Below are 97,478 nucleotides of genomic sequence, written 5' to 3'. Positions count from 1 at the left end.
CTGCTAACGCGGGAGAGTAGGCCGCCGCCAGTTTTTATTTTATTTTTAAAAATCCTTTATCGAAAGATAAAGGATTTTTTTTTGCTCTATACTCAAGGATCAAAATACAACCCCAACCCAAAATCTAAGCTACAACTCCAACTCTCCAATTATTCAAATACCCCAATACAATGGTGATAAGCAATAAGTATTGAATATTATCTATTATCTATGTTTTGGCTAAAGCCCGTTTCTATTGAATGCTGAGCCTGTAGAATCCCAGCTGCTTATTTTCTCTTTACATTGTCTTTATTTTTATCCTTTTATCCTTTATTTTATCAAGTTATTTCCTGATATCATTGGACTCGTCTGTATTACCGTATTCTGTCATCCTGAAGGATCCCAACGGTTGAAAGAAGAAAAATAGCTTCTTATTTTTAATGGTAAAATTGAATGGATAATGTTGACTGGATCCCTACGGAATAGCAAATAGTGAGTAGTACTGAGAATCTAAAGCATCATACAAATATTAATGATTACTACCCATTATCAATAAATAATCTTACAATCAGCTTCATAGGCATATATTATCTATTGCTCTTCCTCTTCCTAGCCCTGATAGTAACGGTTACCCCACAGCAGGAGTGGGAGAGCAAGGCTTAAGCGTTGGGATAGAAAGGCGCGAGGAGTATGAGTGGATAGCAGGATTAAGCTCCTGGAATATATTTGAAATTAAGTCAAGATTATTTCTATTCACAAAAATTGCAATAGACTAAATCTCTTAAAGCCTTTTTATTTATGTTGTAACTTTATTATATGAAAGAGCATATTGTGAGAGGGTTCAGATTTGAAACTTACAAAGCACCGGAACTGTCTGTATTTGATAGGTTACTGGAAATTTTTACAGATTTACTAACCCATACTTCAGGAGATTTTGATGAAGCCATTGACTGGCTTCGAATGCTGGATGAAGAATATCAGCTTACTACTCCGGAATACACTATTGACAATTTTATTGAGGATCTTAAAAAGAAAGGATATATCCGTGATGAAGTTGATCCTAATGGTGGGAATGGAATTCGCCTGAGCGCGAAAATGGAACAGAATATCCGTAAACAAGCACTTAATCAAATATTCGGAAACATTGGTAAAAGTAGTAACGGCAATCATAAAACCAATAAGAGCGGAACGGGAGAAGATACAACGGGGGAATTTCGTAATTATAATTTTGGTGATCCGGTAGAGAAAATTTCTATTACGGAAAGTCTTAAGAATGCTCAAATCAATAACGGAATCGGAGATTTTCATCTTACTGAAAATGATTTAATTGTAGATGATAGTATTCATCAATCACAGATGAGCACCGTTTTGATGATTGACATCAGCCACAGTATGATATTGTATGGAGAAGACCGTATCACTCCTGCTAAAAAAGTGGCAATGGCACTTGCCGAACTTATTACCACACGCTATCCGAAAGATACTCTCGATATCATTGTTTTTGGAGACGATGCATGGCCTGTTAAAATTCAGGATCTGCCTTATCTGCAGGTTGGCCCTTATCATACAAATACAGTGGCAGGACTTCAATTGGCAATGGATATTTTGCGTAGAAAAAGAAATACCAACAAACAGATTTTCATGATTACCGACGGAAAACCAAGTTGTATTCGTCAGGCGGATGGTACTTATTACATGAATTCTTATGGTTTGGATGAATATGTTGTTCAGAAATGTTATAATATGGCATCCCAGGCAAGAAGGCTCCATATTCCTATCACTACTTTTATGATTGCGCAGGATCCTTATTTACAGCGTTTCGTGAGTGAATTTACAGAAGCCAATCAAGGGAAGGCTTTTTATACAGGACTCAATGGATTAGGACATATGATTTTTGAGGATTATGAGACGAATCGTAAGAAAAGAATCCGCTAGAAAATAATTATTCATTAAAAATATATTTCAAAGTTTATAAATCAGATTTTAAATAAAATGACTGAAAAGCCAAACATAAAAACACTGGGTTCATTAAGAGCATCAGGATATATATCAAAAAATATAAAAGACGAATTAAGAGATAATTTAAAAACTAAAATTCGTAATAAAGAATCTGTATTTGAGGGAATTTTCGGATATGAAAATACAGTTATTCCTCAATTGGAACACGCTATTCTAAGCCGGCATAATATTAATTTATTAGGATTGAGGGGGCAGGCGAAAACCAGGCTGGCAAGAATGATGACCTCTTTACTGGATGAATGGATTCCTTTTATTGAAGGAAGTGAGATTAATGATGATCCAATGAATCCGATTTCCCGTTATGCTAAAGAATTAATTGAAAAGGAAGGGGACAATACTCCAATAGAATGGCTTCACCGTGATGAAAGATTTTTCGAAAAACTGGCTACTCCGGATGTGACTGTTGCCGATCTGATCGGAGATGTGGATCCTATTAAAGCTGCCAATCTTAAACTTTCTTATGCAGATGACCGTGTGATTCACTTTGGGATGATCCCACGCGCAAACCGTTGTATTTTTGTAATTAATGAATTGCCGGATCTTCAGGCGAGAATTCAGGTTTCTCTGTTTAATATTTTGCAGGAAGGCGATGTGCAGATTCGTGGATTTAAGGTGAGAATGCCTTTGGATATACAATTTGTTTTCACCGCGAATCCTGAAGATTATACCAACAGAGGAAGTATTGTTACTCCACTGAAAGATCGTATAGGATCGCAGATTTTGACGCATTATCCTGAAAATATCAATATTGCAAGAGAAATTACCAATTATGAATCCAGTTTAGACAGTCGTCAGAAAAATGGAGTATATGTTCCTTCTTTAGCGAAGGATCTTTTGGAGCAGATTGGTTTTGAAGCTCGCGAGAGCGAATATGTAGATTCAAAAAGTGGAGTAAGTGCCCGTATGAGTATTACAGCTTTCGAGAATTTATTGAGTACAGCGGAACGCAGGTCTTTACTGACAGATGACGAAACAACTTCGGTAAGATTAAGTGATTTTGTGGGAATAATTCCTGCGATTACTGGAAAAGTGGAATTGGTTTATGAAGGTGAGCAGGAAGGATCGGAAGCGGTGGCTCAGTTATTAATTGATAATGCAATCAGAACTTTATTCACCTCTTATTTCCCGAAAGTGGAGAAACTAGAGAAAAAGAATATTGATGGGCCATTTAGCCAAATTACAGAGTGGTTTTTGGAGGACGATGGATTTTTGGAAATTACAGATGAATCTTCGGATGAAGCCTATGCAAAATCTCTTAACAGAATTTATCCTCTTGATCAGATTATTGAAAAATATCAGCCAGATACTCAGCCGGAAGATGTTTTATTCTTAAAAGAGTTTATTCTTTGGGGATTGGCAGTAAACAAAAGGCTGAATAGAGAAAGATTCAGAACGGGAGTTTTCTTTTCTTAAAATTTCTAAAACTTAAAGAGCATACAAACAAAAAGATGTGGAAATTACTTCCACATCTTTTTATATTTTTAATCAAATTAATTATCAAACCTGAATAACTCCCAGATTAAATTTTTCTGTAATAGGAGAGTGATTAGCTGCTTCTATTCCCATAGAAATCCATTTTCTGGTGTCTGTTGGGTTGATAATAGCATCAGTCCATAATCTCGCTGCTGCATAGGTAGATTCAGTTTGTTTCTGATATTTTTTTGAAATGGTATCCAATATATTATTATGTTCTTCTTCAGAAATTTCTTTCCCTTGTTTTTTTAAGGTAGATTCCTGAATCTGGGCCAGTACTTTAGCAGCCTGTGTTCCACCCATTACTGCCAGATCAGCCCAGGGCCATGCTACAATCAGTCTGGGATCATACGCTTTTCCACACATTGCATAGTTTCCTGCTCCGTAAGAATTTCCAGTAATGATCGTGAACTTAGGAACTACAGAATTGGCAACAGCATTCACCATTTTTGCTCCATCTTTGATAATTCCGCCATGTTCCGACTTGGACCCCACCATGAAACCGGTAACATCCTGTAAGAAGATTAAAGGAATCTTTCTTTGATTGCAGTTAGCAATAAACCGGGTTGCTTTATCTGCAGAATCAGAATAGATTACTCCTCCAAACTGCATTTCTCCTTTCCCACTCTTTACCAGTTTTCTCTGATTGGCTACAATTCCTACAGACCAGCCATCTACTCTTGCAGTAGCACAAATGATACTTTTGCCATAATCTGGTTTATATTCTTCATATTCAGAATTATCTACAATGCATTTGATGATTTCATACGTATCATACTGCTCTGCTCTGGAAACCGGCATAATTCCGAAGATATTATCAGGGTTTTCCTTTGGCGGAAAACTTTCTATTCTGTCGAAGCCTGCTTTTTCAGTACTTCCGATAGATTTCATGATATTTTTGATTCTGTCCAGAGCATCTTTATCATCTTTAGCTTTATAATCGGTGACACCCGAAATAGAGCAGTGGGTAGTAGCTCCGCCCAATGTTTCATTATCAATGCTTTCTCCAATAGCAGCTTTTACAAGATAGCTTCCTGCAAGGAAAATAGAACCTGTTTTATCCACAATCATGGCTTCATCACTCATAATAGGCAAATAAGCTCCTCCTGCTACACAACTGCCCATTACCGCCGAAATCTGGATGATTCCCATAGCGCTCATTTTAGCATTATTTCTGAAAATTCGTCCAAAATGTTCTTTATCAGGAAAAATTTCGTCCTGCATCGGAAGATAAACTCCTGCAGAGTCTACCAGATAGATGATCGGAAGTTTATTTTCCATGGCAATTTCCTGAGCTCTCAGGTTTTTCTTTCCTGTGATAGGAAACCAGGCACCTGCTTTTACAGAGGCATCATTGGCTACTACCATACATTGTCTTCCGGAAACATAACCCATAACGATTACAACACCTCCACTAGGACAGCCGCCATGCTCTTCATACATTTCATAGCCTGCAAATGCCCCAATTTCTATGGAATCAGAATCTTTATCAAGAAGATAGTCTACTCTTTCTCTTGCGGTCATTTTTCCTTCCTCACGAAGCTTCTGAAGCCTCTTTTCACCGCCTCCTTTTTTGATCTCGGCAAGCAAGCGATTTATCTCTGATAATTTTAATCTGTTCTGATCTTCTCGTTTGTTGAATTCGATGTCCATAGAATTTTCAATTTTTTACGCTTAAAGATACTATTTTTATGAGGAATACGAACAGGAAGTAAAACACATGTTTAATACTTTGGTTATTAGTAAATTGTGAAATTTTTAACAGAAAAATATTTTTAAATAGTTTATATTTTTTCTAACTTTACATAAGAGTAACAGAGGGTGATAACCTCTGAAAAATACTCAGTTCCTAGTTTATTTTTTTAATAGTTTATTATTTGAAGGCCCTGAAAGTTTAACAAATTTTCAGGGTTTTTTTATTACAGATCAATAATTGCTAATAATATTTTCTATATTCTACAATAGTAAGGTCGGTGGATGGATTTTTATATTTCCTGTATTTTTTAGCCGGAATAAATCCCAGTTTTTCCGGAATTTTTCTGCTGGCTGTATTTTCTTCATCTACAGGATACAAAATATATTTAAACGTAAAATTCTGTTCAAGAAATTCAATGAGGCTTATGATGATTTCGGTTCCCAGTCCTTTTCCCTGAGAACTCTTTTTTAACCATAATCCCAGCTCAATAGATTCCTCTGTAATATTATGGATACCACAACATCCGGTAAAATCTCCATTTGAATCCAGAGCAACCATTACCAGATCTGTATTTTGTAATAAGGTTCTTTTTGATTCATTCACAAAGTTGATTATTTCTCCCCTGTCACCTTGCGGATTGAAGGGCATATATCTGGTCACCTCTGTGGTAAAATGTTCTGAAATGTCATCAATATATGAGTCATCAACAGGCTGTAATGTTAAATGCTTTGTTTTGATTTTAATATCTGGATTTAATATCATATTGTAAGGTTAAAAGAAACTGTATTGTTTTTTCATCTGTTTTTCTGGAAAATTAATAGAATACATTATGTAGTAGGCAGAAAAACTATTAAAAACTTTATTTATCATTTTTTTATTACTTTAAATTTATATTTTTTATGAGATTTATAAAAGCCTATTTGTAAATTTGCCTGTTAAAATTTTAAAGAAGATAGGACATGCATAAATTAGCGCTTTTCAGATTGCACTTAATCGTATTTTTATGGGGCTTCACTGCAATTTTAGGAAAACTGATTCATGCCAATGCTCAGATCCTTGTATTTTACAGAATGTTGTTTGCTGCTATCTTTCTTTTCGTATTCATCAGGATATATAAAAAAGAAAGTATTAAGGTTTCCAAAAAAATATTCTTTCAACTGGCGGCGATTGGGTTTGCTATGGCGCTCCATTGGTATTGTTTCTTTTATTCTATCAAGGTTTCCAATGTTTCTATTGCTTTAAGCTGTCTTTCATTATCTACGCTTTTTGCTTCTATTTTGGAGCCTGTTATTTTTAAAAGGAAGATTGATATTTCAGAAGTGGTGATGGGAGTGGTTATTGTGTCTTGCATTCTATTGATCTTTAAAACAGAATTCCAATATAAGGAAGGGATTATCTATGGTGTTTTCTGCGCTATTTTTGGGACAATATTTTCTGTTTTTAATGGCAAAATGTTTGGGAAAACAAGTTCCGGGAATATTATATTTTATGAAATATTCTGTGGTTGGTTTATTTTAATGTTATTTTATTTGTTTTCAGGACAAATTTTTCAAATGAATGAAATAAACTATCGTGATATGGCGTTAATATGTTTGTTGGCCAGTGTTTTTACTGCATTTCCGATGCTGGAATCAGTGAATTTAATGAAATACATTTCACCTTTTACTCTAATTTTAACAGTTAATTTAGAACCGGTTTACGGAATTATACTAGCTTTTTTTATCTTTGGGGAATCAGAACATATGAGCCCGATATTTTATATTGCCTCAGGAGTTATGATACTGGCAATCATTGCAAATGGATTAATAAAGTCCAGAAAAACTAAAAACTTTAACTAGCATCAATATTAAATGATGAAAAAATATTTTTTACTTGCATTTTCACTGCTCTATGGGCTGTCTCAATCTCAGATTATCAGGAAGTATTCCAATGAATTCTTAAATATCGGAGCGGGTGCCCGAGGACTGGCAATGGGTGGAGCTGTAATATCCAACCAGGATGATGTGTATTCTCCTATGTGGAACCCGGCAGGTTTGATGTCTATAGATAAAGACTGGCAGGGAGCTGCAATGCACGCCGAATACTTTGAGTCTATAGCCAAATACGATTATTTAGCTTACGCAAGAGTCATGGAAGAAGGCGTTTTTGGAGTTTCAGTAGTGAGGCTTGGGGTAGATAATATTTTGAATACAACCCAGATGATTGATGCGGAAGGGAATATTGATTATGATAAAATCACAAAATTCTCCCAGTCTGATTATGCAGCGATACTTTCATATGCATTCCACCCTGGAGGAAATCCAAATCTTGATGTAGGGGTGAATGCTAAAATTGTCTATAGAAATGTAGGGAAATTTGCCAGTGGATATGGTTTTGGGTTTGACGTGGGAGCAATTTATAAAGGTGAAAACGGCTGGAAGTTTGGAGGAATGGTAAGAGATATCACAACTACAGTTAACTTTTGGAGTATTAACCAGAAAGAATTATCAACCGTTGTGAATGGAGAGGAATTCAACCCTGCACCTAAAGATAAGATGGAACTTACGATGCCTAAACTTAATGTAGGAGCAAGTAAATTATTTGAAATCAACAGCAGTCTTTATGTATTGCCGGAAGCTGGGCTTAATGTGGATTTTGCTAAGACAGCTTCTCTTATTTCAAGTGATTTTGCAAGTATCAGCCCTTATGCCGGAGCTGAATTAGGCTATCAGAAAATGATTTTTGTGAGATTGGGGATCAATAGGTTCCAATCTATTACAGATATAGAAGATTTAAAAAGAAAAGTTTCTTTCCAGCCAAGTGCGGGGATCGGGATCAAATATAGAGGTCTAACCCTGGATTATGCGATTACAAATTCAGGTATTGGCGGATCTAATTTCTATTCCAATTTCTTCTCGCTTAAACTGGATATGGGAGCATTCAGAAATGATTAAAATGAAGGTATGAAAAAATTATCGATATTGATGTTGGCAATTTGCTCAACGGCTGTTTTCGGACAGAATGTTTCAGATTATAAATATGTATCTATTCCTGACAAATTTACAAGTTTCAAAGGAGATAGTTATGGTTTGGAAGCTGCTTTAGCAAAAGCATTAAAAAGTAAAAAGTATACAATTTTATCTACCAGTAAAGAGCAATGGCCATGGGAAGCTAAGGACAATTCCTGTAATGTACTGAATGCAGACGTGCAGGCTATTAAAAGTTTTTTTACAAATAAATTAAAGATTGAGTTTAAAGATTGCAACAATAAGGTGCTTTTTGAGTCCAAAGGAAGTTCAGATATAAAAGAGTTTCAAGAGGGATTGGCAGATGCTCTAAAGCAGGCTTTAATAAGCGTTGGCCCATCTAATCCTGTTCAGATTGCAGCTCAAGAATCAACCCCTTCAGTTGCTTCAGCTGCGGATAATTATTCTAATGGAAAAGTAGAAGTACAGAAGATACAGATTGATGAAAATCAGTTTATTCTGGCTAAATCAGGCAGCGCTTTACCATTTGCTATTTTTAAAACTACATCAAAAAAAGATGTATTTATCGTAAAGCTTTCTGATAATACGACTACAGTAACAATTGGATATTTTGAAAATGGAAATATTGTAATTGATATACCTAAGGCTGACGGAAGATACGCTAAAGAAGTTTTCACGAGAAAATAAATATAATATAATACATTTATTTAAAAAAGGCTATCTCTTTTGAGACAGCCTCTTTTATGTTCATATATGATGATGTGTTTTCTTTAAATGAGTTAGTAAGCAAATTCTTGTGTATAGTTTTTGTTAACTTGTACTAATTTATGAAAAATATTATAAATAATGTTAATTTATATGTGATATTTTATTAATTTACGTTTACGACTTTATTATTTCCTGTGTTTATGGTGCTTTAGTGTTATGTTGTCTTATTTTGAGATAATAATATTCAACATATAGTAAACCATCTTAATCAATACTACTAATAATCTAAAAAGACCATTTCAACTAGTGAAACGGTCTTCCCTTATTAGAAATTGGATACTTTTATTTTTTTATGAATTTAAAAACCTGCGATCCTTTGGTGTTCTTTATTTTAGCTGTGTAAGTACCTGGAATTAGATTTGAAAGTTTAATGGAGACATTTTTTTTATTCAATAAAAAATCATTTTTTATAAGTTTACCGCTGAAATCATAAATTTCAACTGATTGTATAGTCTGAGTGTCTTCAATAGTCAGCACATCGGAAACCGGATTAGGGTAAATTTTGGTTTCTGATAAAGATATTTCCTTTGTAGAAAGAGTCTGTGTAATAGTTACAGTGTAATCGACCCAATTTCCAAAACCATAAGTACCACAAGGTGATTGAGCAGGGTTTCCATCTCCGGAATTGGCTAAACGATTCCATATCCTCATTCTGTAATTTCCCGGGCTTAATGACGGGATTGAAAAGGTACCACTATAAGTAGGCTGTGGTATTGCAATATAGTCTGGCATAAATAATACTTCGCCAGCGTCATCAAAATTGCCATTTTGATTGAAGTCTATTGCCATTCCACAAGAAACCCAACCCGTCGTACTAACATTTATACCGTAAGTAGTGTTTGGATTCATGTTAATAATAGTAGAAGTCTTATTTCTTAAAGTATTACAATCTCCTGTAAAAGACGAGTCATTGAAATTAGCTTGTGGGATTGTTACTTTAGTTACTTTCCAGTCTCCACATCCACTAGTATAAGTTGGATTGCAATATGTTTGTCCATTGACAAAACTGAAGCCCGATAAAAGGTATGCAAATAGAATTGCAGAGAATAAGTGTGTTTTCATAATTGTGATTTTTTAATTAATACCAAATGTAAGAAAAAAGATATTAAATCACTATTATGTGAATTTATTGAATTGCATTTATCATTTTACACGAACTATTTGTTAAAAAAATCTAATTTTGTTAACAGTTTTTTTTAATATTCTAATTTATCTTGGATTTTATTTTCTAATCTTTTTGCTTGTTTAGAACAAAAATGAGCCAATTAATGGGTTGATTTTTAGTAATAAGTGATTGATGTTTGGAAAATATTAAATTGAATTGAAAAATTCCCAGATGACCCTAGCTTTACTTTTTCCCAGAATTTCTTCCAAAGTTTCCAGATTAGATTCTTTTATTCTTTTAACAGATTTCAATTTTGATAACAGAAGTTCAATCGTTTTTTCACCAACTCCCGGAATCTCCTCCAATTCAGATTTTATAGTGGAGTTTTTTCTTCTTGTTCTGTGATGTTTTACTCCAAAACGGTGGGCTTCATCCCGCACTCTTTGCAGGATTTTTAACGTTTCAGACTTTTTATCAAGATATAATGGAATAGGATCTTCCGGGAAGAAAATCTCTTCAAGCCTTTTAGCAATTCCTACTATGGTAATTTTTCCGTATAATCCCAATAATCTAAGACTTTTAACTGCAGAGGATAATTGTCCCTTCCCACCATCAATAAGGATCAGTTGCGGAAGACTTTCACCTTCATCCAGCATTCTTTTGTACCGGCGGTAGATTACTTCCTCCATTGTAGCAAAATCGTTGGGCCCTTCTACAGTTTTAGGGTGAAAAATTCTATAATCTGCTTTGCTGGGTTTACCATCTTTAAAAACTACACAGGCAGAAACAGGATTGGTTCCCTGGATATTCGAATTATCAAACCCTTCAATATGGCGTGGCTCTACAGGCATTCTGAGAAGTTTCTGCATTTCAGCCATAATTCTGTTAGTATGCCTTTCCGGATCAATAATCTGAACCTGTTTTAATTTTTCCAGACGATATTCCTTTGCATTTTTTTCAGAAAGCTCTACAATTCTTTTTTTATCTCCAACTTTAGGAACAATCAGCTTCACATTAGGAATTTCTACAGACAAGTGGAAAGGGAGAAGAACTTCTTTTGAATCAGATCCGAATTTCTGGCGGATTTCGATTAAAGCTTCTTCCATAATATCCTCATCAGACTCTTCAAGGATCTTTTTGATCTCCGTTGTAAAACTCTGAATGATATTTCCGTTTCTGATTTTAAAGAAATTAACATAAGCAGCCGTTTCATCACTGGTCATACCAAAGACATCCACATCATCAATGTTTGGATTTACTACAGTGTTTTTAGCCTGATAATCTTCCAGAATATCCAGTCTTTCTTTAATGATCTGAGCATCTTCAAACTGAAGGTCGGAGGCCAGTTTCATCATCTGGTTCACCAGATATTCTTTTGCTTTCCGGAAATCTCCTTTTACAATTCCGCGGATGGCATCTATCTTTTCATCATATTCTTCCTTGCTTTCAAGGTCTTCACAAGGTCCTTCACAGTTTTTAATATGATACTCCAGGCAGACTTTATACTTGCCATCTGCAATTTTAGCAGGAGAAAGATTCAGGTTACAGGTTCTGAGTTTATAGATATGTTTGATTGTGTCCAGTAATATTTTTGCAGGGCGTACCTTAGCATAAGGGCCATAATATTCGGAACCATCTTTAATCTTATTTCTGGTTAGAAAAATTCTGGGAAAATCCTCATTCTTAATACAGATCCATGGATAGGTTTTATCATCCTTCAGCATTACATTATAAAACGGCTGATGTTCTTTGATCAGATTGTTTTCCAGTAAAAGAGCATCATATTCACTGTTTACAATGGTGGTTTCCAGTCGCTGGATCTTACTGACCATAATTTTGATCCTATATCCTGAAAGGTTTTTATTGAAGTAAGAAAGAACTCTCTTCTTTAAGTTTTTAGCTTTTCCTACATACAATAGCTGTTCGTTTTTATCATAATAACGATAAACGCCAGGTTCGGAGGGTAAAGTTTTGAGCTGTAGTTCTAAAGAAGGATTCATGTAACAAAATTAAGGATTCTTTCTGTTTAAAAAGAAGAAAACCTGCAGAATACACTACAGGTTTTTAAATTTTATATTGAATACTATTTATCCGTTACTCATATCAGTATAAGCATTTACCAGAAAGCTGAAATAATCCCATTCAACCGAATTTTTAGGATAAAGTTTCATGAATTCTTTATTATCCCCGAAAAGAAAATCATAATTATCTTCAAAATCATCCTTATGAAGCCACATTACTTTATCTCCTTTCTTTACATAATAAGATTTGATAACGCCACCGCCTAGTTGAGGGCTTCCCATTACAGAAAATCCGCCTGTTTCTTTGGCTCTCGGATCATGATATACAGAAATGATATTATCGAAATCAGGATTAATTACCTGCATCAGGAATTCTTTGTCATCCTTTTTATTTTTCAAAGAAACGGTTTGGTTGACAAAATATATCCTGTCATTGTTGGTTCTCTTGGTAAGTTTCTTTGTGCTATAATTTCTGATATTGCCCATATACCGTGAAACTTTCATTATTTTTTCTGCATTGCTTGGATACACATACATTTCACCAATCTGGTCTGCATTGAAATTGGCTGTTTTCTTTGTAATACTATCTTTAATAGCTACTTCGTAAATCTGTCCCTTTTTTGTTTCAATTTTATTACAGAATCCTTTGTGTGAACTACCGTCTTTGAGAATAATGGTGGATGTTTTCTTAGGAGAAGGAGCATTAAATCCTTCATTGAAAAGGTAAGTCTCCATTTTTTTGATGTCTTCCTTCGAATATTTTATTTTCTGGGCGAAGGAAGTGGTTCCTGCAACGCATAATGCAAGCAGTAAAGTTTTCAGTCTCATGTATTATAGTTTTTAATTTCGGGAGTAAAAATAACAAATTAATTCACTACTTTAAATAAAAATATAGAACAGTGAAATTTAGTTTCTTCAATTATTGCTAAATGCGTAATTTTAAGAAAATTTTTTAGAAATGATATACGGAGTAGATGCTTTTACTTTCCATGATGTTCTGGAAATATGTAAAAAACCTAATAAAGCCAAGCTGAACAAAGCAGCTAAAGAACAAATTTTAAAATCTCAGAGAAACGTACAGCAAATAGTAGAATCAGATAGATGTGTATACGGGATCAATACAGGTTTCGGGCCGTTGTGTGATACTAAAATATCAGCTGATGAAACAGCACAGTTACAGTATAACCTGATTATTTCTCATGCAGTAGGGGTAGGGAAACCCATTGAAAAAGAGCTTTCAAAAATCATGATCATCGCAAAAGTTCATGCATTATCAAAAGGATTTTCAGGAGTTTCTCTTGAAGTTATCGAGAGATTGATCCTGATGCTTGAAAAAGACATTATTCCGGTAGTTCCTGAACAGGGATCTGTAGGAGCGTCAGGAGATCTGGCTCCTCTGGCCCATTTGGTATTGCCTTTATTAGGGCTTGGACAGGTTTGGGAAGGTGATACAGTTTCTGAAACAATGGAAGTACTGGAAAAACATGATCTTGATCCATTGGTTTTAGGACCAAAAGAAGGGCTAGGATTAATCAACGGTACACAGTTTATTTTAGCGCATTCTATCAAGGGACTTGAGAAGTTTGAATATCTGTTAGACCTTGCCGATATGACGGCTGCAATGAGTATTGAAGCCTACAGAGGTTCTGAAAGTCCTTTCAAAAAAGAGCTTCACGAAATCAGACCGTTCGAAGGAAGCAAGAAAGTGGCAGCAAGAATGCTTAAGTTCCTGAAAGGTTCAGAGAACATGAAAGCTCACGAAGACTGCGAAAGAGTTCAGGATCCATATTCCATGAGATGTGTGCCACAGGTTCACGGAGCGAGCAGAAATGCTTTTGAACACCTTAGAAGCATGGCAGAAACAGAATTAAACTCTGTGACAGATAATCCAATTGTATTAAGTGCTGAGGAATCTATCTCAGGAGGTAACTTCCATGGTCAGCTAATGGCTTTACCTTTAGATTACGCAACCCTTGCCGTAGCAGAATTAGGAAATATTTCAGACAGAAGAAGTTATTTATTGCTTGAAGGTAAATATGGACTTCCAAGATTATTAACGGAAAGCTCAGGATTGAATTCAGGATTTATGATTCCTCAATATACTTCTGCAGCTTTGGTAACAGAGAATAAAACATTATGTTTCCCGGCATCTGCAGACTCTATTCCTACAAGTTTAGGACAGGAAGACCACGTTTCCATGGGGAGTATTTCAGGAAGAAAATTCAATCAGGTTCTTGGAAATCTGGTGAATATTCTGTCTGTTGAATTAATGTTTGCTGCTCAGGGACTAGAATTCAGAAGGCCATCGAAATGTTCTAAGATCATAGAAGAAAACTACACCATTCTTCGTTCAAAAGTGGCAAAACTTGAAGATGACAGACTGATTGGTCAGGATATGCTGGCCATTGCAGAGCTTATCAAAGAAAGAAAGTTTGTTGTCAACTAATTAACATACAAATGAAAGGCTCCCGAATGGGAGCTTTTTTGTTTTCAGAATCATTTAATTTTTAACCAATATAAACATGATCATACACAGAACAGATTCTACTTCTTTAGATTTTCAAACCCTTGTAAAATATCTTGACGCCAATCTTGCAGAGCATAATGGAGATAATGAGGCATTTTTTGCTCAGTTTAATACGATTGATGGGATTAAAAACTGTATTGTTGTTTACATTGATGAAGTTCCGGCAGCATGCGGTGCTTTCAAGGAACTTTCCGATGACACTGTTGAGATCAAAAGAATGTTTACAAGTCCAGAATTCAGGAAAAGAGGATTAGGTTCCACCATCGTGAAAGAACTTGAAAGCTGGGCTAAAGAAATAGGTTATAAAAAGGCTGTCCTTGAAACTTCCCGGGACTTAATGAATGCTATTTCCGTTTATGAAAAAAGCGGATTCCAGCAGATTCCAAATTATGGACAGTATATTGGTGTGGATAGCAGTGTTTGCTATGAAAAAAAGCTGAGATAAGAAAATCTGAAGTTTTGATTCAGGATGGCAAATCAAAGATTTTAAGATTTTATGGGATGGTAAGACCTGCATCGCTTTCCTTACCTGTATTAATTAAAATATACCCATTTATTATAAGGTAATTAATATTCATATAATGCTAAATTCATTTTTTAAAAACTTTTAATTCTCATGAAAGTGTTATATTGTGATTCCAATCAAAATTATAACATATGAAAAAAAGTGTATTTTTCCTGGCATTATTTTTTGCCTTAAACTCCTGTACACAGGAAGAATTGCGGAATGAAAATCCCAATATTGAAATCTCTCAGAAAACTCCATTAACGGGAAAGCAAATCAATGAAAGGATCAACCAGGCCATTAAAAATGAAGGTACTTTCAATTGGAGAAATGAATCCGATCACTTCCTTTGGAGTGCTGTTTTCCGTGGTAACAGAATGGTATCTATTGGATTTGGTTCATCCAAAGATGATTTTGACAGAAGTAAATCCTCAGATAACAAAAATATGGAGGAAGAGATTTTAAATATGATTGCAAAATCTGAGGGAATAGGATCCGCAAGATTTCTTTTGAATTCCGACAAGTATCTTAACCAAATAGATGTCACCATCGAAAAAGAAGAAACGATAACAGCTCTTCGTCAGATGAAAACCATTCGATATGTAGAGCCTGCAGACTATCATTATTTTGAAAACGAAGTTAAGTACAACACTAGTGCAAAATCTTCTGGCAGCGGATCTTCAGGATGTGGCTTTTCGACGGCAACTTTAAGTGCTGTAGATTATACTTCTACGACACCAAGTGCAAAAATTCCATGGGCATTTGCCAAACATAATATCCCTGATGCCTGGAACTACAGTACAGGAGCAGGAGTTACCATTGGTCTTATTGATACGGGAGTTTCTCCAGATCAGTCCTTACTTGGATCCAGTTTTAATAATGGTGCTTCATCCGGGAGAACAATCAGTAAGTATGGGGTATATAATAGTGATGGTTCATCAGATCAGTGTGGACACGGAACCAAAATGGCTTCTGTAATGACCGCCCCAAGAAACAATGCAGGACTTCCTGTAGGAGTAGCCTATAATGCTAATCTTATCGCTTACCGAGCGGCAGAAAATGTTGTATTGGAAACTTCCAGTGAACAAAACGGGGTGAAAACTGCGTTTACAGAATTAGGAAATAATACCAATGTAAAGATCATCTCTATGTCAATGGGACATATTTTTTCAGTAGGAAAAATTGAGGATGGGGTAAAATATGCTTATGCCAGAGGAAAACTTATTTTCTGTGCAGGAGGAACTTCTACGAGCTTTACGAATTTTGTCGGAGTTATTTTTCCGGCTTCAATGTCAGAGACACAGGCTATAACAGGAGTCAAAGAGGGAACGTCCAATCAAAAATGTGATGTTTGCCACTCCGGAAGCCAGATTGATTTTACCTTCCAGATGGAAAGGGCATCAGGAAATACCGTTCCTGTTTTAAGTTATTACAACGGACAGGCTGATTATGTGGGCGGATCTTCTGTGGCTACAGCTGCAACAGCAGGAATTGCAGCTTTGGTTTGGGCTAAAAATCCATCATGGACAAGAGATCAGGTGCTTAATAAAATGAGACAGTCTGCAACCTATTATCCAACTGTTAATTCAAGTTATGGCTATGGAAACATCAATGTTTTAAAGGCAGTACAATAAATAATAATCATGTAACAAAGAAAAGGAAGCATCTCGGCTGAGGTGCTTCCTTTTTTATTGTAATATTACGTTATCCAATCCTTAGGCTCGTCATACTCAGAGAACCTCCTATAAGTTCATCATTAAATAAAGACAGTTCTTCAGCCTGATTTTTCAATCCTAAAGTATAGACCAGCGGAAGATAATGATCAGGAGTAGGCACTGCATACTGTAAAGAAGTTCCCTGTTTCTGATAATCAATAATATTCTGGAAGTTCCCATCCAGAAGCCAGTTATTGGTTTTCTCCCGAGCTTCTATGGCCCAGTCCCAGCCAGCACCTACAGTATTGATATTCTTCCAGTCGATCATACGTAGATTATGAACAATATTTCCACTTCCTATAATCAGAATTCCCTTTTCACGAAGTTTATTCAGTCTTTTGGCAAGGTCGTAGTGATATTGCGGAGGTTTGGTGTAATCAATGCTTAATTGAATCACCGGAATATCTGCGTCAGGATATAAATGTCTGATAACAGACCATGCACCGTGATCCAATCCCCAGTTATGATCTTCTTCTACCTCTGCAGGAAGCAAAAGTTCAGCAGTTTCTCTGGCAAGCTCCGGACTTCCGGGAGCGGGATACTGTACTTCAAACAATTCTTTTGGGAATCCGTAAAAGTCATGAATCGTTTTAGGCATTTCCATTGCAGTTACAAATGTTCCGGGAGTATACCAATGGGCAGAAATACATAAAATAGCATTAGGCTTTGGAATTTCACTTGCTGTTTTTCTGAATCCCTGTACAAACTGATTTTCTTCAATAGCATTCATTGGTGAGCCGTGTCCAAGAAATAAAACCGGCATTCTTTGCGTATTGTTGAAACTGTCACTTATATTTTGAAGATCGTTGAGGTTCATAAGTATTGAATATTAATAAAAAATAAAAAGGTTCAAGGTTTTTTAGTAAAATCCCTGAACCCTTTAAAAATTATGTTATAAATTAAGCTTGTTTTACAAACTGTAATTCACCAGCGATTTTTACATCATCACTTACCATTACCCCTCCTGCTTCAAGAGCTGCATTCCAGTTCAATCCGAAATCTTTTCTGCTGATTTTTCCTTCAAAAGAGAAACCTGCTTTTGTATTTCCCCATGGATCAACATTGATTCCTCCAAAGTCTACATCTAATGTTACCGGTTTTGTAATTCCGTTGATGGTAATATTTCCAACCACTTCATTGTTCAGGTTCTGAGATTCAAAAGTGATAGTCGGGTGAGCTTCAGCATTGAAGAACTCAGCAGACTTTAAGTGATTATCTCTGTCAGTATTGTTCGTAAATACTGAGTCAGTCTGGATGGTAGCTGTAGTTTTTGCGTTTGCGAAGAATTCATCTTCAGATTCAATTTCAGCAGTGAAAGTTCTGAAGCTTCCTTTTACGTTAGAAATCATCATGTGTTTTACTTTGAAAGTAATTTCACTATGTGTTGGGTCTAAGGTCCATTTTGTTGCCATTGTAATTTTGTATTTTTTGTTATTATTAATGATGCAAATTTAGAACAGGGAACATATACAAGTCATTGATATAGGATAAGAAATGATTTTTATTACATTTATTCTTTCTTATATCTATTCAATTTTAATATTTTCAACAATTTTAGCACAGATAAATCTTGCGCTTTTGTGCTTACCCAATAAACCTCACAAAATTCTACTATTAAGGTAAGAAATAATTTTTATCAATTCATTAATTACATTTTATGAATGTTTTATTTTAACGTTTCTTAACGGATGATTTTTATTTCTTATTTTTGACGAATTCAATTTTATACAATGAAATTACATACATATTCTTTATTGATGCTTGTTTTGGGGAGCTCAGCATTTGCCCAGACACAGAAGTTTACGATGGCTGAGGCTGTCAATGGAATACGGACCAACCTGGCGGTGAAAAATATTTCACAGTTTTCATGGTCTGCAGACGGAAAATCGTATATACAGGCTGTAAAAGGTGGGTATCTTACTACAGATTTAAAAACCAATAAACAGGATACTCTGATATCTCTTACACAGTTGAACAGACAGTTTGCGGATAATAAACTGAAATCTGTTCCTCCTATTAAATTTACGGGAACAGCTAATGGATATTTCAACACAGGAGGTAAAATGTTCTGGATTGAAAAATCAGGAAACGATTGGAAAGTAAAGAATTCAGCAAAGATAGATCTTGATGCTGCGAATGTAAAAATGTTTGGGGACAGACAGACTTTTGCTTTTACTGCAAAGAATAATTTATTTGTGAATAAAAATGGGAAGACTATAGCAGTAACCAATGAAGCCAATGAAAATATCATCAGTGGACAATCTGTTCACAGAAATGAATTTGGAATTGATACAGGAATTTTTCCGGCACCGAATTCTGAAAGTGTAGCATTCTACAAAATGGATCAGTCGATGGTTGCAGACTATCCGGTTATTGACTGGTCAGTAACACCAGCGGTAAACCACAACATCAAATATCCAATGGCTGGGCAAACGTCCCACCAGGTAACATTAGGAGTTTTCAATATTAAAACTCAGGAAACAACTTTCCTGAAAGTGGATGGCGAAAAAGATCAATATCTGACAGCTGTCACCTGGAGTCCTGATTCAAAATATATTTTTGTTGCCGTCTTGAACAGGGGACAGAATCACATGAAGATGAACCAGTATGATGCTGTCACAGGAACATTGGTGAAAACCTTATTTGAAGAAACAGACAGCAAATATGTTGAACCGCAGCATCCGCTTACCTTCTTCCCGAATTCAAATACAGATTTCATCTGGCAGAGTCAGAGAACGGGTTATAATCATTTATTCCACTATAACCTTGAAAAAGGATTGGTAGCTCAGATCACAAAAGGAGACTGGCTGGTAACCGATATCTTAGGATTTAATGAAAAGAAAAAAGAAATATTCTTTACCTCTACAAAAGAGACTCCTTTAGAAAGACATTTATATAAGATCAATTGGGCAAACTTCAAAATGGAAAGATTAGATACCACTGAAGGAATGCACTCCGGAGTTTTGAGTAACGATGGGAATTACTTATATGACACTTACAGCAACGCCAATACTCCAAGAGTAGGAAACATTATCAATACATCAAACTTAAAATCTACCAATATTCTTACCTCTGAAAATACATTAAAGAATTATCAGAGACCGGAAATTAAAAATGTAGAATTGAAAGCAGATGACGGAACTCCTTTATATGGAAAGATCATCCTGCCAACGAATTTTGATCCGAATAAAAAATATCCAACCATCGTGTACCTGTATAACGGGCCACATTTACAGCTGATTACAAACAGTTTTCCGTCATCCGGAAATCTTTGGTATGAATATATGGCTCAGAACGGATACATTATTTTCACCATGGACGGAAGAGGTTCTGCCAACCGTGGAATGAAGTTTGAACAGGCTGTTTTCAGAAATCTAGGAACCACTGAGATGGATGATCAGATGAAAGGAGTAGACTACCTGAAATCTCTTCCTTATGTAGATGGAGAAAGAATGGGAATTCACGGATGGAGTTTCGGAGGATTTATGACTACAAGCTTTATGCTTCGTAAACCGGATGTATTCAAAGTAGGAGTAGCTGGTGGACCGGTAATTGAATGGAATATGTATGAAATCATGTATGGAGAAAGATATATGGATACACCACAGGAAAACCCGGAAGGATATGCAAAAGCTAACCTTTTAGATAAAGTTCAGAACCTGAAAGGAAAACTATTGATGATCCATGGTGCACAGGATGATGTAGTGGTATGGCAGCATTCTATTAAATTCGTTAAGTCAGCAGTGGATAATGGAGTTCAGTTAGATTACTTTGCTTATCCGGGACATCCACATAATGTGATTGGAAAAGACAGAGTTCACTTAATGCAGAAAATCACAAATTACTTTGATTTGTATCTGAAAAAATAATATCAAAGTCCAGCCGGAATGGCTGGACTTTTTTGTTGGAGTATTAGTTGGAAAGCGCAATGATGCAAAGAATATTTGTTATGATACTGTTATAAGGCGCAAGAATTTTCTTGCGCCTTAAAAACAGCATAATCTTTAATCACTTTGTGCCCTTGCCTTGTCCAATATCATAAAAAATTATCAGCGTTTAAAGCATATTATCGATCTTATCAAAGATCAATGCATCTCACATTTTATAGCTGTATTTTTGTATAATTAAAAACAACAATATGGAATTAGGAATTGGAATGTTCGGAGATTTAGCTTTCGATCAGTCAACTGGAAAATATAGAGATGCAGGAACCAAGCTTCATGAAATCCTGGAGCAGGTGAAATTCATGGATGAGGTAGGAATAGATGTATTTGCTATGGGAGAGCATCATCGTCCTGATTATGCTGTTTCTTCACCGGAAATAGTATTGGCGGCAGCGGCAAGCATTACAAAAAATATAAAACTGGCGAGTGGAGTTACTGTTTTAAGTTCTTCAGAACCGGTAAAAGTGTATGAAGATTTTTCAACATTGGATTTAATTTCAAACGGAAGAGCCGAAATATTCGTAGGACGTGGAAGCTTCATTGAGTCATTTCCACTGTATGGCTATTCCCTGAATGATTACGAGGAACTTTTTGATGAGAAACTCGACTTATTATTAAAGATCAACACTGAGGAAAATGTAACCTGGTCTGGAAAACTTCGTGCTCCAATGAATAACCAGACAGTGTATCCAAGAGCAAAAAATGAGGGTGAAATTTCGATCTGGAGAGCCGTAGGAGGAACACCACAATCTGTTTTAAGTGCTGCCCAATTAGGAATGCCATTAGTAGTAGCGATTATTGGCGGAATGCCGATTCAGTTTAAAAATCTGATTGAATTCTACAAACAGGAATATGAGAAAGCAGGACATGATATGTCTAAAATGCAGATTGCAATTCACTCACATACCTTTGTAAGTGATGATCAGAATGTAATAGATGGATATTTCCACAATTATAAGTCTCAGATGGATAGAATAGGATCTTCCAGAGGTTGGGCTCCTTACACGAAAATGCAGTATGATGGCGGAAGAAGTAAAGATGGTGCTTTATTCATCGGAAGCCCGGCTGAAGTAGCAGATAAAATTGCTTATATGAAAGAGATTTTCGGAATTACAAGATTTATCGGGCATATGGATATTGGTGATCCTACTCATGATATCATGATGAAGTCTATTGAACTCTTCGGAAAAGAAGTAAAACCTGCTATACAGGGATTATAATAAGAATATTTTATAGAAATGATTGAGGAGACCCGAAAAGGTCTCCTTTTTTTATTCTGTTTTATATCACAGGATATCTTTTAAATATAATAAACAGTTAATTATTTATTAACACCGTAATCTTTTAAACTTCATTTCTTTACGGCAATGAAACAAAGCGATAGCTATTAATGATTGACCTGTCTCTGATCCACCATATGATCCAAAGCCTGTATTATATTGGTAACAAGCAGTTTTCACCTGCTTCCATTTCACTAAGCAGGTTGTTTGAATGTTCCAAAGTCTATGAATGTTCAATATATCTTCGTTATTCTGCTTTTTCAATTGCTTCATGTCTCAACATTCTGGATGTTCTGTTAATCCAGACACTCCAAAATCTAAACAAAAAACCATGTTTTTAAATAATATTCTATTTTTTTCGGTGGATCCGGATCTCAGTACAGGACTTGTTATTATTTTCATCCTGTGTCTGGTAGCTGTTGTAGCTTTTGAGTTTGTAAATGGTTTTCACGACACAGCCAATGCTGTGGCAACTGTAATTTATACTAAAGCTCTTAAGCCGGTTATTGCAATTCCTTGGTCAGGATTTTGGAATTTTCTTGGCGTTTTTACAGGAGGAATAGCTGTTGCTATGGGAATCTTAAAACTGGTTCCTATGGATACACTCATAACGCTGCCGGTTTCGGTAGGAGCCTCTTTGGTACTTGCTGTTTTACTTGCTTCCATCATTTGGAATCTGGGAACCTGGTATTTAGGGATCCCATGTTCCAGTTCTCATACTCTGATTGGTGCCTTGATTGGTGCCGGTTTAGGGTTTACCTGGTATTATGGAGGAGGAGTAAACTGGCATAAAGCTGAAGAAATCGGGATGTCACTCATTTTATCCCCGATAGTAGGATTTTGCTTAGCGGTTCTGCTGATGTGGTTTTTTAAATATGTAATACGTTATAAATCACTCTTTCATATTCCGACAGCTGAAAACGATAAACCTCCTTTGGCTATCAGAGCTATTCTAATAATAACATGTACTTTAGTAAGCTTTTTTCACGGGAGTAATGACGGGCAAAAAGGAGTAGGTCTTTTTATGCTGATCCTGATTGCTTTTATGCCTGCTCAATTTGCAATTAATCATGACATTCCTAACGATAAGATTGTTTCTATCCTGAATACAACGGAACATACATTACAGGCAACAGCCAGCCACAATATTCAAAATACAGCTGAATTTAAAACGTTGAATCTTACCATTGAAAATGTAAAAGAAAATCTAATACATAAGAATGAAAGAGACAAAGCAGCCACTTACAAATTCAGAAAGCAGGTTGACAATCTTATTGATTCTCTAAAAAAGCTGAATGAAAACAAGGCTATAGTTATTGACGAATCCAACAGAGCGATACTTACCAGCCAGATTAAGGAACTTAAAAAGCTAACCGAATTTGCTCCTCTATGGGTAATTATTATTATCTCTGTATCGCTGGGGCTGGGAACTACTATAGGTTGGAAGAGAATTGCAGTAACCATTGGTGAGAAAATAGGAAACGAACATTTGAATTATGCCCAGGGTGCATCCAGTGAAATTGTTGCAGCATCTACTATCGGTATAAGTACATTTCTGGGATTGCCGGTAAGTACCACCCACGTTTTGTCAAGTGGGATTGCCGGTTCCATGGTAGCTTCAGGGGGGAAAAATAACCTTAATTCGGGAACATTAAAAAGTATTGGCCTTGCCTGGGTACTTACCTTACCGGTTTCTATTGTATTATCTTTACTGTTATTCATATGTTTCCATCTGTTTATTTAGTGACAGATTTTTAATTCGATGATCTTTATTAAAACCAAAAAAATGAAACAAATATTAGTTGCCTCAGACTTTTCCAATAACGCAGGTAATGCTCTGTTATATGCTCTGTCTCTTGCTAAAACTATCAATATGAAAGTAACGGTACTGAATGCCATTCATCCTACGGAAGGTATTAACAATAGTACATACAATGCCATTTTTATTGAAGATTATTATGCCAGAAAAAGATCAGCGTTGAAAGAATGGGCTGAAACTTTCTGTAATAATGACGAATATAAAGACATTCAGATTAAAACTGTGTGTGATGTTGGCTTTTTAAGAAATGTCATTACCAAATACATAGAATATAATGATGTATCGTTTTTAGTAATGGGAATGACGGGAGCTACGGGAATTAAAGGAATTATAGGAAGCAATGCCAGTTTAGCCATTAGTAAAATGCGGATTCCTACATTAATAGTTCCTGCGGAAAGTATACTCCATCAAACACCTGTTATCACTTTGGCTGCTGATTACAAAACCACAAAACTATCCGTAAGGGATATAAAAGCATTGAACCAGATCCTAAAAGTTTCCGATCCTAAGAAGCTGGAAGTCCTCCATATTTCAGATAAAGATACAGCTGCAAGAACCATAGAAAATGGGGAAAAGAAATTAAAAGATCAACTTTCTTCTGTGGATATTACCTTTCACTACGTTGAGGATGATAAACCATCTAGCGGAATTATTGATTTCATAGAAACCAATAAAACAGATATTTTATGTCTTGTAAAGCATAATCATAATATTATTTACCGATTGTTTTCCGGGAGTACAGTAGATGAGATCCTGAATAAATCAGTAAAGGCTGTATTGATTCTTCATGCGTAACTTTTTAAACCTGTTTTAGTTTAATTATATAATCTCAATAAGGCTTCCTCTTTCCTCGTCTTTGATAATATTCAGAGCCGTAGGAATCTTTTCTTTAAGCTCTTCCACGTGAGAAATAATTCCCACGATTCTATTCTCCTTCATCAGATTGGTCAGGGTTTCAAATACAATATTCACGGATTCTGTATCCTGAGTTCCGAAACCTTCATCAATAAAGAAGAAGTTTTTATCAGCCTGAGCATTGGATTGTACACTTTCTGCCAGTGCCAGAGCAAGACTTAAAGATACCTGAAACGCTTGTCCCCCGGAAAGTGTTTTTACACTTCTGCTCCTACCTTCGTTGAGATAATCGATGATTTCAAAATCATTGTTTTCATTAAGCTGCAGGCTCAGTTGATTTCTTGTCATCCTGTGAAAGCGGGTATTGGCATGGTCACATAGCTGTCTCAGATAAATTGAGGAAACATATTGTACAAATCCGGCACCTTTGAACAGATTCATCATCAGTTTCAGGTTTTCAGAACGTTTTTGAAGTGTTGTCAGTTCTTTCAGGAGTTCTTCTTTTTTCTGAAACTCTTTTTCTAATCTGTCTTTTTCGGCAATCATAGTCACCACAGTATCATTGATCTGTTTCAATTCTGTCTGAGCCTCACCAAACTGTTTTTCAGCCAATGAAAACTGTTCGTCATCAAAAGAAAGTCCTTTCAATTTCAATTCCAGAGCTTCGATTATTTTCTTCAGGGTTTCAAAATCAATTTTGAACTGTTGGATTTTAGCTCTTGCCTCCTGGATATTGATTTCCTGCTTCAGAATATTTTCAACCTCATTAAATGCTGTGAAATTATGCTCATTTAAAGCCTTATCAATAGTTTGTTGATTCTCCGAAATCTCTTTTTCAAGATCTGCAATCTGTTTCTCCGTTTGGCTGACAATAGCTTTCTGCTCTGCAAGTTTAGGAGCAAGGTCTTTTTCCTGTTGTGAGGCTTTTTGATACTGTTGTTCAGTTTCAGTATTAGATTGTGCTAATTTCTGATGAGCTTCCTCAACTTCAGTTACAGCTTTTTGTTCATAAGATTCCCATTCCAGAATTTTAAGATGGGAACGGCTGATATTGATTTCTTTCTGTTTGGTAGCTTCTTCCAGTTTGAAAGTTTCCAAAGCATTTTTATATTTTTCCAGAACTTTACTTTCCTTTTCCAGGGTTTCACGTTCCAGCGTAATGGTTTTTTCTGTTTCTTCAATCTTCTTTTCCAGAGCGAAAGAATCCGATCTTTTTTTCTCAAAATCATTCTCATGATCCGGGCTGAACTGTTTCCAGGTAAACAGCTGAAGATGGATTTCCATATTCTTTTGGATCTGTTGAAGAACTTTCTGTTCAGCAACGAGTTGTTCTTCAAATATTTTTTTCCGATCCAGAATTTTTTCAATGGCAGTTTCCTGCTGTTGAAGTTGGTGAACTTCCTGTTCAGTAGTCTCAGTTTTTTTCTGAATATCCTGTAATTCAGTATTTACATCATGAAATTCTACAATATGTGGATGTTCCGGTGAACCACAAAGCGGGCAGGATTCTCCATCATGAAGTTCACTGGCAAAGCGGGAAAGTTCTTTTTGAATCTTCAGATGATCCAGTTTTAGAGAAAGTTCCTTTTTTTGGATTTCCAGGGCTTCTTTCTTATGAGTAAAAGCCGTTTTGAAATTTTCTTCGAGAGCAAAAGGTTTTAATTCCTCAGAAATCAGTTCAACTTGCTTCTGATGTTTTTCAATCTTCTCAATCTGTTCCTGTTGTGTTTTTTTGAAATTTTTCTGTTGAATAAACCAGTTTCCAACACTGGAAAGTAAGGATGTATCAAGCTTTTGCCCTTTTAAAGCATCAATATTTTTAGAAAGTTCAATAATCTTTTTCTGAATAGTATCTCTTTGAATCTCTACTTCAGCTACTTTTTCTGAACCTTTGCGAGTTCTCTCATTAAGCGTTTCGATCTCTTTATAAAACTTTAGAATCTGAACAATAAGATTCAGATCATTTTCCTGGATTCTGGACTGTTCTAAAGCCTTGAACTTTGGTTCCAATGCAGCGAGTTGTTCCTTTACAGCATTAAAAGTAACTTCTGTTTCCTGTAAAGTTTTGATCTGAATTTCTTTCTCATTTCTTTTTTCAACGATACTTTTTGAAAGTCTGTTTTTTTCGGTAATCAACGGATTAAAAACTCTGAAAGTACGGTCATACAATTCCGATTGAGCTTCTAGTGCATCCATCTGAGGCTTTTGCTCAGAGAGGGTATTGAAATTTCTCTGGTTTTGTTGTAAACTTTCAAAATCTGTTTTTAGATTTTTCAGTTGCTGATAAGTCTGGGAAGCCTTTTCAAACATTTCATTAGTCTGAAGAAGCTTTTTCTGTTCCTCTCCCAAAAGGTCTTTCTGAAGCTGAATTTTTTCCTCACTGATCTCTTCAAAACCTTTCAGCTGACCTTCAAGTTGATCCAATTCCGATCTGTTTCTGGTATTTAAAGCTGAAACGTTATTCTGCAGATCATATCGCTGAAGGCTGAAAATTTCCTTCATCATATTGGTTCTGTCTGCGGCACCCAATTCAAGAAACTCTTTGAACTGTCCCTGAGGAATAATGATCGTTCTTTTAAAATTGGAATAACTTAAACCAATGATTGTTTCTGCATTGGAATGCTCCAAAGGAATCCACTTCCCATCAATATTTTCATAGAATGCTACAGAATTAGGTTTTACATCATCAAACTTTTTAGAATTTCGTCTGAAATCCCTGGTTGCACGGAAAAGTTTATTTTCATAATTAATAAAATCAAACTCAATATAAGAACTGCTTGATTTTAAATTCATCATATTATATGCTCTTTTGTCACGCATATTCAGACGTTCCGTTTCGCCATATAAAGCAAACGAAATAGCCTCAAGTATGGATGACTTTCCGGAACCCACAGCCCCGAAAATACCGAATAAACCGGCTTCCGTAAGATTTTTGAAATCAATAGTCTGGCGTTCCTGGTAAGAATACAGTCCTTCAACGGTCAATCGAATAGGAATCATAGCTTAGGAATTTAAAATTTCGTTAAACAATTTCATAAGTTCTTCATTGGCTTCCTGGCCGCCGTTTTTTGATTTAAAATAATCTTTGAATAGGATTTCTATATCCTGATTTAAATTAATTTCCTGGCTTGTTTCTTCACCAGTTTCTCTGTTTTTAACCTTAGGAATCAGATGCACAATTCCATTGTGTGATTGATAGATTAATCTGCGTTCATCTGCGGTTAAAAAGGTTTCGCTTTCTAAGGTCAGTTCGATAAACGTATTTGGATTTTCCTGTAGCCACTGAACCGTTTCATCAACAGATGTAAAGGCTTTTCTCACCAAATTTCTCCCACTTTTCAGTGCCTTTTTTTCATAAGAAACAGGTTTTCCCGGTTCTGCATCAAGAATCGAAACATATTTGGTTTGTCCTGCTTCACTAAAGCTGTAGCATAAAGGAGAAGATGAATAAATTACAGGTTTCTCTTTCGTTCCGATATTCTGAAATCCATGCAGGTGGCCTAAAGCCGTATATTGAATCTGTTCCGGAATACTATCCGAATAGATAAGATCAGCGTTCCCGATTTTGATGGGTCTCTCTCCTTCAGGTTCTTCCAAAATTTCGCTCCCTCTTTTATTCATATACAGATGAGCAGTCAACAGGTTGATCCCATTTTCATCACAAAATTGATCGGCAAGCTCCTTCCACGTTCTGGAAAGTACATTATTGATCTCTTCCTCCTTATTTTCTCCCAAATATTCCTTCAAACGGATTTCATTGGCATAAGGAGTATGCAATAGCCTTATGGGAAAATCAAGACTGTTGATCTTCATTTCTATAAAACCTTCTTTTGAGTTGAGAATGTTGAAATGTTCAGTTCCGAATGGAGCAATTTCCGCTTTGGGGTGGCCTATTAAAATAATTCCGCATCCTCTGGCCAGCGGATCCGGAGCATTGATGAGGTTAGGGGAGTCGTGATTTCCGGCAATGGCAATTACAGGGCGTTTTCCGTTTTGTGATAAACGCTTCAGTGTTTTATAAAAAAGTTCAACGGCTTCTACAGCAGGATTAAAATTATCAAAAAGATCACCGGCAACAAGGATGAGGTCTACCTGCTCTTCATCAGCGATCTCGATGATCTCTTCCATTACTGAAGCCTGCTCTTCCAATCGGGAAAAACGGTCCAGTCGTTTACCTAAATGCCAGTCGGCGGTGTGTAGAATTTTCATAAAAAGTTTATCTAGTTTAAAGGAAATACTCAAAGATAAATGAAGCTGTATTTTTAAAAATATGGTTTACCTCAATTTATCAAGAAGTATATTTAATCAGAACATTAATGGACTTGATAATGAACGGGTTTTATAGTTTATTATCGTTTTCTTTTGCTTTGAAATCTGCCTGAATCTGTTTTAAACGAGCTTTCCTTTCTGCTTCTGCATTTTGTATTTTACGCTTTTTCTGATCAATTTGCTTTTTATTTTTTTTCCTGTTGGCGTCGTTGTTTTTGCTCATATGGGTTGGTAACGAATAATTTTTATGGATAAAAATTGCTTCATCAAAAATAAGAAACAAAAACGCAAGATTAAAAATATATTGATCATTCAATTTACAACAAGAACAATCTTTTTAAGATAGAGATATTTTATTAGTATTTTTGATGAAAATTAATATTCATGAAATTTTTTTTAACATTTTTACTTGTGTTGTTTAGTGTTTGTATTAATGCTCAGGATCTTGAAAAATTATCAAAGGAAGTAACCGAAGAAGGTATTGCATTGTATCGTAGTGAAATGGCAAGCTGGTACGGAACAGATGTAGTAAAGGAAAATTATAAAAATATGGAAAATATAGGAGGATACTTTTCATATTTAGATGATGTTCCTAAGTGTATTTTCTTCTCCAAACAGAACAAAGTGGTTGCTACAATTTCTTTTCCTACTAATTATAATCCTGCAAATGCAAAAGTAGATTTGTCAGAAAGAGATTTCACTCATGTTGAGATGGATTATTTTACAATCAGGCAGAAGGCTCTTACTAGGATAAGCAACGATACTATTTTTAATCGATATGATAATACAAACTTTAATTTGGTGCCTATCATTAAGAAGAACTCTAAAAAGGTATACGTTTTAACCGGAGCATCTGTAAATAATGTAGTAATTTTTGGTAATGACTATCTATTGACTTTTAATAATAAAAATGAGGTAGAAAATGTTGAGAAATTACATAAGGGAATAATTGTACATAATATTGGTGATAGCGGTAAAGGAGCAGATGCAAGTGGAGTACATTCTCATGTTTTGGATAATTGGCAGCAAATTACACCAACTGATATTTGTACACTCATGTTATATCAAGAACTTACAGGATGGGAAACATATACTACGATTTCTAAAAAATATGCGAGTATATGGAACAATAAATCTAACAGGGCATTTATAATGAAAACGGAAAACTTTAAGAAGATAACAAATTATCAATTGGAGAAAAATAAGAAAGCAGAAAATAAGAATACACAAGATTCAAATAAATAAAGATTAATCATGGAACAACAGTCCAAAGATCCTCTACACGGAAAAAGACTCGATGCCATCCTTGAAGAATTGGTAGAATACTACGAAGGATTTGAGAAACTGGGCGAGCAGATCAATATAAAATGTTTTACAGATAACCCAAGTATCAGTTCATCATTGAAGTTTTTACGAAAAACAGATTGGGCAAGGGCGAAAGTTGAAAGTTTATATTTGTATGTTTTAAGACAGAAGAAAAGAGACGAAGCCAAAAATAGAAAATAAAGGCTGGAAGCTGGAAGAATGACGCTGGGAGCTACTGTTAGTCCTATATTACTTCAGATAGTTATTTTGAAGTTAATAATAATGTTTTTAAAAAGTAAGAAAAAGATATGGTTGTTCTTTATGTCTTTCATAACTTCCTTCTTCCGTCTCCAAGCTTCCCACTTCTTAAATCATTTCAAAAATAGTATATTTGTATTATCATTAATCGTAAAAAATTACGACAAAAAAAGAAAAATATGACAATTGAAAACAATCACGTTGTAGCTGTAAAGTATATCCTTCATACCATTGAAGCAGATGGAAGTAAAGTTCTTGCAGAAGAAACAACAGCAGAAAATCCGCTTACATTTTTGTACGGTGTAGGAATGATGATTCCAAAATTTGAAGAAAATATCCTTGGTTTAAAAGCTGGTGATAAAGCTGCTTTTGTAATTCAGCCTGAAGAAGCTTATGGTGAAAGACAGCCTGATGCTATTGCTCAATTGCCACTTGAAATGTTCAAGGAATCAGGAACTCCTCCAATTGGAGCAATTTTACCTTTATCAGACAATGAAGGAAACAATTTCCAGGCTTTTGTAGTAGAAGTTACTCCTGAAGCTGTAGTGGCAGACCTTAACCACCCAATGGCTGGGAAAGTTTTAGATTTCCAGGTGGAAATTTTAAATACTCGTCCTGCAACGGAAGAGGAATTGTCACACGGTCATGCTCACGGAATTGACGGAACTGACGCTCACTAAAAAATAATATAAATGTCCGATGATTCGGACATTTTTTATATAATTACATTCATTGTAAGACAATATAAAAATCACCAACAGAAACTTCTGTTGGTGATTTTGTTTTATATACTAAGATAAGTATAATGCTTGGCATTGGGTGTCAAATCCAAGATTTGACGGGGTGTTCATCCCTCTCTTATTCCGCATCATACTCCGTTACATCAATAAATGTTAGAAACCATTGTCCTTCAATTTTTGTCATGACAAATCTAAATCCGTTAACAGGAGCCTTTTCTTTACTGTTCTCAGCAAGTGTTACAAAAACAACATTTTTAGGATTGGAATTGATCTTAAAAATCGTCTGATCCTTTACTGCATATAGCTCTGAAAACTTGTCAGCATAATCATTAACTGCGTTAGAATTAAACTGAACAGATAATCCTTCTTTTGACCATTTCTTATTTTTTAAATCATATCCACAACTCTGATCGAACTGTATTGGAAACTGATTTCTGATATTCCATGCCTTTTTGATATACCCTAATGGCATACTGAAATCTATATCTTCATTTAAAACAAATCCAAGATCTCCACTACTTTTAAAAAGGATGCCAACACCATAGGATTTGTTCACATATTTATTCATGAGATCACCGTTTTTGGTTTGGAAACCTTTTAAGATATCGGTAACAGCCGTTGAAATCTCTTTTTTATCCTCAGCTGTTTGTGCATTGGAAATACCAAAGCTGCAAAATAAAAATAGCAGGGTGCAAATAAAATTCTTCTTCATATAATTAGTCTAAAAATTCACCTGAAACATAATACCAACGTTCATGCATTTTCTGGAAAACAGAAAATTCATGATGGATCTGTGGATGACCATCCTGGTCTGTATAATAAGCTTTAAATTCTACATGGTTTAGAGTAGGAGTCTGAATAATTTCCAGTTTTGTCCATTCATTAATCTCTCCCCATTCCTGTAGGTCCTGTTTGTTATGGTACTTTCGTTTTCCCGGAAGTGTGGTTTCCATGAGATATTCACCGTTGGGAATAGCAAAGGCAGAAAATCGGGAACGCATTAATGCTTCCGCAGTGGGAGCGTGTTTTTCGCCCGTATGATAAGGCTTGCAGCACTCTTCATAAGATTTTCCTGAACAGCAGGGACAATTCATCTTTTTTATTTAAAATTTTACGCTGCAAAAATAAGGAATATCAATAACACAGTATAATTCTGAACATAATTAAAGGATTAGCTTGCTCTAAATAATGTACAAGGCTATTATCTCTGACTGAAACTTGTAATAAAGACTTCTGAAGTCATTTGTCGAAACCTTTGTCATTCTATAAAAATCGAGTTGTAATTTTGAAATAGTAGGAATTCTTCATTACAAACATGATGTTTATTTTCTTATTTTAAATTGAATGTTTGGCTGGATATATTCAATAGTAACAGGCTTTTTAGCCCGTTATAAATAATCAAACAATCCATTGATTTTAGCCAAAACTTATGATCGATCTGCATGATCGGTTTAATCTGCGGGAATATTCCTGAGTTTCAAGCAAAAAAGAAGCACTCTTAAAAAGAATGCTTCCGTTGTATTATTTAATGAAACCTCTGTTTCTTAATAAAGGTTTGATATCCGGATCGTGTCCTGTGAAATCTCTGAATGCCTGATTAAGGTCTACAGAATTTCCTACAGAAAGAATATATTTTCTGAAACGGTCTCCGTTTTCTCGGGTTAATCCACCATTGTTGCTGATCCATTCCCATGCATCATTATCCAATGTTTCAGACCACAAATAAGCATAATATCCTGCTGAATATCCACCTCCCCAGATGTGAGCAAAATAAGGAGTATGGTATCTTGGCGGAACTGTTGCCAAAGTGAATCCGTGGTTCATTAAAGATTGCTTTTCAAAATCCAGAACAGGGATCAATTGACTTTCGTTGGTTACAGAGTGCCAATCCATATCCAAAGCTGCTGCAGAAATCAATTCTGTAGTCATGTATCCCTGATTGAAAGTAGCCGCTTTTTTAATTTTGTCTACTAAAGTTTGAGGAATAGGCTGCTTTGTTTCATAATGAACTGCGTAGTTCTTGATAACCATTGGATCCAATGCCCAGTGCTCGTTGATTTGAGAAGGGAATTCTACAAAATCTCTAGGTACATTCGTTCCTGAAAGAGATGGGTATTTCTGGCTTGCAAACATCCCGTGAATAGAGTGTCCAAACTCATGGAATATTGTTGAAACATCATCAAAGCTGATCAATGATGGTTTTCCGGGAGCAGGTTTCTGATAGTTGTAGCAGTTTACGATCACAGGTTTTGTTCCCATAAGATAAGACTGTTCTACGAAGTTGCTCATCCATGCACCTCCATTTTTAGAATCTCTTGTATAGAAATCCAGATAATAAATGGCAATAGATTTTCCGTCATGATCAAAAACTTCATATGTTACTACATCAGGGTGATACACCGGAAGGTCAGTTCTCTTTTTGAATGTCAGTCCGTAGAATTTTTCAGCTGCGAAGAATACTCCTTTTTCTAAAACGGTTGTAATTTCAAAATAGGGCTTTATTTCACTCTCATCAAGATCAAATTTTGCCTTTCTTACCTGTTCAGCATAGAAATTCCAGTCCCATGGCTCTACTTTGAAACCGCCTTTTTGTTGATCAATAAGATCCTGAATATCTTTAGCTTCACGTCTTGCAGTTTCTACAGCGGGTGTAGCTACCTGATTCATTAGCTTAGTAGCTGCTTCAGGGGTTTTCGCCATCTGATCCTGAAGTTTCCATTCTGCGAAATTCTTTTTACCAAGAATCTGAGCTTTCTTCAGTCTGATTTTAGCCAGCTTTTCAATAGTTTCTCTTGTATCGTTAGCATCACCTTTCTCAGCTCTAGTCCATGAAGCTTTGAATAGCTTTTCTCTGCTGGTTCTGTTTTTCAGATTCTGTAAAAGAGGCTGCTGGGTTGTATTTTGTAAAGCAAGAAGGTATTTACCCGGTTGTCCTGCTGTTTTAGCATCGGTTGCTGCTGCTGCAATTTCATCAGCCGAAAGTCCGTCAAGTTCTTTTGCATCAGAAAAGAATACGCCACCTTGTTTTCTTGCTTCCAATAATTTATTGGCATATTGAGTAGAAAGAGAAGCTAGTTCCTGGTTGATCTGCTTTAGTTTTTCTTTGTCAGCAGCAGAAAGGTTCGCACCAGCAATCTCAAAGTTTTGCTTATAATATTGAACTAATCTCTTGCTTTCAGGATCTAGGCCATCTTCTTTGATAGATTTGATTCTTTTGTAAAGATTTTCATTAAGGTACATTTTATCAGAATGGGCTGCGAAAATTGGAGCATATTCTTCATCCAAAGCCTGTAAAGTAGGGTTTGTATTCGCACTTGTCAGGTTAGAAAATACAATTTGTGCTCTTCTTAATACCTCGCCACTTTTTTCCAATGCAACGATGGTGTTTTCAAACGTTGGAGCTGCAGGATTGTTGGCAATCTTTTCAATTTCGGCTGAATGTTGCTTTAATCCAAACTCAAAAGCCGGTTTGAAATGTTCATTTTTAATTTTGTCAAACTCCGGAGCTTCATACTGAAGCTTACTCTTCTTCATAAAAGGGTTTGAAGATAAAGATGGATCAGGAGCTGGAAGTTCCTGTTGTGTATCGGTCTGTTTCATTGTAGTACAAGATTGATTGAACGCCAAGGCAGAAATTAATAATACCGATGAAATATTCTTCATAAATATAGTTGTTATTAAAGCATAAAGATATTAAAAACTTGCTTTACAGCAGATATATTGAGGGATGTATTTAATACAGTAAGTATTTGAATATTTTTATATCAACATGATTAAAGACTGTTATCCCCTAAGAAATCTGATTATTGAATTACAGTTACTAAAATGATCTTGAATGAAGATGTAATATTTTTCATAATTTAGTTGTTATTAAATTATATATCAAAAAAATAATCAAAAAAAGGAATAAACATGAAAAAAAGAACTCTTTTTATTTTTTCAGTCTTAGTGGTATTAGTCTCATGTAATGAAAGACATGAGAAAAAAAACAAAGAAAATAACGGCTGGGTTGAGAAAGTAATCAATAAAGAAACAGGGCCTATTCAGCAGAGAGAATTCAATGGGGATTTTGATGAGATCCAGGTTTCTCAGGCTATAGATGCCGAGATTATAAAATCCGATACAGAAAAGGTTATCATTTCAGCGCCTCAAAGTATTATTGATGAAATTCTGGTAGAAAATAGTGGTGGAAAACTGCACATTCACTATAAGTCAGGAATCAGAGTGATGAATATCAATAAAGTTACCGCAAAAATTTATACAAAGGACTTTACAAAACTCACTGCAGAATCAGCTGCAAGTATTAATGTAAAAGATAAGTTCACTCAGGAGAAAACCAGTGTTGAAATATCCAGTGCAGGAAGTATTTCCGGAAATCTGGAGGCCAATGACTTCAATATTAATGCAGACAGCAGCAGTAATTTCAGCGGGAAAATCTGGGCAGTAAATCTTGATATAGAATCTTCATCGGGATCAAGTATCGATATTTCAGGGAAAACAAAGAATGCAGATATCAGTTCTTCTTCCGGCAGCAGTATTTCGGCCAAAGGCGTTATTGCAGATAATGTAGAAGCTGATGCATCCAGTGGGGCCAGTATTCAGATCAGTGCAGTCTCTTCTGTGAAGGCAGAAGCCTCTTCAGGCGGAAGTGTGGACGTTGCGAGAAAAGGGGATCTTAAAAACGTTACTAAGAATGAAAGCAGTGGCGGAAGTGTAAACATCGAATAAAATTAATCCTGGGACTCTTCCTCATCTTCTTCCTCAGCGGATGAGGAGCCTTCCCAGTTTTTAGTGTCAAAATTAAGATTATCATAAGCTAACAATTCCTCCTCACGCTGGAGGATTTCTTTTGTGCTGAATAAGGCAATATCATCATCTCCTTTTGCCTTTGCCAACTTTCTGATCGAGGCTTTGTCAATAGCCATAAAACGCTGCCCAAGACGTCTGGCTGCATATTTTCTCATTCCGGTTTCATGGAGTACATCAACGGCCATATCCACAGCTGTTCCCAAAGTTTCCCGGTAAATGTGATTCACTCCATTATTCAGATATTCATAAGCATCAATTCTGTTTTTTGCTCTTACAAATATTTTTACTGTGGGATAATGCTCACGAACAAGTTCAGCAATGAACATATTGTCATCTGCATCATCCAGACATAATACCAGAATTTCAGCATCTTCAATACCTGCCGCCCTTAAAATGGGAATTCTTGTGGCATCACCATAATATACTTTAAAGCCATAGCTTCTCAGAAGTTTTACACGGTCTGAATCTCTATCCAGAACAGTTGCAGATATTTTATTAGCTTTTAAAAGGCGTCCCACAGTACTTCCAAAATGCCCAAACCCTACAATAATGATCTTTTTCTGAATCACATCACTATCCAGGATATTGAAGTCATGTTCTTCTTCGGGAATTTCCTTAATAAACTTGGGTGTAATAAATTTATCATTGATGATCAGGAGAATAGGAGTGATGCACATGGTAATCGCTGTGACAGCCATTAGTTGAGCATTCAGTTCCGGGCCCAGAAGATAAAGATCCGAGGCATAATTAATCAATACAAAAGCAAATTCCCCCACCTGCGAAAGTGCGAAGGCATAAAAAAGACTTTGTGGAGTATCTATTCTGTAAAACTTTCCAATCGTATACAATACCAAAAACTTCACTGCCAATACGGCAAATACAGTACTGAAAATAAATAACGGATCTTTTTGAATGATATTAAAATTGATCGTTGATCCCACACTAACAAAAAATACAGCCAACAATAGCCCTTTAAAAGGATTGATCTGTGCTTCAAGTTCATGTCGAAATTCGCTGTTGGCCAACATGACTCCGGCAAGAAAGGCTCCTAATGCAGGTGAAAGCCCGATCACAATCATCAGTTCAGATACCCCGATAACAAGGAATAGGGAAGAGGCTGTCAATAGCTCTGCCATCCCGGATTTTGAAACATAACGTAAAAAGGGTACGAATACATATCGTCCCAATAAGATCAATAATGCAACCCCGAAAATGACAGTACTGGCCTGAAGCCATTCCGGAAGTTTCTGTATCAGGATCTGGATCTCATTATCATGATGTTTTGCTTTATAATTGGCAATAATCGGAAGTATAGCCAAAATGGGAATGACCGAAATATCCTGAAATAAAAGGGTAGAGAATGAAGCTTCACCAGCCGTTGTTTTAAAATTATTCTTTTCCTGTAATGTCTGCAATACAATAGCTGTAGAAGACAACGCAAAACACATTGCAACTGCAATAGCCTTATCTATTCTCCAGCCTACACTGATGAATACAAGAAATAATAATAAAATGGTCAGAAGCATCTGAGTGAGCCCAAGGCCCATGATTTTCTTCCTCATTTCCCAGAACTTTCGCGGTTCCAACTCCAGACCAACGATAAATAAAAGCATAATAACTCCAAACTCACTGGCATGCATAATGTCATTGACATTATTTCCGGTAAGCCTGAGGACATAAGGACCAATGATGATCCCTCCCAAAATATAACCAATTACTGAACTCAATCCCAATTTTCTGGCCAGTGGAACCATGATAATGGCTACACCCAGAAAAAGTAATGTGTTCATCGCTAAGCTGGACTCCATATATTATTGATTGAGCAGTTCTGTAAACTCTTTTTTATGTAGAATAATTTCTTTTTTAGACAACTTGTTGGCTTCGTAAACAATCTTGATGTGTTTGATGTCAGCCTTGAAGACCTTTAAGGAAACAATCAGTCCGCTGATCAGTTCATCAATGGTATATTGATAGGTTCCGGATTTACTGAAAGATCTTTCCTTTCCGCCAGTGGTGATCAGGATATAAACTTCTTTATTTTCAAGAGGATTTTCTTTCCCGGGCAATAACCAGTCACGATCGAAAACTTCATCAATCCATAATCTTAACAGAGGAGGCATTCCGAACCAAATGAGAGGAAACTGAAAAACAAAGCGGTCATAGTGGGCTAACCGTTTTCTTTCCCTGAAGGCAGCAATATGGAAGTCAGGATATTCTTCATAAAGATCACGTAAGGTATAATGCTGGTGACGAACGTAGAAATTGATGAGCTCTACATTCGAATTGGAGTGCTCCAGATAGGGGTGTGCAAATACTACCAGCGTCTTCTTCATAATCCTGTTTTCAGTAAATATAGTAAAAAAATATTGAATAAAAGGCAGGTTTTATGATGATTTATTAATTTTTTAATATGTGAAAGTCAATTTAATGTTAATTAAAATCAAAGAAATACTGTTATTTTAAGTTTTTAAATAAAAAATCAGGTCCTTAAGACCTGATCTGTTTATAAATGATTATAATTCTTGTAAGATTACCATCCTCCGGATGCACCACCACCTCCAAAACTTCCGCCACCGCCGAAGCCTCCAAAGCCACCGCCGCTACCTCCGGAACTTCCGCCACCAAAGCCACCGCCACCAAAACCACCAGGGAATGGGAAGAACCCACCAGGATAATTTCTGCGTCCTCTTCGGGTGATGATAACATCATCATTATCGGAATTTCCACCTCCGCCACGGCCACCACCTCGGTTACCGAAGAGAATAGCAATGATGATAAAAATAACAAAGGCGATAATAAGGACCTTAAGTGCACTGCCATCACCGGAAGGTGCCGTTGTAAGAGCTGGTTTAAATTTACCCTGAACAGCTTCCATAATAGCTGAGGTACCACGGTTGATACCTTCATACCAAAGTCCTTTTTTGAAATTGGGAGTAACGATGTAATCCAGGATCTGTCCTGCAACAGAAGCCGTAAGATATTGTTCCACAGCTCGCCCTTGTTGGATAGACATGGTATGATCTTCAGTCGCGATCAGGAAAACAACCCCGTTATCCACTCCTTTCTTTCCGATCTTCCATTGCTGGCCAAACTTGGTGGCTAAAAAATTGACATCCTCGCCTTTGGTAGACTTGATGATTACCACTTCAATTTCTGTGGAAGTGGAGTCTGCAAATTTGATCAGTTTATTGTTAAGCTCATCTTTTTCCTGTTGGGAAAGAATTCCGGCTTCATCAAAAACCGGGTATAAAACTGCAGGTTTTTGAGGAATGATATATTGTGCTGATACAAAGGTGTAAAAGCAGATCAGTAAAAATGAAAATACTATTTTAGGAGAATGTAATTTCATTTGGAAGTTGGTTTGGGTTTTCTCCTTCTACAGGAAAATATTTTTTAAGTTCAAGGCCTGTTTCCAGAATAGCACTTTTCAATGCCTTATAATAATTTCCCTTGGCAAATTCAGTAGTGATATAGTCATGCAGATGGTCCCAATAAGATTGGTTTACTTTTTCATGAATACCTACATCTCCGATAATGGTGAGGTATTTCTGTTCAAAATTAACATGAAAAAGCACCGCATTCCTATCAGTAGTTTTATCCATACACAGTTCCTTGAAAACTTCAAATGCTGTTTTGGCATCACGGTTTTCTGTATTAGAGTCAATATGTACTCTGATCTCCCCTGTAGAATGGTCTTCTGCTGACTGAATCGCTTCCACAAGGGAAGCGATCTGTTGATTTGTTAGGAAATTGCTCATTATTATTTGAATACTTCAGGGGCTTTCTGAGCTCCTGCTTCAGCTTTGAAATAAGGTTTTTCTTTAAAGTTCGTGAAATTCGCCAGAATATTATTCGGGAATGTCTTGATAGAAGTGTTATAATCCTGAGCAGCTTCGTTATAGTAAACCGTTTCTGTTCTGATACTGTTTTCTATTGCGGTATATTCTCTTTGGAAGTTAATATACTGCTGGTCTGCTTTTAAGTTAGGATAAGATTCCACTACAGCCATCAATCGGCTTAAAGCTCCTGATAATTCTCCCTGTGCTGCCTGGAACTTTGCAATATCCGCTTCTGTCATATTGGTAGGATCTACATTGATGGAAGTTGCTTTAGAACGTGCTTCCACAACTTGTGTTAATGTTTCCTGCTCAAATTTTGAATACGATTTTACAGTTCTTTCCAGATTAGGAATAAGATTCGCTCTTTTCTGGTATACAGTCTCTATATTAGACCATTTTGTGTTTACGGTCTGTTCTTTGGCTACAAAGCTGTTATACCCGCTTTTTCCCCAGAAGAATAGGACAGCAACAATAATAAGGAGGGCGATACCAATGGTTCCGGCGCCCAGACATCCTTTATTTTTCATAGTTTATTTTTTTTAATTTTTTGTGCTAATCAAATATACAAATTATGTGCTAATTTTGTAGAAAATTATATTTGAATGACAACAATAGTGGTAGCTATGGGAGAGAAGAATGAAATTGGTTTTGAAAACCAGTTGCTTTGGCATCTTCCAAAAGATTTAAAACATTTTAAAGAGATTACTTCAGAACATCCTATAATTATGGGTAGAAAAACATATGAGAGTATCGGAAAACCACTTCCTAACCGTACCAATATTGTTGTTTCGAGAAAAAAAGACTGGTTTGAAGAGGGAATTCTTATTGTAGGAAGTATTAAAGAAGCGATTAAGTTTGCTAAAAAGATCGACGAGGAAGTTTTCATCATCGGTGGCGGAAATATCTATGAACAAACCATAGATATTGTGGATAAACTTGAAGTTACTCTCGTAAAAGCTGATCTTGAAGCTGATACATTTTTCCCGAAAATCGATGAGAAAATCTGGAAAAAAACAAATGAAATCTGCCATGAAAAAGATGAGAAAAATGGATATGATTTCTGTTTTCAGACATTCGAAAGAATTAATAAAAAAGCTTAATTGTCAATAGTTAATTTTTGCTTTGTAAAGGGAATAGACAATTGCCGGCAGATGTAAAAATTGACAAGGATAATGGATTGACCATTCACCATTGACTTTTTGAACTTTAACCTTTAAATTTATTATCTTTGCACTTCTAAAATTTAAAAATGAATAAATACATAAAAATTGCAGTAGCAGCAATTCTTATCCTACTAGGTCTTTATATGATGATTTTCACAAGAAATCTTGGCTGGGGAATTGTTGTATTTCTTTTGGCGGCAATTCCGATTGCGCTTTTCTTTAAAAACGAGTATATTCTTTTAGCATTCTGGCAGCTGAGAAAGCAAAATATGGAAAAGGCGGCTGAATGGTTAACCAAAATTACCGATTACCAGACTCAGCTTCATAAAACCCAATACGGATATTTCCATTATTTATTAGGATTGACGCAAGCTCAGGATCACCCGACAAAAGTGGAACCTTTAATGAAAAAAGCTTTGGAATACGGTTTGAATATGAAACACGACAGAGCAATGGCAACTTTGAATCTTGCAGCATCTGCGATCTCTAAAGGAAGAAAGCAGGAAGGACAAAAACTGTTAGAAGAAGCTAAAAGGCTGGATAGTGCTGGAATGATGACCGATCAGATCAAAATGATGAAAGATCAGCTGAAAATGCCAACAATGCAAAAGCATATGCATAATCCTAACATGAGACAGAGAGGTAAGTTCTAATAAGAAACCACAGATAAAACAAAAAGCACCTGAATCAGGTGCTTTTTTATGTTTATTAATAAGGAGTTACATTTCTGAAGTCTGATCATAGCCATAAAATTTAGGCATCTGCCAATGATATTTTACAGCAAAGGTTCGGATGGCAACAATCAGTAAAATTGTAAAGATCTGTATAAAAGTATAGGAAAGTGGAGTATACTTTGTCATTAATAAAAATGCAGCTCCGCCTACAATACATGCTGTGGCATAGATCTCTTTCCTGAAGATCAGGGGAATCCGGTTAAGCAATATATCGCGGATAATTCCACCAAAACAGCCAGTAATGGTTCCTAATCCAATGCAAATTAAAGGATGGATACCAACATTGAGCCCTTTCTGAATTCCGATAATGGTAAACAGTCCTAATCCAAAGCTGTCAAAGATGAATAAAGTTACCTTAAAGTTTTTTTCAAGGGACTTGAATACCATAGAAATAACACTGGTAATAATAATCAGGGCACACATCAGAAGATCATGCATCCAGAATACAGGAATATCCAGTAGAAGATCTCTTACAGTTCCTCCCCCTACAGAAGTGACAAAGGCGATAATCAGAACGCCAAAAGGGTCAAGTCGTTTCTGCATGGCTGCAAAACTTCCCGACATGGAAAACGCAATGGTTCCAAGTACTTCTATAGCAAAATTGAACTGTTCGTGCATATAATTATAAATAATCGTTGATAAGTGATTTTCTGCTTAAGCAAATTCTTGGCCATTGTATCAATTATCATCTATCGCTTATCAGTTATAATTTTGTTTATTTTTCAACTCTTACAGAGTCCGGAACCATCAGTTCATATTCGCCGCCGTGGGTAATGATTTCCCTTACGATGCTGCTGCTGATGAATGATTTTCCGGAAGAGGTTAATAAGAATACAGTTTCTAATTTTTTGTGAGCTAATGTCCTGTTCGTATGAGCGATTGCCTTTTCGAATTCAAAATCGGCAGGGTTTCTCAGGCCTCGGATGATATATTGAGCATTCTTTTCAAAACAGTAATCTACAGTTAAGCCCTCAAATGAATCTACTTCCACATTGGGGAATTCTGCTACGGAATTCTGAATAAATTCCTTTCTTTTTTCAAGAGGAAACATATATTTCTTCTGGGAATTCTGCCCGATGGCAATAATTAATTTATCAAATAGCGGTGCCGCTCTTTCTATAATATCGTAATGTCCTAAAGTGATAGGGTCAAAAGACCCTGGGAAAACAGCAATTTTCATTTTGTATGAGTTATGATTTTGAGTTGTCAATGAAGGATAGAGTTATATTTTAGTCAAACGCTAACCTTTGCTTTTTAACTTCTACTATCTATTTTCTTTTATTTAAAGCCTTTTCAACTTCATTTCCACAAAGATCCATAATAGAGATTCCATAATGTTTTGCCTGTTGAGGAAGAATACTGGCAGGAGAGAATCCTGGGTTGGTATTCATTTCAAGCATATAAGGAATGCCGTCCATTAAAATAAATTCACTTCTTGAGAATCCGCTCATACCAAGAGAATTGTATGCTCTTTTAGCAATTTCTTCCACTCTTTTTGTCGTTTCTTCATCAATTCTTGCTGGAGTAATCTCTTCAGAAGCGCCTTCATATTTGGCTTCATAGTCGAAGAACTCATTAGTAGGAACAATTTCCGTAATTCCTAAAACGATGGTTTCACCTTTAAAATCGATAACCCCTACAGAAACTTCCATTCCGTTTAAGAAACTTTCGATAAGGATCTCGTCATCTTCTTTGAATGCTGTTTCTGTGGCAGCAATCACTTCAGATTTGTCTTTTACTTTAGAAATTCCCAGTGAAGATCCGGATTGGTTAGGTTTTACAAAAAGCGGAAGACTTAATTCTTCTACAATTTTATCCACATTGATCTCTTCTCCTTTTCTTAGATAGATGCTTTTAGCTGAAGGAATTCCGTACTTTGACAATACTGCAAGAGTATCTTTTTTATTAAAAGTAAGGGCGCTCTGGTAAAAATCACAACCTGTGTATTTTTGACCTATGGCATCCCAATATGCTTGAAGAATACCGTTCTCACCCGGTGTTCCGTGGATGATATTGAAGCATACATCAAACTTCAATATTTCTCCATTATCTGAGGTAACAGAAAAATCTCCTCTGTTGATTGGATATTTTTTATCATTTTCTCCTAAAAAATACCATTCATCTTTAAGGACTACTACTTTATATACATCATATAGATTTCTGTCCAAAGAATCATAGATCAATTGTCCGCTTTTTAAGGATACAACATATTCATCAGAATAGCCTCCCATTACTACGGCAACACTTTTTTTATTCATAACCATATAGTATCAATTGAGGCAAATTTAAACATTTTATGCAATGCAATATGGGAAATCAGGAAATTTTCAAATCAAAAATGAATTGTGTTAAATAAAAAGTCCATTCTAAAATTATTAGCTATATTTGCGGTTATAATTAAAGTATTTTTAAGTATGCTTAAATCACTTTTCAATTGGAAAGTTTTAGTGAATTTGGTTGTGGCAATCTGTGTTTTCGTGGGTCTTGTATGGCTTACGTTCCGCTGGTTAGAGTACCATACTAATCACGGTCAGGAAATTCCTGTTCCCAATGTTGTTAATAAATCTGTACATGATGCTGTTAAAATATTAGATGATACAGGTTTGGAATATGAAGTAGACAGTGCCAATTATGACCCTAAATACAGACCATTTCAGGTTTTACAAATCTATCCTGCTCCGGGTTCCCGTGTAAAGGATGGAAGAACAGTGCGTCTTAAAGTGAATCCTAGAACATGGGCTCAGATTGCTGTTCCGGATGTTATCAACAAATATTCAGGACTGGCATTCCAGAGATTGGATCAGGTTGGTCTGAAAATCGGGGATACTATTTATGAACCGAGTATTCAGAAAGATGCTCTTTTAAGAATTTTATATAAAGGAAATGCCGTAAATCCGGGTGCCCGTCTTCCTAGGTTCTCTGTAATTGACGTTGTGGTAGGATCAGGTCCAATGAGAAATATTTCTATTCCTAATGTAGTGGGACTTTCCGTAAAAGAAGCAAGAGCTGTGATTACGAAGAGTATGTTTGAAGTAGGATTGGTAGAATATGAAGATGGTGGAAAGGATGAATCTGATATTATCTATTATCAGGATCCAGCTCCAGGGGATGTCCGTGACCAGGGGATGCAGATTGACCTTTGGGCAAGTAAGAAAACTCCGGCAGAGCTTAGAGCAAAAGTGGAGCAGTTGAATTCTATTTACCGAATGAAAGTAGATACTTCTCTGCCGCCGGTACGATATGAGGAAGTTCATAATGAACCAAGTTATGAAGCACCGGTAGTGCCTCCTCCGGCTCCTAGAAGAGAAACTCCAAAGACCGAAGCTCCGAAAACAGAGACTTCTAAACCTCAGTCTACCACCCCTAAGCCAACAAGTACAGGGACAGAGAAACCTAAGGCTTCTACCAGTACTCCGGCTACAGGAACGGCAGCAAAACCTGCCGCCTCCACTACTACTCAGCAACCAGCCCAAAAGCCGAAAGCTAAGAAAGTAGTTGTAGAATAACTACAAATTAATAATAAAAATATAGGCTTCAACTGCAAAATGTTGAAGCCTTTTGTGTAAAAAAATAAATACAATGTCAGAAGATAACGAAGATTTTTTAGATGAAGGATTATTGGATTCCAACAGTATTGATACTATCGATATTGATGAGGAAAATAAAGGTTTATATGAACATCTTAATATCACTGCGGATCCCGGACAGGAGCCATTAAGAATAGATAAGTTTCTTTTAATACACCGTCAAAATTCTTCAAGGAATAAAATTTCTCAGACCTGCAGAGCTGGAAACGTTATAGTGAATGGTGCTGCAGTAAAGCAGAATTACCGTGTAAAACCGGGAGATCAGATTTCTGTGCTGTTAACCCGTCCACCGAGGGAAAACGTGATTATCCCACAGGATATTCCTATTAATATAGTATATGAAGATGATGATCTGGTAGTTGTAGATAAAGAACCAGGAATGGTGGTACATCCAGGACATGGAAATTGGGATGGAACTTTGGTGAATGCTCTGGCATTTCATTTTGAGAAAAATGGGGCAAAATCTGATCTTGACAGGGTAGGGCTTGTTCATAGGATTGATAAGGATACTTCCGGACTTCTGGTAGTCGCTAAAAATGAATATGCATTAAGTTTTCTGGCCAAGCAGTTTTTCAACAGAACCACAAAGAGGCTGTACTGGGCTTTTGTATGGGGAAATCCTCAGGAAGATGAAGGAACCATCAGAGGACATATCGGAAGGCATCCTAAAAACAGAATGCAGATGTCTGTATACGAAGACGGAAGCCAGGGGAAACACGCGGTTACCCATTATAAAGTATTGGAAAGGTTTAAGTATATGACATGGGTGGAATGTAAGCTTGAAACAGGAAGAACCCATCAGATCAGGGCACACTTCAAGCATATTGGGCATACTTTATTTAATGATGAGCGTTATGAAGGGCATACCCCTTTAAGAGGTGTGAATATTCCAAAATATAAGCAATTTATTAAAAATGTCTTTGAAATTCTGCCAAGACATGCCCTGCACGCACATACCCTCGGATTTATACATCCTACAACAAAAAAGGAATTATATTTTGAAAGCCCAATGCCCAAAGATATGGCGGATGCTGTAAAAAAATGGAGAAATTATTTAGAAAACTAAAAATATATTGAGAATTTTTTTATATTTGTTGAATTGAAATCAAGATTTGTTATGAGAAAACTATATGCTATCGTATGTTTAGCTCTTTTGTCAAATGCATACAAAGCACAAGAATCACTACCATATTATCAACAGTATCTTTTGGATGGTGACTTCCTGTTCAACCCAGCTCAGTACGGTAAAACAGACTACGTACAGCTCAATGCCATTTATCAAAAACAATTTTCCAAATTCAGCGAATCCCCAAATGTACAATCTGTGGGAATCAATGCTAACATATTCGATAGAGTAGGTGCCGGTCTTACCATATTCAGAGACAGTAACGGTGCAGAATCTGCTGGAGGAATTACAGCAGGTGCTTCATACTTCATTCCTTTGAGTAGTGAGGGAGACAGAAAAGATCAGTTCTCTTTCGGTACAAGTATTAGTTTGTATAATAGAAATTTTGATTTTACTAAAGTCAACGTTGAAGAGCAGGGAGATCCATTAGTAAATGGCAGTGAACAGAGTATTTTCATGGCGTATGCTAATTTCGGTTTGGCAGCTACCTATAGAAACCTTTTCGGGGGTGTTTCCGTAAATGATATTGCATTAGGTAACGATAAGCCTATTGTAAACGGATTTGAGCCTTCTCCAATTAAATTCTTCTTAAACTTAGGATATAACTGGCATATTGCTGATAACATCATGTTGACACCTGCAGCAATGATTAACCTGAATACCAATTCAACAAGAGTAATGGATTATAACCTGATGGCTACATTCTCTAATGAAGTGAATGCATTCTCTGTTGGGGTAAGTTATAGATCTGCTCAGAACAGATTTGACAGTCAGCAATTGGAAATTGCTCCGGTTGTTAAAGTAAGGTTCAATAAATTTATGATTGGAGCTACTTATAACCTTGGATTATCTGATATTCAGCAGTACGGAGGAAACAGCTTCATGATCGGGCTGGGTTATAATTTTGATAACTTTATTAATGTTCGAGGATATAGATATTAATCAATTTAATTTAAATAAATTTGAGCTCTGAATTTTTTCAGGGCTTTTTTTATGATATATATTCACATTCCCTTCTGTAAGCAGAAATGCAGCTATTGTAATTTCCATTTTTCAACATCCCTGAACTTTAAGGATGAAATGCTTCTTGCCATGAAAACCGAAATACAGCTTAGAAAGGACGAATTGCAGAACCGGAGCCTGAAATCCCTGTATTTTGGTGGTGGAACTCCTTCCATCCTTTCAGTGGATGAGATTAATTCTTTAATTGATGAGGTTTTACATTATTTCAGCTTTGAAAAAGATATTGAGATTACTCTGGAAGCCAATCCGGATGATCTGGATAAAAATTTCTTAAAACAGCTTGCGGGAACCCCTGTTAACCGGTTGTCTATAGGAACACAAAGTTTCTTTGAAGAGGATCTTAAACTGATGAACCGTGCCCATACTGCTTCAGAAGCAGAAGGATCCATTAAACGTGCCCAGGATTTTGGATTTGAAAACCTGAGTATAGATCTTATTTACGGTTCACCTACCTCTAATCTGGAGATCTGGAAAGAGAATTTGAATAAAACCATGGCTTTGGAAGTTCCCCATATTTCCTCTTATGCCTTAACAGTTGAGCCTAAAACAGCTCTTGAAAACTGGATTTCAAAAGGTAAAGTAAAAAGTCCGAAAGAAGAAGAACAGAACAGAGAGTTCTATTATTTATCAGACTTTTTAAAAGATAATGGTTTTGAACACTATGAAGTTTCAAACTTTGCAAAACCTGGCTTCTATTCCAGACATAATTCAGCCTATTGGAAGTATCAGGAATATTTAGGAATTGGCCCTTCTGCACATTCTTATAACGGATTTGATGTAAGAAGCTGGAATGTAGCTAACAATCAACAATACATTAAAAAACTCAGTACAAAAATTTTAGCCAAAGAAGAAGAAATTCTGTCTAAGGAAGATCAGTTTAATGAAATGATAATGATCGGTTTACGTACCATTTGGGGGGTAGACCTGAAAAGCTTAAAAGAAAAGTTTGATAACCGGTTCATGGAGCATTTTCAACATGAGATCAGACAGAAAATGGAAGAAGGTATTTTAACCATAGAAAATGATCATCTGAAAATTCCGGAAAAACATTGGTTTATGGCAGATGGAATTGCTTCGGATTTATTTATGGTTTAATGACGGGCAAAATTCAGTGTAAGTAATTTGCTGTACCTTAAGAATATTGTATTAAATCCAAGATAATACAATGTAAATACAACGTAAATTCATTAATTTTGTATAAAATTTCAGTTCATTTGAAAACTAAAAAACAAGATTATTCGCATCTTTCATCCAGCCAGCCTATCGGTATTTTTGATAGTGGAGTAGGAGGTCTTACTGTTGCTAAGGAAATCAAAAGGCTTTTGCCTAATGAAGATCTTATCTATTTTGGAGATACCAAACACCTTCCTTATGGTGAAAAGTCTAAAGAAGCAATTATAGAATATTCTACAAAGATTACCAATTTTCTGCTGAAGCAAAATTGCAAAGCGATTGTAATAGCATGTAATACGGCTACAGCCAATGCTCTAAATGAAGTGATGCAGTCGGTGGCCGGAAAAGTTCCTGTTATAGACGTTATTAATCCTGTTGCTGAAAAAGTATCTTACGAAATTCATAATAATGTGGGCGTGATTGCTACCAAGGCTACTGTGAACTCAGGGCTGTATAAAAAAAGCATCAGAAAGCATAATAAATGGATCAAAGTAGATGAACTGGCCACTCCTTTACTGGTTCCTGCCATCGAAGAAGGATTTAAAAATCACCCGATCACCCATGCTATTATTTACAACTATCTAAGTAATAGTAAACTTAAAAATATTGAAACGCTGATTTTAGGATGTACCCACTATCCACTTTTAATTGATGAAATTAAGCAGTATTATGGAAACAGAGTTCGTGTTATAGATTCTCCCAATATTGTAGCCAATCACCTGAAAATCATTTTGGATAAATATAATCTACTCAATGATAATAATCCCAATCCCAATTACCATTTCTATCTTTCGGATTTGACAAAAAACTTCGAGAAGATTTCGAAGAAGTTCTTTGGGAAAACAATTGATTTAGAATTAAAAGTATTATAGTATATATAGCTATGGTTTCTCTTAAGAAGATAAAGACCAGAAAAATAGCTGAAAAATAAAGAGACTGCCGGTAAAATGTATATTACCGGCAGTCCGCTTCTAAAAATATATTAAGTGGCTGTGAAGTTCAAATCTGAAAATATATAAACTCTTATTGTTTAGGTATGATTCCTAATGGGCTTAAAAGAACGAATACCAGAATAGTAAGGATTGCAATAAAAATGCAGGCAGGTTTTAAATATTTCCAATTTTCTACATTGACAGCCCCTGTATCCTGAATGATAAAATTATTTTTTCTAGGATAATATTTACTTGCAATAACCAATGTAATGATAGTTACAAAGAATGCAACGGCTAAACGATGTAAAAAATGAATATGTATTCCCATTGCATCCAGTCCGAATTTTGAAAATAAATAGAGTATGGTGCCGAATATCAATCCTATTTTAGCTGCTTTTGCAGAAACTTTAGGCAATAGTAAGCCGGCTATTATAATGGCGAAAATAGGCATATTGAAGATTGAACTGAACTCTTGAAGTATGATATACAGTCCTTTACCTGCCATGCTGATAAATGGAGCGATAATCATAGATACTATTGCCATAACAGTTCCACTTTTTTTTCCAAATTTTACAATTTCAGTTTCACTGGCGTCCTGGTTGATATAGCCTTTGTAAATATCAATAGAAAATAAAGTACTAGCACTGTTTAATGCACCGTTAAAGGTGCTTAATATAGCCCCTACAACTATTGCAGCAAAAATGCCGATAGCACCAGCCGGGAGTACTGCCTTTACCAATTCGGGATAGGCGTAGTCTGGATCATTAAGACTATTTTTAAAGTAATAAAATGCAATAATACCTGGTACAACAACAATGAAAGGAATGAAAATTTTAAAAAAAGCAGTCAATAATACTCCTTTTTGTCCTTCAGCCAAGTTTTTTGCAGCAAATGCTCTCTGGATAATAGACTGGTTCATGGTCCAATAAAATATCTGGGGAATAAACATTCCTGTAAAAATTACGGAAAATGGGACATCTGAGGTTGATTCTCCTACAGCGTTGAAACGATCGGGAACAGCCTCAAATACTGTATGTACCCCAGTTGTAAAGCTTCCGTCTCCTATTTTGTAAAAAGCGAGTATAGGGATCAACGATCCTCCAATGATAAGGCCTATTCCGTTAATAAGGTCTGAAATGGCAACAGCTTTTAAACCTCCTAGAATAGCATATAATGATCCTAAAATACCAATTCCTACTACCATAATGATCATAGCTGTAAATTTATCAATATTTAGATTTTCTGAAACATTGAAAATACTTTCTAAAGAAATAGCTCCTGTGTAAAGTACAATAGGAAGAAGAGTTGTTACATAGAGCAGAAGGAATAATCCGGAACAGATTACCCTAGTCTGTTTATCATAACGAAGTTCTAAAAACTCTGTGATAGTAACCAATCCCATTTTAAGGTATCTCGGAAGAAAGTAAACTGCCATAAGTACTAAAGCTAAAGCAGCTAAAGTTTCCCATGCCATTACTTCCATTCCAAAGGCGTATGCACTTCCGTTAAGTCCGACTAGGTGCTCCGTAGATAAGTTTGTAAGCAACAATGAGGCTGTAATTAAAATCGCACTAAGATTTCGTCCTCCCAAAAAATATCCAATGGAAGAATGTGTCAATTCGGTTTTTCGGGTATACCACCATGAAATGAAAGCTACTCCGGCGGTAAATAACAGAAAAGGGATTAGTATGGTAAACATGATATTAAGATTTAATTGTTAATTTTTTATAGAAAAATCATTTGCTTTTTTTCTAATGATTGGCCACAGGCATGGGCTAGTATTGAAGCCTGAAGAGCATCATTTGCAGTAGAAGGGAATTCTTTTTTTTCCTTTATTGCTGTGATAAATTCTTTGGCTTCCTCTATATATGACTGTTTATATCTTTCAAGAAAAAAAGGCTCTAAGACACTACTTTGAATATTACTGTCAGAGAAAAATTGAACATTGGTGATTTTTTTGTTTTCTGCGGAAATCATTCCATCATGTCCCAGTACTTCCAGACGTTGATCGTAACCGTAGGATGCTTTCCGGCTATTGTCTATATTACAAATGATCCCATTTTTAAACTTCAGAGTAATAAGCGTTGTATCTATATCTTCTGTATAGTTTTTTGAGCCTATGGCAATAACTTCTTCTACCTCACTTCCACTTATAAAACGTGCCATATCCAGGTCATGAATGCTCATGTCGTTATAAATGCCACCAGACTGTCTGCTGTATTCAGCAGAAGGAGGGAAAGGATCTCTACTTGTTATTTTAATAATGACTGGTTTACCAATTTCTTGAAGTCTATTCTTTACAGTAGCAAAATCTGGATCAAACCGACGATTAAAACCTACCATAAGCCGTAATGAAAGATCAGAGTAAGAATTAATGAGAGTTTCTATCTTACTAAGCTCAGCATCCAGGGGTTTTTCACAGAATACAAATTTATTGTTATCCAGTGCTTCCTTCACTTGAGTAAAATGATAAGTAGTAGGAGAGCATATCCATACCGCATCAATATCTTTTTGATGCAATAGCAGGCGGTAGTCGGTATAAAAATTAGGAATTTGATATTCTTCTACTGTCTTTTTTATAAGATCTGGTGAAATGTCAGATACAGCCACAACATCCACATCCTTTAATGTTTTTAGCGCAGCAAGATGCACTTGTCCTATTCTTCCAAGCCCTATTATGCCTATTTTTAATTTATTGTTCACTTTATTTATTGTTTCATTTATATTGTTGATTACTGTATCCCATAGTTTTACGGGATATTTATTTTTGCGTTAAAATGTATATGAGAAAATTAGAATGTTCTTGACCAGGTTTTTGGCCAGCGCTCAATAACAACTTTTGTTTGAGTGTAAAATTCAATTCCGTGTCTACCTTGTGCATGAAGATCTCCAAAGAAGGAGTCTTTCCATCCTGAAAATGGAAACTGTGCTACAGGAGCGGCAACTCCTACATTTACTCCTATATTTCCAGCCATAGCTTGACTACGGAATTGACGTGCAGAAAGACCGTCTTGTGTAAAAATACAGGCCATATTTCCATAGCGTCCACTATTGATAAATTGAATGGAATCCTCCATAGATTTAAAGTTAAGTAAAGTCATTACCGGACCGAAGATTTCAGTAGAGATAATTTCCTTATTTAAAGGCACGTTTTCTAAAATGGTTGGATAAAGGAAATTTCCATTTTCAAATCCTGAAACATTTTTGTTAGTTCCATCCACTAAAATATTTGCTCCTTCGGCGACTCCTTTTTGAATAAGGGATTCAATTCTGCTTTTGCTTTCTTTAGAAATTACAGGTCCCATTTCTATATCTTTTTCTAGTCCGTAGCCTACTTTTCTTGATTTTGCGGCTTCTACTAGTGAGTCTTTTATATTTTTATTGTCACCTACTGTAATAATGATTGAAGCGGCCAGACATCGTTGTCCTGCACATCCGTATACTGAATCAGTTATGATTTTTGTAGTCATATCAATGTCAGCATCAGGCATAATAACGATTGGATTTTTTGCTCCTCCTTGTGCTTGTACTCGTTTCCCGTATTTAGCTCCTTCAGAATAAATATATCTGGCAACCTGAGTAGAACCTACAAAACTAATAGCTTTTACATCTGGGTGTTGTAGCAATGCATCTACAGAATCTTTTCCTCCGTGGACAAGACTTAGTAAACCTTTTGGCAGGTCTAAATTTTTGTCAATGAGTTCAAATATATACTGCATGGCAGTAGGAACTTTTTCTGATGGTTTTAGGATAAAGGCATTTCCGGTAGCAATAGCATAAGGGAGAAACCAAAAAGGGATCATTCCAGGAAAGTTAAAAGGAGTAATACAAGCACAAACTCCTAATGGTTGTCTGATCATAAATTCATCAATTCCCGGAGCTATATTTTCTGAAAACTCAGACTGATTAAGAACATAGGTTCCACATGCTACTTCAATATTTTCAATTGCTCTTTGTAGCTCCCCTAAAGACTCAGCATAGGTTTTTCCACATTCATTAGTAATGAGTTTAGCAATTTCCTCCTTATGATCTTCCAATAAAGTTTTCATTTTAAATAATGGCTGTACTCTTCTCATTGCAGGAACATCTTTCCACTCTAAATAAGCTTTATGGGCGTGTTCTATTGCTTTATGAACATCTTTTACTGTATCTGGACCATAAGGTACTTGTGCTGTTATTTCCTGATTTGCTGGGTTGTATATTGGGATTTGCTGAGTTGAATTACTCCTTTCCCATTGCCCGTTGATGTAATTTTCTAATGTTTTCATCATTGATTTTATTTGAATAATTAATATTGATTAGGTTTTATATATTGTTTTTGTTTCTGCTTATCTAGCTCATACTGTTTTCTGGCCTCAATGACCTCAGGAAAAACCGATATTTCAGGAACAGGTACCTCCCACCATGAGTAAGCATAGCCCTGAAGCTTTCTATCCCTGATGGTTTCTACATAAATAACAGTTGATTCCTTATTATTTTTAGCTTTTATAAGGCTTTCCTTAAACTCATCTATATTTTGTGGTCGGAAAACTGTAGCTCCTAGACTTTCTGCATTTTTGGCCAGATCCGTCATAATTGGATCTCCGTCTAACTGACCTGTTTTTTCATTTCTATAATTAAAGTAAGTTCCAAACCCTTCTTCACCAACAGCTTTTGAAAGTCCTCCTATAGAAGCGTATCCACCATTATTGATGAGTATTATGGTAATTTTATAACCTTCCTGTAATGTAGTAATCAAGTCAGAAGGCATCATAAGATAGGTAGCATCACCGCACATTACATATATTTCCCTGTCTGGATCTGCCATTTTAGCCCCAAGCCCTCCGGGTATTTCATACCCCATGCAAGAATTTCCATATTCAAGATGAAAACCTTTTGAGCTTTTGGTTCTCCAAAGTTTATGTAGATCTCCTGGCAGAGAACCTGCTGCGCATAGAACAACATCTTTATCATCTATAAAATCATTAAGAGCCCCTATATATTCTGCCTGTACCGGATGATCTGGATTTTCACACTCATATATTTTTGTTACTATTTCATCCCATTCTTTGTGATAATTATATACCTGTTCTACATAATTTTTTTCTGTACAATAATCTCCAATTACATCCTTTAAGGTCTTGAGAGTTTCTCTTGCATCTCCTTGTAAAGGAACAGCACTATGCTTGAAAACGTCAACTTCTGTAATGTTGATATTGATGAAAGTGACATCTGGATTTTTCCAGGCTGATTTTGAAGCGGACATAAAATCTCCATAACGAGTACCTATTCCAATGACCAGATCTGCCTCTTCTGCAATTTTATTAGCACCTTTGGTTCCTGTTCCTCCTATTGCTCCAAGATTAAGAGGGTGCTCATAATGTAATGAACCTTTCCCCGCATAAGTTTCAACAACTGGAATCCCGAATCGTTCTGCAAATGATTTTAATTCTTCTTCTGCTTCAGAGTAGATGACTCCACCTCCTGCAATAAGCATTGGTCTTTTTGATTTTCTGATAAGGTTTGCAGCGTATTGTAATAATTGGAAGTCAGGTAAAGGCCTCGGAATGTACCAAACTCTTTTTTCAAAAAGTGATATAGGGAAATCATAAGCTTCTGTTTGTACATCGTGAGGAAGAGCCAAGGTAACAGCTCCGGTTTCTGCTGGTGATGTGAGAACCCTCATAGCTTCAAGTAAGGATGAAGTAAGCTGTTCCGGACGTTGGATACGATCCCAATATTTTGAAATGGGTTTGAAGCAGTCATTGACAGAAATATCCTGACTCTGACAGGATTCTAATTGCTGTAATAATGGAGATGCTGAGCGGGTTGCAAAAAAATCTCCGGGAAGCAATAATACAGGGAGCCTGTTAATAGTAGCTCCGGCAGCAGCAGTGATCATATTGAGAGCTCCCGGTCCTATGGATGTTGTGCATACAAAAGTTTGCAACCTGTTTTTCATCTTTGCATAAGCTGCAGCAGTATGCACCATGGCTTGTTCATGTCGGGTCTGATAGTATGTAAAGTCTGGATTTTGTTTCAACGCTTCTCCCAATCCTGCAACATTTCCGTGACCAAAAATTCCGAAGCATCCTGCAAAAAACTGTTGCTCCCTATCATCTCTTTTTGTGTATTGATTTTTTAAAAATTCAATGGTAGCCTGGGCTACAGTTAATTTTTTCGTTTTCATAATTTTAGGGGGTTGATAGATTTAAAAGCCTCCTTTGTCCTCAATAAATTGGATAATTTCGTCATATGTGGGAGCATAATTACTGCATCCCTGCTTAGTTACAATCCATGCACCGCAAGCATTGGCAAGGCGGGCAGATTTATAAGTGTCCCAATTTTGCAGATATCCATAGATGAACCCTGAAGCAAATGAATCTCCGGCTCCCAATACATTGACAACTTCTACAGGAAATCCGGGGATGCTTTCTTCTTTGCCATCAGGATAATAAGCTATAACTCCTTTAGCTCCTGTTTTTACTAATAAAAGCTTAACTCCTGAGGATAGTATTTGTTTTATTACGACATTGATATCTCCTTCTATGGTAGGGGAAGAAATAGCACTGTCTTTAATTTTTACCTGATCAGAATCTGTAAGTCCCATGGCTAAAAGTTCTTCTTCTGTTCCGATAACAATATCACAAAGCGGAAGATATTGGCGAAGGGTTACTCCAAATGCTCTTACATCATGCCATAGGTTGGCTCTGAAATCAATATCTAAAAATATTGTTGTTCCTTTAGCTCTGGCTTTTTCAGTAGCATAAATAGCCGCACTTCGGGTAGGTTCTACAGACAATGCAGTACCAGTCATTAAAAAGGATCTGTGTTGTGCAAAATCTATTGTATTTACCATATCAATTGTGATGTAATTATCAGGAGCTTTGTCCCGATAAAATACCAATGGAAATTTATCAGGAGGTACAATACCACAAACTACGGCGGTACTTGTAGTACCTTCAATTGTATTAATAAGAGAAACATCTACTTTTTCCTGTTGCAGCGTATTAATAATAAAACCACCTACAGGGTCATTCCCAATTGCTGTAACAATGCTGGTTTTAAGCCCTAATCTCTGTGCACCCACAGAGATATTGACAGGGGAACCGCCAATAGCTGTACTTAGTAATTGGATATCATTAAACTCAGCGCCGATATTTTTGGAATATAAATCTATGCTGGCTCTTCCGAATGTTAATAGGTCAAATTTCATTTTTTACTTTTTATTAATCGTTTATTGATTATTCATGGCGGGAGTTACTAAAGGAAGACGAGGATCCTTTTCCTTCCATGAATCAAAAATCCATTGATAGTCACTGTCGGTTGTATTGGCCAGAGACTGATCTGAACCTGCGAGAAAATTTAAATAATAACAATGGTAGCCATGTGCAGCTGCCACAGGATGATATCCTTTTGGAACTAACACTGCATCATTATTTCTAGCCCGTACTATCTCATCTAAGGAATCCTTCTCATCTTTTGTATAAATCTGTTGAATGGCATAAGCTTCAGGCTTTTGAAATTTATAAAAGTAGATTTCTTCCAGCTGTGCTTCCAGCAATTGTCCCTCGTTGTTTACAATTCTTTCGTCATGTTTATGGGCTGGGAATGAGCTCCAGTTTCCGGATGGGGTATATACTTCTCGGCATACAATTCGGGAGCATCCAAATCCTGGTGGGATGAGGTCATTGAATTGTCTGGTGGCATTGCTTCCACCAAAAATTACGGTAGGCGTTTCTTCAGGAATGATTAGTTGGGGTTCAAAATCACTATCAGCCTTGCACCAGCAATAAGCGATATCTAAGACTTCAGAAGTTGATATCAGCGTAAATTGTGTTTTTCTTGGAAGATAAAGGGTGTGTGCTACCCCCTCAAAGACGTTTTTTCTTCCGTTTTTGATTTCCCAATTTCCTCTGTTGCTTTCTACTTTGTAATTGCCAGATAATAATACAATAACCATCTCGTTCCCTCCCGTATCATAGGCCCAGGTTTCGTTTGGGCCCATAAGACGGGTTTCAAAATTTAGCCATGTCCAACCTGCGTTTTCAGCAGAAATTGTTTGATAAATTTTTTGTTTTTGAGGTTTTATTAAAATGTTCATTTGTGTTCTTATTAAAGGTTTTTGATCTAAGAGACTAAGTCAGCAATAATGATCGGTTTTTTCTCCTTGAAGGATTTTGTTAATGCGGTAGCCACCAGAGTAGCGTTCGTTGCATTGTTCATCGTAAGCTCGGGTTGTTTGTTTTCTAAGACATGATCAACAAAAGATTGGATCTGTGTTAGAAATGCATCTTGAAATCTGTCAAAGAATGTTTCCATTCCTTCTCTTCGGATACCATATTTATCTGCTATTTGAAGCATGTTTTTTACCGGAGGGTCACCTATTTTCAAATTGCCTTCTGTTGCAAAAATTTCTGTACTGGTGTTGTGTCCGAAAGAGGAAATTCTGGATGCCAGTAATATAGCTATGGTTCCGTTTTGCAGCTCACACATTGCAGCTGTATTGTCTGCATCTCCTGCCAAGCCAAATTCGGGGAATCTATAAGCTCCTCCCAGGGCCCATACTTTTTCAATTCTGGAGCCCAGATACCAATGTGCAAGGTCAATATCATGTACATTATAATCATGAAAGATTCCTCCACCAGTGGTGCAAAATTCAATTTGAAACGGAGCAAAAGTATCTTTGTCTATTGTCTGGGAACGCAAAAGATAAGGAGTTCCTACCAATCCTTCATTGATTTTGAGTTTGGCTTCAGCATAGCTGGAGTCAAACCTTCGGACAAATCCCAGCATGGTAATCCGGTCAGGGTATTGGGCGACGATCTTTTCGACACGTATACAGTCTTCTATATTGAGAGCAAGAGGCTTTTCACAAAAAACATGATACCCGGCTTGTACTGCTTTTATGATTTGGTCTGCATGCTGATCTGTAGATGTTACTATTATTACAGCATCCATATCTGTTTGCTGCTCAAGCATTTGTTCGTAAGAAGTATATAGATTAGGAACTTGAAAGGTCTCTCTTACATGATCCAGTTCTTCTTTTTTGATACTACATGCTGCAATCACATGAGCATTGGGAACCAAATAGGTGAGGTTTTTGACATATTCCTTACCTAGTCTACCAAGTCCGACAATTCCGGTATTCAGTTTTTTCATACAGTGCTTTTCTTTTTTTAGAATTTTAAAATTTCGGTCATAAATTGATACCCTTTTTGAGCATATTCAAAAGGATTAGCATTGGCAGGATCTTGTTCTGCCTCTACTACGATCCATCCTTCATAGCTGCTGTTATGGATGATGTCAGCTAGAGGCTTCATGTTAAGGTTACCATCTCCCGGAACTGTGTAGATACCCATTTTTACAGCCTTTAAGAAACTAATATTCTCTTTATAAACCTGTTCTTTAATGTTCTGTCTTACATCTTTAAAGTGGATGTGTTTGGTTCTCCCAATAAATTTTTTCAGAGCTTCTATTGGATCTTCGTTGGAAAAATCGAAGTGACCACAATCATAATTAAGGCTTACATATTCCTCTTGTGTTTCGTTCAGAAGACGTTCTGTTTCTTCGATGGTTTGGACCATTGTCCCCATATGATGATGGTAAGATAGTTGTATACCGAAATCATTCAATGCTATTTTTCCAAGTTCATTTAGACCAGTGGTTAGTTTTTTCCAATCCTCATTGGTTACTTTTTTTCGCTGAGTGACAGGAGTGTTGTATTCTCCCTGAATGGTATTTCCACATTCTGCACCACCTACTACTTTTGTATCAAAATGTTTTAGAAAATTTAGTAGTTCAACAAATCCTTTTTTTACTTCTTCGTAAGGTTTGGATGTGAATTCATAACTAAACCATTGGTTACAGATTGTAAGTCCTCTGATATCGAGATGCCTTTTTAAGACAGAGGGATCTTTGGGATATTTATTTCCTACCTCACAGCCTTTATAACCTGCCAGTGCCATTTCGCTAACACACTGCTCAAAAGTAATGTCTTTTCCTAGTTCTGGCATGTCGTCATTAGTCCAGCCAATTGGAGCAATTCCTAATTGTATCATAAGTTTTTTATATATAGTTGTGTTTTATTGTTATTGCCTAATATTTCAAATTTTTTTTCGAATAGTTTTTTTAATTCTTCGACATATTGAATACCTGGTTTTAACGGATCCAATTGATCAGGGTAGTTCTGAAAATATTCTCTGAATACTCTTATCCATAATATTCTGAGATCCGTAGCGATATTGAGTTTGCATATGCCATAGGGAATAGCTCTTCTTATTTCTTCTTCAGTTATTCCTTTTGCATCTTCTTTTATTTTTCCTCCCGTAGCATTAATTCGTTTTACTTCTTCATTATCTATAGAAGATGCACCGTGTAAAACAATTGGAAATCCAGGTACTCTTTGCTGAATTTCTTTTAGCAGATCGAAACGAAGACCTTTACCTCCGGAAAATTTATAAGCTCCATGACTTGTACCTACTGCAACAGCAAGGCTGTCACATCCTGCTTCTTTTACAAAATATTCTACATCAGCAGGGTTGGTGTAAAGCGCATTCTCTTCATCTATATTCAAATGATCTTCTACACCGCTTAACACTCCAAGCTCTGCTTCCACAGAAATATTTTTAAGATGAGCCTGAGTTGTAATTAATTTTGTCCGCTCAATATTTTTTTCCAAAGGATCATGAGAAGCATCAATCATTACAGAAGTATACTCTCCTGATACTATTGCATCATGAATATGAGACTCATTGCCATGATCCAGGTGTAGAGCAAAAAGAACATTCGGATATAGTTTGGAAGCAGCTTTTACATAATTAAGAAGTATTACGGGATGCATGTATTCTCTGGCTGCAGGAGTTGTCTGAATAATAAAAGGTGCATTCATTCTCTGTGCTGTACTGAACAAAGCATATACCTGCTCGGGCATAGAAACGTTGATTGCCGGAATACAAAACTTCCCGTAAGCTTCTTTTAAGAGGGTTGCTGAATTAATTTTCATCATTGTTAATTAAGTTGTGTTTCTAATTATATTATAGTTAATTATTTAACAATTTTGTTTAATAATTTATTAATGTGTTCGAACACGAATTTATATATTTATTTGTAAATAGCCAAATATTTATTAAAAGTTCATTTTAATTTTTGCTTTTTTATTGTTTTTAAGGTGCTTTGAGAAGAGGAAAAAATGAAAAATGTTGCTATATTTGTTACTTATATTAAATCATATATTTTGACAATTAAGGAGATTGCCCGATTGGCTGATGTTTCCCCTGGGACGGTAGATCGTATACTGCATAATAGAGGAGGGGTAGCAGAAAGTACCCAAAAAAGAGTGATAGAAATAATAGAACAGGTTGGAGGATTTAAACCTAATGTTATTGCACGTAATTTGGCACTTAATAAAATATATCATGTAGCGGTTTTGATGCCATTATTTAATGCTGCCAGCCCATTTTGGGAATATCCTAAAAAAGGAGTTCTTAAAGCTATTGAAGAAGTTTCCAGTTACGGAATGAAGGTCTCTATTTCATATTTTGATGAATTTAATGTAGATTCTTATAGTAAAGAATTGGACAAGATTCTCAAGAATAAAAGCCTTGATGGAATTATTATCGCACCTCATTTTGTAAAAGAGACACAAGAAAGAAGTGATATATTGAATAAACTTGATATTCCTTATTTGTTTCTAAATGTTCCTCTGAAAGGATTTAATAATATCTCTTTTGTGGGACAAGACTCATTTGGAAGTGGAAGAGTTGCAGCACAGCTTTTTCATATTGCTCAGAATATTGAAAAACCGCGTGTCTTAATCATAGAAGTTTTAGAAGACTTTAATAATTACTATGGGTTGGATCAGCGTGTGCAAGGTTTTATGAATTTTTTTTCAGAAAATCCTTCTCACGTTAAAGTTGAAAAAGTCAGAATACCCAATAAAAGTATACCGCAGTTTCATGAATCACTGGGCAAGAGTTTAGAAGTCTATAATGATATTGGCGGAATGTTTTTTCCATCTAATATCATTGATAAAGCAGCGCAGTATCTTGAGGCAAATAATATAAAATTGGACCTGATGGTAGGATATGATGTAACCAACGAAAATAAAAAATTTCTAAATAAAGATATTATTACTTTTCTGATTGGTCAGGAACCTTTTCAACAAGGGTATAAAAGTGTTAGGCTTATGTTTGAACACCTTGTTCATGGTGAGGATTTGAATACAGTTTATATGTCACCAATACATATTATAACAAAAGAAAATTTGGAATACCATATGCATTGAAGCATATGATATTCCGGAGTCCTAATATGTGGATTTGGCTGAATTTTATGCTTCGATAATTACTTTTTCAGCTTTCAATCTTGATTTTGGATTAAATTTCGGTTGATTGGCATCCGTGTCCATTTTTTCTCCAATAGCAACAGCGAAAAGCGTTTCATATTGATCATTCTTCAGGATCTCATCATACAGTTCAGGCTCTATCCCTTCCATTGGAGTGGAATCAATTCCCATAGCTGCACAGGCTGAAAGTAGTATGCCCAATGACAGATAGACTTGATGTCCCAGCCATGATTTTACAAATGCTTCACCTTTAGGCTTTACTCTGTTTCTGTAATAATTTACAGCACCTTCAGGTAAGTTTTCCTCAATCTGTTTTTCAAAATCTTCAGGATTTTTAAGAACCTGAAAAATAATCAGGTGACTGCAGTCAATTACTTTTTCTTTGTTGATGTAAGAAACTTCTGCCAGTTTTGATTTCAACTCACTACGGTTAATAAAGATAAAATTCCATGGCTGACTGTTGATGGAAGATGGGCTTAAGTTTAGAATTTCTTTCAATTGAGAAATTTGCTCTTCACTGATATTGCCGTTTGGGTTATACTTTTTTACAGTATATCTTGTTTTCATTTTGTCTAAAAAGTTCATAATTTTATACTATCATTTTTATAGTTACAAAATTAATTTAAGTTTCTTAACTTTGCAATAACGGTTAAAAATGATAGTATAAAAATGTATATAATAGATAACAAATCCTACCCTTGCTGTACAAGTGTAACCATGCGGTTTATAGGGGGGAAATGGAAGGCTGTAATTTTACATCATCTTATTAGTGGTGCGAAAAGATATAACGAACTGCGAAAAGATATTCCGACAATTACAGAAAGAACATTGAGTCTTCAGCTTAAACAACTGGAGGAAGATAACATCATCGACAGAAAAGTATATACAGAAAAACCACCTTTGATGGTAGAGTATACTTTAACTGACTTTGGAAGAACGCTGCTGCCTGTCCTGGAAGCAATTACCCAATGGGGAATAGCAGCTCCGGGTAATTCAAAAAAAATAATCAAGAACTAAAGTTCCTGATTATCTTCTTTATTTGGGCCAAAAAAACTAAAACTTACGTTTCCGTATTTTCTGGTATCTATTAGATTAGGATGCTCCAGTTTCATACGACTTTGATGTTCTACAATCAGAACTCCGTTTTCTTTCAGGAACTTATTATTCAGAACTAAAGAAATTAATTCGTAGTATTTTTTCTCTTCCATTTCAAATGGAGCATCAGAAAAAACAATTTCAAAGGATTTCTTATTTCTGAACTTTTTCAGCCAGTCAAATACATCACCCCTCTGTACATTGATCTGAAGAGACATATCAAGCTCTGAAGCGGTAGTGTTTATAAATGCTGTATGTTTTGGATTCATCTCAACTGAGGTGATATCCTGGCATCCTCTGGAAGCAAGTTCGAAGGAAATAGAACCGATTCCTGCAAAAAGATCCAGTACGGAAATCGACTGCATATCGTATTTGTTTTCCAAAATACTGAATAAGGCTTCCTTCGCAAAATCCGTGGTTGGTCTTACTTCAAAGTTCTTGGGAGCGGCAATTTTTTTGGCTTTCCACTTGCCTGATATTATTCTGAACATGTTGTATTAGGGTTTAGGTAATAGATTATAGATGGCAGGTGATTATGCTTGGGCTTTATCCTTATTTCCTGCAAATTATAACCTAATTAAGTATAAAATTCTTATTAGGAATATTGTCATAAACGATTTTCAGGTTTCTCACAAACTTCTGAAGCTCGGATATAAATGTTTCATTTTCCGTAGTTTCACCATAAGCGTAAAAACTGGTTTCATTGATTCCGAAACCTATTTTGCTTAACGTAAACATGATGAAATAAAGGAAATCAACCTCAGAATTTACATCCAGATTGTTATACAGGATGATCTTCTTATTATCAATGGCAAAAAACTCACACTGATTATGGTAAAGATTGATATGAATCTCTTTATTATTTTTATTGTTGATAGAACTTAAAAACTTTTCCCCGGAAAAATTAAAATGTACTGGTATTGCCAGTTCCTTTATTTTCTTGTAGTAATTCTTTGGAAAAGTATAGTAAAACTGAATATTGAATTTTTTGTTGATAGAAAGCATCAGCTCTTCTTTCTCTCTGTCAGCAGGTGCATTGAATGAGATCAGATCAAACCCTGCATCATGATCCGAAAAACCTTCCGGCATCAGTGTAAAATGATTCAGTGCAGAAATCACCTGGATTTCTTCATAACGCTGTTGGATAAGAACTTCATCCAGTTTATCCTCAATAAGGTTCGCCAGCGTTTCTTCTGTAACGAAATAAGATTTTTCTTCCAGAATGCTTTTGTTTTTAACAATCTGATAGATCAATCCGTCTTTGGTAAAAAGTAAATTAAGTACGTTCATATTTCAATTCCTGCAAATTTAGTGAAATTCTACCATTACCGCACCCGATTGATGGTGAAGTATTTCCTTATTATAAAAATCAACATTAACCAGGCTTTCCAAAACATCCCGAACCATTCTCTGTAAAATGCCATCTCCGATTCCGTGGACGATCTCCAAGCGTTTCAGGTTGTTTTTTCTGCAAAACTCTATCACTTCAATTAGTTTTTCCTTTTGAATAAACAATCTTTCAAAGCTATCATAATCATCAGGATTCTTTACCAAATTATGAAAATGCAGGTCTATAACCAAATGATTTCTCTGATGTTTTTTAGAAATAGTTTTTTTAGGTTCTGCTTTCCTTACTATGCGGATGTTTTCATAAAGATCAGCATTCTTGGGAACCAGTTTTTCTTTAGGATACTGATGAGTAAAGCCGTATTGATCTTTAAAAACCACAATATTTTCCTTCACGGAAGTTACCACTCCGCTTAAATCTTCATCCACGACAGAAACTGTATCTCCTATTTTCATTTTGTTAATGATGCTTCGTTTTCAGGCTCTAAATCTAATAGGTTTCAAAAACCTGTTAGGTTTACTCCAATTTTTTATACTCTTGGCCCTAATTCAATAACCTCTAAATCCTTTATTTCCTCACCATCCACCACAAACCGCATCATAGTTCTCACTTTGTGCCAACCCTGTTTTCCGCAGGCACCGGGATTCAGATGCAAAAGATTATTCTTCTGATCATACATCGCTTTTAAAATGTGGGAATGTCCGGATATAAATAGTCTGGGAGTTTTTTCAGTCATTTCCTTTTTCGTTAATGGAGTATATTTTCCGGGATACCCACCAATGTGAATCATTAAAACTTCCAGTTTTTCACAGAAAAAACGGTTGACTTCCGGAAACTCAGACTGTATTTTGGCGTTATCAATATTTCCATAGACTCCTTTTAAAGGTTTTATTTTTTCCAGCTGTTCAATAACATCCATACTTCCAAAATCTCCGCAGTGCCATACCTCATCAGCCTGAGATGCATATTCCAGGATCCGGTCGTCTATATAAGAATGAGAATCAGAGAGGAGAAGGATTTTTGTCATTATCTAAGGGTTCTTTGAGTAATATTTTCGTCGTATTTTTCTTTAAATACTGCAACACGGTCAGGGTTCAATTCCCCATTCTGATTGATCACTCTTTCTTTGAGTAGCCATTTTATAAGTTTTTCCATTCCTTTTTTGGAGTTCATAAAATTGGCAATTTTTGCTAAATCAGTAGATTCTACCTTGGTTTTTTCTGTTAAAAAGTTCAGGATAAAGTAATCGTCACTTACGTATTTTGGTGTTTCATTATCCATGTATTTGTACATCAATACCTCTTCGTCATCTTTCATAGAAAAGAATGAGTATTGTGTAATATTGATCTTTTCTGCTTTTAGAATCTGTTTCCCATCCAAAAGTACTTTATCATCTTTGATTGAGACTTCCTGAGAAAAATATAAATTACAGCCCATCAGCAATAAGAAGAAGGCGAATAATCTGTTTATTGTCATTTTTACTATTTTAAATTGCAAATATAAAGAAGCTTTGATAAAAAGATTCTGATTGAATTTTACGATGTAACAAAGCCAATTAAGTATTAGTAAGAAATATTTTTGGTTCTTCGTATAGAATCAAGTTTCTTTTCAATGTCTGCACTGAAGAGTTTTCTTAGTTTCAATCCGGTTTCGGTAAGTCTTGAGATCACAAAAGTTCCATTCATACTGTTATTCGAAGAAAACATAATGGCAATGGTAGTATCTGAGACTTTTTTCCAGTTTCCCGTATAACGTTCCAGTTTCGAAGCTTTGCCCGGAAAGTCTTGCTTAGTATCATATCCATTGGCTGATTTACTTAGGTTTCCAATGATTTTTCCGTTTTTACTAAATTTTAAACCAGGAATTTTAGCATTAAAAATAGACTGTTTTTCGTAAGTGTAAATATAGTTGTCCAGTGTATTCAGCTTCCAGGTCTGCAAAAGAAAAGGGTCAGCTGTTTTATCCTGGCTTTTCATAAAACCAACTGCAAAAAATAACAAGAGAAGAATGGAGATTGACTTTTTCATACTTTAAAATAATTACACTTTACTATTGGCAAAATTACGCTTTTCAATAGAAGACTGAAAGTTTTCTATTGAATATAACCTTGTCACAGGCACTTAAATTTTTCATAAAGTCTCTTATTGAGACATTTTCTGTTTTTCTATTGTTTTTTTGTTTAATTCTTAAATTTATTTTTTTTAAGGATATTAAAATTGATCTTTGTTATTAAAAAAGGGATTGATAAAATGAATGTATTCACTTTTTGGTGTATTAATTAATTTGAGTTATTTATTTCATGTTATTGATAATCAATGTTTTGAATTGTTCATTTTCGGTATTTTAAATAATTCTTTTGCTGGGTGAAAAATATGTATATATTTGTCTTAATTTTTATTTAATCTAAACAAAGATAATGATGAGTGTCGGTTTATACTTATTGGAAAGCAAAAACTGGTATTATTTTGACCTTATACCAAAGTTTGATGAAGAGTTGTCAACGTTCATGAACAGTTGTTCTGAAAGTAAATTCATCCGAATTAATATTACAGGTAAAGATTCTTATCTGATAGTTCCTGTAAAGCATTTTTCTACTACCGGAATTCATCTTTTAGGGGATGAAGTAGGATATAGAGAAAAGAAAATGGGCGAAATCACAAAGATCAGCGCTGAAGAAGCTTACCGGTTTCTGATATTTACAGTTTATGAAGGAAATACTACCGTAGAAAATCCTGAGGATGCTTATATCAAATACTTTTCTGAAGAATTTAACGAGCATTTTGACCAGGGGCATACAACTGTAGAGAATAAAGATTCTGTTAAAGCAGGGACGGTCTTTACATTTTTTGGGTACAATAATAATCTAATGGAATTTATTTCGAAGAATATTCCTTTGGAGACAGCTTACGATAAAAAGGCAGCTATTATCCGTTGGTTTTCAGAATATACCCATTCATTATTAAAGATGGCGGTAGGGAAGTATATTGAAGAAGGGGTCATCTATAACAGCAATATCGAGCATACGTTTATTCAGCAGAATACAGATAAGGTAAAAGTTAGTTTTGATGAGTATATTCCAGGCGGAACTGCCATCAGAAATCAAAAAGCAGAAAACTTTATCAGAACTCATGTAGTATACTATAACCTATATCCGGTTCTCAGACATCTTGCTTATTTAGGATCCATTGAAGAGGAAGTCCTTTATCAGATTATAGATGCTGAAATTGATTCTCTGAAGGAAATATATGGTGAGGCTATGGACTTTATTTACGAAATGATTGAAGCCAGACTTTTTCTTAAACAGGCTTACAGCGTAAATAAAGACATCTGGAAAGAATACATCAGACAACATAATTTTCTTATCAATCCTAAAAGTTATTCCAAAAAGCTTATAAAGCCTGATTATGGGGAAATACTGCATAAAAGATACTTCAATAACGGGACATTAGAAATTACCCTTCGTGCTTTTAATCCCGAAACCGATATGGAGTTTCTTCATGAATGGTCTAATATGGATTATGCTAAAAAATACTGGGAGATGGATGTGGATAAGTGGGAATTTGAGGAAGCTTACATCAAACATATGGGTGTTGATTATTCTCATCCTTACATTGGCCTTCTGAATGGAACTCCTATTTTTACCCTGGAACTGTATTGGGCAGTAAAAGATGAGGTAGGAAAGTACTACCGTTTCAATCCGGGAGATTATGGATTCCATATGCTCATCGCTCCGGCAAAAGAAAAAATTCCACATTTTTCAACGTATGCATTAGCTATGTGCATGGAATATTTCTTCTCTTTCCCACAGCTGACAAGAATGATAGGTGAGGCGTCTGCGTCTCATAAAGGAACTCATAATCTGATCACCAAAGTAGGATGCGAATTCAACAGATCACTGGCCCTTCCTTACAAAACATCCAATCTGACTTTCCTGGACCGTGAAAAATTCTATGAAACAACAGAAGATATTTTTAAGAACTCCGTCCTGAAAATAAATATTACAACATAATACTTGAATACTGAAAAAGATAATTTATGAAATATGATATCATTGGTATAGGAATAGGCCCTTTCAATCTAAGCCTTGCTGCTCTGCTTGAAGAACATGATCTGAAAACCATATTTTTTGACAAAGCTCCCAGATTTGAATGGCACAGTGGTCTGATGATCGAGAGAACAACGCTTCAGGTTCCTTTCCTGGCGGATCTGGTAACAATTGTAAATCCTAAAAGTCCTTTTACATATATCAATTATTTAAGAGAGCAAGGAAAAATTTTCCGTTTCTGTTTTAAGGAGAGTTTTTATGTAACCAGAATGGAATATAACCTTTACTGTAAATGGGTGGCTTCACAAATTGAAAGTCTTAATTTCAGCCACACCGTTACAGAAATAGATTATAATGACACTCATGAATGCTATGAAGTTTCAGTAATTGATCTTATCAATTGTGAAAAGAAAGTGTATCTCACGGATAAAATAGTATTAGGAGTAGGCTCTATTCCTAATGTTCCTAAAATAACAGAAGATTTTTCTAAAGAACATATTTTCCACTCTTCCGAATACTTACACAGAAAACAATATATAAAGAAAGGAAGTACCATTACGGTATTGGGATCAGGACAAAGTGGGGGAGAAGTATTCTTTGATCTTCTTTCAGCCAGACCGGAATTAGACTTAAAGCTGAATTGGGTAACCGCAGCAGACAGATTCTTTCCAATGGAAAATTCAAAATTCACTTATGAATTTACTTCTATGGATTATATTTCCTACTTCAACAGGCTTCCTTTAAATAAAAGAAGAGAAGTAATCAATAAGCAGGATATTCTTTATAAAGGGATTAATGATGAGCTGATAAGCACAATTTATGATGAGCTTTATCATCAGCAGATGAAAGAAGAACAGCCACTTCCTGTAAAAATACTGACCAACAGTTTGCTCGAAGAGATGTCGTATGATAAAAGCTATACACTGAATATGAAGCATCTGGAGGAAGAAAAAAACTTTTCTGTAGATACCGATTACCTTATTCTGGCTACAGGTTACAGATATGAAGTTCCCCATTTTTTACAGCCTATTGAAGGTCGTCTGAACAAAAGTCAGAACGATGGCACATTATTATCCTCAGAAGACTATACAGTTGATGTAAATGATAATGAAATATTTATGCAGAACGGTTGTGTAGACTCTCAGGGAATTATTACATCAGATCTTGGCATGGGGCCTTACCGTAATGCTACCATTATCAACAAAGTATTAGGTCACGAATATTATCCATTAGAGAAGAATATTGCTTTCCAGCATTTCGGAGCATTAGAAACCATATAAACTGATAGATGAAGCGTATATTTTTTCTGATTTCCTTACTTTCTTCCTTAGCATTGGCTGCCTGCCCGATCACCATAGCTGTTAAAAACATCAAAAACTATAATCCTGATGAAGTATATGTAGTCATTAACGGTGAAAAGAAAAAGGTTTCAAAACAGGGAACTGTTGATTTTGCTGAGGTAGCGGATGGTCCTGTGAAGGTATCTGTCTTTTATCATAATAAGACTGTTTATAATGATACATTAAATATCAACTGCCGGTCACGCCAGAATTATGAAATAGAGATTTCAGATGCAAACCGGATTGATGAGGTCTATATCAGAGGTAAAAAGAAACTGGAGAAACTGAAAGAAACCCCATTGAGTGTCAAAATTGTTGACATGCAGGCTGTAAAAAGCCAGGCCAACAATATTGGAGAGATTCTGAATATGGCAACCGGAGTTAAGCTTCGTACAGAAGGCGGGGTCGGTTCCGGATTTCAAGTGAATCTTGGCGGGCTTCAGGGAAAAGCAGTCAGAATCTTCAGGGATGGAGTGCCGATTGAATTTTACGGTCACAGTTTTAATCCTAATGTTTTATCTCCAAATATGCTGGACCGGGTGGATATTTACAAGGGGGTGATGCCTATATCATTGGCATCGGATGCTTTGGGAGGTGGGATTAATTTTATCTCCAAACCTATACAAAAGGACAATCTGGAAATTTCAAATGAAATAGCATCATTCAGTACCTATAAATCTCATCTTAATGCAGTATTTATAGGAAAAAAAGACAGTTTATTCTATATAGGAACACAGGCAAGCTATGTGTTTTCAAAGAACAATTATAAAATTCTCGGCGAAGTTATAGATCCTGAAACAGCTAATCTTAAAAAAGTGGAAGCTAAAAGGTTTCATGATGATACCGAAGCTTCTTATATGGAAGTATACACCGGTGTAAGAAATAAAAGCTGGGCCAATGATTTTAGAGTCGGGTTTATCTATTCTCATTTCTATAAAGAGATTCAAAATGATCTTGAAATGAGAAAACCTTATGGGGAAGCTTTCGCCAAAGAAAATAATGTGACGGGTTACCTTCAGTATAAAAAAATGTTCTTTGACAACCGTCTTAAACTGAACCTGATGACTGCCTTTGCCAGATACAACAATTCCTTTGTGGATATCAGCAGGCGCAGATACAACTGGCTGGGAGAATATACTTTCAGTAATGAAAACAGCGTTGGTGAGATCAATAAAGGAAATGATCTGAAGATGAACTACAATATGTTTCATACAAGGCTCAATGCCGCTTTCCGGATTAATAATAATCATAGCCTGGAATTTGGAAATGTCTATTTCTACCAGAGAAGAAAAGGAAGTGATCCTTATGGAGCTGTCAATGTATACGGAGATGATGTTCTTAAAACGCCAGCGATCTACAATAAAAATATTGCTGCTTTGGGATTGGTATCTCATTGGCTCGACCGCAAAGTGGAAACAGTACTTGGGGTGAAGAATTATTTTTTCAGTTCTAAAGGATATACTACGGATAAATATAATTTCACATGGGATTCAGACAGACATAAAAATGCATCCGGTTATATGGCAGGAATCAGTTATAAACCTAAAAACTTTATCCTGAAATTATCCTATGAAAAAGCAGTTCGTCTTCCTGATGAAACAGAAATTTTCGGAGATGGAATTTTAATCAAAGAAAATCTTGATCTGGAGCCGGAAAAAAGCGATAATGTAAACGTTGTTCTGGATTATACTTCATCGAATTATAAGCTGAATACCAGTTTAAATCTCTTCTACAGAAACGTCAAAAACACCATATTCATGATACCTGATAATCCTTATGGAAGGTATCAGAATTATTATGACAACAGAATCCTTGGACTGGAGTATGAGATCAATTATCAGCCAATCAAAAATATTCAGACAGGATTCAATATTACCTATCAGGATATAAGGCTTAAAAACCTTTCTGGTACTGAAAGTATTTGGGAGGATGCCAGACAACCGAATATTCCTTACTTGTTCGGGAATCACTATCTGAGAGTAAATTTTTCAGATATCTTAAAAATGAAAGATAAAGTGGAACTGTATTATAACATTAATTACGTTCATCGTTTCATGCTATATCCGGTACCAAAAAATCTTGAACCAGGATTATTTTCTAAAGAAACGATAGCTTCCAGTAACCTTTTGGTTCCTAATGATGGCAGAACAGGAATGGTAGATGCAGGAGTAGGAGTTACCTATTTCCTGGCAGATCCTAAACTGGCTATTAATTTTAGTGTTAATAATCTTCTGAATGAAAGACTTTACGATAATTATAATGCACAGAAACCTACAAGATCTTATCATCTGAAACTAACTTATACAATTTTTTAATATTATGATCATGAGAAAATCAAAACCGTTTTCGATAATTTTATCAGCGTTAAGTTTATTGTTGTTTACTCATTGCAGTAGCAACGATGACACTATTGAAGAACAGAAACCACCAACGGCAACAGCTAAAGACAGCTGGGTCATTTATAACAGTACAGCAGGATGGGGTGGGAATATTTACTCATTCTCAGAGTTGCCTCAGGGAGAACTTTCATTAGCTGACAAAAAACCATTCTACCAGATTGCATATTCAGCCGGAGGAAAAGCATTCGGAGAGAATATTTACAGACTTGGTGGGGCAGCCTCTTCAGAAGAAGGTTTCTCTAAACTTACCTCTGATAATGCCGGAAATATTACATCAAAAGGCTTTATTGCTACTCAGAATAATGGCTTTGAACCTAATTATCTCGTGATCAGTGATACAGAAGGTTACTATTGGGACGGCTCAAGAGGAATGCTTAAGATCCAGACCTTTAATCCGGGAACCATGCAGCGTACAGGAGAAATAGATCTTTCTTCATTGGCTCAAACGACTGACCCTGCTGTACTTGAACCGGGAGAAACATCTTATCAGGCTGCAGGACAGCTAATTTTAATCAAGAGAGATGATAAGCTGTATCTTGATTTACAAATCGGTAAAAAAGGAACGAACTGGCAGATAAAACCTGTAGTAAAAGAAGTAGCAGTTGCAGTATATAACCTGACTACCAAAAAAGTGGAAAATGTTACCAAATATCCTAATGCTACAAACCTTGGGCTTTTCACTGACCATGTTTTATGGAGTATTGATGAGGTAACCAAAGATATCTATATGGTAGCTACATCAGATATGAAAGCTCAGGAAGCAGCCTATTCATCAAAGATTCTTAGAATAAAGAATGGGCAGACTACCTTTGATGCTGGTTTTGAAATTGATATGAAGAATTTTGTGCAACCAGCAGAGTTTAACAGAATCTTCGCTCATAATAATAAAATTTATACTACCATTCCTTCCACAGGTGCATCATATTATGCAGGAGGACATGGGGTAAGCTATAGAAACGATATCTGGTTCTGGAACGAAATTGATGTTCAGACCAAGAAGGCAGTAAAACTTGATATTCCTGTGGATAACTTCTACAACTATCAAAACCCATTCTTGTATAAAAACAGAATCTATTTCATGTCTAATAATAAGGCAGATAATTTCTCAGGTTTAAGTTCTTATGACCCTGTATCTAAAAATACAAAAGTTGAATTTAAACTTAAAGGAAGCGGAAGATTAATGGGAGTGAATGTCATTTCCAAAAAATAATTTCTTTTTTGTTAGTACATTAGGATCATTTGATTTAACGACGGCCGGAAGATTTCACTTCCGGCTTTTTTGTGGGAGATAGGTAAATAGGCTGGAAGTTATCGTAATCATGATTATTAAAGTTCAGCTTGAGCTACAGATTAGGTTTATAAAAACTCCCTTTTGTTTATAGTCTAAGAGTACTTTCTGCATCCATCTTCTGGCTTCTCTCCATATAAATTATAATTTTCTTATCCCGGACTCAGGTTATTTACTAAATTTGGGAAAATTAAAAAAATAATGAAGCAGAAATTTTCTTTTTTCATTTTTCTTTTAACCGTAGGATTAGCAAATGCACAGGTTGAAGAAAAAAAACTGGATGATCTGATCCAAAATACTCTGAAAACCTTTGATGTTCCGGGAATGTCAGTAGGTATCATAAAAGACGGAAAAGTTACCTATTCCAAAGGATTTGGTGTACGCTCCCTTATCTCAAAACAGCCAATGGATGATAATACCTTAGTAGGAATTGCTTCCAACTCCAAAGGTTTCACGTGTGTGGCACTGGCGATTCTTGCGGATGAAGGAAAACTGAACTGGGACGATAAAGTTTCAAAATATATTCCTGAATTTCAGATGTATGATCCATACGTTTCTCAAAATGTAACCATCAAAGATCTGATTACTCACAGGGCTGGATTAGGGTTAGGACAGGGAGACCTGATGTTTTTTCCGGAAGGAGGGAATTTAAGCGTTAATGACATCGTTCACAATGTAAGATATCTGAAACCTGAAAACCCTTTCAGAACAACGTTAGATTACAATAACATTATGTTCATTGTTGCCGGTGAAGTTATCCACAGAATCTCAGGATTAAGCTGGGCTGAGTTTATCGAACAGAGAATTATGAAACCTGTAGGAATGACTTCCAGCTTTGGAAGCTACAACAGAGCGAAGGCTGTTGCCAATAAAATTGACGCTCACGCTCCGGTAGACGGAAAAGCGATTGCGGTTCCTCACGATTGGAATGAAACAGGAAATGCTGCCGGAGGAATCCTGAGTAATATAAAAGATATGACTACCTGGGCGGAATGCTTGCTGAATAATTTCACTACCAAAGACGGGAAGAAATTAGTGTCTGATAAAAATATTCAACAACTTTGGAGCTTACAGATTCCAGATAGAGTCGCTGCTAAAAATCCATATGACACAAGTTTCTACGGATATGGTTTAGGTTGGTTCCTAAGTGATGTAAAAGGTCACAAACAAGTACAGCATACAGGAGGACTGATTGGAACCGTAACACAGTTTACTTTAATTCCTGATCTTAAATTAGGAATAGTGGTATTGACGAATCAGCAGTCCGGAGCAGCATTCAATACCATTACCAATACGGTGAAAGATTCTTACCTTGGAGTGGCAGACAGAAACTGGTTGAAAACATATGGAGACAGAGTATCAAAAATGGATGCAGAATTTAATAAACAAAAGAAAGAAGCGTTCGCAAAATCAGAAACTTTTAAGAAAGAGAAAGCACTTCAGCCAAAAGCAGAACAGTTTACTGGAACTTATAGTGATGTTTGGTTCGGTGATGTAGATATTGCCCAGCAGGGAAGTGTTTACAGAATTTCATGTAAAAACTCACCAAGATTGAAAGGAGAACTGCTTCCTTATTCCAATAATTCATTCATCATTAAATGGGATGACAGAAGCTATGATGCTGATGCCTATATTATATTCGATTATGATGAAAGTGGAAAAGCGCAGACTGCAAAATTAAAAGCAATTTCTGATGTTACAGATTTTAGTTTTGATTTTGATGATCTGGATCTGAAGAGAAATAAATAGCTACAAGTAAAATAGAGTGGCAAAAGATATTCAATAGGGACGGGCTTTAGCCCGTCTTTTTTGTATACAAGGATAAGGGCTTCAGCCGAAATTTATCTATGCCGCAAAAGTCAACCCTACACAGGAAGGGAATAGGAGGTATACTAAAAAAAAGATTATTGGAGAAGGTTTAAGTCCTGTTCAGTGCGCGCAAGCTCCGAATTGAGATGTTGTTTTTCAAAAAAACTCTTTAATTCAAGTAATCGTTTTTTGTTATCATAAGCAATGCTGGAATTGAGTTTTCTCTGGCAGAGTGAGCAGGCTCTTGCATAATGAAAATCTGTTTCAGAAAGAGTATTGGTCCCGTTCATCACACAATTGGCATTCAGGCAATGGCTGATTCCAAACATATGCCCGATTTCGTGAGAACTGATCTTTAGTAATCTTGTAAGACTTTCGTTAAAATTAGAATCTGTAAGATGGCCGTTTGCAAATCGGTAGATGGAAGTGACGCCCATGCCGTTTTCATAAGATGCCATTCCAAAAACATAGTTCCATTCAGGTCTTGGGAAAAGATCTCTTTCGGTGATTCCCATCAATACTACAGCATCTTTTGGTTTTCTTTTGATTAAAAAACTATCTAATATATAACCCGCCAATATCTGTTCCTGCCCATCTTTGAAAATTCTTTTTACAGTTTTAGGAAAAATACTGTTGGGTAATGCTGGCAATATTTTCGTTTCCAGTTGAAAATATATTTTTAAATACTCTTTAGTAAGTTCAATCTCTTTTTTCTGTAGTTCATTAAAATCACCAATAGGTTGCAGGTAAATAGTGTTTTTCCCGGGTTCCGGCTTTATTTTTTTTGATTTTTGAAAATCTTCAAATTGCTGAAACTGTTCATCATGGTTATACCTCCAGCTTCCAGGTTTGGGAGTGGCAGACAGTTTTACATCATTGAAAGCAATTGTTTCAAAATAGGATATTTTCTTTTTCTGACATGAAAAAAAGAAAATAAAAATTATTGCATAAAATACTTTAGAGGTGAAGTTATATTTTCCCTGGCTCATAAAAGAACAAAAGTTTCTTTCTGGCACCATCAAATTCTGACCAGGATTCGCAATCTACTTCAAAACCGGCAACTCCACAGGTTGGAAAATGAAAAATATCTTCCGAAATGGAATTGGCAAAATTGGAAATTCCATTATTATGGGAGAAAAGGGCAACCGAACTCAGATTGTCATCCAGATCATAGATTACAGATTCAAAGTTTCTTTCCGAAGGATTGTATAATTTTTCATTCGTAGAACAGTTCAGCTGATATGCCTGATTAAAAATTTTACACGTATTCAGAGCACGGACTGCCGGACTGGATACAAAATAATCAATAGAAATATTATTGTTTTTAAGGAATCTGGACATGTTCATAGCATCTTCCAGCCCTTTGTCTGCCAAAGGTCTGTCAAAATCATCCGTTTCTTCCGGCCAGTCGCTTTTTGCATGTCTTACGAGGATGAGTCTCTTCATATATCTGTTTTTTGGAAGATTAAAATTATAAAAAAAAATATGGAATAAAACATGATTTATATAAAAAAACTGCGTGATGAATAAAATCAGTAAATTTTACTAAATTTGCAGACTTATGGGACAAATCCTTGCAATAGACTATGGAAAAGCTCGTTGTGGTATTGCTGCAACGGATGATATGCAGATTATAGCCAGTGGCTTGGAGACTGTAGAGAACCGTAATTTAATGGAATTTTTGAAAAAATATTTCAATGAAAATAAGGTAGATGAAGTAGTGATTGGACTTCCCATAGATTTGAAAGGCAATCTTTCAGAGGTGGAAACCGATATTTTAAAATTCATTGAAGAGTTTAAAAAAGAATTTTCGGATATTGCAGTCCATCGTTTTGATGAAAGGTTTACTTCCAAAATGGCTTCATTCTTTATTTCCCAAAGCGGAAAAAGTAAGAAGAAAAGACAGGAAAAAGGATTAATAGATAAAGTAAGTGCAACTATTATATTGCAGAATTTTTTAGAACAAAGATTAAGATGATACTACCGATAAGAGCTTTTGGGGATCCTGTTTTGAGAAAAGTGGGAAAAGATATAGATAAAGATTACCCCGGATTACAGGAACTGATAGATAATATGTTCGAAACGATGTACAGTGCAAACGGAATTGGTCTTGCAGCGCCTCAGATCGGGCTGGATATCCGTATGTTTGTAATAGATGTTACTCCTCTTGCGGAAGATGAGGATTATGAAGATATTAAGGATGAGTTGGCAGAATTTAGAAAAGTGTTCATCAATGCCAGAATTCTTGAAGAATCTGGTGAAGAATGGAAGTTCAATGAGGGTTGTCTGTCTATTCCGGATGTAAGAGAAGACGTGAAAAGAAAGGGCACAATCGTTATTGAATATTATGACGAAAATTTTGTGAAACATACAGAAACTTTTTCCGATATTAGAGCCCGCGTAATTCAACATGAATACGACCACATTGAAGGGATTCTGTTTACCGATCACTTAAGCTCACTTAAGAAAAAACTGGTAAAAGGAAAACTTTCAAAGATTTCTCAGGGAGATGTAAGTATTGGTTACAAAATGAGATTTCCAAAATAAATTAAACAAGGATTAAAAGAAATAATAAAAAGCAAAAAGCTTAGCGCTGATTGCAGAATTTACAAAAAATAAAATTATGCTGTTAGAAAAAATAATTTCAATTTCTGGAAAACCAGGACTTTACAAATTAGTTTCTCAATTAAGAAACGGATTCATCATTGAAGATGTTACCAACAAGAAAAAAGTAAGCATTGGAAACTCTAGCCAAGTAAGCTTACTGGATAATATTGCAATGTTTACATTTGATAAGGAAGTTCCTTTGTTTGAAGTTTTTGAAAATGTAGCTAAAAATAACGATTATAAAGAGACAATCTCTCATAAATCTTCAGATGCAGATCTGCAGGACTTTATGTTAGCTTCTCTTCCTAATTATGATACTGAAAGAGTGTATGCTTCTGATATCAAGAAATTAGCTCAGTGGTATAACATTCTTCACAAAGCAGGATATATCACTCCGGAAAGCTTCGTAAAGGCTGAGCCTGAAACTTTAGACGGTGAGCCTGCAGAAGAAGTAAGCTTAGATATTGACGCTAAAAAAGCTGCTCCAAAGGCAGAAAAGGCGGCAGCTCCAAAAGTAAAAGCCACTTCAGCAGCAAAATCAGCTCCTAAAAGTACGCACAGAAAACAAGGATAATTCAGTTCTGAATTAAAAATACAAAGCCTTGTCAGGAATTTTCCTGACAAGGCTTTTTTATTTCCCAAAAACTAACGGGTTTTTAAAACCTATAGTTGGTATCCCGTAATTTTCATTCTCAACGTTTGTAAAGGTGTCTGAATAACCCTTACATTTGTATAATATTGAATTTCCAATTACTTATGAATACAAAACAGGAAAAACTAGAAGCTTTCGGGAGATTACTGGATATTATGGATGATTTGCGTGAGAAATGCCCATGGGATCAGAAGCAGACGTTACAGTCTCTTCGCCATCTTACTCTTGAAGAAACATATGAGCTTTCTGACGCTATTTTGCAGGAAGATTTGCAGGAGGTAAAAAAAGAATTGGGAGATGTGCTGCTTCATTTGGTTTTTTATTCTAAAATCGGTTCAGAAAAAGAGAGTTTTGATATCGCTGATGTGATCAATTCCCTTAATGAAAAACTGATTTTCCGTCATCCTCATATTTACGGTGATACCGAAGTAAAGGACGAAGAAGAAGTAAAACAGAACTGGGAAAAATTAAAATTAAAAGAAGGTAACAAATCTATTCTGGGCGGAGTTCCAAAAAGTCTTCCAAGTTTAGTAAAAGCCTATAGAATTCAGGATAAGGTAAAAGGGATTGGTTTTGAATTTCATGATGCAGAAGATGCCTGGAAGAAAGTAGATGAGGAGATTCAGGAATTTCATGCAGAAACTGATCTTGATAAAAAGGAGCAGGAATTGGGAGATGTATTCTTCTCGCTCATCAACTATGCGAGAATTTCAGGAATCAACCCGGATTCTGCGTTAGAAAGAACCAATCTGAAGTTTATTTCAAGATTTCAGAAAATGGAAGGTCTTGCTGAAGAACAGGATGTAAATCTTGCGGATATGTCTTTGGAAGAAATGGATGTTCTTTGGGAAAAAGCAAAACAATTGTTTTAAAGGTAAGATTGGAATAATTCATGCTACTTATGTTCAGTAAAAAAATAAAAAATAAATATGTTACGCTTTCTTATATTACCCGCTATGTTTTTGTTGAGTTGTAATCCAAAAGCTCAGAATTCACCTGCTCAGGGAGATGATCTGAAGCCACAATTTTCGTTGCCTAAAAAGTTAAAAGAAGTTTCAGGGATCACGGTATCAAAAGATAAGAAAATAATCTGGGTAATAGAAGACAGAGGAAATAAAAATGCCGTTTACGGTCTTAATAATGATGGCCAGATGATGGCTAAAGTTCCGGTAGAAAATGCTGAAAATACAGACTGGGAAGATATAATATCAGATACTCAGGGAAATATTTATATCGGAGATTTTGGAAATAATGATAATAACCGTCAGGATCTGGCTATTCTAAAAACAGACCTGAAAGACATTACCCAAACCACTACAAAAGTAGTTCAGACTACTAAGTTTCATTATGAAGGGCAGACAGAATTTCCACCAAAAAAATCAAATCTGCTGTACGATTGTGAAGCATTTGTAGAGATGGATGGTAACTTTTATCTTTTCACCAAGAACAGAAGCAAAGGTTTTGACGGAACCTTTCTGGTATTTAAAGTCCCTAATAAAGAAGGAGACTTTGAAGCTAAACTGGTTGGGAAATTAAAGCTTCAGGGCGGATATAATGATGCTGCTATTACTTCAGCGACCATCAACAGTAAAAAAGATAAGATTGTGCTGCTGACTCACAAAAATGTGCATGTTCTTACCGGATTTAATGCTGATGATTTCAGTGCAGCTAAGATTAATAAGATTCCTTTAAACCATAACTCACAGAAAGAGGCTATTGTTTTTACTGATGATCAAACATTAATGATTGCAGATGAAAAAGGGAAGGATGAAGGCGGAAATGTATATCAGTTTTCTCTTAAGCCATAACTATTATCAATAATAAATACTAAAAACCACAGATGATTCTGTGGTTTTTATATTTAGTAGTAAAGCTTCTATTCTTTTTTAGGCGGCTGTATTTTTTGATACAGTGCTTCCAGCTCCTTTGGAGGATTACCGGAATCAAAATCTGAAGAAGTATAGGTGGTGCCATTACTTGTGATCATCAGATTAGCGATCATAGCCTGATCAGAATATCGACCTGTGGTAGGAGCCTGAAGAGTTGATATTTTAGATAAATCAATAGTGGCAGCCTGCTGTGAAATACTTTCCCATTCAGAAGAAGATAGAGAAGATTTATTTTCCTCACCATTAAAAGAAGTGGTTTTAGATTGGGGAGTGAGGGTGATTATTGTATGGAATCCTCTGGTTCGTTCTGTTAATTCTATTTTTTCAATTTTTGCCTGTTGTGTGTTTATGGTTAAATTTTTGTCGATGTTTCCATTTTTGCTTTGATGCTGGCAATGAATACTTGATAAAACTAAAATGATATTAATTGAAGTGATTAGTGTTTTCATTGTGTGTCTTTTTGTGATTGTTGATTAGCTAAAATATAAAAACGTATTGAATACAAAACTATTATATCAGGAAAATAAAAGACTCAAGGTTTCCTGAGTCTTTTATTAACGAGTATTTTTATTTAGAATTTCATTCCTATTCCTGCTGAGATACGTCCGCCATCTGCACCATAGAAATAATTCAGTCTGGCAGACATCATTTCTACAATGCTCAGCCAAACTCCGGCTCCTACAGACTGATGCCATTTTCTGGAGTATTCTCCATCATTCCATACACGGCCGATATCATATCCAACGAGGATTCCCAGATTGGCAGGAACAATATTGTTTCTTATTCTTCCGAAATCCCAACGGATCTCAGAGTTGTTAGTAAAATAAGATCTTCCTGAGAACCTTTCATTCCTGAATGCTCTCATTCCATTGTTGCCCCCGATAGTTGCTGCCTGATAGAACTCAAAATTATCATTGTTGATCCACATCGCATTGCTCGCATTGGCAAATACAAAAACTCCTTTCTTATCGATCCTGTGGTCAATAGCGAACCTTCCTTTTACTGTCAGGAAATTTCTGTTGAAATTAGAAAAAGTAGCTTTCCAGTCGGCATTCAGCATCAATTCCATTCCCAAGGTTGGAAAAGCAGGGTTGTCTGCATTTTTATAGCTGAACGTATAATTAGCTCCTAAGAATTGCTGGCTGTCAAACACTTCCGATCTTACATCCGGGGAAGTATTGATAAAACGCCCGTCTTTTCTCTGCACTTTATTATCTTCAAAAGTAAGCTGAATCTGATGATTAAAGTTCATCCAGCCTTTCTTTGAGATGGAAGGAGCAACATTAAATTTGGAAATTCTGGCTCTGTTATATTCTCTTTCCGTATTTTCTTTATCATAAGGACTGTCATTGGAAAGTCCAAAGAAATTCTGGGAAAATCTAGGAGTAGTATAAGCTGCATCAATATTAAAATCCCATCCGGAAATTGCTTTCTTGAAAATTCCTTTATAAATAAGGCTGAATCCGGCAGTAGCAGTATAAAAATTAGCCTTTAAACTATGCTTTTGGGTAAAAGGATCGCGAATGAAATTATTCACAGTATAATTAGCCAAAACGCCTATGATAACCCCGTCATCAGGGTTGTAATCAGCATTAGGATATCCCGCGAATGCATTGTACTTCGGATGCTTGTAATTGTAGGTGTTTAAATCATAATCATCTGCAATATTTTTAGTAGCATTCCCTGCGTTGTAGGTATTCTTTTGGGATTCGAAATCGTAGATCTTTACTTTTCTTCCATCTGCCACATTATATACATCATGGTTGTAACCGCCAATAAGTCTGATATTCATTTTAGGACGTCCGGTACCTACTACTTCATATATATCATCATCCTCTAGCCCGTAAATCCAAAGCTCTTTTGTTTTTGAATCATGATAAGTCTTTTCAAAAACCAATTCATTTTTATCCTTGTTTTTGCCTAATTTATATTGCTGCACAAGCACGGAATGTCCGTTTTTGGTAATCACAAATTTATCAGGTTCTACGGTTCCGGCCAAAGGAACTTTTTCCTGCAGTACATTGTAATAATCGGATGCGTATTGCTGTAATTTGTTTTTTCTTGATTTCAGTTTTCTCTGGATGTCAGCGATGGTCTCATCCTGAACTTCTTTGGGAAGATTATGGAATGCATCATCAATATCAGCGTCTGCTAAATGTTCCTGAATGTATTTAGCCTGAGCTTCCCATTCTTCCTGGGTAGAACCTTTTAAAAACACAAGATCCATTGGATAAGGCTCCATGGCCAGCCATTTCACACTGCTGATATCCTCTGTGAAGGTTTTCATATGACGGATGGCCGGAACATTCATAATAAGCTTAAAAGCAGCTCCATCATACTTACTGAAGGCCTGATCTCTATCCTTTGGAATCGGTTTATAAATAATTTTATTACCCACTTCATATTCTGCCCATTTCCATTGATCAGAATGCCTGTCCCAGTCTCCAATCAGCATATCAAATAACCTTGCCCGGATGTAAGATTCCTTGTCTACAGAGTACTTGTAGTTTTTGGTCAGGTTTTTCAGGACATCATCCGTAGAAACAATATCTTTAGCGTTATTAAGGTAAGCCAGCGTTTTTGGATCGGAAGAAAAACGTTCTTCGATCATATACATTTCATCCCCATAGTTTTGGTTATACTTCCCTAAAGCCTGTTGTTTGGGAATATAATATAATTTTGGATTGCTATGGAAAATATTCAGTTTTTCTGACATATTTCCTATAGTAAACGGTGTAAAAGGGTGGTTGGTAGTATAAAAATCCAAAAGGAATTTCTCTGGAAAGCTATTGGTAAGCTCTTCTCCAAATGTACTCCTTGTGAAGGCCATATTATTGAGAAAACGGATCGCACTTTTTTTCACCCCACGCATCACGAATTCCTGTCCGTCATTTGTTTTTAATCTCAAACTGTTGGACTGATTTCCGCCTCCTTCTCTGAAAGGAGTATAACCGCCGTTCAGCTCTGAAAGATTAGCTGTAGGAGCTTCAATAGACATTCCATAGTATTTTCTGTAATGTTCTCCCCAAAGCCATCGGTAGACGCCTCCTTTCTGGGTAAGCTGTACCGGATAGATGGTAGATGGTATTGTAGCTGGGAATGTGTTTGGGAAGTTATTTACAAATACATCAGGTTTGGATATCACAGAAATCTGTGACAATTTCTGCAGTTTAGCCTCCTTTGTGGAAAAAAACTCTACATCGGTGCTCTGGTCTTTTCTGATATTAAGAACTGCAAAACCGCTTCCACCGTAGGAAAAATCTGTCTTTTCAATAATGGTAGCCGGATTTGTTTTAGAGCCTGCACCACTGATGATCTGTCTCATGTTTCCCTCTTCATGATATTGCAGGTTGTGATCGTGTCCAGAAACGAATATCACATTTTCTTTATCCTGAACAATACTTTTCAATCTGTTGGCAAGCTCTGCATAATGTTGATTATTAATATCTGCAGGGCTTATGCCCGAGGAACTTCTGAGAATGTTTATAGCACTTGCAACTCCAGGTACAGGAATTTTACTATTAAGCGGAAAAAGGTGTGATTTCGCAGAGTGAAATCCTGCATGGGTTCCGCTGCTGATAACAGGATGGTGTAGGGCGATGATGATTCTTTTACCCTGATTTTTAATGATAAGATCTTTAAATTCTGTGTAAAAATCTTCACGGGTTTTGATGGTACAGCCTTTATTAATACCAGGATAGTTGTCCCAGTTTGTAATGACCCATTCCGTATCAATGGCGATCAGTTTAATATCTTTGGTAATGTTGATATCGTCAATAGGGCATCCGTTTTTAGGAAGGAATGCTTTTTTATCATCAAAATATTTTTTCACCAGTGATTCCTGAGCATTTAAACCACTTAAGCCGCTGTACCAGTCATGATTTCCGGGGATTACCAACGTTTTTCCTTTGAAATTTTTGGTAATAGAAAGCTGATCCTCCAGTTTTTGTTTAGCTAAAGCGTACTCCTTATCTGATTCTTTAGGCATTCCGTTGGGATAGATGTTATCTCCAAGGAAGATCAGCATAGAGTTGTTGTCTGCGGAGTCCAGCTTGCCTTTAAGTAAATCCAGTGTTTTCTGTGCCTGAGGTTCATCTGCGTTTCCGGCATCTCCGATCAGGAAGAGTTTAAAATCATTTTCAGATTTTATCTCAGAATCTTTAACTTCAAATAAGTTTTTGCCTTTTTGTACGTTATATGTTGCGCAGGAATACATGACTCCGGCGGACATTACTGTTCTCAGAACAATAGAAGTATTTTTTAGATGAGTTTTAAAGGATAAATTCATAAATTTACATTAACAAAAATTCAGGAATGAGCATTCTAGACAAAGCTAAAAATTATGTTGAAATCTTATTCAAAGATAAGTTATCTTCAGTATATTTTTATCATAATTTTATTCATACTGCCTATACGGTCAATAAGGCTGAGGAGATTATGAAGCATACCCCTGTTTCTGAAGAAGATCAGGAAAAAGTACTTGTGGCTCTATGGTTCCATGATACAGGATATATAGAATGTGCTATGAACCACGAAGAGAGAGGGGTAGAGATCATGAAGGGTTTTCTTCATCAGGAAAATTATCCGGAAAGCTATATCTCTGAGATAGAAAAGCTGATTCTGGCTACTAAAATTACTTATGTTCCTCAGAATATACTGGAGAAAATTGTAAAGGACGCTGATTTCAGTCATTTTGCAGGCCATGATTATAATGATATTTCTGATGCTTTAAGAAAGGAATGGGAACTTACCAATGTAAAATGTTTCTCTAACGAAGAATGGAATGCAGGGAATCTGGATATGCTTAAAAACAAGCATACTTTTTATACCGATTATGCAAAAGAAAACTGGGAACCTTTAAAAAAGAAAAATATCAAGAAGATCGAAAAGAAGCTGGAGAAAGAAGAGGAAAAAAAGGAGAGCTCTGAGAGTAAGCCGGACAACAAAAAAGATAAAGAAAAATCAGACAGAAGCGTAGATACTTTGTTCAGAGTAACGCTTAATAACCATACAAGATTAAGCGATATTGCAGACAGTAAAGCCAATATTCTTCTATCGGTAAATGCGGTTATCATTTCAGTTTGTCTTTCTGTATTGGTTCCGAAGCTGGATGCTCCTAAAAATTCACACCTGATTATTCCGAGTTTTGTGCTGCTGTTATCCAGTGTGCTGACTATTGTATTTGCTATTCTGTCTACAAAACCGAATGTGACGAAAACAACATTTACCTCTGAGGATATTGTAAACAGAAAGGTCAATCTCCTGTTTTTCGGAAACTTCCAGCAGATGATGTTTGATGATTATCATAATGCAATGAGAGATCTGATCAAAGACAGAGATTATATTTATGATTCTATGGTAAAAGATCTGTATTATCTGGGAAAAGTTCTTGACAGAAAGTATAAGCTTTTATCCATTACCTACAAGATCTTTATGGCCGGAATTATTATTTCCGTGCTGTCTTTTGGATTTGCTTTCTTTAGTCTTTAATTAAAAATAAATAATGATTTTCAGTCAATCTGTATATTGGCTGAAAATGTTTTTATTTCAAAAAATATTTTCGGGGACCTGAAAAACAGACCTTATTTTACAGAACGTTCTGGCTGATTGAAACTCTCAGTGCAAGCAATCCCGTAATTCCCTGGAGGTCTTCTACTTTTAAAAACTCTATATCATATTCCAGAATACCTTTTTTCTGAAGCTTGGTTACGTATTCCAGATATTCTTTCTGATTTTCCATACCAAAGTACACGATGGTAATCTTTCCGGGAGCCGTAATCCGCTCTGAAGAATCTTTTACGTGGGCTTTATCCAGACGTTTTTTAATAATCTCGTAGTAGGAATTATAGGCCCCGTCTACATCAAAACGCTTTTCATCCATTCTGAAGCGGATGTCTATTTTTTCATTATATACAAAGATCAGGGAAGCTATATCCAATGGAATAGGGAGTTCCTTTTTAAAAGACTGGAATTCAAGTTCCATTTTGCAGACAGTCTTTAATTGCAGGTACCTTAATTTATGAACAACTTTTGAGGTGTAATGCAGATCCGGAGCAATGGTATGCCCAATATACAGATTATGTTCCACACCATCAGATTTAAATCTTTCATAATAATGCGGGAAGATCTGTTGAGCCTTGACCTGGCTTTCATCCAGCATATCTGCGAGCTTTCTGTTAACCAGAGTAATAGAGTCATCCAGATCCTTTCTGTGGTTATAAAACAGATCTGTTTGTGCCAATACCAGTGCAAAGTAGTTTTGGATCTTTGATTTTATTTCCTGTGGTGTTCTGATTTCCAGTTTTCCCTGTAAGAAAGGATGTATTTCTTCTCTCAGTAATCTTTGAAGGCGCTGTTCCGTATCTGCTTTGATTTCATGATTCAGTTCGTTTTCAAAAATATCAAGAGCCAGCAAAAACTTCTCTGAATCAGAATTGGTTAAAGTCAGAATATCCTTAAGCCACTCAATTTGTTGGTTGAGGTCATTAAGCATCAGGTTAAAGCGTTTCTCAGAAGAAGAACGTATGTCTGAAACACCAAATAACGGGGTAAGGTTTTTAAATGAAATCTGCTTTAAGGTATATATTTTCTTACCAAGAGATGCCGTAAAATATTTTTCCGCTTCATTTCGGAATTTCCATACCACACTGTCATGAATGGTAGTATATTCCCGCTGTATTATGGCTTCTATCTGATAATTTTTCTCAAAATAAAATCTACTGAGAGAGAATAGGACCATATCGGTAAAAAACTCAAGTTTTTTGAGTTTTAAACCATTGAAACTGCCTGCGATGGGAGACGTAAACTCCATAATAGCAAGAAGCTCATTATCTTTCATGATAGGAATTACCATGAAGCTGTTGATATTATTATCCTTTAAAATATTGAAGGACGGAAGCTGTCTAATATTCTCATCAAGATTATCCACATTGGACACTACAATTGATTTCGAATTATGGTTTAAATTATTAAAAGTCGTTTTACGGGTTTCTTCGTCAAATGTATTGATCCAGAAATCCAGAATATGATTGGTAAGCAAGCTTTCATAAATCGGGAGTTTATCAAGCTTTTGCTCTTTTTTATTAAAGGTCATCAGTCCGAAACTGAGCTCCGGAACGTCAAAATATGATTTGAAAATCTCTGTCAGGTTCTCATTCGGATTTAAATTTTCAGGATCAATTTCGATCATGCTTGATTTAAGATCAGAAAGGGCTACCTCAGAGGTACAGTCTACAAGCGAGATAATGGTAAAGCCTTTTAATATCCAGGATTGTGATGGAAAATATTTTTGCCATAATTTAAAATCATCCAGATTTTCCAAAAGCATATCCATGATCTCATCAGATGGAATTTTTGCCTCTTCAGTGGGAAAAATCTCTGTAAAATCTGAATTTACCGTTATCTTATAGTGTTTCATGATTCCCAGTTTATTCGGGATATCATAATAAAACGGAATAGTGCTTTTGATATCTTTTTTAAAATAGCTCTGAAGAATCAGGCAACAGCAAAATACATAAAATTCGTTGTCACTAATATTTCTCAGCTCAATTTCAAAATCTTTTCCTGCATCTTTAAGAATATCTTTAAACCTCTCTGTATAGTTGAAAGTGATATTAGATAGAGGAATACTTGCTGCTTTTATTTCATTTCGGGTAAGTCCGGTAGGAAAAAGATCGGCGAGCAGTGATCGGATGAGGTCTTCATTCTTTTCCAGAATGCTTATATCCTGAAAACCTTCTTTCAGTTCTTTAAAATTCCGTGTTCTCTCAATCAGGGATTCAGCATAGTTGACCCTGTATTCCAAACGGTCATTATACCGGATATGTTCCAGTACATCCAAATATTTTTTGAATGAGATATAAACCTGGAAGGGAGAGTCTTTTTTGTAAAGATTGGCCAACTACTGAAATTTAAAGTAAAGTTATGAAAAAAAGACTATTTCCAACTCTGTTTAGGATTGGTAAAAATGATCTTTTGCTGTTGTTTTATTTTGTTTTTCTGAAAGAAGTGTTGAAAAGGATATTACATTAAATGATTCTTCTTTTTCTTTTTGAAGATTTTCTATACGCTTTTCTTTTGATGATATTTTGAACAAAAAATTGCCTCCGAAGAACTGAGGCAATTTTCATATCATAAAAATCTATGAAGACTAAAATTTGATATTATATCCCAATATAAACTGTGTTCCGAAAATACTGAAATGCTGGGCATCATAACTGGATTGCTGATACCGTCCATTGAAAGTAACAGTATTGTAAACTTCGTCATATGCCTTATCTGCAGGCAGATTTCGTAATTCCCATTTTGGTAAAATATTAAAGATGTTCAACACCCCGATATTAATCGTGTTTTTACTATTGATGTTGTAATTGATGGTAAGATCTGTTGTAATTCTGGGCTTAAATCTTAAATAGGATTGTGAATCAGCAGCAGGATCATTCCAGGCAAGGTTAGCGCCCGGCATACCGCTGTTGGCATAAGTAGCCTTGCCAAATAGTGTATTATTAAGCGATATATTCCATTTTTTAATGGCGTAATCTATTCCGAGCACGGCTTTTAATGAAGGCCTTGAAGTAGTGGCTAGAGCTTCTTCAGTTCTGTTAAATGGAGCCACAAGATTAAGACCATTCAGTTTATCCGAGTTTTTCGTTATTTTAGACTGATTCATATTCATGGCAAGATTTAATGCAAGCTTTCCCGTAGCCAGATCAATATTTCTGTAGTTAGCCACAAGATCAAGACCTATAGTTCTGGTGTCTACGCCATTGGTAAAGAAGCTGGCTGCATTAACTGTTGTTACTCCTATACTGCTTAAAGGATCCAAAATAGTAGCTTTATCGCTCATTCTGGAACTTAACAAAATCCTGTCATATACCTTGATCAGATACCCATCGAGTGTTATTGAGAAGTTTTTATTAGGTTGAATACCTAGTCCCAAAGTGAAATTAAGTGATTTTTCTGCATCTAACTTTGGGATACCAATAGCCTTAGCTTCTTTGCCTACATTGTTGAATAGTCCTTCTGATACGATCTTTCCATTATTAAAAACATTCTGAATCGTCGAAAGATAAACCTGCTGAAGACTTGGTGCACGGAAACCTGTAGATACAGATCCTCTCGCTACCAGCTTTTTTCCTATAATATTTTGTCTGGCGCTCACTTTCCAAACTAAGGCATTCCCAAAATCGCTGAAATTCTCAAAACGTGCTGTGGCATTGAATGTGGTTGCTTCAGAAATGTCAAAAGCTGCATCGGCATATACTCCGATGTTATATCTGGAGAAAACACCTGAATTTTCCTGTGATAGCCCCGGAAACGAAATGGAACCCGTCTGATTATACGAAGCCGGATCACCTGCATAGATTTCATATTCGTCTCTTCTCGCTTCAGAACCAAATGCAAGGGCAACATGGTCTGATAATCTTTTGGAAACATCAATATTTCCAATAATATTATTGAATCTGAAACCTCCGGGTTTAAAGTTAATAGGACTCGATGCTCCCAATGCGGCATTGAAAGTATTTCCGACAGTATATAGAATTTTATTTCCTCCAAAAGTGGTACTCAGATCAATATTCCAGTCGCTTTCTGTTTTTGTTTTATATCCCAGGGTTGCTCCATAATCTGTGAGGTCTCCAATAAAGGTTGGTGTAAAGCCGTCTGGAGAGTTAAGTGCATTTTTAGGACTCACCCAATAAGGTGTTCTGTGATTGGCAAAACTGCTTACTTTTTTAACAGCAAGCGAGGCATTGGCATAAAGACTTGACCGCTCAGAAACCGGTATTGAGGTATTCACCAAAAAACTTATGCTGTTCTTTTTAGGATAAGCATTTTTATTTTGGGCATCCGGATATTGAGCTAAATAAGCTTCCACTTCATTTTGATTGGCTCCAAAGGTTTGAGTTTCCCAATATGAATTTACCTTTCCATTTCTATAAGCATAATCATTGTTTTGAAAGTTGGTAGAGAAAGTAAGAAAGCCTCCGTTTTTAAACGTAGATCCTGTAATCAGGTTAAAATTTTGTGAAAAGCCATCTCCTTTGGAATATAATCCCAGATTGGCATTAGCTTCCGTAAAGTTGATTTTATCTTTCAATAGAATGTTGATAACCCCGGCAATAGCATCCGAACCATATTGTGCAGAAGCACCATCTCTCAGAATTTCTATTTTTTTGATTGCAATAGAAGGAATAGATGAGAGGTCTGCTCCTGTTTCTCCTTTACCAATGGTGTTCTGTGTAAATATAAGGGATGATTGATTTTTTCTTTTCCCATTGATTAAAACCAAGGTTCTTGATGATCCCATATTTCTGATTTCAAAAGGATCCAGTAAAGAGGTAGCATCCTGCACGGCGGCACTGGTGGAGTTGAAAGACGGGATTCTGTACTGTAAGGCTTGTCCTACGGAACTATGCCCGGATGACTGGATAATAGCGGCGTCTATATTATCTATGGGTAGGGGAGTAGAAACACTTGATCTTGGAGCGGCTCTGGTTCCTACCATCACGACCTCGTCAAGTTTCTTTGAGGTTGCTGAGTCTTTTTCCTGCGCCTGTACTAAGCCTATGGTGCATAATAAAAATGCCGCAGCGGCATTGCTGTTTGTCTTCATCATTGTGTTGTTTTTTATTGTGTGTTTTTTGAAATAGAAGACAAATATATTGAATGTTATTTTGTTTATGTGTTTGTTTTTAACTTTTTTTAAGATGTTATTTTTATTAAAATTGATATTTGTTTATTTTATTTTAAATTTTAATCAATTAAGATTGCGTAGTTTATAATTTTTAATTTTTGATTTTGTGGGTTGATATTTTTTCCATGCATAGGATAATGATTTTTTACTAATTCCTATGATTGTGATTTGTTTAAATTGAAGTTTCATTACGCATTAACCTCATTGGTTAATAAATCTTTAATGTAATAAATAAAACATTATTGGATAGGGGAATGTACAAAATGCCCCATTCCTGAAGAATGGGGCATGACAATAGACTAAAATTGTGATAGATTCACAAAAAAACCTTTCAGATTATCTGAAAGGTTTTTGATATTGTGTGGATAACTTTTTATAATCCGAACATTTTTGCAAACAGATCCGGGAAGATACCCAGAACGATAATCGCTACGATTACAAATACTGCAACAACATTGTAAGTAAGTGTTACTTTCTCTGATGACTTGAATGTAGATTCTTTAAAGAAGAACATCGCGATGATTAATCTTAAATAGTAAGCGATAGATAGGGCAGACCCTAAAACTGCTACCAATACTAAGAATGCTGCACCATTCATTGCCTGAGAGAATAAAGCAAATTTCCCCATGAAACCAGCTGTTAACGGAACTCCTGCCATTGAAAGCATAGAGATCGCTGCTGCTGTTGCCAATAAAGGTTCTGTTTTTGCCAATCCTTTGAAAGCTCCGAAAGAAGTTTCTCTTTTTAATTTCTCTACCCAGATCAGACACATGAAAACTCCTACTGTAGATAAAGCATAAGCGAATAAATAGAACGCTAAGTTATAAGTAGAAAGGCTTGTCATTCCGAAGAATACCAATCCGATATATCCTGCGTGAGATACTGAAGAGTAAGCCAACATTCTTTTTGCATTCGTCTGGGCAAGACCCATAACGTTTGCCAGTAATAAAGTGATGATTAAGAATACTCCCAAAACATTGATCCATTCGTGAGTCACTCCGGCAAATCCGATTGTCATTAATCTGAACAACGCGAAGAAACCTGAAATCTTTACCACACTTGCCATGAATGCTGTAATTAATGAAGGTGATCCTGCATATACATCAGGGCTCCACATATGGAAAGGAGCTAAAGCTACTTTAAATGCCAATGCACAAAGAATAAGCAATACTCCTAAAATGAACATTACGTTTGAAGCATTAGCTACTCCAAAGTCGTGGATCTTATATAAATCAAAACTTCCTGCACTTCCGTAGATGAACGCGATTCCGAAAAGTAAGAAACCTGTCGCGAATGCACCCATTAAGAAATATTTGATTGAAGCTTCATTTGATCTTAAATCAGTTTTGTTGGCACCAGCCATTACATATAATGGGATAGAAAGGATCTCAACACCTAAGAACATGGTTACCAGGTTCTGGTATCCGAAAAGAACAATTCCTCCAACCAATGCAAATAGCATCAATGCATATAATTCTGATTGGTGGCTTCTGTGATTGCTGAATGCAAAACCTCCCAAGAAGAATAACAATAAGGTTGTTACAATGGATAATTTAGTGAATAATGCTGTATTGGCACTGTATTCATACATATGCTTATAGTGATCGAAGAACGAACATTCAGGCATAAAGCTTACATACAATGCGATGATTAAACCTAAAATCCCAATGTATCTTGCGAATTTTCCCTGTTCGAAAACTCCTGAAAATAACGCAATAACTGCCGTTAGGAAAACAATAATTAAAACACTCATAATATAGATTTGAGATTTGAGATTTAAAGTTTAAAGTTCAAGGTTTAGAGTAAAAAGTTCCGGGGTTCAAAATTTCCCATCTCTTATCTCTTCGTCTTTTATCTTTATGCTCTCTAATCTCTTATTTTTTTAATTTTTAAATCTTTTAATTTTTTAGTTAGCCATTGCCGTGTAGATAAACTTCACTGAACTACTCACCATTTCTATTACCGGTTGTGGGAAAATACCAAGTAAGATCACAAAAACCGCTAAACTCGCCAATACAGAGAATTCTACACCAGATAAATCTTTTGCTGTGCTTAACACTTCTGCATTTCCTTCTCCAAACATTGCTTTTCCGTAGAATCTCAATAAGTATACTGCGCAAAGAATTACCGTAAGACCAGCAATTACTGCTGCTGTTCCGTTGAAATCATATACTGCTTTTAACAGGATAAATTCACCGATGAATCCATTCGTCAATGGAACTCCCATTGAACCTAATATAATAATCAGGAATAAAACAGCAAACTTAGGCGCTACTTTAGCTAAACCACCCATTTGTCTGATATCTCTTGATTTAAATCTCTTGTATAAAATATCACAACAGTAGAATAATCCCACTACGTTAATACCGTGAGCAAAAGTCTGTACCAATGCACCTTCAGCACCTTCAACATTGAAAGTTCCTCTTAAAGTAACTACTGCTGAAGCGAAGATACCAGCTACCATCAAACCTACGTGAGAGAAAGATGAATAAGCAATGATTCTCTTCATATCCGTCTGGATGATCGCGATCAATGCTCCGTGAACAATTCCCACGATGGCAAGGATAATTACGATCTGTCCGGAAATTCCTGCAATAGGAAGTGGAGTGATTGGAAGTAAATAACGCATTAGGCTATACACTGCCATTTTAAGCATGATACCGGATAACAACATCGATCCCTGAGTAGGAGAGTAGGTATACGTATCAGGCTGCCAGGTATGGAAAGGGAATACCGGTAATTTCACTGCAAAAGCAAAGAAAATGAACCAGAATACCACAGTCTGCTGTACTTCGTTCAGTTGCGCATTGTATAGATCTGTTAAAGCGAATGATGCAGAGTGGTTGTACACATAGATCAATCCGGCTAACATAAATAAAGATCCAACGAATGTATATACGAAGAATTTCGTAGTGAATTCAAACCTTTTATTCTCTTGTCCCCAAAGTCCGGCAATAAACCAAATTGGAATCAAAGTTACTTCCCAGAAAATGTAGAACAATAATCCGTCTAAAGAAGTAAATACTCCTACAAGACCGAATTGCATCAACAGAATCAATCCGTAGAATGTATTTCTGTAGTTTACACTTTCATTGAAAGAAGATAAAATGATGATTGGCGCTAATATGTTAGTCAGCAATAAAAGAAGCATACTCATCCCATCGATACCGAAGTGAAGAGAGCTCTTCATAAATTGTGACCACGGATAATTGATCTCATGCTGCAATACGCTGTCTACTGTCGGAGTAAAATCAAAATCCGAAAGTATATAAAACGTAAGAAGCATTTGAATCAATGCAATTCCCAGTGCCAAATATTTGCTGGAATTACTCTTCCATGCAAAAACTAATCCCGAACCTACTAGAGGTAAAAGTAATAATGTTAATAATAAACAAGACATTATTATTGTAATAAAAAGTTAACAATTAATATAATTCCCACAGCTAAAGACATGATAAGAATATACGTCTCTACATTTCCGTTTTGAACACGCTTCATAGCTTTTCCGCTGTCTTCAGCACCATCACCTACAAAGTTTACAAAACGGTCTAAGATACCCTTATCAAACATCTTTCCTCCGCGTCCTAATCCTTCAACAGTTTTTACAATCAATGCGTTGTAAAGTTCGTCAACGTATAATTTCTTAGCAGAAAGCTTTTCCCATCCGGTATAGTTTTCTTCTGCAACAGCCATTTTCTTCTTACTTACATAAGTATTTCTAACGATAAACCATACCGTAAAGAACATAATCACTGTAGCTGCTAATAAGATCATTTCAGTATTGAAATCTACTCCTGAAAGAGTAGCTTCCATCTGGCTGTAGCTTTGTTCCGTAAGAACAGGCTTTAACCATTCCATCAGTTTAGCATAGTGTCCGTGACCAATGAAGTGTGGCAGGTTGATAAAACCTCCAACTACAGAAAGAATAGCCAATACGATCAATGGTAATGTCATATTAGACGGGCTTTCATGTAAGTGGTGCTTTTGTTCCTCAGTACCTCTGAACTCTCCGTGGAAAGTCAGATAGTATAGTCTGAACATATACGTTGCAGTCATTGCCGCTAAAACAAATAAGATTACCCAGTAAACCGGATTTTTAGCGAAAGCTGCTACTAAAATTTCGTCTTTAGAGATCATCCCTGATAATAGAGGGAAACCTGAGATGGCTAATGTTCCGATCAGGAAGGTAGCGTGGGTAAGAGGAATATATTTTTTAAGACCTCCCATGAAACGCATATCCTGCTCGTTGCTCATTGCGTGGATTACAGAACCTGCTCCTAAGAATAATAAAGCTTTAAAGAAAGCGTGTGTCATTACATGGAACATTGCAGTTGTATAAGCACCAAGACCTAAAGCGATGAACATAAATCCAAGTTGTGAAACGGTAGAGTATGCCAATACTTTTTTGATGTCGTTCTGACGTAGTGCATAGAATCCTGCTAAAGCTGCAGTTAAGAATCCAATTAATAAAATTCCTCCTTGTACTGTTGGAGCTAAAGTAAATAAGAAATTTGATCTTACTACTAAATAGATCCCCGCTGTTACCATCGTTGCCGCGTGAATTAACGCAGAAACAGGAGTAGGTCCGGCCATTGCGTCCGGTAACCATGTATATAATGGAACCTGAGCAGATTTACCGGTAGCACCGATGAATAAACTCGCTGTGATAAAGATGATCACTGTTCCGTCTAATTCAAATTTTGAAGCATTTTCAGCTACTGAAAGGTAATCTACAGCGTTGGTCTGAGCAGCAATCATAAAGATACCAATCAATAACGCAAGGTCACCAATTCTGTTCATGATGAAAGCTTTTCTTGCCGCTTTACCATATTCCTCGTTGGTATACCAGAAACCGATCAACAGGTAAGAACAAAGACCTACACCTTCCCATCCGATGAATAGGATAAGATAGTTGCTTCCCATTACTAAAAGTAACATTGAGAAGATGAAAAGGTTCAGATAAGTAAAAAACTTATAGAATCCTTTATCATGACTCATATATCCGATAGAGTATAAGTGGATCAGTGAACCGATACCCGTGATGATCATCACCATCATTAAAGAAAGCTGATCAATCTGAAATCCAAAATTGATTTGAATCCCATTAACTCTAAACCATTCAAAAGCTTTTACGATTACAGGCTGGCTTTCAGAATTGAAATTCATGAAAAGACTTACAGCGATACAGAATGATCCGAAAACCATTGCCGTAGCCAAAGAACCAACCACTATTTTTGGAAGATTTTTTCCGAATAAACCGTTTATAAGAAACCCTAAAAGTGGTAAAAGTACTATTGCATATACTAAATTCTCCATTCTTATCCTCTTAATTTATTAAATATACTAACATCTACAGAACGGGTATTTCTATACAGCATAGCAATAATTGCCAGACCTACCGCTACTTCAGCAGCAGCAACCACCATAATGAAGAACACTAAAAGCTGTCCGTCTCCATTCCCTTTGTATGCTGAAAAAGCAGCTAATAAAAGGTTTACAGAGTTAAGCATAAGCTCTACACAGCCTAGAATCACAATAGCATTTTTTCTCAGCAAAACTCCCATTACTCCTAAGCAGAACAATACTGAACAAAGGATAATGAAGTAATCCAAAGGGATGCTTTGTATAAATGTATTTACTTCTCCCATAATTTTATAAATCTTTTTTACCGATTAATACCGCGCCTACAATACCTGCTAAAATCAGGATAGAAGCAAGCTCAAACGGTAAAACATATTCATTAAATAAAAGTCTACCCAGATTTTTAGTAAGACCAACACCTCTGTCTACATTTTCTACTACAATTTGGTTTTGCTGAACTCCTCTGAATACTCCTAAAACTCCAACTAAAAGAAGACCTGCAGTAAAAACTCCAATAAATTTTAAAGTATTACCCTTCTTACTTTCGTCTGCTTTATTAAGGTTAAGCATCATTAAGATGTAAAGGAAAAGTACCATGATGGCACCTGCGTACACTATAATCTGGATAATTGCAAGGAACTGAGCATTCAAAAGAATGTACATTCCGGCAATTGAAAACATCGTAACAATTAATGACAAAATAGCATATAAAGGATTCTTCGCAAACACGAAGTATACTGCACTTGACACTGCTAAAAACGCCACCAAGAAAAATAAAAACTGATCCATTATTTTACCGCATTTTTTTGTTTCTCGGATTGTCTTGTCGTGATGTCAATCCTTTCGTTTATTTTTTCAACTAATTTATCTTTTCCATAAATGAAAGAACCTCTGTTGGTTTCCACATCTACTAATCTGTCTGTAAGATAGATTGCAGATTTAGGACAAGCCTCTTCACACATACCACAGAAAATACATCTTAGCATATTGATTTCAT

The 97,478-nt window shown here is 35.9% G+C and carries 85 protein-coding genes (1 of these 85 only partly in view); 36 read left to right on the top strand and 49 right to left on the bottom strand.

From position 1 onward, the window contains the following. The first annotated feature begins 795 nt into the window (after positions 1-795). On the top strand, positions 796-1,914 hold the full coding sequence (locus tag M2372_RS23320) for a VWA domain-containing protein (RefSeq protein WP_123321402.1): 1,119 nt from the start codon (positions 796-798) through the stop codon (positions 1,912-1,914). Positions 1,915-1,971: 57 nt separating this feature from the next. Beyond that, complete coding sequence (locus tag M2372_RS23315; protein WP_123321403.1) at positions 1,972-3,411, top strand: AAA family ATPase; 1,440 nt, start codon at positions 1,972-1,974, stop codon at positions 3,409-3,411. An 84-nt stretch (positions 3,412-3,495) separates the two neighbouring features. Here M2372_RS23315 and M2372_RS23310 read toward each other — a convergent pair whose 3' ends face one another. Further along, the gene (locus tag M2372_RS23310; RefSeq protein ID WP_123321404.1) at positions 3,496-5,124 is read right to left on the bottom strand and encodes an acyl-CoA carboxylase subunit beta; all 1,629 of its coding nucleotides are present in this window, start codon (positions 5,122-5,124) and stop codon (positions 3,496-3,498) included. A gap of 283 nt (positions 5,125-5,407) precedes the next feature. After that, the gene (locus tag M2372_RS23305; protein WP_115971684.1) at positions 5,408-5,929 is read right to left on the bottom strand and encodes a GNAT family N-acetyltransferase; all 522 of its coding nucleotides are present in this window, start codon (positions 5,927-5,929) and stop codon (positions 5,408-5,410) included. Positions 5,930-6,126: 197 nt separating this feature from the next. On the opposite strand from M2372_RS23305, the gene M2372_RS23300 reads away from it, so the two are divergent. From M2372_RS23300 to M2372_RS23290, 3 genes are read left to right on the top strand one after another with little or no spacing between them, the layout of a single operon-like run. After that, complete coding sequence (locus tag M2372_RS23300; protein WP_123321405.1) at positions 6,127-7,005, top strand: DMT family transporter; 879 nt, start codon at positions 6,127-6,129, stop codon at positions 7,003-7,005. A 12-nt stretch (positions 7,006-7,017) separates the two neighbouring features. After that, positions 7,018-8,100, top strand: coding sequence for a PorV/PorQ family protein (locus M2372_RS23295; RefSeq protein WP_115971686.1), 1,083 nt, complete (start codon positions 7,018-7,020; stop codon positions 8,098-8,100). A gap of 9 nt (positions 8,101-8,109) precedes the next feature. Beyond that, complete coding sequence (locus tag M2372_RS23290) at positions 8,110-8,820, top strand: hypothetical protein (protein ID WP_123321406.1); 711 nt, start codon at positions 8,110-8,112, stop codon at positions 8,818-8,820. Positions 8,821-9,183: 363 nt separating this feature from the next. On the opposite strand, the gene M2372_RS23285 is transcribed toward M2372_RS23290, so the two are convergent. The 3 genes from M2372_RS23285 to M2372_RS23275 all read right to left on the bottom strand — a co-directional run bounded on the left by M2372_RS23285 (position 9,184) and on the right by M2372_RS23275 (position 12,855). Next, a complete protein-coding gene (locus M2372_RS23285) occupies positions 9,184-9,963 on the bottom strand; it encodes a GEVED domain-containing protein (RefSeq protein WP_123321407.1) in 780 nt (259 codons plus the stop codon). A 249-nt stretch (positions 9,964-10,212) separates the two neighbouring features. Next, a complete protein-coding gene (uvrC, locus tag M2372_RS23280) occupies positions 10,213-12,006 on the bottom strand; it encodes an excinuclease ABC subunit UvrC (protein WP_123321408.1) in 1,794 nt (597 codons plus the stop codon). Positions 12,007-12,093: 87 nt separating this feature from the next. Then, positions 12,094-12,855 carry a hypothetical protein gene (locus M2372_RS23275; protein WP_123321409.1) on the bottom strand — a complete coding sequence of 254 codons (762 nt, stop codon included), beginning with the start codon at positions 12,853-12,855 and terminating at the stop codon, positions 12,094-12,096. 130 nt (positions 12,856-12,985) lie between these two features. Here M2372_RS23275 and hutH point away from each other — a divergent pair, with 130 nt between their 5' ends. The 3 genes from hutH (at position 12,986) to M2372_RS23260 (ending at position 16,693) form a co-directional block, all read left to right on the top strand. Continuing rightward, the gene (gene hutH, locus M2372_RS23270) at positions 12,986-14,473 is read left to right on the top strand and encodes a histidine ammonia-lyase (protein WP_115971691.1); all 1,488 of its coding nucleotides are present in this window, start codon (positions 12,986-12,988) and stop codon (positions 14,471-14,473) included. A 76-nt stretch (positions 14,474-14,549) separates the two neighbouring features. Next, on the top strand, positions 14,550-14,999 hold the full coding sequence (locus M2372_RS23265; protein WP_123321410.1) for a GNAT family N-acetyltransferase: 450 nt from the start codon (positions 14,550-14,552) through the stop codon (positions 14,997-14,999). A gap of 212 nt (positions 15,000-15,211) precedes the next feature. Then, the gene (locus M2372_RS23260) at positions 15,212-16,693 is read left to right on the top strand and encodes a S8 family serine peptidase (protein ID WP_123321411.1); all 1,482 of its coding nucleotides are present in this window, start codon (positions 15,212-15,214) and stop codon (positions 16,691-16,693) included. A 70-nt stretch (positions 16,694-16,763) separates the two neighbouring features. Here the strand turns inward: M2372_RS23260 and ygiD are convergent, their stop codons facing one another. Both ygiD and M2372_RS23250 read right to left on the bottom strand, forming a co-directional pair. Further along, positions 16,764-17,591, bottom strand: coding sequence for a 4,5-DOPA dioxygenase extradiol (gene ygiD / locus M2372_RS23255; RefSeq protein WP_115971694.1), 828 nt, complete (start codon positions 17,589-17,591; stop codon positions 16,764-16,766). Between the two features lie 82 nt (positions 17,592-17,673). Next, positions 17,674-18,186: a YceI family protein gene (locus M2372_RS23250; protein ID WP_115971695.1), complete on the bottom strand. Its 513-nt coding sequence runs from the start codon at positions 18,184-18,186 to the stop codon at positions 17,674-17,676. Between the two features lie 318 nt (positions 18,187-18,504). On the opposite strand from M2372_RS23250, the gene M2372_RS23245 reads away from it, so the two are divergent. The 4 genes from M2372_RS23245 to M2372_RS23230 all read left to right on the top strand — a co-directional run bounded on the left by M2372_RS23245 (position 18,505) and on the right by M2372_RS23230 (position 24,612). Then, entirely contained in the window at positions 18,505-20,643 is a 2,139-nt protein-coding gene (locus M2372_RS23245) for a DPP IV N-terminal domain-containing protein (RefSeq protein WP_123321412.1), read from the top strand. A gap of 269 nt (positions 20,644-20,912) precedes the next feature. After that, complete coding sequence (locus M2372_RS23240; protein WP_123321413.1) at positions 20,913-21,938, top strand: LLM class flavin-dependent oxidoreductase; 1,026 nt, start codon at positions 20,913-20,915, stop codon at positions 21,936-21,938. A gap of 391 nt (positions 21,939-22,329) precedes the next feature. Further along, on the top strand, positions 22,330-23,742 hold the full coding sequence (locus M2372_RS23235) for an inorganic phosphate transporter (RefSeq protein WP_123321502.1): 1,413 nt from the start codon (positions 22,330-22,332) through the stop codon (positions 23,740-23,742). A gap of 42 nt (positions 23,743-23,784) precedes the next feature. After that, positions 23,785-24,612: a universal stress protein gene (locus M2372_RS23230; protein ID WP_185018965.1), complete on the top strand. Its 828-nt coding sequence runs from the start codon at positions 23,785-23,787 to the stop codon at positions 24,610-24,612. Between the two features lie 24 nt (positions 24,613-24,636). Here the strand turns inward: M2372_RS23230 and M2372_RS23225 are convergent, their stop codons facing one another. The 3 genes from M2372_RS23225 to M2372_RS23215 form a co-directional block, all read right to left on the bottom strand. After that, complete coding sequence (locus M2372_RS23225; RefSeq protein ID WP_123321416.1) at positions 24,637-27,672, bottom strand: SbcC/MukB-like Walker B domain-containing protein; 3,036 nt, start codon at positions 27,670-27,672, stop codon at positions 24,637-24,639. Positions 27,673-27,675: 3 nt separating this feature from the next. After that, on the bottom strand, positions 27,676-28,881 hold the full coding sequence (locus M2372_RS23220; RefSeq protein WP_123321417.1) for an exonuclease subunit SbcD: 1,206 nt from the start codon (positions 28,879-28,881) through the stop codon (positions 27,676-27,678). A gap of 130 nt (positions 28,882-29,011) precedes the next feature. Continuing rightward, complete coding sequence (locus M2372_RS23215; RefSeq protein WP_185018967.1) at positions 29,012-29,164, bottom strand: hypothetical protein; 153 nt, start codon at positions 29,162-29,164, stop codon at positions 29,012-29,014. Positions 29,165-29,325: 161 nt separating this feature from the next. Between M2372_RS23215 and M2372_RS23210 the strand changes: the two genes are divergently transcribed. The 3 genes from M2372_RS23210 to M2372_RS23200 all read left to right on the top strand — a co-directional run bounded on the left by M2372_RS23210 (position 29,326) and on the right by M2372_RS23200 (position 31,184). Next, a complete protein-coding gene (locus M2372_RS23210; RefSeq protein ID WP_123321418.1) occupies positions 29,326-30,186 on the top strand; it encodes a hypothetical protein in 861 nt (286 codons plus the stop codon). 9 nt (positions 30,187-30,195) lie between these two features. Further along, a complete protein-coding gene (locus M2372_RS23205; RefSeq protein ID WP_123321419.1) occupies positions 30,196-30,447 on the top strand; it encodes a VF530 family DNA-binding protein in 252 nt (83 codons plus the stop codon). Between the two features lie 236 nt (positions 30,448-30,683). Next, the gene (locus M2372_RS23200; protein ID WP_115971702.1) at positions 30,684-31,184 is read left to right on the top strand and encodes a peptidylprolyl isomerase; all 501 of its coding nucleotides are present in this window, start codon (positions 30,684-30,686) and stop codon (positions 31,182-31,184) included. Positions 31,185-31,362: 178 nt separating this feature from the next. Here M2372_RS23200 and M2372_RS23195 read toward each other — a convergent pair whose 3' ends face one another. The 3 genes from M2372_RS23195 to M2372_RS23185 form a co-directional block, all read right to left on the bottom strand. Beyond that, the gene (locus M2372_RS23195) at positions 31,363-31,956 is read right to left on the bottom strand and encodes a hypothetical protein (RefSeq protein WP_123321420.1); all 594 of its coding nucleotides are present in this window, start codon (positions 31,954-31,956) and stop codon (positions 31,363-31,365) included. 4 nt (positions 31,957-31,960) lie between these two features. Further along, the gene (locus tag M2372_RS23190) at positions 31,961-32,338 is read right to left on the bottom strand and encodes a YchJ family protein (protein WP_123321421.1); all 378 of its coding nucleotides are present in this window, start codon (positions 32,336-32,338) and stop codon (positions 31,961-31,963) included. 427 nt (positions 32,339-32,765) lie between these two features. Then, the gene (locus M2372_RS23185) at positions 32,766-34,907 is read right to left on the bottom strand and encodes a M3 family metallopeptidase (RefSeq protein ID WP_123321422.1); all 2,142 of its coding nucleotides are present in this window, start codon (positions 34,905-34,907) and stop codon (positions 32,766-32,768) included. A gap of 249 nt (positions 34,908-35,156) precedes the next feature. On the opposite strand from M2372_RS23185, the gene M2372_RS23180 reads away from it, so the two are divergent. Continuing rightward, complete coding sequence (locus M2372_RS23180) at positions 35,157-35,972, top strand: GIN domain-containing protein (protein ID WP_123321423.1); 816 nt, start codon at positions 35,157-35,159, stop codon at positions 35,970-35,972. Between the two features lie 2 nt (positions 35,973-35,974). Here M2372_RS23180 and M2372_RS23175 read toward each other — a convergent pair whose 3' ends face one another. The 5 genes from M2372_RS23175 to M2372_RS23155 form a co-directional block, all read right to left on the bottom strand. After that, positions 35,975-37,861 (bottom strand): monovalent cation:proton antiporter-2 (CPA2) family protein, encoded by a 1,887-nt coding sequence (locus M2372_RS23175; RefSeq protein ID WP_115971707.1) that lies wholly within the window; start codon positions 37,859-37,861, stop codon positions 35,975-35,977. A 3-nt stretch (positions 37,862-37,864) separates the two neighbouring features. Continuing rightward, complete coding sequence (locus M2372_RS23170; RefSeq protein ID WP_115971708.1) at positions 37,865-38,386, bottom strand: NAD(P)H-dependent oxidoreductase; 522 nt, start codon at positions 38,384-38,386, stop codon at positions 37,865-37,867. 197 nt (positions 38,387-38,583) lie between these two features. Beyond that, positions 38,584-39,402, bottom strand: coding sequence for a YgcG family protein (locus M2372_RS23165; RefSeq protein WP_123321424.1), 819 nt, complete (start codon positions 39,400-39,402; stop codon positions 38,584-38,586). Beyond that, positions 39,383-39,811 carry a TPM domain-containing protein gene (locus M2372_RS23160; RefSeq protein WP_228438746.1) on the bottom strand — a complete coding sequence of 143 codons (429 nt, stop codon included), beginning with the start codon at positions 39,809-39,811 and terminating at the stop codon, positions 39,383-39,385. The genes M2372_RS23165 and M2372_RS23160 overlap by 20 nt, the downstream gene beginning before the upstream one ends. Before the next feature lie 2 nt (positions 39,812-39,813). Beyond that, positions 39,814-40,419, bottom strand: coding sequence for a LemA family protein (locus tag M2372_RS23155; RefSeq protein WP_115971711.1), 606 nt, complete (start codon positions 40,417-40,419; stop codon positions 39,814-39,816). Positions 40,420-40,494: 75 nt separating this feature from the next. Here M2372_RS23155 and M2372_RS23150 point away from each other — a divergent pair, with 75 nt between their 5' ends. After that, positions 40,495-40,992: a dihydrofolate reductase gene (locus tag M2372_RS23150; RefSeq protein ID WP_123321425.1), complete on the top strand. Its 498-nt coding sequence runs from the start codon at positions 40,495-40,497 to the stop codon at positions 40,990-40,992. Positions 40,993-41,141: 149 nt separating this feature from the next. Continuing rightward, the gene (locus M2372_RS23145; RefSeq protein WP_115971713.1) at positions 41,142-41,708 is read left to right on the top strand and encodes a tetratricopeptide repeat protein; all 567 of its coding nucleotides are present in this window, start codon (positions 41,142-41,144) and stop codon (positions 41,706-41,708) included. A gap of 66 nt (positions 41,709-41,774) precedes the next feature. Here M2372_RS23145 and M2372_RS23140 read toward each other — a convergent pair whose 3' ends face one another. From M2372_RS23140 to M2372_RS23130, 3 genes are all read right to left on the bottom strand, one after another. Continuing rightward, positions 41,775-42,407 carry a trimeric intracellular cation channel family protein gene (locus M2372_RS23140; protein ID WP_115971714.1) on the bottom strand — a complete coding sequence of 211 codons (633 nt, stop codon included), beginning with the start codon at positions 42,405-42,407 and terminating at the stop codon, positions 41,775-41,777. Positions 42,408-42,504: 97 nt separating this feature from the next. Continuing rightward, a complete protein-coding gene (coaD, locus tag M2372_RS23135) occupies positions 42,505-42,969 on the bottom strand; it encodes a pantetheine-phosphate adenylyltransferase (RefSeq protein ID WP_115971715.1) in 465 nt (154 codons plus the stop codon). 88 nt (positions 42,970-43,057) lie between these two features. Further along, on the bottom strand, positions 43,058-44,047 hold the full coding sequence (locus tag M2372_RS23130; RefSeq protein WP_123321426.1) for a D-alanine--D-alanine ligase: 990 nt from the start codon (positions 44,045-44,047) through the stop codon (positions 43,058-43,060). Between the two features lie 156 nt (positions 44,048-44,203). Here M2372_RS23130 and M2372_RS23125 point away from each other — a divergent pair, with 156 nt between their 5' ends. The 5 genes from M2372_RS23125 (at position 44,204) to murI (ending at position 49,570) form a co-directional block, all read left to right on the top strand. Continuing rightward, positions 44,204-45,295, top strand: coding sequence for a PASTA domain-containing protein (locus M2372_RS23125; RefSeq protein WP_123321427.1), 1,092 nt, complete (start codon positions 44,204-44,206; stop codon positions 45,293-45,295). Positions 45,296-45,368: 73 nt separating this feature from the next. Beyond that, positions 45,369-46,442 carry an RluA family pseudouridine synthase gene (locus tag M2372_RS23120; RefSeq protein WP_185018969.1) on the top strand — a complete coding sequence of 358 codons (1,074 nt, stop codon included), beginning with the start codon at positions 45,369-45,371 and terminating at the stop codon, positions 46,440-46,442. 51 nt (positions 46,443-46,493) lie between these two features. Then, positions 46,494-47,444, top strand: a complete 951-nt coding sequence (locus tag M2372_RS23115) for a PorP/SprF family type IX secretion system membrane protein (RefSeq protein ID WP_115971718.1) — start codon at positions 46,494-46,496, stop codon at positions 47,442-47,444. A gap of 51 nt (positions 47,445-47,495) precedes the next feature. Next, on the top strand, positions 47,496-48,620 hold the full coding sequence (gene hemW, locus M2372_RS23110) for a radical SAM family heme chaperone HemW (RefSeq protein ID WP_123321428.1): 1,125 nt from the start codon (positions 47,496-47,498) through the stop codon (positions 48,618-48,620). A gap of 119 nt (positions 48,621-48,739) precedes the next feature. Beyond that, positions 48,740-49,570: a glutamate racemase gene (gene murI / locus M2372_RS23105; RefSeq protein WP_115971720.1), complete on the top strand. Its 831-nt coding sequence runs from the start codon at positions 48,740-48,742 to the stop codon at positions 49,568-49,570. A 151-nt stretch (positions 49,571-49,721) separates the two neighbouring features. Here murI and M2372_RS23100 read toward each other — a convergent pair whose 3' ends face one another. The 9 genes from M2372_RS23100 to M2372_RS23060 all read right to left on the bottom strand — a co-directional run bounded on the left by M2372_RS23100 (position 49,722) and on the right by M2372_RS23060 (position 60,617). Beyond that, on the bottom strand, positions 49,722-51,329 hold the full coding sequence (locus M2372_RS23100) for a solute:sodium symporter family transporter (RefSeq protein WP_123321429.1): 1,608 nt from the start codon (positions 51,327-51,329) through the stop codon (positions 49,722-49,724). Between the two features lie 26 nt (positions 51,330-51,355). Beyond that, positions 51,356-52,333 (bottom strand): inositol 2-dehydrogenase, encoded by a 978-nt coding sequence (gene iolG / locus M2372_RS23095; protein ID WP_185018972.1) that lies wholly within the window; start codon positions 52,331-52,333, stop codon positions 51,356-51,358. 89 nt (positions 52,334-52,422) lie between these two features. Further along, a complete protein-coding gene (locus M2372_RS23090; protein WP_228455797.1) occupies positions 52,423-53,901 on the bottom strand; it encodes a CoA-acylating methylmalonate-semialdehyde dehydrogenase in 1,479 nt (492 codons plus the stop codon). A gap of 17 nt (positions 53,902-53,918) precedes the next feature. Then, entirely contained in the window at positions 53,919-55,799 is a 1,881-nt protein-coding gene (iolD, locus tag M2372_RS23085) for a 3D-(3,5/4)-trihydroxycyclohexane-1,2-dione acylhydrolase (decyclizing) (protein ID WP_123321431.1), read from the bottom strand. A gap of 21 nt (positions 55,800-55,820) precedes the next feature. After that, positions 55,821-56,825 (bottom strand): 5-dehydro-2-deoxygluconokinase, encoded by a 1,005-nt coding sequence (gene iolC, locus M2372_RS23080; RefSeq protein WP_123321432.1) that lies wholly within the window; start codon positions 56,823-56,825, stop codon positions 55,821-55,823. A 21-nt stretch (positions 56,826-56,846) separates the two neighbouring features. Continuing rightward, the gene (gene iolB, locus M2372_RS23075) at positions 56,847-57,713 is read right to left on the bottom strand and encodes a 5-deoxy-glucuronate isomerase (protein WP_123321433.1); all 867 of its coding nucleotides are present in this window, start codon (positions 57,711-57,713) and stop codon (positions 56,847-56,849) included. Positions 57,714-57,739: 26 nt separating this feature from the next. Continuing rightward, positions 57,740-58,771 carry a Gfo/Idh/MocA family oxidoreductase gene (locus tag M2372_RS23070; protein WP_123321434.1) on the bottom strand — a complete coding sequence of 344 codons (1,032 nt, stop codon included), beginning with the start codon at positions 58,769-58,771 and terminating at the stop codon, positions 57,740-57,742. 17 nt (positions 58,772-58,788) lie between these two features. Next, positions 58,789-59,670 (bottom strand): myo-inosose-2 dehydratase, encoded by an 882-nt coding sequence (gene iolE / locus M2372_RS23065; protein WP_123321435.1) that lies wholly within the window; start codon positions 59,668-59,670, stop codon positions 58,789-58,791. Continuing rightward, positions 59,667-60,617 carry a class II fructose-bisphosphate aldolase gene (locus tag M2372_RS23060; RefSeq protein ID WP_228455798.1) on the bottom strand — a complete coding sequence of 317 codons (951 nt, stop codon included), beginning with the start codon at positions 60,615-60,617 and terminating at the stop codon, positions 59,667-59,669. The genes iolE and M2372_RS23060 overlap by 4 nt, the downstream gene beginning before the upstream one ends. A 183-nt stretch (positions 60,618-60,800) precedes the next feature. Here M2372_RS23060 and M2372_RS23055 point away from each other — a divergent pair, with 183 nt between their 5' ends. Beyond that, entirely contained in the window at positions 60,801-61,895 is a 1,095-nt protein-coding gene (locus tag M2372_RS23055; RefSeq protein WP_123321436.1) for a LacI family DNA-binding transcriptional regulator, read from the top strand. Between the two features lie 45 nt (positions 61,896-61,940). On the opposite strand, the gene M2372_RS23050 is transcribed toward M2372_RS23055, so the two are convergent. Further along, complete coding sequence (locus M2372_RS23050; protein WP_123321437.1) at positions 61,941-62,540, bottom strand: nitroreductase family protein; 600 nt, start codon at positions 62,538-62,540, stop codon at positions 61,941-61,943. Between the two features lie 84 nt (positions 62,541-62,624). Between M2372_RS23050 and M2372_RS23045 the strand changes: the two genes are divergently transcribed. Then, complete coding sequence (locus tag M2372_RS23045; protein ID WP_123321438.1) at positions 62,625-62,972, top strand: helix-turn-helix domain-containing protein; 348 nt, start codon at positions 62,625-62,627, stop codon at positions 62,970-62,972. On the opposite strand, the gene M2372_RS23040 is transcribed toward M2372_RS23045, so the two are convergent. From M2372_RS23040 to M2372_RS23015, 6 genes are all read right to left on the bottom strand, one after another. Next, on the bottom strand, positions 62,969-63,541 hold the full coding sequence (locus M2372_RS23040) for an RsmD family RNA methyltransferase (protein ID WP_123321439.1): 573 nt from the start codon (positions 63,539-63,541) through the stop codon (positions 62,969-62,971). The genes M2372_RS23045 and M2372_RS23040 overlap by 4 nt on opposite strands. Positions 63,542-63,623: 82 nt before the next feature. Further along, the gene (locus tag M2372_RS23035; RefSeq protein WP_123321440.1) at positions 63,624-64,340 is read right to left on the bottom strand and encodes a DUF3822 family protein; all 717 of its coding nucleotides are present in this window, start codon (positions 64,338-64,340) and stop codon (positions 63,624-63,626) included. Between the two features lie 18 nt (positions 64,341-64,358). Further along, on the bottom strand, positions 64,359-64,853 hold the full coding sequence (locus M2372_RS23030) for a Smr/MutS family protein (RefSeq protein ID WP_123321441.1): 495 nt from the start codon (positions 64,851-64,853) through the stop codon (positions 64,359-64,361). Positions 64,854-64,927: 74 nt separating this feature from the next. After that, positions 64,928-65,425, bottom strand: coding sequence for a metallophosphoesterase (locus tag M2372_RS23025; protein WP_115971735.1), 498 nt, complete (start codon positions 65,423-65,425; stop codon positions 64,928-64,930). Continuing rightward, entirely contained in the window at positions 65,425-65,874 is a 450-nt protein-coding gene (locus tag M2372_RS23020) for a hypothetical protein (protein WP_123321442.1), read from the bottom strand. The genes M2372_RS23025 and M2372_RS23020 overlap by 1 nt, the downstream gene beginning before the upstream one ends. Positions 65,875-65,960: 86 nt before the next feature. Further along, complete coding sequence (locus M2372_RS23015; RefSeq protein WP_123321443.1) at positions 65,961-66,425, bottom strand: hypothetical protein; 465 nt, start codon at positions 66,423-66,425, stop codon at positions 65,961-65,963. A gap of 389 nt (positions 66,426-66,814) precedes the next feature. Between M2372_RS23015 and M2372_RS23010 the strand changes: the two genes are divergently transcribed. From M2372_RS23010 to M2372_RS22990, 5 genes are all read left to right on the top strand, one after another. After that, positions 66,815-68,407, top strand: a complete 1,593-nt coding sequence (locus M2372_RS23010; protein ID WP_123321444.1) for a GNAT family N-acetyltransferase — start codon at positions 66,815-66,817, stop codon at positions 68,405-68,407. Positions 68,408-68,433: 26 nt separating this feature from the next. After that, on the top strand, positions 68,434-69,723 hold the full coding sequence (locus tag M2372_RS23005) for a lysine N(6)-hydroxylase/L-ornithine N(5)-oxygenase family protein (protein ID WP_123321445.1): 1,290 nt from the start codon (positions 68,434-68,436) through the stop codon (positions 69,721-69,723). Positions 69,724-69,731: 8 nt separating this feature from the next. After that, entirely contained in the window at positions 69,732-72,098 is a 2,367-nt protein-coding gene (locus M2372_RS23000) for a TonB-dependent receptor (RefSeq protein ID WP_123321446.1), read from the top strand. Positions 72,099-72,108: 10 nt separating this feature from the next. Continuing rightward, a complete protein-coding gene (locus tag M2372_RS22995; RefSeq protein ID WP_123321447.1) occupies positions 72,109-73,392 on the top strand; it encodes a hypothetical protein in 1,284 nt (427 codons plus the stop codon). Between the two features lie 279 nt (positions 73,393-73,671). Then, entirely contained in the window at positions 73,672-75,219 is a 1,548-nt protein-coding gene (locus M2372_RS22990) for a serine hydrolase (RefSeq protein ID WP_123321448.1), read from the top strand. A 155-nt stretch (positions 75,220-75,374) separates the two neighbouring features. Here the strand turns inward: M2372_RS22990 and M2372_RS22985 are convergent, their stop codons facing one another. Both M2372_RS22985 and M2372_RS22980 read right to left on the bottom strand, forming a co-directional pair. Then, positions 75,375-76,268, bottom strand: coding sequence for an archaemetzincin (locus M2372_RS22985; protein WP_123321449.1), 894 nt, complete (start codon positions 76,266-76,268; stop codon positions 75,375-75,377). Then, positions 76,249-76,725 carry a histidine phosphatase family protein gene (locus tag M2372_RS22980; RefSeq protein WP_115971744.1) on the bottom strand — a complete coding sequence of 159 codons (477 nt, stop codon included), beginning with the start codon at positions 76,723-76,725 and terminating at the stop codon, positions 76,249-76,251. The genes M2372_RS22985 and M2372_RS22980 overlap by 20 nt, the downstream gene beginning before the upstream one ends. Before the next feature lie 115 nt (positions 76,726-76,840). Between M2372_RS22980 and ruvX the strand changes: the two genes are divergently transcribed. From ruvX to M2372_RS22955, 5 genes are all read left to right on the top strand, one after another. Beyond that, positions 76,841-77,257 carry a Holliday junction resolvase RuvX gene (gene ruvX / locus M2372_RS22975; RefSeq protein WP_123321450.1) on the top strand — a complete coding sequence of 139 codons (417 nt, stop codon included), beginning with the start codon at positions 76,841-76,843 and terminating at the stop codon, positions 77,255-77,257. Further along, on the top strand, positions 77,254-77,826 hold the full coding sequence (gene def / locus M2372_RS22970; RefSeq protein ID WP_123321451.1) for a peptide deformylase: 573 nt from the start codon (positions 77,254-77,256) through the stop codon (positions 77,824-77,826). The genes ruvX and def overlap by 4 nt, the downstream gene beginning before the upstream one ends. A gap of 76 nt (positions 77,827-77,902) precedes the next feature. Continuing rightward, on the top strand, positions 77,903-78,460 hold the full coding sequence (locus tag M2372_RS22965; RefSeq protein WP_123321452.1) for a DUF5606 domain-containing protein: 558 nt from the start codon (positions 77,903-77,905) through the stop codon (positions 78,458-78,460). Positions 78,461-78,642: 182 nt separating this feature from the next. After that, positions 78,643-79,410, top strand: coding sequence for a nucleoside triphosphate pyrophosphohydrolase (gene mazG, locus M2372_RS22960; protein WP_123321453.1), 768 nt, complete (start codon positions 78,643-78,645; stop codon positions 79,408-79,410). Between the two features lie 57 nt (positions 79,411-79,467). Then, entirely contained in the window at positions 79,468-80,346 is an 879-nt protein-coding gene (locus M2372_RS22955; RefSeq protein ID WP_123321454.1) for a hypothetical protein, read from the top strand. Positions 80,347-80,414: 68 nt separating this feature from the next. On the opposite strand, the gene M2372_RS22950 is transcribed toward M2372_RS22955, so the two are convergent. Then, positions 80,415-80,876, bottom strand: a complete 462-nt coding sequence (locus tag M2372_RS22950) for a hypothetical protein (RefSeq protein WP_123321455.1) — start codon at positions 80,874-80,876, stop codon at positions 80,415-80,417. Positions 80,877-80,998: 122 nt separating this feature from the next. Further along, positions 80,999-84,715 carry a metallophosphoesterase gene (locus tag M2372_RS22945; protein WP_123321456.1) on the bottom strand — a complete coding sequence of 1,239 codons (3,717 nt, stop codon included), beginning with the start codon at positions 84,713-84,715 and terminating at the stop codon, positions 80,999-81,001. A gap of 26 nt (positions 84,716-84,741) precedes the next feature. On the opposite strand from M2372_RS22945, the gene M2372_RS22940 reads away from it, so the two are divergent. Continuing rightward, entirely contained in the window at positions 84,742-85,917 is a 1,176-nt protein-coding gene (locus M2372_RS22940) for a Pycsar system effector family protein (protein WP_123321457.1), read from the top strand. 97 nt (positions 85,918-86,014) lie between these two features. Here M2372_RS22940 and M2372_RS22935 read toward each other — a convergent pair whose 3' ends face one another. The 8 genes from M2372_RS22935 to M2372_RS22900 all read right to left on the bottom strand — a co-directional run. Further along, a complete protein-coding gene (locus M2372_RS22935; protein WP_123321458.1) occupies positions 86,015-88,327 on the bottom strand; it encodes a GAF domain-containing protein in 2,313 nt (770 codons plus the stop codon). Positions 88,328-88,576: 249 nt separating this feature from the next. Beyond that, entirely contained in the window at positions 88,577-91,042 is a 2,466-nt protein-coding gene (locus M2372_RS22930) for a TonB-dependent siderophore receptor (RefSeq protein WP_123321459.1), read from the bottom strand. Between the two features lie 451 nt (positions 91,043-91,493). Further along, positions 91,494-92,873 carry an NADH-quinone oxidoreductase subunit N gene (locus M2372_RS22925; RefSeq protein ID WP_123321460.1) on the bottom strand — a complete coding sequence of 460 codons (1,380 nt, stop codon included), beginning with the start codon at positions 92,871-92,873 and terminating at the stop codon, positions 91,494-91,496. 153 nt (positions 92,874-93,026) lie between these two features. Then, entirely contained in the window at positions 93,027-94,520 is a 1,494-nt protein-coding gene (locus M2372_RS22920; RefSeq protein WP_123321461.1) for a NuoM family protein, read from the bottom strand. A gap of 2 nt (positions 94,521-94,522) precedes the next feature. After that, entirely contained in the window at positions 94,523-96,436 is a 1,914-nt protein-coding gene (gene nuoL / locus M2372_RS22915) for an NADH-quinone oxidoreductase subunit L (RefSeq protein WP_115971758.1), read from the bottom strand. Between the two features lie 2 nt (positions 96,437-96,438). Next, complete coding sequence (gene nuoK / locus M2372_RS22910) at positions 96,439-96,768, bottom strand: NADH-quinone oxidoreductase subunit NuoK (protein WP_065396642.1); 330 nt, start codon at positions 96,766-96,768, stop codon at positions 96,439-96,441. Positions 96,769-96,772: 4 nt separating this feature from the next. Beyond that, complete coding sequence (locus tag M2372_RS22905; RefSeq protein ID WP_115971759.1) at positions 96,773-97,270, bottom strand: NADH-quinone oxidoreductase subunit J; 498 nt, start codon at positions 97,268-97,270, stop codon at positions 96,773-96,775. Continuing rightward, positions 97,270-97,478 carry the end of an NADH-quinone oxidoreductase subunit I gene (locus tag M2372_RS22900; RefSeq protein ID WP_040996950.1) on the bottom strand. It continues 349 nt past the right edge of the window, so the window shows 209 of its 558 coding nt (coding positions 350-558); its start codon lies off the right edge, out of view; it ends in the stop codon at positions 97,270-97,272. Before M2372_RS22900 ends, M2372_RS22905 begins: the two co-directional genes overlap by 1 nt.

It is taken from the genome of Chryseobacterium sp. BIGb0232, from assembly GCF_024810195.1.
Lineage (GTDB): Bacteria > Bacteroidota > Bacteroidia > Flavobacteriales > Weeksellaceae > Chryseobacterium > Chryseobacterium pennae.
The sequence above is the reverse complement of the archived record's forward strand: the minus strand, read 5'-3'. Positions and strand labels throughout refer to the sequence as shown.

Excerpts from the sequence above, each read along its gene's own strand:
- M2372_RS23320 (WP_123321402.1), top strand. The coding sequence starts at position 796 with ATGAAAGAGCATATTGTGAGAGGGTTCAGATTTGAAACTTACAAAGCA.
- M2372_RS23315 (WP_123321403.1), top strand. The coding sequence starts at position 1,972 with ATGACTGAAAAGCCAAACATAAAAACACTGGGTTCATTAAGAGCATCA.
- M2372_RS23310 (WP_123321404.1), bottom strand. The coding sequence starts at position 5,124 with ATGGACATCGAATTCAACAAACGAGAAGATCAGAACAGATTAAAATTA.
- M2372_RS23305 (WP_115971684.1), bottom strand. The coding sequence starts at position 5,929 with ATGATATTAAATCCAGATATTAAAATCAAAACAAAGCATTTAACATTA.
- M2372_RS23300 (WP_123321405.1), top strand. The coding sequence starts at position 6,127 with ATGCATAAATTAGCGCTTTTCAGATTGCACTTAATCGTATTTTTATGG.
- M2372_RS23295 (WP_115971686.1), top strand. The coding sequence starts at position 7,018 with ATGATGAAAAAATATTTTTTACTTGCATTTTCACTGCTCTATGGGCTG.
- M2372_RS23290 (WP_123321406.1), top strand. The coding sequence starts at position 8,110 with ATGAAAAAATTATCGATATTGATGTTGGCAATTTGCTCAACGGCTGTT.
- M2372_RS23285 (WP_123321407.1), bottom strand. The coding sequence starts at position 9,963 with ATGAAAACACACTTATTCTCTGCAATTCTATTTGCATACCTTTTATCG.
- uvrC (WP_123321408.1), bottom strand. The coding sequence starts at position 12,006 with ATGAATCCTTCTTTAGAACTACAGCTCAAAACTTTACCCTCCGAACCT.
- M2372_RS23275 (WP_123321409.1), bottom strand. The coding sequence starts at position 12,855 with ATGAGACTGAAAACTTTACTGCTTGCATTATGCGTTGCAGGAACCACT.
- hutH (WP_115971691.1), top strand. The coding sequence starts at position 12,986 with ATGATATACGGAGTAGATGCTTTTACTTTCCATGATGTTCTGGAAATA.
- M2372_RS23265 (WP_123321410.1), top strand. The coding sequence starts at position 14,550 with ATGATCATACACAGAACAGATTCTACTTCTTTAGATTTTCAAACCCTT.
- M2372_RS23260 (WP_123321411.1), top strand. The coding sequence starts at position 15,212 with ATGAAAAAAAGTGTATTTTTCCTGGCATTATTTTTTGCCTTAAACTCC.
- ygiD (WP_115971694.1), bottom strand. The coding sequence starts at position 17,591 with ATGAACCTCAACGATCTTCAAAATATAAGTGACAGTTTCAACAATACG.
- M2372_RS23250 (WP_115971695.1), bottom strand. The coding sequence starts at position 18,186 with ATGGCAACAAAATGGACCTTAGACCCAACACATAGTGAAATTACTTTC.
- M2372_RS23245 (WP_123321412.1), top strand. The coding sequence starts at position 18,505 with ATGAAATTACATACATATTCTTTATTGATGCTTGTTTTGGGGAGCTCA.
- M2372_RS23240 (WP_123321413.1), top strand. The coding sequence starts at position 20,913 with ATGGAATTAGGAATTGGAATGTTCGGAGATTTAGCTTTCGATCAGTCA.
- M2372_RS23235 (WP_123321502.1), top strand. The coding sequence starts at position 22,330 with ATGTTTTTAAATAATATTCTATTTTTTTCGGTGGATCCGGATCTCAGT.
- M2372_RS23230 (WP_185018965.1), top strand. The coding sequence starts at position 23,785 with ATGAAACAAATATTAGTTGCCTCAGACTTTTCCAATAACGCAGGTAAT.
- M2372_RS23225 (WP_123321416.1), bottom strand. The coding sequence starts at position 27,672 with ATGATTCCTATTCGATTGACCGTTGAAGGACTGTATTCTTACCAGGAA.
- M2372_RS23220 (WP_123321417.1), bottom strand. The coding sequence starts at position 28,881 with ATGAAAATTCTACACACCGCCGACTGGCATTTAGGTAAACGACTGGAC.
- M2372_RS23215 (WP_185018967.1), bottom strand. The coding sequence starts at position 29,164 with ATGAGCAAAAACAACGACGCCAACAGGAAAAAAAATAAAAAGCAAATT.
- M2372_RS23210 (WP_123321418.1), top strand. The coding sequence starts at position 29,326 with ATGAAATTTTTTTTAACATTTTTACTTGTGTTGTTTAGTGTTTGTATT.
- M2372_RS23205 (WP_123321419.1), top strand. The coding sequence starts at position 30,196 with ATGGAACAACAGTCCAAAGATCCTCTACACGGAAAAAGACTCGATGCC.
- M2372_RS23200 (WP_115971702.1), top strand. The coding sequence starts at position 30,684 with ATGACAATTGAAAACAATCACGTTGTAGCTGTAAAGTATATCCTTCAT.
- M2372_RS23195 (WP_123321420.1), bottom strand. The coding sequence starts at position 31,956 with ATGAAGAAGAATTTTATTTGCACCCTGCTATTTTTATTTTGCAGCTTT.
- M2372_RS23190 (WP_123321421.1), bottom strand. The coding sequence starts at position 32,338 with ATGAATTGTCCCTGCTGTTCAGGAAAATCTTATGAAGAGTGCTGCAAG.
- M2372_RS23185 (WP_123321422.1), bottom strand. The coding sequence starts at position 34,907 with ATGAAGAATATTTCATCGGTATTATTAATTTCTGCCTTGGCGTTCAAT.
- M2372_RS23180 (WP_123321423.1), top strand. The coding sequence starts at position 35,157 with ATGAAAAAAAGAACTCTTTTTATTTTTTCAGTCTTAGTGGTATTAGTC.
- M2372_RS23175 (WP_115971707.1), bottom strand. The coding sequence starts at position 37,861 with ATGGAGTCCAGCTTAGCGATGAACACATTACTTTTTCTGGGTGTAGCC.
- M2372_RS23170 (WP_115971708.1), bottom strand. The coding sequence starts at position 38,386 with ATGAAGAAGACGCTGGTAGTATTTGCACACCCCTATCTGGAGCACTCC.
- M2372_RS23165 (WP_123321424.1), bottom strand. The coding sequence starts at position 39,402 with ATGAAATTACATTCTCCTAAAATAGTATTTTCATTTTTACTGATCTGC.
- M2372_RS23160 (WP_228438746.1), bottom strand. The coding sequence starts at position 39,811 with ATGAGCAATTTCCTAACAAATCAACAGATCGCTTCCCTTGTGGAAGCG.
- M2372_RS23155 (WP_115971711.1), bottom strand. The coding sequence starts at position 40,419 with ATGAAAAATAAAGGATGTCTGGGCGCCGGAACCATTGGTATCGCCCTC.
- M2372_RS23150 (WP_123321425.1), top strand. The coding sequence starts at position 40,495 with ATGACAACAATAGTGGTAGCTATGGGAGAGAAGAATGAAATTGGTTTT.
- M2372_RS23145 (WP_115971713.1), top strand. The coding sequence starts at position 41,142 with ATGAATAAATACATAAAAATTGCAGTAGCAGCAATTCTTATCCTACTA.
- M2372_RS23140 (WP_115971714.1), bottom strand. The coding sequence starts at position 42,407 with ATGCACGAACAGTTCAATTTTGCTATAGAAGTACTTGGAACCATTGCG.
- coaD (WP_115971715.1), bottom strand. The coding sequence starts at position 42,969 with ATGAAAATTGCTGTTTTCCCAGGGTCTTTTGACCCTATCACTTTAGGA.
- M2372_RS23130 (WP_123321426.1), bottom strand. The coding sequence starts at position 44,047 with ATGAATAAAAAAAGTGTTGCCGTAGTAATGGGAGGCTATTCTGATGAA.
- M2372_RS23125 (WP_123321427.1), top strand. The coding sequence starts at position 44,204 with ATGCTTAAATCACTTTTCAATTGGAAAGTTTTAGTGAATTTGGTTGTG.
- M2372_RS23120 (WP_185018969.1), top strand. The coding sequence starts at position 45,369 with ATGTCAGAAGATAACGAAGATTTTTTAGATGAAGGATTATTGGATTCC.
- M2372_RS23115 (WP_115971718.1), top strand. The coding sequence starts at position 46,494 with ATGAGAAAACTATATGCTATCGTATGTTTAGCTCTTTTGTCAAATGCA.
- hemW (WP_123321428.1), top strand. The coding sequence starts at position 47,496 with ATGATATATATTCACATTCCCTTCTGTAAGCAGAAATGCAGCTATTGT.
- M2372_RS23100 (WP_123321429.1), bottom strand. The coding sequence starts at position 51,329 with ATGTTTACCATACTAATCCCTTTTCTGTTATTTACCGCCGGAGTAGCT.
- M2372_RS23090 (WP_228455797.1), bottom strand. The coding sequence starts at position 53,901 with ATGATGAAAACATTAGAAAATTACATCAACGGGCAATGGGAAAGGAGT.
- iolD (WP_123321431.1), bottom strand. The coding sequence starts at position 55,799 with ATGAAAACGAAAAAATTAACTGTAGCCCAGGCTACCATTGAATTTTTA.
- iolC (WP_123321432.1), bottom strand. The coding sequence starts at position 56,825 with ATGAAATTTGACCTATTAACATTCGGAAGAGCCAGCATAGATTTATAT.
- iolB (WP_123321433.1), bottom strand. The coding sequence starts at position 57,713 with ATGAACATTTTAATAAAACCTCAAAAACAAAAAATTTATCAAACAATT.
- M2372_RS23070 (WP_123321434.1), bottom strand. The coding sequence starts at position 58,771 with ATGAAAAAACTGAATACCGGAATTGTCGGACTTGGTAGACTAGGTAAG.
- iolE (WP_123321435.1), bottom strand. The coding sequence starts at position 59,670 with ATGATACAATTAGGAATTGCTCCAATTGGCTGGACTAATGACGACATG.
- M2372_RS23060 (WP_228455798.1), bottom strand. The coding sequence starts at position 60,617 with ATGATGAAAATTAATTCAGCAACCCTCTTAAAAGAAGCTTACGGGAAG.
- M2372_RS23055 (WP_123321436.1), top strand. The coding sequence starts at position 60,801 with ATGAAAAATGTTGCTATATTTGTTACTTATATTAAATCATATATTTTG.
- M2372_RS23050 (WP_123321437.1), bottom strand. The coding sequence starts at position 62,540 with ATGAACTTTTTAGACAAAATGAAAACAAGATATACTGTAAAAAAGTAT.
- M2372_RS23045 (WP_123321438.1), top strand. The coding sequence starts at position 62,625 with ATGTATATAATAGATAACAAATCCTACCCTTGCTGTACAAGTGTAACC.
- M2372_RS23040 (WP_123321439.1), bottom strand. The coding sequence starts at position 63,541 with ATGTTCAGAATAATATCAGGCAAGTGGAAAGCCAAAAAAATTGCCGCT.
- M2372_RS23035 (WP_123321440.1), bottom strand. The coding sequence starts at position 64,340 with ATGAACGTACTTAATTTACTTTTTACCAAAGACGGATTGATCTATCAG.
- M2372_RS23030 (WP_123321441.1), bottom strand. The coding sequence starts at position 64,853 with ATGAAAATAGGAGATACAGTTTCTGTCGTGGATGAAGATTTAAGCGGA.
- M2372_RS23025 (WP_115971735.1), bottom strand. The coding sequence starts at position 65,425 with ATGACAAAAATCCTTCTCCTCTCTGATTCTCATTCTTATATAGACGAC.
- M2372_RS23020 (WP_123321442.1), bottom strand. The coding sequence starts at position 65,874 with ATGACAATAAACAGATTATTCGCCTTCTTCTTATTGCTGATGGGCTGT.
- M2372_RS23015 (WP_123321443.1), bottom strand. The coding sequence starts at position 66,425 with ATGAAAAAGTCAATCTCCATTCTTCTCTTGTTATTTTTTGCAGTTGGT.
- M2372_RS23010 (WP_123321444.1), top strand. The coding sequence starts at position 66,815 with ATGATGAGTGTCGGTTTATACTTATTGGAAAGCAAAAACTGGTATTAT.
- M2372_RS23005 (WP_123321445.1), top strand. The coding sequence starts at position 68,434 with ATGAAATATGATATCATTGGTATAGGAATAGGCCCTTTCAATCTAAGC.
- M2372_RS23000 (WP_123321446.1), top strand. The coding sequence starts at position 69,732 with ATGAAGCGTATATTTTTTCTGATTTCCTTACTTTCTTCCTTAGCATTG.
- M2372_RS22995 (WP_123321447.1), top strand. The coding sequence starts at position 72,109 with ATGAGAAAATCAAAACCGTTTTCGATAATTTTATCAGCGTTAAGTTTA.
- M2372_RS22990 (WP_123321448.1), top strand. The coding sequence starts at position 73,672 with ATGAAGCAGAAATTTTCTTTTTTCATTTTTCTTTTAACCGTAGGATTA.
- M2372_RS22985 (WP_123321449.1), bottom strand. The coding sequence starts at position 76,268 with ATGAGCCAGGGAAAATATAACTTCACCTCTAAAGTATTTTATGCAATA.
- M2372_RS22980 (WP_115971744.1), bottom strand. The coding sequence starts at position 76,725 with ATGAAGAGACTCATCCTCGTAAGACATGCAAAAAGCGACTGGCCGGAA.
- ruvX (WP_123321450.1), top strand. The coding sequence starts at position 76,841 with ATGGGACAAATCCTTGCAATAGACTATGGAAAAGCTCGTTGTGGTATT.
- def (WP_123321451.1), top strand. The coding sequence starts at position 77,254 with ATGATACTACCGATAAGAGCTTTTGGGGATCCTGTTTTGAGAAAAGTG.
- M2372_RS22965 (WP_123321452.1), top strand. The coding sequence starts at position 77,903 with ATGCTGTTAGAAAAAATAATTTCAATTTCTGGAAAACCAGGACTTTAC.
- mazG (WP_123321453.1), top strand. The coding sequence starts at position 78,643 with ATGAATACAAAACAGGAAAAACTAGAAGCTTTCGGGAGATTACTGGAT.
- M2372_RS22955 (WP_123321454.1), top strand. The coding sequence starts at position 79,468 with ATGTTACGCTTTCTTATATTACCCGCTATGTTTTTGTTGAGTTGTAAT.
- M2372_RS22950 (WP_123321455.1), bottom strand. The coding sequence starts at position 80,876 with ATGAAAACACTAATCACTTCAATTAATATCATTTTAGTTTTATCAAGT.
- M2372_RS22945 (WP_123321456.1), bottom strand. The coding sequence starts at position 84,715 with ATGAATTTATCCTTTAAAACTCATCTAAAAAATACTTCTATTGTTCTG.
- M2372_RS22940 (WP_123321457.1), top strand. The coding sequence starts at position 84,742 with ATGAGCATTCTAGACAAAGCTAAAAATTATGTTGAAATCTTATTCAAA.
- M2372_RS22930 (WP_123321459.1), bottom strand. The coding sequence starts at position 91,042 with ATGATGAAGACAAACAGCAATGCCGCTGCGGCATTTTTATTATGCACC.
- M2372_RS22925 (WP_123321460.1), bottom strand. The coding sequence starts at position 92,873 with ATGAGTGTTTTAATTATTGTTTTCCTAACGGCAGTTATTGCGTTATTT.
- M2372_RS22920 (WP_123321461.1), bottom strand. The coding sequence starts at position 94,520 with ATGTCTTGTTTATTATTAACATTATTACTTTTACCTCTAGTAGGTTCG.
- nuoL (WP_115971758.1), bottom strand. The coding sequence starts at position 96,436 with ATGGAGAATTTAGTATATGCAATAGTACTTTTACCACTTTTAGGGTTT.
- nuoK (WP_065396642.1), bottom strand. The coding sequence starts at position 96,768 with ATGGGAGAAGTAAATACATTTATACAAAGCATCCCTTTGGATTACTTC.
- M2372_RS22905 (WP_115971759.1), bottom strand. The coding sequence starts at position 97,270 with ATGGATCAGTTTTTATTTTTCTTGGTGGCGTTTTTAGCAGTGTCAAGT.